At 40.2% G+C, this 115,343-nt stretch carries 113 protein-coding genes, 1 tRNA gene and 1 pseudogene (1 of these 115 running past the window's edge); 20 read left to right on the top strand and 95 right to left on the bottom strand.

Annotated features, from left to right (window positions below; genetic code table 11):
- The 4 genes in view from ACYSNU_RS12740 to ACYSNU_RS12725 are tightly spaced (at most 20 nt apart) and all read right to left on the bottom strand, a layout consistent with a single transcriptional unit that may run on beyond the window.
- A protein-coding gene (locus ACYSNU_RS12740; protein ID WP_461737590.1) for a beta/alpha barrel domain-containing protein crosses the window boundary here: on the bottom strand, positions 1–100 show its start. Its footprint begins 584 nt before the window's first position; only the first 100 of its 684 coding nucleotides appear in the window; it begins with the start codon at positions 98–100; the stop codon falls past the left edge of the window.
- A 20-nt stretch (positions 101–120) separates the two neighbouring features.
- Positions 121–744, bottom strand: a complete 624-nt coding sequence (locus ACYSNU_RS12735; protein ID WP_461737589.1) for a glycoside hydrolase family 73 protein — start codon at positions 742–744, stop codon at positions 121–123.
- Positions 745–757: 13 nt separating this feature from the next.
- Positions 758–1,561: a M15 family metallopeptidase gene (locus ACYSNU_RS12730; RefSeq protein WP_461737588.1), complete on the bottom strand. Its 804-nt coding sequence runs from the start codon at positions 1,559–1,561 to the stop codon at positions 758–760.
- Positions 1,558–2,091, bottom strand: a complete 534-nt coding sequence (locus ACYSNU_RS12725) for a hypothetical protein (RefSeq protein WP_265457127.1) — start codon at positions 2,089–2,091, stop codon at positions 1,558–1,560. The genes ACYSNU_RS12730 and ACYSNU_RS12725 overlap by 4 nt, the downstream gene beginning before the upstream one ends.
- Before the next feature lie 212 nt (positions 2,092–2,303).
- On the opposite strand from ACYSNU_RS12725, the gene ACYSNU_RS12720 reads away from it, so the two are divergent.
- Complete coding sequence (locus ACYSNU_RS12720) at positions 2,304–3,260, top strand: Gfo/Idh/MocA family protein (protein WP_461737587.1); 957 nt, start codon at positions 2,304–2,306, stop codon at positions 3,258–3,260.
- A 96-nt stretch (positions 3,261–3,356) separates the two neighbouring features.
- On the opposite strand, the gene ACYSNU_RS12715 is transcribed toward ACYSNU_RS12720, so the two are convergent.
- Complete coding sequence (locus tag ACYSNU_RS12715; protein WP_461737586.1) at positions 3,357–4,313, bottom strand: aromatic acid exporter family protein; 957 nt, start codon at positions 4,311–4,313, stop codon at positions 3,357–3,359.
- Positions 4,314–4,432: 119 nt separating this feature from the next.
- Here ACYSNU_RS12715 and ACYSNU_RS12710 point away from each other — a divergent pair, with 119 nt between their 5' ends.
- Entirely contained in the window at positions 4,433–5,032 is a 600-nt protein-coding gene (locus tag ACYSNU_RS12710; RefSeq protein ID WP_461737585.1) for an FUSC family protein, read from the top strand.
- 73 nt (positions 5,033–5,105) lie between these two features.
- Here ACYSNU_RS12710 and ACYSNU_RS12705 read toward each other — a convergent pair whose 3' ends face one another.
- The 8 genes from ACYSNU_RS12705 to ACYSNU_RS12670 form a co-directional block, all read right to left on the bottom strand.
- The gene (locus ACYSNU_RS12705) at positions 5,106–6,239 is read right to left on the bottom strand and encodes a sodium ion-translocating decarboxylase subunit beta (protein ID WP_461737584.1); all 1,134 of its coding nucleotides are present in this window, start codon (positions 6,237–6,239) and stop codon (positions 5,106–5,108) included.
- A 3-nt stretch (positions 6,240–6,242) separates the two neighbouring features.
- Positions 6,243–6,359 carry an OadG family protein gene (locus tag ACYSNU_RS12700; RefSeq protein ID WP_265457119.1) on the bottom strand — a complete coding sequence of 39 codons (117 nt, stop codon included), beginning with the start codon at positions 6,357–6,359 and terminating at the stop codon, positions 6,243–6,245.
- 300 nt (positions 6,360–6,659) lie between these two features.
- On the bottom strand, positions 6,660–8,138 hold the full coding sequence (locus tag ACYSNU_RS12695) for a flotillin family protein (RefSeq protein ID WP_265457117.1): 1,479 nt from the start codon (positions 8,136–8,138) through the stop codon (positions 6,660–6,662).
- A 25-nt stretch (positions 8,139–8,163) separates the two neighbouring features.
- Complete coding sequence (locus tag ACYSNU_RS12690; protein ID WP_461737583.1) at positions 8,164–8,688, bottom strand: hypothetical protein; 525 nt, start codon at positions 8,686–8,688, stop codon at positions 8,164–8,166.
- Between the two features lie 102 nt (positions 8,689–8,790).
- A complete protein-coding gene (locus ACYSNU_RS12685; protein ID WP_461737582.1) occupies positions 8,791–12,204 on the bottom strand; it encodes an FtsX-like permease family protein in 3,414 nt (1,137 codons plus the stop codon).
- A gap of 10 nt (positions 12,205–12,214) precedes the next feature.
- Positions 12,215–12,916, bottom strand: a complete 702-nt coding sequence (locus tag ACYSNU_RS12680; protein WP_461737581.1) for an ABC transporter ATP-binding protein — start codon at positions 12,914–12,916, stop codon at positions 12,215–12,217.
- A 143-nt stretch (positions 12,917–13,059) separates the two neighbouring features.
- Positions 13,060–14,214: an N-acetylglucosamine-6-phosphate deacetylase gene (nagA, locus tag ACYSNU_RS12675; RefSeq protein WP_461737580.1), complete on the bottom strand. Its 1,155-nt coding sequence runs from the start codon at positions 14,212–14,214 to the stop codon at positions 13,060–13,062.
- A gap of 86 nt (positions 14,215–14,300) precedes the next feature.
- Positions 14,301–15,128, bottom strand: coding sequence for a helix-turn-helix domain-containing protein (locus ACYSNU_RS12670; RefSeq protein ID WP_461737579.1), 828 nt, complete (start codon positions 15,126–15,128; stop codon positions 14,301–14,303).
- Positions 15,129–15,248: 120 nt separating this feature from the next.
- On the opposite strand from ACYSNU_RS12670, the gene ACYSNU_RS12665 reads away from it, so the two are divergent.
- Positions 15,249–15,443, top strand: a complete 195-nt coding sequence (locus ACYSNU_RS12665) for a hypothetical protein (RefSeq protein ID WP_265457107.1) — start codon at positions 15,249–15,251, stop codon at positions 15,441–15,443.
- A gap of 140 nt (positions 15,444–15,583) precedes the next feature.
- On the opposite strand, the gene ACYSNU_RS12660 is transcribed toward ACYSNU_RS12665, so the two are convergent.
- From ACYSNU_RS12660 to ACYSNU_RS12650, 3 genes are all read right to left on the bottom strand, one after another.
- On the bottom strand, positions 15,584–16,807 hold the full coding sequence (locus tag ACYSNU_RS12660; protein ID WP_461737578.1) for a pyridoxal phosphate-dependent aminotransferase: 1,224 nt from the start codon (positions 16,805–16,807) through the stop codon (positions 15,584–15,586).
- 195 nt (positions 16,808–17,002) lie between these two features.
- Positions 17,003–18,589: a DUF975 family protein gene (locus tag ACYSNU_RS12655; RefSeq protein WP_461737577.1), complete on the bottom strand. Its 1,587-nt coding sequence runs from the start codon at positions 18,587–18,589 to the stop codon at positions 17,003–17,005.
- Positions 18,590–18,642: 53 nt separating this feature from the next.
- The gene (locus tag ACYSNU_RS12650) at positions 18,643–19,815 is read right to left on the bottom strand and encodes a pyridoxal phosphate-dependent aminotransferase (protein WP_461737576.1); all 1,173 of its coding nucleotides are present in this window, start codon (positions 19,813–19,815) and stop codon (positions 18,643–18,645) included.
- A 169-nt stretch (positions 19,816–19,984) separates the two neighbouring features.
- Between ACYSNU_RS12650 and hisC the strand changes: the two genes are divergently transcribed.
- Positions 19,985–21,037: a histidinol-phosphate transaminase gene (gene hisC / locus ACYSNU_RS12645; RefSeq protein WP_461737575.1), complete on the top strand. Its 1,053-nt coding sequence runs from the start codon at positions 19,985–19,987 to the stop codon at positions 21,035–21,037.
- A 117-nt stretch (positions 21,038–21,154) separates the two neighbouring features.
- Here the strand turns inward: hisC and ACYSNU_RS12640 are convergent, their stop codons facing one another.
- From ACYSNU_RS12640 to ACYSNU_RS12615, 6 genes are all read right to left on the bottom strand, one after another.
- Positions 21,155–21,661: a type II toxin-antitoxin system Phd/YefM family antitoxin gene (locus ACYSNU_RS12640; protein WP_461737574.1), complete on the bottom strand. Its 507-nt coding sequence runs from the start codon at positions 21,659–21,661 to the stop codon at positions 21,155–21,157.
- A 279-nt stretch (positions 21,662–21,940) separates the two neighbouring features.
- Positions 21,941–24,118, bottom strand: a complete 2,178-nt coding sequence (locus ACYSNU_RS12635; RefSeq protein ID WP_461737573.1) for a heavy metal translocating P-type ATPase — start codon at positions 24,116–24,118, stop codon at positions 21,941–21,943.
- Positions 24,118–24,327: a copper chaperone CopZ gene (gene copZ / locus ACYSNU_RS12630; RefSeq protein WP_265457095.1), complete on the bottom strand. Its 210-nt coding sequence runs from the start codon at positions 24,325–24,327 to the stop codon at positions 24,118–24,120. Before copZ ends, ACYSNU_RS12635 begins: the two co-directional genes overlap by 1 nt.
- Before the next feature lie 23 nt (positions 24,328–24,350).
- The gene (locus ACYSNU_RS12625; RefSeq protein ID WP_461737572.1) at positions 24,351–24,803 is read right to left on the bottom strand and encodes a CopY/TcrY family copper transport repressor; all 453 of its coding nucleotides are present in this window, start codon (positions 24,801–24,803) and stop codon (positions 24,351–24,353) included.
- A gap of 113 nt (positions 24,804–24,916) precedes the next feature.
- On the bottom strand, positions 24,917–26,359 hold the full coding sequence (locus ACYSNU_RS12620; RefSeq protein WP_461737571.1) for an APC family permease: 1,443 nt from the start codon (positions 26,357–26,359) through the stop codon (positions 24,917–24,919).
- 276 nt (positions 26,360–26,635) lie between these two features.
- Positions 26,636–28,711, bottom strand: coding sequence for a heavy metal translocating P-type ATPase (locus ACYSNU_RS12615; RefSeq protein WP_461737570.1), 2,076 nt, complete (start codon positions 28,709–28,711; stop codon positions 26,636–26,638).
- A gap of 178 nt (positions 28,712–28,889) precedes the next feature.
- Between ACYSNU_RS12615 and ACYSNU_RS12610 the strand changes: the two genes are divergently transcribed.
- Positions 28,890–28,972: transfer RNA gene (locus tag ACYSNU_RS12610), tRNA-Leu, on the top strand.
- Between the two features lie 59 nt (positions 28,973–29,031).
- Positions 29,032–29,232, top strand: a complete 201-nt coding sequence (locus ACYSNU_RS12605; RefSeq protein ID WP_461737569.1) for a hypothetical protein — start codon at positions 29,032–29,034, stop codon at positions 29,230–29,232.
- A gap of 191 nt (positions 29,233–29,423) precedes the next feature.
- On the opposite strand, the gene ACYSNU_RS12600 is transcribed toward ACYSNU_RS12605, so the two are convergent.
- The 9 genes and pseudogenes from ACYSNU_RS12600 to ACYSNU_RS12560 form a co-directional block, all read right to left on the bottom strand.
- Positions 29,424–30,278, bottom strand: a complete 855-nt coding sequence (locus ACYSNU_RS12600; RefSeq protein WP_461737568.1) for a hypothetical protein — start codon at positions 30,276–30,278, stop codon at positions 29,424–29,426.
- A gap of 366 nt (positions 30,279–30,644) precedes the next feature.
- Complete coding sequence (locus ACYSNU_RS12595; protein WP_461737567.1) at positions 30,645–31,178, bottom strand: FMN-binding protein; 534 nt, start codon at positions 31,176–31,178, stop codon at positions 30,645–30,647.
- A gap of 254 nt (positions 31,179–31,432) precedes the next feature.
- The gene (locus ACYSNU_RS12590) at positions 31,433–32,284 is read right to left on the bottom strand and encodes a DUF1803 domain-containing protein (protein WP_461737566.1); all 852 of its coding nucleotides are present in this window, start codon (positions 32,282–32,284) and stop codon (positions 31,433–31,435) included.
- A 175-nt stretch (positions 32,285–32,459) separates the two neighbouring features.
- A complete protein-coding gene (locus tag ACYSNU_RS12585) occupies positions 32,460–33,386 on the bottom strand; it encodes a manganese-dependent inorganic pyrophosphatase (RefSeq protein WP_461737565.1) in 927 nt (308 codons plus the stop codon).
- 165 nt (positions 33,387–33,551) lie between these two features.
- Complete coding sequence (pflA, locus tag ACYSNU_RS12580) at positions 33,552–34,316, bottom strand: pyruvate formate-lyase-activating protein (protein WP_461737564.1); 765 nt, start codon at positions 34,314–34,316, stop codon at positions 33,552–33,554.
- 175 nt (positions 34,317–34,491) lie between these two features.
- Positions 34,492–36,771 carry a formate C-acetyltransferase gene (pflB, locus tag ACYSNU_RS12575; protein ID WP_461737732.1) on the bottom strand — a complete coding sequence of 760 codons (2,280 nt, stop codon included), beginning with the start codon at positions 36,769–36,771 and terminating at the stop codon, positions 34,492–34,494.
- Positions 36,772–37,235: 464 nt separating this feature from the next.
- Positions 37,236–39,507, bottom strand: a pseudogene (gene parC, locus ACYSNU_RS12570) (DNA topoisomerase IV subunit A); the annotation flags it as partial.
- Between the two features lie 42 nt (positions 39,508–39,549).
- Positions 39,550–41,598, bottom strand: coding sequence for a DNA topoisomerase IV subunit B (gene parE, locus ACYSNU_RS12565; RefSeq protein WP_461737563.1), 2,049 nt, complete (start codon positions 41,596–41,598; stop codon positions 39,550–39,552).
- A 352-nt stretch (positions 41,599–41,950) separates the two neighbouring features.
- Positions 41,951–42,379, bottom strand: coding sequence for a CoA-binding protein (locus ACYSNU_RS12560; RefSeq protein WP_461737562.1), 429 nt, complete (start codon positions 42,377–42,379; stop codon positions 41,951–41,953).
- Positions 42,380–42,460: 81 nt separating this feature from the next.
- Here ACYSNU_RS12560 and plsY point away from each other — a divergent pair, with 81 nt between their 5' ends.
- Positions 42,461–43,099, top strand: coding sequence for a glycerol-3-phosphate 1-O-acyltransferase PlsY (plsY, locus tag ACYSNU_RS12555; RefSeq protein WP_461737561.1), 639 nt, complete (start codon positions 42,461–42,463; stop codon positions 43,097–43,099).
- A 15-nt stretch (positions 43,100–43,114) separates the two neighbouring features.
- Here the strand turns inward: plsY and ACYSNU_RS12550 are convergent, their stop codons facing one another.
- The 18 genes from ACYSNU_RS12550 to ACYSNU_RS12465 form a co-directional block, all read right to left on the bottom strand.
- Complete coding sequence (locus tag ACYSNU_RS12550) at positions 43,115–43,987, bottom strand: aldose 1-epimerase family protein (protein WP_461737560.1); 873 nt, start codon at positions 43,985–43,987, stop codon at positions 43,115–43,117.
- A 22-nt stretch (positions 43,988–44,009) separates the two neighbouring features.
- Positions 44,010–44,798 (bottom strand): GTP-sensing pleiotropic transcriptional regulator CodY, encoded by a 789-nt coding sequence (codY, locus tag ACYSNU_RS12545; RefSeq protein ID WP_461737559.1) that lies wholly within the window; start codon positions 44,796–44,798, stop codon positions 44,010–44,012.
- Positions 44,799–44,821: 23 nt separating this feature from the next.
- Positions 44,822–46,216 (bottom strand): ATP-dependent protease ATPase subunit HslU, encoded by a 1,395-nt coding sequence (gene hslU, locus ACYSNU_RS12540; protein ID WP_461737558.1) that lies wholly within the window; start codon positions 46,214–46,216, stop codon positions 44,822–44,824.
- A gap of 9 nt (positions 46,217–46,225) precedes the next feature.
- Positions 46,226–46,777: an ATP-dependent protease subunit HslV gene (gene hslV / locus ACYSNU_RS12535; protein ID WP_265457063.1), complete on the bottom strand. Its 552-nt coding sequence runs from the start codon at positions 46,775–46,777 to the stop codon at positions 46,226–46,228.
- 153 nt (positions 46,778–46,930) lie between these two features.
- Positions 46,931–47,830, bottom strand: a complete 900-nt coding sequence (gene xerC, locus ACYSNU_RS12530) for a tyrosine recombinase XerC (protein ID WP_461737557.1) — start codon at positions 47,828–47,830, stop codon at positions 46,931–46,933.
- 188 nt (positions 47,831–48,018) lie between these two features.
- Entirely contained in the window at positions 48,019–48,636 is a 618-nt protein-coding gene (locus tag ACYSNU_RS12525; protein ID WP_461737556.1) for a TetR family transcriptional regulator, read from the bottom strand.
- A gap of 41 nt (positions 48,637–48,677) precedes the next feature.
- Positions 48,678–49,985, bottom strand: a complete 1,308-nt coding sequence (gene trmFO / locus ACYSNU_RS12520) for an FADH(2)-oxidizing methylenetetrahydrofolate--tRNA-(uracil(54)-C(5))-methyltransferase TrmFO (protein ID WP_461737555.1) — start codon at positions 49,983–49,985, stop codon at positions 48,678–48,680.
- A gap of 94 nt (positions 49,986–50,079) precedes the next feature.
- Positions 50,080–52,155, bottom strand: a complete 2,076-nt coding sequence (gene topA, locus ACYSNU_RS12515; RefSeq protein WP_461737554.1) for a type I DNA topoisomerase — start codon at positions 52,153–52,155, stop codon at positions 50,080–50,082.
- 162 nt (positions 52,156–52,317) lie between these two features.
- On the bottom strand, positions 52,318–53,178 hold the full coding sequence (dprA, locus tag ACYSNU_RS12510) for a DNA-processing protein DprA (RefSeq protein WP_461737553.1): 861 nt from the start codon (positions 53,176–53,178) through the stop codon (positions 52,318–52,320).
- Positions 53,179–53,238: 60 nt separating this feature from the next.
- Positions 53,239–54,009: a ribonuclease HII gene (locus tag ACYSNU_RS12505; protein ID WP_461737552.1), complete on the bottom strand. Its 771-nt coding sequence runs from the start codon at positions 54,007–54,009 to the stop codon at positions 53,239–53,241.
- Complete coding sequence (gene ylqF / locus ACYSNU_RS12500) at positions 54,002–54,871, bottom strand: ribosome biogenesis GTPase YlqF (RefSeq protein WP_461737551.1); 870 nt, start codon at positions 54,869–54,871, stop codon at positions 54,002–54,004. The genes ACYSNU_RS12505 and ylqF overlap by 8 nt, the downstream gene beginning before the upstream one ends.
- A gap of 446 nt (positions 54,872–55,317) precedes the next feature.
- Positions 55,318–56,352 (bottom strand): zinc-dependent alcohol dehydrogenase family protein, encoded by a 1,035-nt coding sequence (locus ACYSNU_RS12495; RefSeq protein ID WP_461737550.1) that lies wholly within the window; start codon positions 56,350–56,352, stop codon positions 55,318–55,320.
- An 88-nt stretch (positions 56,353–56,440) separates the two neighbouring features.
- Complete coding sequence (locus tag ACYSNU_RS12490) at positions 56,441–57,079, bottom strand: NAD(P)H-binding protein (RefSeq protein ID WP_461737549.1); 639 nt, start codon at positions 57,077–57,079, stop codon at positions 56,441–56,443.
- 52 nt (positions 57,080–57,131) lie between these two features.
- Positions 57,132–57,839 carry a flavodoxin gene (locus ACYSNU_RS12485; protein WP_461737548.1) on the bottom strand — a complete coding sequence of 236 codons (708 nt, stop codon included), beginning with the start codon at positions 57,837–57,839 and terminating at the stop codon, positions 57,132–57,134.
- A 106-nt stretch (positions 57,840–57,945) separates the two neighbouring features.
- Positions 57,946–58,779: an SDR family oxidoreductase gene (locus ACYSNU_RS12480; protein ID WP_461737547.1), complete on the bottom strand. Its 834-nt coding sequence runs from the start codon at positions 58,777–58,779 to the stop codon at positions 57,946–57,948.
- A gap of 18 nt (positions 58,780–58,797) precedes the next feature.
- A complete protein-coding gene (locus tag ACYSNU_RS12475; protein WP_461737546.1) occupies positions 58,798–59,175 on the bottom strand; it encodes a MerR family transcriptional regulator in 378 nt (125 codons plus the stop codon).
- A 53-nt stretch (positions 59,176–59,228) separates the two neighbouring features.
- Positions 59,229–59,978 carry a carboxymuconolactone decarboxylase family protein gene (locus ACYSNU_RS12470; protein ID WP_461737545.1) on the bottom strand — a complete coding sequence of 250 codons (750 nt, stop codon included), beginning with the start codon at positions 59,976–59,978 and terminating at the stop codon, positions 59,229–59,231.
- A gap of 160 nt (positions 59,979–60,138) precedes the next feature.
- Positions 60,139–61,032: a LysR family transcriptional regulator gene (locus ACYSNU_RS12465; RefSeq protein ID WP_461737544.1), complete on the bottom strand. Its 894-nt coding sequence runs from the start codon at positions 61,030–61,032 to the stop codon at positions 60,139–60,141.
- Positions 61,033–61,332: 300 nt separating this feature from the next.
- On the opposite strand from ACYSNU_RS12465, the gene ACYSNU_RS12460 reads away from it, so the two are divergent.
- Complete coding sequence (locus ACYSNU_RS12460) at positions 61,333–61,941, top strand: NAD(P)H-binding protein (protein ID WP_461737543.1); 609 nt, start codon at positions 61,333–61,335, stop codon at positions 61,939–61,941.
- A 72-nt stretch (positions 61,942–62,013) separates the two neighbouring features.
- Here ACYSNU_RS12460 and ACYSNU_RS12455 read toward each other — a convergent pair whose 3' ends face one another.
- A complete protein-coding gene (locus ACYSNU_RS12455) occupies positions 62,014–62,385 on the bottom strand; it encodes a nuclear transport factor 2 family protein (RefSeq protein ID WP_461737542.1) in 372 nt (123 codons plus the stop codon).
- A 273-nt stretch (positions 62,386–62,658) separates the two neighbouring features.
- Entirely contained in the window at positions 62,659–63,498 is an 840-nt protein-coding gene (locus tag ACYSNU_RS12450; protein ID WP_461737541.1) for an SDR family oxidoreductase, read from the bottom strand.
- A 363-nt stretch (positions 63,499–63,861) separates the two neighbouring features.
- Here ACYSNU_RS12450 and ACYSNU_RS12445 point away from each other — a divergent pair, with 363 nt between their 5' ends.
- Both ACYSNU_RS12445 and ACYSNU_RS12440 read left to right on the top strand, forming a co-directional pair.
- On the top strand, positions 63,862–64,425 hold the full coding sequence (locus ACYSNU_RS12445) for a DUF1836 domain-containing protein (RefSeq protein ID WP_461737540.1): 564 nt from the start codon (positions 63,862–63,864) through the stop codon (positions 64,423–64,425).
- Entirely contained in the window at positions 64,412–65,269 is an 858-nt protein-coding gene (locus tag ACYSNU_RS12440) for a DegV family protein (RefSeq protein ID WP_461737539.1), read from the top strand. Before ACYSNU_RS12445 ends, ACYSNU_RS12440 begins: the two co-directional genes overlap by 14 nt.
- A gap of 192 nt (positions 65,270–65,461) precedes the next feature.
- Here the strand turns inward: ACYSNU_RS12440 and ACYSNU_RS12435 are convergent, their stop codons facing one another.
- Positions 65,462–66,271: an SDR family NAD(P)-dependent oxidoreductase gene (locus tag ACYSNU_RS12435; RefSeq protein ID WP_461737538.1), complete on the bottom strand. Its 810-nt coding sequence runs from the start codon at positions 66,269–66,271 to the stop codon at positions 65,462–65,464.
- A 600-nt stretch (positions 66,272–66,871) separates the two neighbouring features.
- On the opposite strand from ACYSNU_RS12435, the gene ACYSNU_RS12430 reads away from it, so the two are divergent.
- Entirely contained in the window at positions 66,872–67,405 is a 534-nt protein-coding gene (locus ACYSNU_RS12430) for a GNAT family N-acetyltransferase (protein ID WP_461737537.1), read from the top strand.
- Positions 67,406–67,562: 157 nt separating this feature from the next.
- Here the strand turns inward: ACYSNU_RS12430 and ACYSNU_RS12425 are convergent, their stop codons facing one another.
- Positions 67,563–67,943 carry a GNAT family N-acetyltransferase gene (locus ACYSNU_RS12425; protein ID WP_461737536.1) on the bottom strand — a complete coding sequence of 127 codons (381 nt, stop codon included), beginning with the start codon at positions 67,941–67,943 and terminating at the stop codon, positions 67,563–67,565.
- A 225-nt stretch (positions 67,944–68,168) separates the two neighbouring features.
- A complete protein-coding gene (locus ACYSNU_RS12420) occupies positions 68,169–68,873 on the bottom strand; it encodes a C39 family peptidase (RefSeq protein ID WP_461737535.1) in 705 nt (234 codons plus the stop codon).
- A 656-nt stretch (positions 68,874–69,529) separates the two neighbouring features.
- Here ACYSNU_RS12420 and rsxC point away from each other — a divergent pair.
- Genes rsxC through ACYSNU_RS12405 form a run of 3 tightly spaced genes read left to right on the top strand, consistent with a single transcriptional unit; the run spans position 69,530 to position 72,536 of the window.
- Complete coding sequence (rsxC, locus tag ACYSNU_RS12415) at positions 69,530–70,885, top strand: electron transport complex subunit RsxC (protein WP_461737534.1); 1,356 nt, start codon at positions 69,530–69,532, stop codon at positions 70,883–70,885.
- Complete coding sequence (locus ACYSNU_RS12410) at positions 70,878–71,942, top strand: RnfABCDGE type electron transport complex subunit D (RefSeq protein WP_461737533.1); 1,065 nt, start codon at positions 70,878–70,880, stop codon at positions 71,940–71,942. The genes rsxC and ACYSNU_RS12410 overlap by 8 nt, the downstream gene beginning before the upstream one ends.
- A gap of 12 nt (positions 71,943–71,954) precedes the next feature.
- Entirely contained in the window at positions 71,955–72,536 is a 582-nt protein-coding gene (locus ACYSNU_RS12405; RefSeq protein WP_461737532.1) for a hypothetical protein, read from the top strand.
- A gap of 47 nt (positions 72,537–72,583) precedes the next feature.
- Here ACYSNU_RS12405 and ACYSNU_RS12400 read toward each other — a convergent pair whose 3' ends face one another.
- Positions 72,584–73,276, bottom strand: coding sequence for an aspartate/glutamate racemase family protein (locus ACYSNU_RS12400; protein WP_461737531.1), 693 nt, complete (start codon positions 73,274–73,276; stop codon positions 72,584–72,586).
- A gap of 160 nt (positions 73,277–73,436) precedes the next feature.
- Here ACYSNU_RS12400 and ACYSNU_RS12395 point away from each other — a divergent pair, with 160 nt between their 5' ends.
- On the top strand, positions 73,437–74,189 hold the full coding sequence (locus ACYSNU_RS12395) for a DNA alkylation repair protein (RefSeq protein WP_461737530.1): 753 nt from the start codon (positions 73,437–73,439) through the stop codon (positions 74,187–74,189).
- A gap of 30 nt (positions 74,190–74,219) precedes the next feature.
- Here ACYSNU_RS12395 and ACYSNU_RS12390 read toward each other — a convergent pair whose 3' ends face one another.
- The 4 genes from ACYSNU_RS12390 to ACYSNU_RS12375 all read right to left on the bottom strand — a co-directional run bounded on the left by ACYSNU_RS12390 (position 74,220) and on the right by ACYSNU_RS12375 (position 78,444).
- Positions 74,220–75,221 (bottom strand): acyltransferase family protein, encoded by a 1,002-nt coding sequence (locus ACYSNU_RS12390; RefSeq protein WP_461737529.1) that lies wholly within the window; start codon positions 75,219–75,221, stop codon positions 74,220–74,222.
- Between the two features lie 85 nt (positions 75,222–75,306).
- Complete coding sequence (locus tag ACYSNU_RS12385; protein WP_461737528.1) at positions 75,307–76,050, bottom strand: TIGR03915 family putative DNA repair protein; 744 nt, start codon at positions 76,048–76,050, stop codon at positions 75,307–75,309.
- Between the two features lie 18 nt (positions 76,051–76,068).
- On the bottom strand, positions 76,069–77,388 hold the full coding sequence (locus tag ACYSNU_RS12380) for a putative DNA modification/repair radical SAM protein (protein ID WP_461737527.1): 1,320 nt from the start codon (positions 77,386–77,388) through the stop codon (positions 76,069–76,071).
- Between the two features lie 282 nt (positions 77,389–77,670).
- On the bottom strand, positions 77,671–78,444 hold the full coding sequence (locus ACYSNU_RS12375) for a DUF4097 family beta strand repeat-containing protein (RefSeq protein ID WP_461737526.1): 774 nt from the start codon (positions 78,442–78,444) through the stop codon (positions 77,671–77,673).
- 212 nt (positions 78,445–78,656) lie between these two features.
- On the opposite strand from ACYSNU_RS12375, the gene ACYSNU_RS12370 reads away from it, so the two are divergent.
- Positions 78,657–79,397 (top strand): class I SAM-dependent methyltransferase, encoded by a 741-nt coding sequence (locus tag ACYSNU_RS12370; protein ID WP_461737525.1) that lies wholly within the window; start codon positions 78,657–78,659, stop codon positions 79,395–79,397.
- A gap of 215 nt (positions 79,398–79,612) precedes the next feature.
- On the opposite strand, the gene ACYSNU_RS12365 is transcribed toward ACYSNU_RS12370, so the two are convergent.
- From ACYSNU_RS12365 to ACYSNU_RS12315, 11 genes are all read right to left on the bottom strand, one after another.
- On the bottom strand, positions 79,613–80,470 hold the full coding sequence (locus ACYSNU_RS12365; protein WP_461737524.1) for an Rgg family transcriptional regulator: 858 nt from the start codon (positions 80,468–80,470) through the stop codon (positions 79,613–79,615).
- An 87-nt stretch (positions 80,471–80,557) separates the two neighbouring features.
- Complete coding sequence (locus tag ACYSNU_RS12360) at positions 80,558–81,502, bottom strand: hypothetical protein (RefSeq protein ID WP_461737523.1); 945 nt, start codon at positions 81,500–81,502, stop codon at positions 80,558–80,560.
- Between the two features lie 349 nt (positions 81,503–81,851).
- Positions 81,852–82,415 carry a signal peptidase I gene (gene lepB / locus ACYSNU_RS12355; RefSeq protein WP_461737522.1) on the bottom strand — a complete coding sequence of 188 codons (564 nt, stop codon included), beginning with the start codon at positions 82,413–82,415 and terminating at the stop codon, positions 81,852–81,854.
- 102 nt (positions 82,416–82,517) lie between these two features.
- Positions 82,518–84,095, bottom strand: coding sequence for a ribosomal protection-like ABC-F family protein (abc-f, locus tag ACYSNU_RS12350; RefSeq protein ID WP_461737521.1), 1,578 nt, complete (start codon positions 84,093–84,095; stop codon positions 82,518–82,520).
- A 100-nt stretch (positions 84,096–84,195) separates the two neighbouring features.
- Positions 84,196–84,333, bottom strand: coding sequence for a hypothetical protein (locus ACYSNU_RS12345; RefSeq protein ID WP_461737520.1), 138 nt, complete (start codon positions 84,331–84,333; stop codon positions 84,196–84,198).
- Between the two features lie 78 nt (positions 84,334–84,411).
- Positions 84,412–84,981, bottom strand: a complete 570-nt coding sequence (gene lepB, locus ACYSNU_RS12340; RefSeq protein ID WP_461737731.1) for a signal peptidase I — start codon at positions 84,979–84,981, stop codon at positions 84,412–84,414.
- 89 nt (positions 84,982–85,070) lie between these two features.
- Positions 85,071–85,292, bottom strand: a complete 222-nt coding sequence (locus tag ACYSNU_RS12335; protein ID WP_461737519.1) for a YozE family protein — start codon at positions 85,290–85,292, stop codon at positions 85,071–85,073.
- Between the two features lie 24 nt (positions 85,293–85,316).
- Positions 85,317–85,823: a peptide-methionine (S)-S-oxide reductase MsrA gene (msrA, locus tag ACYSNU_RS12330; RefSeq protein WP_461737518.1), complete on the bottom strand. Its 507-nt coding sequence runs from the start codon at positions 85,821–85,823 to the stop codon at positions 85,317–85,319.
- A gap of 14 nt (positions 85,824–85,837) precedes the next feature.
- Complete coding sequence (locus ACYSNU_RS12325; RefSeq protein WP_461737517.1) at positions 85,838–86,560, bottom strand: YpmS family protein; 723 nt, start codon at positions 86,558–86,560, stop codon at positions 85,838–85,840.
- On the bottom strand, positions 86,544–87,536 hold the full coding sequence (locus ACYSNU_RS12320; protein ID WP_461737516.1) for an SGNH/GDSL hydrolase family protein: 993 nt from the start codon (positions 87,534–87,536) through the stop codon (positions 86,544–86,546). The genes ACYSNU_RS12325 and ACYSNU_RS12320 overlap by 17 nt, the downstream gene beginning before the upstream one ends.
- Positions 87,537–87,643: 107 nt before the next feature.
- Positions 87,644–88,486, bottom strand: coding sequence for a DegV family protein (locus ACYSNU_RS12315; RefSeq protein WP_461737515.1), 843 nt, complete (start codon positions 88,484–88,486; stop codon positions 87,644–87,646).
- Positions 88,487–88,611: 125 nt separating this feature from the next.
- Between ACYSNU_RS12315 and trhA the strand changes: the two genes are divergently transcribed.
- Positions 88,612–89,265, top strand: a complete 654-nt coding sequence (gene trhA / locus ACYSNU_RS12310) for a PAQR family membrane homeostasis protein TrhA (RefSeq protein WP_265456935.1) — start codon at positions 88,612–88,614, stop codon at positions 89,263–89,265.
- 126 nt (positions 89,266–89,391) lie between these two features.
- On the opposite strand, the gene ACYSNU_RS12305 is transcribed toward trhA, so the two are convergent.
- The 10 genes from ACYSNU_RS12305 to ACYSNU_RS12260 form a co-directional block, all read right to left on the bottom strand.
- Entirely contained in the window at positions 89,392–89,880 is a 489-nt protein-coding gene (locus ACYSNU_RS12305) for a dihydrofolate reductase (protein ID WP_461737514.1), read from the bottom strand.
- A 117-nt stretch (positions 89,881–89,997) separates the two neighbouring features.
- Positions 89,998–90,945: a thymidylate synthase gene (locus tag ACYSNU_RS12300; RefSeq protein WP_461737513.1), complete on the bottom strand. Its 948-nt coding sequence runs from the start codon at positions 90,943–90,945 to the stop codon at positions 89,998–90,000.
- Between the two features lie 14 nt (positions 90,946–90,959).
- A complete protein-coding gene (locus ACYSNU_RS12295) occupies positions 90,960–92,855 on the bottom strand; it encodes an ABC-F family ATP-binding cassette domain-containing protein (protein WP_461737512.1) in 1,896 nt (631 codons plus the stop codon).
- Between the two features lie 94 nt (positions 92,856–92,949).
- On the bottom strand, positions 92,950–95,061 hold the full coding sequence (locus ACYSNU_RS12290) for a cation:proton antiporter (RefSeq protein ID WP_461737511.1): 2,112 nt from the start codon (positions 95,059–95,061) through the stop codon (positions 92,950–92,952).
- A 28-nt stretch (positions 95,062–95,089) separates the two neighbouring features.
- Positions 95,090–95,365 carry a hypothetical protein gene (locus ACYSNU_RS12285; RefSeq protein WP_461737510.1) on the bottom strand — a complete coding sequence of 92 codons (276 nt, stop codon included), beginning with the start codon at positions 95,363–95,365 and terminating at the stop codon, positions 95,090–95,092.
- A gap of 268 nt (positions 95,366–95,633) precedes the next feature.
- Positions 95,634–96,260 carry a MarR family winged helix-turn-helix transcriptional regulator gene (locus ACYSNU_RS12280; protein ID WP_461737509.1) on the bottom strand — a complete coding sequence of 209 codons (627 nt, stop codon included), beginning with the start codon at positions 96,258–96,260 and terminating at the stop codon, positions 95,634–95,636.
- Positions 96,261–96,487: 227 nt separating this feature from the next.
- On the bottom strand, positions 96,488–96,940 hold the full coding sequence (locus ACYSNU_RS12275) for a hypothetical protein (RefSeq protein ID WP_461737508.1): 453 nt from the start codon (positions 96,938–96,940) through the stop codon (positions 96,488–96,490).
- 90 nt (positions 96,941–97,030) lie between these two features.
- Complete coding sequence (locus ACYSNU_RS12270; protein WP_461737507.1) at positions 97,031–98,233, bottom strand: CCA tRNA nucleotidyltransferase; 1,203 nt, start codon at positions 98,231–98,233, stop codon at positions 97,031–97,033.
- Positions 98,230–99,018 (bottom strand): 4-hydroxy-tetrahydrodipicolinate reductase, encoded by a 789-nt coding sequence (gene dapB / locus ACYSNU_RS12265; RefSeq protein ID WP_461737506.1) that lies wholly within the window; start codon positions 99,016–99,018, stop codon positions 98,230–98,232. Before dapB ends, ACYSNU_RS12270 begins: the two co-directional genes overlap by 4 nt.
- Positions 99,011–99,352 carry a nucleotide pyrophosphohydrolase gene (locus tag ACYSNU_RS12260; protein ID WP_265456918.1) on the bottom strand — a complete coding sequence of 114 codons (342 nt, stop codon included), beginning with the start codon at positions 99,350–99,352 and terminating at the stop codon, positions 99,011–99,013. Before ACYSNU_RS12260 ends, dapB begins: the two co-directional genes overlap by 8 nt.
- Before the next feature lie 133 nt (positions 99,353–99,485).
- Here ACYSNU_RS12260 and ACYSNU_RS12255 point away from each other — a divergent pair, with 133 nt between their 5' ends.
- Positions 99,486–100,364 (top strand): YitT family protein, encoded by an 879-nt coding sequence (locus ACYSNU_RS12255; RefSeq protein WP_461737505.1) that lies wholly within the window; start codon positions 99,486–99,488, stop codon positions 100,362–100,364.
- A 184-nt stretch (positions 100,365–100,548) separates the two neighbouring features.
- Here ACYSNU_RS12255 and ACYSNU_RS12250 read toward each other — a convergent pair whose 3' ends face one another.
- From ACYSNU_RS12250 to ACYSNU_RS12240, 3 genes are read right to left on the bottom strand one after another with little or no spacing between them, the layout of a single operon-like run.
- Positions 100,549–101,118 (bottom strand): YpiB family protein, encoded by a 570-nt coding sequence (locus tag ACYSNU_RS12250; RefSeq protein ID WP_265456915.1) that lies wholly within the window; start codon positions 101,116–101,118, stop codon positions 100,549–100,551.
- A complete protein-coding gene (locus ACYSNU_RS12245) occupies positions 101,108–102,376 on the bottom strand; it encodes a tetratricopeptide repeat protein (protein ID WP_461737504.1) in 1,269 nt (422 codons plus the stop codon). Before ACYSNU_RS12245 ends, ACYSNU_RS12250 begins: the two co-directional genes overlap by 11 nt.
- Before the next feature lie 9 nt (positions 102,377–102,385).
- Positions 102,386–103,423, bottom strand: coding sequence for a hypothetical protein (locus tag ACYSNU_RS12240; RefSeq protein ID WP_461737503.1), 1,038 nt, complete (start codon positions 103,421–103,423; stop codon positions 102,386–102,388).
- A gap of 240 nt (positions 103,424–103,663) precedes the next feature.
- On the opposite strand from ACYSNU_RS12240, the gene ACYSNU_RS12235 reads away from it, so the two are divergent.
- Complete coding sequence (locus ACYSNU_RS12235) at positions 103,664–104,176, top strand: VanZ family protein (protein WP_461737502.1); 513 nt, start codon at positions 103,664–103,666, stop codon at positions 104,174–104,176.
- A 131-nt stretch (positions 104,177–104,307) separates the two neighbouring features.
- Here the strand turns inward: ACYSNU_RS12235 and ACYSNU_RS12230 are convergent, their stop codons facing one another.
- The 7 genes from ACYSNU_RS12230 to ACYSNU_RS12200 form a co-directional block, all read right to left on the bottom strand.
- Positions 104,308–104,583: an HU family DNA-binding protein gene (locus ACYSNU_RS12230; protein ID WP_265456908.1), complete on the bottom strand. Its 276-nt coding sequence runs from the start codon at positions 104,581–104,583 to the stop codon at positions 104,308–104,310.
- 254 nt (positions 104,584–104,837) lie between these two features.
- Positions 104,838–106,148 carry a ribosome biogenesis GTPase Der gene (der, locus tag ACYSNU_RS12225; RefSeq protein WP_461737501.1) on the bottom strand — a complete coding sequence of 437 codons (1,311 nt, stop codon included), beginning with the start codon at positions 106,146–106,148 and terminating at the stop codon, positions 104,838–104,840.
- Between the two features lie 314 nt (positions 106,149–106,462).
- On the bottom strand, positions 106,463–107,677 hold the full coding sequence (gene rpsA / locus ACYSNU_RS12220; protein WP_461737500.1) for a 30S ribosomal protein S1: 1,215 nt from the start codon (positions 107,675–107,677) through the stop codon (positions 106,463–106,465).
- 130 nt (positions 107,678–107,807) lie between these two features.
- Entirely contained in the window at positions 107,808–108,479 is a 672-nt protein-coding gene (gene cmk / locus ACYSNU_RS12215; protein ID WP_461737499.1) for a (d)CMP kinase, read from the bottom strand.
- A 228-nt stretch (positions 108,480–108,707) separates the two neighbouring features.
- A complete protein-coding gene (locus ACYSNU_RS12210; protein ID WP_461737498.1) occupies positions 108,708–109,247 on the bottom strand; it encodes an SAG1386/EF1546 family surface-associated protein in 540 nt (179 codons plus the stop codon).
- 183 nt (positions 109,248–109,430) lie between these two features.
- The gene (locus ACYSNU_RS12205; protein WP_461737497.1) at positions 109,431–110,831 is read right to left on the bottom strand and encodes a RecQ family ATP-dependent DNA helicase; all 1,401 of its coding nucleotides are present in this window, start codon (positions 110,829–110,831) and stop codon (positions 109,431–109,433) included.
- 4 nt (positions 110,832–110,835) lie between these two features.
- Positions 110,836–111,849, bottom strand: coding sequence for a helix-turn-helix domain-containing protein (locus tag ACYSNU_RS12200; protein WP_461737496.1), 1,014 nt, complete (start codon positions 111,847–111,849; stop codon positions 110,836–110,838).
- Positions 111,850–111,878: 29 nt separating this feature from the next.
- Between ACYSNU_RS12200 and ACYSNU_RS12195 the strand changes: the two genes are divergently transcribed.
- Complete coding sequence (locus tag ACYSNU_RS12195) at positions 111,879–112,088, top strand: ferredoxin (protein ID WP_265456897.1); 210 nt, start codon at positions 111,879–111,881, stop codon at positions 112,086–112,088.
- 155 nt (positions 112,089–112,243) lie between these two features.
- Here ACYSNU_RS12195 and ACYSNU_RS12190 read toward each other — a convergent pair whose 3' ends face one another.
- The 5 genes from ACYSNU_RS12190 to ACYSNU_RS12170 are packed head-to-tail and all read right to left on the bottom strand — an operon-like array spanning position 112,244 to position 115,128.
- On the bottom strand, positions 112,244–112,660 hold the full coding sequence (locus ACYSNU_RS12190) for a rhodanese-like domain-containing protein (RefSeq protein ID WP_461737495.1): 417 nt from the start codon (positions 112,658–112,660) through the stop codon (positions 112,244–112,246).
- Between the two features lie 15 nt (positions 112,661–112,675).
- Positions 112,676–113,644, bottom strand: a complete 969-nt coding sequence (locus tag ACYSNU_RS12185) for an ROK family glucokinase (RefSeq protein ID WP_461737494.1) — start codon at positions 113,642–113,644, stop codon at positions 112,676–112,678.
- Positions 113,644–113,856 carry a YqgQ family protein gene (locus ACYSNU_RS12180; protein WP_265456894.1) on the bottom strand — a complete coding sequence of 71 codons (213 nt, stop codon included), beginning with the start codon at positions 113,854–113,856 and terminating at the stop codon, positions 113,644–113,646. Before ACYSNU_RS12180 ends, ACYSNU_RS12185 begins: the two co-directional genes overlap by 1 nt.
- A 21-nt stretch (positions 113,857–113,877) precedes the next feature.
- Positions 113,878–114,573 (bottom strand): rhomboid family intramembrane serine protease, encoded by a 696-nt coding sequence (locus tag ACYSNU_RS12175; protein WP_461737493.1) that lies wholly within the window; start codon positions 114,571–114,573, stop codon positions 113,878–113,880.
- Between the two features lie 15 nt (positions 114,574–114,588).
- Positions 114,589–115,128: a 5-formyltetrahydrofolate cyclo-ligase gene (locus tag ACYSNU_RS12170; protein WP_461737492.1), complete on the bottom strand. Its 540-nt coding sequence runs from the start codon at positions 115,126–115,128 to the stop codon at positions 114,589–114,591.
- Positions 115,129–115,343: the final 215 nt, after the last annotated feature.

Here is a 115,343-nt window from a genome sequence, read left to right as displayed (position 1 = left end):
CGAAAAATGAAATGCCGCTAGCTTCGCGAATCACTTGCGGAACCCGCACTAAATCTTGTTTTAGCTCCGTCATAATTTCAGGAATTTTTTTCTTTTCCATGCTGCCACTTCCTTTCAATTTTAAGTTTGATCATATTGATTTAATTGATTTTCTTCGATGACTGCAATAATTTTTGCAGCATAATCGGGATCTGTTGCATACCCTGCCGTCTGTAAGGCAGCAGCGGCTTCTTGATAGGTTTGAGCCGCTAAAACTTCTGTATACAAACTTGGATTCCAAGAAACACCATTCACGAATAATTGTGTGTGATCATCAAGGGATTCATTCCAATCGTTGTAAACGCGAAAGTCCCCTTGAATAGTAATCCACTCTTCATTGACAAATTCCATTGTTTCTAAGGTGACCGAGGATTCGCCCTCTGAAGCTTTGATACCAAAAAGATTATGATACTCACTGGCTAAAGAGCTTTGACCCCAATCGGATTCTAAAATCGCCTGCCCTAAGATAATGCTGGGTAAAATGCCATATTGATTTTGCAGCTCTTGGGCATGGGGCACTAAAGTCGTAATAAACTCAGTATGACTCAGCTCAACCGGATCTTCACTAACCGTTTCCGGTGCACTCGTCGCTAATGAAAAAATCGAATACAAAAAAGCAGCCCCGACCACGGACAGTAAAAAAATAGTCATAATGATTTTTTCTAGCGTCAGATTTTGTCCCGACCTGCGGACTTTTCTTGCCATAAATTCTCCGTTCTTAACTAAATAAAGCTAAATATTCTTCCAAAGTTAAATTGTGATTGGTGATATACTCGGCTGAAGCCACGCCGACATAGCGCAGATGCCATGGCTCATAAGTGATGCCAGTAATGTCCTCCCGACCTTCAGGATAGCGGATAATAAAACCGTATTGTGCACAGTTAGCCGCTAGCCATTGCGCAGCCGGTTGCTGACCAAACAGCGGGTCTAACATATCGCTAGCATAATTAGAATAATTATTATACCAATCACTGTCAACTACATCGATTGCCAGCCCTGTATGATGTTCACTATAGCCTGGTTGTGTCACCTGAACATTCGTTTCTTCAACCGCCTGCTCATAAGAAATATTTTCCTCACTCATCCGCCGATTTACCGAAGTGTCGTACACTTGTTGCTGATCGGCAACAGAACGAAAGGCGGACACAACAACTAATGGATAACCGGCAGCCTCGGCCGCACTCGCCAATTGATTATAGGCATCGACAATCCGACTGTCTACCTCCTCAGAACCAGAGATTGCTGTCAACTGATCGGCAGCTACTTCTTCAGCTATTTGATTATTAGGACCAACTAAAACTAAATCCCAATCCGTCGGTGATACCGCCGGTAAATCACTAGCAGTTGGCGTCTCACTGGTGGAAGTGGCTGTCGACTCACTGGTGGCTGTTCGCTGCTGATTAGCAACAATCGTCGTGCCCTGGGTCCAGACAAAAATTTGCGCCCCTAGAAAAAGGGCGCCGATAAACGCTCCTAAAAAAATAAATCCAAAAACAAAACGTTTCTTACTCAGTTTCTTCAACTAACTGCCTCATCATCTTTCGTATAGGTTTCCACTAGATTTTCATTGACCCAATCCAGTAAGGGTACTTCGGCTTTTTCAATTTGTTGTTGAATCATCGAAGGTAAACGGAAACTTAAAATATCATCATAGCCCCATTCGCCGTATTTTACCGTAACCCGGATATTAATAAAAGGATTTACCTTCGGACTTTCCTTAGCAGGCGCAATTAATTCCACCTCAGCTAAATCCCCCGCCAGCCATTTTTTAGCAATCGCTGTCTTGATATGGCGATATTCTTGAACGGCGGTGTTGCGTTTTTCAGGAAATAAAATTGTTTGCCGCAGAACCTTTTGTAAAACGAGCCACTCATAATCAGTGAATAAATTTTTAATCTTCTGCAGGTTTTCAGCCGATAAATTTACCTGACCTTCCTTCCAGTCCAACCAATTTTTTTCTGTGATAGCTAATTGTTCAGTATAAAATTGAACCTCTGACTCAAACTCCTCTAAAATTGTACTTAAGACAATTCTGACATAAACTTGATGCATAGCTTTTCCCTCCAAACGAAATGAAATTCTTTTTCCCCAGTGGGTCTCATTATTATTATAGCGATTTTTAGCGAAAAAACATAATATTGCCAAAAAAACCTGTAGGCTTATTGTTTTTTTAACTCTTAAAAATTGCTATACTGGAGTTGGAAAGATAAACAAAATATTTTATCTGAATCTATCAAAAAAGAGAGAATCTGAGGTGACGTATCGTGAAAACTTATCAATGGGGCATAGTTGGCCTAGGAGGCATTGCCCGAGATTTTGCAACAGACTTTCAACAGGAAAATAGTCAGCTTGTCGCAGTGGCATCCCGCTCTTTAGAAAAAGCGCAGGCCTTTGCAGCTGAATTTGGGATTGAACAGGCCTATGGCAGCTATCAAGATATGTTGAGCAATCCAGATATTGACATTATTTATGTGGCGGTGCCCAACAAACAGCACAGCGACCATATCTTACAAGGTTTAGCAGCCGGCAAACATATTTTATGTGAAAAGGCGATTACCATGAACAGTCGTGAATTGACCGAAGCTATGGCTTTAGCGGAGGAAAAACAATTAGTTTTGGCCGAAGCGATGACGATTTTCAATATGCCGCTCTTTGAACGCTTAAAGAGTATCATCGATGCTGGGCGCCTTGGCAAAATCAAAATGATTCAAGCGCCCTTTGGCAGTTATAAAGAGCCAGACCCGACCAATCGCTTTTTTAATCCCGATTTAGCCGGTGGTGCTCTTTTAGATATCGGCACCTATGCTGTTTCTTTTGCCCGCTATTTCCTTTCAGCACAACCAAAAGTTATCGCTTCTTCAATGGTTCCTTTTAGCACTGGTGTCGATGAGCAATCGGTAACGATTTTACGCAATCAGCTGGATGAGATGGCCAGCATTACCTTGACCTTCCAAGCAAAGATGCCTAAAATCGGCATTATCGCTGGGGAGAATGGCTATATTACGGTGGCGGATTATCCCCGAGCAGATCAAGCGGAAATTTTCTTTAATGATGGCGGCAAAGAATTTATTGAAGCCGGCAGTTCGCAGATGGCTATGAATTATGAAATCAGCAATATGGTGGACTTTATTGAAGGCAACAAGCCGAATCGCTCGCTCTTTCTCACACGAGACGTGATTGACATCTTAGACCAGATGCAGACGGCCTGGTCACAAAACTAAAAAAACTATAAAAACAGCCGTACTACCTCACCTTCTAGAAAATTTTCCAAAGCTTGGGTCGAACGACTGTTTTTTTTTAGATGTTTCAATAAAACGTTATCCTTCAAGCTTGCCGGCAAATTCTGCCTTGACTTCAATAAAGCTCTTAAAGGATTGCAAAAATTGAAAAAGTTCTGCTCTTTTTTCAAATTCATCCCGGGTTTGCGGCAGCGCCATCATTCGATAATCATCTAAAACTTCAGCAATCATCGCTAAAATCGTTTGCCCGTCATTATTTTGCGCAAAGGTTTTGGCAGTATAGTTTAATAAAAACTGCATGTTCTCGCCATGCTGTGGCGCAACTTGGATTTTTTTCAGACAGTCAATCATCTCTGCTAAAATCTTCCCCTGCGCCCGCCGCATCGAAAAATAATCGCTGTAATAAAAATTCGGGGTGAACCATTGATTTTCTTGGAAATTTTGCGCCTGCTCCTCGGCTTTACGGATAAAGCGGGCCAACTCTTGATACTTTTCATCAATCCCCGACAAACTCCCCTGCTGGGAAATCCCCTTAGCCATCTCCCGTAAAATTTCCCGAAAGCCCGCTTCGATTTCCTCTTGATTCATCTTTAATTTTTTTTCGACATTTGGCATGTATAAATTCATCAATAAAGCCAAACCAACTCCGATAATCATCAGGGCAAACTCATTGACAATCCAAGGCCAGCTGAGACTCTCTTCTATCAGGTAATGGGTGACCAGCACCGAGCAGACTACAATCCCGTCGGCTAAGCCAAAACGGACAGTCAAAGGAATGTATAGCAATAAATAAATGCCAAATGCCCAAGTCGTATAGCCAAACAATGTGAAACAAACGCCTGCCACAATCGTTGCCAATGTCAATGCCAATAAACGGCTTATGCCGGTAAATAAAGAACTGCGTTTTGTATTAGTTAAGCTGAGGACTGCAATAATTCCAGCGGCCGTTGTGTATTGCAAGCCTAAGCCGGCAGCTAAAAAAATCGCCAGCGTCGCTGAAACGGCGGTCTTAATCGTTCGTAAACCAATTCTCACAGCGTCACCTCCTGCAAAAATTATACTAAAAGCTTTCTTTAAAAACTAGCAATTCTCAAGACTTTTCGATAGTATAAAGAGACAGGTAGCTTTTTACCGTAAATTTGAAGGGTGATTTTATGCATATTGGCAAATTTCGTTTAGGTCTAAGAACGATTAAAAGTGCTGTGGCTGTCATGATTTGTATTTTGGTTTTTCATTTCGTCGATGGCGGGCAGCCATTGATTGCGGCTTTAGCAGCGGTATTTTCTTTGCGGCAAGATTTATCGACGAGTCTCTCCTTTGGCAAGTCCCGTATCCTCGGCAACAGTCTGGGGGGCCTGCTAGCCATTTTCTATTTTGTCATTAAATCTTATTTTGATTATGATTTTTTAGTGGAACTATTTTTACTGCCAGTCTTAGTCGCCCTGTGTATCGTCATTTCTGATGGGATTAATAATAATTCAGGCATTATCGCTTCCATCGCCACGCTGCTGCTAATTTCTTTGAGCATTCCCCAAGGCGAATCGGCGTTTTACGCCCTTTCCAGAGTAATCGAAACCTTTATCGGCACCTTTATTGCAATTGCGATTAACTTTTTTGGTCAGCCAAAAGTTGTCGAACAAAAGGCCGAATTAGAAGAAGATTTAGCCCAGTTGAAACTAAAAGAAGCTGCTTTAAGTCAGCAACTGGAGGAAGTCAGAGGCAAGATTAATCAACAAGACCACGAAGAAAAATAAACTAAAACGGCTAATGGATTTCTTTTCTTGAGAAATCCATTAGCCGTTAATTTATCTTCATAAAGTAAATTGCTTATCCCCCAAAGAAAGCCAGCAGGACCCCAGCGGCAATCGCAGAGCCAATGACACCGGCCACATTTGGTCCAACCGCATGCATTAATAAATAATTACTTGGGTCAGCCTTCAAGCCCTCTTGATGAACGACTCTAGCGGCCATTGGGACAGCCGACACACCAGCAGCGCCAATCATCGGATTAATTTTACCCTTGGTGATTTTACATAGTAGTTTACCAAATAAAACACCGGCCGCTGTACCAATCGCAAAGGCAAACAGGCCGAGGAAAATGACCTTCAACGTCGTTGCGGATAAAAATAAACTAGCTTCGGCCTTCGCTCCGACTGTCAGACCCAAGATAATTGTCACAATATACATCAAGGTATTTTGAAGCACCTCGGCAATTCGCGGAACCACACCGGATTCTTTTACTAAATTCCCCAGCATCAACGAACCAATCAGCGTTGCAGCTGTCGGTACGACTAATGCAACAAAGATTGTCGTGAAAATTGGAAAGACAATTTTCTCAGTGCGGCTGACTTTCCGCTGTTGTGACATTTTTATTTTCCGTTCTTTTTCTGTGGTCAACGCTCGAATAATCGGCGGCTGGATGATTGGTACTAGCGCCATGTAAGAATAAGCGGCTAAGGCAATTACTGAAAGTAGATGTGGCGCCAATTTAGTCGTTAGAAAAATGGCAGTCGGTCCGTCTGCGCCGCCAATAATCCCCACTGAGGCCGCCTCCATACCGGTCATTCCCAGCATCAGAGCGCCAAAGAATGCCGCAAAAATGCCAAATTGAGCCGCCCCGCCTAACAGTAAAACAACCGGATTGGCAATCAACGGTCCAAAGTCAATCGTCGCCCCTAAGCAAAGAAAAATCAGTGGCGGATAAATCCCCAGCTCAGTCCCTTTGTATAAATAATATAAAAGTCCACCAGGATTGTCCCCTAATGGCCCGGACATTAAGCCGGCCAGCGGCAAATTTACCAAGAGAATACCAAAGGCAATTGGTAAAAGTAGATAGGGTTCATATTCTTTTTTAATGGCCAAATATAAAAAGACACAGGCCAAACAAATCATAAATAAGTGCTTCCAAGTTAAATTGGCAAATCCAGATGTTTGAATTAATTCATTAAAAACGTCCCCCATGCGCTAATCCTCCCCAATCAATTTATGCATTAAATAAATGCCACCCCATAGTGCTGCTAAAATGCCAAAGACTACCAACATTGAAACCAGCGTAATCTCTAAGCCTTGCAATAAGTTCATTTTTCATCCCTCCTGCATCTAATGAAATAAACATTTTTGATTTTAATTATCAAATTATGTAACAAATGACTAAACTGTTTAACTTGTGAAAACCTTTACTTAAAGTATAACAATAAGTCCAAAAAAATAGTAGTTGTGATAGGAGTCTTTTTTACAGGGAATTCAGGGAAAGTAACTTGGATTTGCTTTTGATTCCGCTTAGGCTTCAAAAGTAAATCCTCGGCTCACTCCCATTACTTTTCAGCAATGTAGTTACTTCGCTTTTTCTGTATTGACTTCTATCACAACCACCAGCTGATTTTATTCAGCGCCATCGGTTGAGTCAGTTGGCTCATTTAAATTAAAATTGGTGCCGCCCCGTTTGGAAAAGTTTTCGATTAATTCACGAACATCCAAACCAGTTGTTTCTTTTAAAGTTTCCTGTGTGCCAGCTAATAAATTAGTCGCATAATTGGTAATTTTATTAGCGCCACTATTAGGTCCTTCAGAACCGCCTGTGTCGACAACCGTAATCTTATCGATGTTCCCCAATGGCTGAGCTGCTTCTTTCATTAATTCAGGCAAGATTTCTAAAATCATGCTCAAGACAGCTGCTTCGCCGTATTGCTTGAAGGCGTCGGCAATTTTTTGTTTGGCTTCGGCTTCAGCTTTCCCTCTTAATAAGGTCGCTTCTGATTCAGCTTGCCCAGCTAAGCGGGTTTTGTTCGCTTCGGCTTCGGCTAGCGCTTCAATTCTAAAACGCTCGGCTTCGGCTTCGGCAACATCTTGAGCTTTTTTCGCTTGGGCTTCTTGTTCCATCGCATAACGATCCGCATCGGCTTTTTTCTTAACCTCAGAATCGTATTGTTTTTCTCGCCGGGTAATTTCTTTTTCTTCCAGCTCGATTTGTTTTTGCCGCTCGATGACTTTGACTTCCATCTCTTGTTCGATAACTTCTTGTTGAGCCCGAGCACTTTCCAAGTTATAAGCTTGGTCGGCTTTGGCTTTGGCAACGTCTTGGGCTTCTTTGTAGGTCGCTAATTTTAATTCTTTTTCTTTAGCGGCTTCAGCAATTTCAGTTTGCCGTTGCAATTCAGCCTGTTGCGATTCTTTTTCAGCTTCCGCTTTTTTAATTCTAGTTTCTTTTAAAGCTTCAGCTTCAGCGATATCGGCATCCCGTTTGACTTGGGCAATCCGTGGTTTACCTAGAGAATCTAAGTAGCCATTTTTATCCCGAACTTCTTTAATCGTAAAGGATACGATAATCAGCCCCATCTTGGCTAAATCCACAGAAGCAACTTCCTGTACGCTTTGGCTAAATTTGTCGCGGTTTTGGTAAATTTCTTCCACTGTCATTGAGCCTAAAATCGAACGCAAATGACCTTCCAAAACTTCGCGAGCTTCATTTTCCAATTCTTCTCGGGTTTTACCGAGAAATTGTTCCGCTGCCGTTGCAATTTCTTCAACTGAAGAACCGATTTTAATAATTGACGTACCGTCACACATAACCGGAACCCCCTGCTCGGTGTAGACCTCAGGCGTAGACACATCCAGTTTGCTGGAAAGCAAGCTGATTCGATTTGACCGTTGGAATACCGGCAAAACAAATGCACCACCGCCTCTGACGATTTTGATTTTATTACCCCGTTCATCAGCGTGGACATTTTTTGTTCCTAAATAACTCCCGCTGATAATCAGCGCTTCATCTGGTTTTGCTGTTTGGTATTTGGAAACAAATACGACTAACAAAATCAATAAAATAAAAACAACGATGGCAATTGGTATAATAATTCCTGCCATTTTTTCTCCCCCCATCTTTTTTATTCTATATAGGCAAACTTCCTTGATAAGGAACTACATAGCATACTCTTTCTTTGACCTCAATAATCAGTACCTGTGACCCTTGCAGTGCCTCGGTCTCCTGCGGCTCAAAAAAGGCCGCTGGTCGACTCAAAGAACCGGTCACACTTTTAAATTGAATTTCCCCCATTCCTTTAATGGGAATTGGTGTAATCACTGTCGCAACATTGCCCTCCATATCTTTTTCAGAAATCGAGATAGTCGATTCAGCCCGCCGCATTGGTAGAATAAAATAAAAATTCAGCAGGAAGACTAAAATTGAAGCTAAGATACCCGCTCCAATTAAAATAACGAAGCTGTTGAGGACTGTTAATTTTTCACCCAGGTAACCAAACAAACCTAAAAAGGCAAACCAAGGAATCACTAAAATCGGATCAATCGGGCCATCAAATTCAAATATGTCCCCAAAAATCAGCATCACCATCGCCAACACAGCACAGATAATCAATAGATAAAAATAAATGCTTTCAAAAGAAATTCCCGCAATCATCCTGCCACCTCCTTAGTTCTCTTATAAATAATAATACCAATAAAAAACTGAAAAGCCTAGAAAAATCGTGAATTACACGTGATTTTTCGAGGCTTTTCAAAACTATTCATTTGATTTTAAAGCTTCAATCATGTCAACTTTTTTCAGCTTCTGATGCATAAACAAGCCAACAATTAAAGTGAACAATAAGGTAATTAAACTAGCGTAAAGATAACTAAGCAGATGAATGTCCGGACTAAACATAATCATATCGACCTCAACAGTTTTTAACACATAGGCGTGTTCAATATTTCCTAAGAATAATCCAAAGAAAATCCCGATAAAGGTTAAAATAATATTTTCCCGATACACATACATGGTGACTTCTTTATCGTAAAAGCCCAAGACTTTAATCGTCGATAGTTCACGAATTCGTTCTGAGACATTGATATTTGTTAAGTTATACAAGACGATAAAGGCCAACAAGCCAGCGGAGATTATCAAGACCCACACAACAATATTCAAACTATTTATCGTGTCTCCCAAAGCGTCCCGTGATTGAGAAATAAAACTGATATTCACTACTTGAGAATCCGCCATAATTTGATTGGCGGCTTGATTTTCTTCGTCAGTGCTTAAATCTTTAGAAAACAAAAGTAAATCACTATTATAATCCGGTGACTGATTAAAAACTTCTTGATAATAATCTGGCGTCAAATAAGCAAAATGACCTGTATAATTTTCCGCAATATGGGCGATTTTCACTTGGTACTCCCCACCATCGCTGTCAGTCAGAGGGAAGCTGTCTCCCACCTGTAAATCATACATCTCTGCTAATTTTTCATTGATGATGGCGCCGCTGTCATCTAAAGTATATTCTTCGCCAGTTTTTCGATCATTGAATAAAACAAAATCTGACATTCTTTCAGGATTTTCTGGAACATAGACCGTTACATCTCGGGTGGTTTTGCCACTTTTTTCCAGCTGTAGCGTTTGATTACTGAAAAACATATCGCCGGAAAAATCAGCGACATCAGCTAAAATCGCTTCGTAATCTGTCGTTTGCTCCTCGTCAGGCTCTTCATTAAAGGTCACGACAGCACTGTAATGCCAAATTTTATCAAATTGGATGGTCACGATATCTGAAATCGAATCCCGCAAACCAAAACCCGTAATAATCATCGACATACAGCCGGCAATTCCCAAAATTGTCATCAGCATCCGCTGCTTATAGCGGAATAGATTACGCATGGTCACCTTTTGAATAAAGCTCAGGCGTTTCCAAATTGGTGTCAACCGCTCTAAGAAAATCCGTTTGCCAGCCTTTGGTGCTTTGGGTCGCATTAAACTGGCAGGCGTTGCCAATAAATCTATCCGCAAAACTAATAAGGCGGTACCGACTGTACATAAAATCGCCACGATAATTGCAATCACTGCGTAGTTCAAATGCCACGGTGAAACAAAGTTGCCGATATTATACAGCTGACCATAGGCGGTAAAAATAATCACTGGAAATAGATAAAAGCCTAAAGCAAGGCCAGCAAAGGCACCAGTAATTCCCGCTAAACTTGCGTAGATAATAAATTTCATCGAGATGGCTGAATTGCCATAGCCTAATGCCTTAAAGGTTCCGATTTCTGAACGTTTTTCCTCCACCATGCGGGTCATTGTCGTTAAGCTGACCAAGGCGGCAATCAAAAAGAAAATAATCGGAAATACGGTGGCCAAAGAAGAAATGCGATTGGCGTTGTCCTCAAACTCACTATATCCAGGATTATCATTTCTAGTTGAATACGTATAATCACTGGCTGTCAGCTGATCTAATTCACTCTGCTGTTCCGCAATTTTATTTTTGGCATCAGCAAGTTCCGGTTCTTTTTCCGCTAACTGGCTTTGGTATTCAGCCAGACCATCATCATAGGCAGCCTGTGCTTGATCCAATTCCTGCTGAGAAGCATCAATTTGTCCTTGGCCTTCTGCTGTCGCTGTTGCCAATTGATCTTTAGCAGCCTGAAGTTGTTGACGGCCGCTGTCAATTTGACTTTGGCCATTCGCCAGCTGCGTCTCGGCTGATTGAATCTGCGCTAAACCATCATTGTACTGCTGAACCTGACCGTTAATTTCTGCAATGCCAGCGTCAATTTGATTGAGCCCATTTTGAATTTCTTGGGCTTGAGCCGTCAATTGATTTTGGTATTCGCTAAGAGCGCCGATACTGATTTGCAAATTTTCACGACTGGGATCAGCAACAAAGTTTTGCAAAACGCCGGCTACTTCAGCTGGCAGCTGCCCTAGACTAGCCGCAACACCTTGAGCTAATTGCGGGGCCAAGGTGGCATATTCTTCGTCACTGGTTTGTGAAGCGAGGGAAAGCTGATTGAACAAGCTTTCCAAACTCTGCTGTGCTGTGGTAATTTGGTCGAGACCTGCTTGCGCCTGACTTCTCTGCTGCTCTAAATCCGTTAATGAATTTTTCGCAGCTTCAACTTGACCGGCATTTGCGGTCAACTCATTTTTACGACTGGCTAAAGTTTGCCGATTATTATCCAGTTCGGTTTGCGAAGCATTCAATTGTGCTTCACTTTGATCAATTTCGGCCTGCGCTGAAGCTGTTTGAGTGGTTAATTCCTGCCGGGCAGCCTCTAACTGGCTCTGACCATCAGCTAACTGAGCAGCCGAATCTTCCAGGGTGGTCTGCGCATCCGCTAAAGCTTGTTCCCCGTCAGCGACTTCTTGACTAGCCTCATCAATTTGTTCTTGGGCCTCAGCTTTTATTTCAGATAACCGTTCAGCTGGCCGCTCAGTTAGTTCCTGTTCCAACTGTGTTTGATTGGTCGCTAAAGCATCCTCGTAAGCTGTTGAATAGGCCGGCAAGTCAGCTAAATTTTGATAGGTGACATAAATTGTTGAATAGACGTCTGCCGTTAAATTTTCTTCCAACACGACCGCGAAATAATCCACTGAACCAGTACCGACATTTGTATAACCACGGGAAACATTTTCAACATAGGTCGGTGAGTTCACAAAGCCGACAACTGTATAAGCATAATTCGCTAGTAGCCCATCCACGTCATCATCTTCAGAGACTTCGTAGCTGTCACCAATTTGGTAATTGCCACTTAAAGCTTCTCGATTGTCTAAAGCAATTTCATCAGCTTTTTCAGGTACTCGACCACTTACAATACTGTATTGATTAATTTTTTGCTCTGGTGTATAGCCGTAAAAGCGCACCACTGCTGTTTGCGAGGTTAAATTTATATCTGCAAATTTAAACGCCTCAGCGCTTGCGACATTCTCATCAGCCTGCACAATCTTTAAATCATCCTCTGTCAATCCTAGACTGGAGATGATTTGATTGTCGGCTAAATTTTGCTGTTGATAATAATTGGTTGCAGTTTGGAGCATATCAGGACCGGTTGCCCCAATCCCTACAAAAAAAGCAACACCCAAAAAAATAATTCCAAAGATCGAAAGAAAACGGGTTTTGGTCTGCCAAATTTCCCGCAGACTGGTCTTAAGCATCATTGACTTTTTCATTTACTGCCTCCTACCACTCAATTTCAGTAATCGGCAGTGGATTTTCATTAAGTTTAATACTTCTGACTTTCGCATCGTTAATGCGAATCACCCGGTCGGCCATCGGCGCAATTTGCGAATTATGGGTAATAATTAAAACAGTTGTGCCGGTCTCCTTTGCAGTATCCTGCAAAATTTTTAAAATCTGCTTGCCGGTTTCATAATCCAAGGCTCCAGTAGGTTCATCACATAATAATAATTTCGGGCGCTTGGCAATCGCCCGAGCAATCGTCACCCGTTGCTGCTCACCACCGGACAATTGAGCAGGAAAATTATTCATCCGTTCCCCAAGGCCGACAGATTTTAAAACAGATTCAGCGTCCAAGGCGTCTTTGACAATCTGAGCAGCCAGTTCAACATTTTCTTTGGCGGTTAAATTAGGGACCAAATTATAAAATTGAAAGACAAAGCCGACATCATCACGGCGATAGGTAGTCAACTGTTTTTCATTAAAATTGGCAATATCGGTGCCATCGATAATAATCTGGCCCTCATCACAGCTGTCCATGCCTCCTAAAATATTTAAGACAGTAGACTTACCTGCACCACTTGGTCCTAAAATAACGCAGATCTCGCCCTTTTCAACATCAAAGGTAATGCCATCATTGGCAACAATCGTTGTGTCCCCCATCTGATAGCGTTTATATTCGTTAATAACCTCAAGATAACTCACATTCATCACTCCTCCCATAGATTTTAACATAACTAAGGTTTAAGAACTTCTAAAAAGCTGTTCATCAACCGAGATTTTTCCACAAAAAAAATCAGACCAACGAGCAGCCTGATTTTCCCATTTATTTATGAACTGGACATGACTTATTCAGCGTGGAAACGTTCGACACCGTCTAGATAAGTTGCAACTAATTCCATGTCTTTATCTAGCGCAATAAAATCAGCTGCACGGCCGTTGGCAATTGAGCCACATTGGTCAGCAATTTTACAGCTGACAGCTGGCACATAGGTGGCCATCATAATTGCTTCTTCCGGTGTTGCGATATTCCAATCCACCACATTTTTTATTGCTTCTTTTAATTTTAAAATACTGCCGGCTAAACTGCCAGAGTCTTTTAAGCGAGCCGTTCCCTCAGCAACGACGACAGGAAATTCCCCTAACATGTAATCGCCATCCGGCATACCGCCTGCCATCATGCAATCGGTAATTAACGCCACATGATCATGACCGACTTTTTCCATTAAGATATCAGCTGCATTGGGATGCACATGATGCCCATCACAAATTAATTCAGAAAAGACGTGCTGTAAAGACATCAAGGCGCCAACCATTCCTGGTTCCCGATGGTTTAATGCCCGCATACCATTATAAGCATGAACAAAAACGTTAGCACCGGCCTCAACTGCTTCAGTCGCTTCAGCTAAAGTTGCATTGCTGTGACCTAAAGAAACTACTACACCTTGATCCGTCACTGCTTTGACAAATTCTTTGACCCCTTCACGTTCAGGAGCCAAGGCAATTTTTTTAATTAAGCCGCCGGAAGCTTCTTGCCATTCGTTAAATGTCTCTAAATCAGGGTCGCTGAAATAACTTGGATTTTGAGCGCCCTTATGTTCCGGGGTGAAAAATGGGCCTTCAAAATAAATTCCTTGCACCTTGGCCCCGGGAACTTCTTGATGCACCTCGCCAATGGTTTTAGCAACCGCCAATAGTCGTTCCTTAGTTGAAGTTAAAGTTGTTGGTAAGAAGGAAGTCACGCCACAAGAAAGCAGGCCTTCTGACATCACCTTCAAGCCTTCAGCATCATTGTCCATCACATCATGGTTTAAAAAGCCATGAATGTGGGTGTCGACTAAGCCGGGGGCAATCCATTGGCCTGTGTAATCAATGACTTCAACTTCACCTGCTGGTACTGTCTGATAAAAATCACCAAAAAAACCATCGGTAATTTCTAAATAACCGGGTCCTTTAACATCACTTGGATAAAAAAATTTGTCTGCATAGATAAACCGTTTCACGCTTCATCATCCCTTCAATTCCATTGTTATGTACCCCTATAAATTACTCCTAAAAGTAAAAATAGTCAACAAAAGGTCTACACCATTTACGTCGCGGTGACAATTTTCTTTAGCTGCAAGGACAACTTATGATATTTATCAGCCTTATCACTATTTCCTTGGAAAGAATAATAATCCCGCTTCAATTCAAATAACTGATCGACAAAATAATAACTATTTTTTTTATGGGCCAAATCTAAGCCCTTATCAATCATTTCCATCGAGGTCTCATAATACCCTTGCTTTTGCAGAAAACTCGCGTAATTAAAGAAGATTTTGATTGATTCCGCCGCTGCTCGCTCGCTAGGAATGTCAGCGAACAATTCGACACTTCTACTCATATAATATTCGGCTTTATCACTCTTGCCCATTTCAGCGTAAACTTTTCCTGTGCAGCTAATCAGCTGCACATCCTCGTCTTTTGCGCTCAAGTGACTTACATTTCCAATGTAATTTAAGCCGGTTTTCAAATATTTGAGGGATTTTTCTAAATTGCGATGTAAATAATATTCGCAACTTCCCATATAATAGTAAAAAAGTAAGAATTCTTTTTCACTAAATAATGAATCGATGATGTTTGATGAGGAAATTTTAATAGATAATTCTTGAAAGCGATTGTGGCGATACAAGTCGGCAAATTGTTCAAAAAGAATCACATTGTCAGTTTTCTCAAAGACATTGTGATTGACAACTTGATCGATAGAAACCCCTAAGCGGTCACACAATTGCTGAACTACGAGGACATTCGGCAGTTCAATATCCCCTTCAATCCGACTGAGGACACTTTGGGAACAAATATTTTCACAAAGCATTTTTTGGGTCATATTGCGTTCTTTTCTAATTTTTTTCAGGACTTGCCCTAAAGATTTTTCCACAAAATTTCCCCCTTTTAAAAATTATGCGAATTCGCATTTTGTTATCATAATACTTTATATCATAATAATGTCAAGGTAAATGAATAGTCATATTATTTTTTTAAGGTTGAGGTGGTTAAGATGTCTGAAACATACGGTCAAAAAGTAACATTTAACTTGGAGAAAGCAAAACATTGCGGCTACATTGAAAAGGAGTATGAAAATTCTTATTTAGTCCATGTAAACGATCCATCCGCAGATATGGTAGAGAAGTATACCAATCGCATGATTGTTTCAAAAAAGAATTGCGAGCTAATTGCGGATAAAGCCGTGTAGCTTTTAACATTTTCAAAATCTAAAAAGGCCATAACACTTGTCGAGCTGAAGGAGTCCCTCCGGTTGTCCGTGATGCATCATAACAGACGACCTTAAGGGAAATTCTGACAGCCGACTCGCTGTTATGGTCTTTTCTTTATTTAACGATGTTTTTGTTTGTAGCTACTTAAAAATTCCGCCATCTTATCCATCGTCAATTTTAAATCCTCCATACGAGGCAGATAAACAATTCTAAAATGATCCGGTGTCTGCCAATTAAAGCCGCCCCCGTGGACCATCAAAATATGGTGTTTATGCAAAAAGTCCAAAATAAATTGTTCGTCATCGACAATGTTAAAACGGGCTGTATCAATTTTAGGAAAAATATAAAAGGCTGCCTTGGGTTTGACTGCAGAAAGACCGGGAATGCTTTGAATCGCATTATAGACGTATTCCCGCTGCTCATAAATCCGGCCCCCCGGCAACAATAGCTCATCGGCACTCTGATAGCCCCCGAGAGCCGTTTGAATAATTTGTTGAGATAAGACATTCGAACAAAGGCGCATTGACGACAGCATGTTTAACCCCTCAATATAGCCCTGCACATTTTTTTTGTTGCCACTCAAGACCATCCAGCCCACTCTAAAGCCGGCTACCCGATGCGACTTAGATAAACCGCTAAAGGTCACCACAAATAAATCAGGCGCCAGAGTTGCAATCGGAATGTGTTTAAAGCCGTCCATAATCATCCGGTCATAAATTTCATCAGAATAAATGATTAATTCATTTTCCCGGGCAATCTCAACAATGCCCTCTAAAATTTCTTTTGGATAAACAGCCCCCGTCGGATTATTTGGATTGATAATCACAATGGCTTTCGTATTGCTGGAAACTTTTTTGCGAATATCGGCTAAATCAGGAAACCATTCTGCCTCCTCATCACAAATATAATGCACCGGTGTGCCTCCTGCTAAGGAAACAGAAGCCGTCCACAAAGGATAATCCGGCATCGGCACCAATACTTCATCGCCAGTGTCTAATAAGCCCTGCATCGACATTGTAATTAATTCGCTGACACCATTACCAGTGTAAATATCATTAATCGTAACATTGGGAAATTTTAGTAATTGATAATATTGTTCAATCGCTTTTCGCGCAGAAAAAATCCCTTTTGAATCAGAATAACCTTCTGACTCTCTGACATTCAAAATAAGGTCCCGCACAATTTCATTTGGCGCATCAAAGCCAAAGGGTGCTGGATTCCCAGTATTTAATTTTAAAACGCTGATGCCTTCTTCCTTCATTCGATCGGCTTCGTCTAAAACCGGTCCCCGCACATCGTAGCTGACATGCTCTAGTTTTTGTGATTTATCAAAATTACGCATAAGGCATCCCTCTCTGAATCTTTTATTTTTACAGTTTTAAAATTTTCTTTAATAAGATTAAATTACCTCGAACACAAGGAATTTGCAATTAAAATTCTGAAAAACAAGCTTATTTTAAAAAAAGACCCTCATCAATAGCTGATTAAGGGTCTTAGCCTGACACATTTTCAAGCAAGCTGTGATGAGAGTAATCTTTTATTCAAATGGCGATTTCTTTTCAGCAGAATCAGAATCCGCTGCTTTAGTTCCTTCTGTTGTAGAATCTTCAGCTGTAGTTGTCTCTGTCAAATCGGTGGCGGCTGTTGTCGCTTGCTCTGCAGTTTCTGATTGACTTTGAACTTCCTCTGTATCAGAAACTTCTTTTGTCTCAATAGTATCTGAGTTTTGCGTTGTTTCCTCAGTCAACTCTTTCTTTTCAGCAGCTGACTGATTAAAGGAATAAGAAGGTCTTTCAAAAATGCCTGTTGGCTTAGATTCTTCTTGGGTTTCGACAACCGTTTCTTCAATAACTTGAGCCTTTGGAGCTTCTGGGGTTTTTGAAACTTCTGTAACTACTGAATCGTTTGATTGGTTTACTGATTCATTTGAGTTGTTATCAGTCTTACGAACTGGCTGATAAACTGGCTTTGCAGCTAGCTCACTATTAGTATACCTTCTTTTTTCGAAATAAATTTCATCGAAGAAAGCTGCTTCTGACGTGTAGTAATATGGCATCACATAGAAACTAGCAAAGCCTAAGCTGTAGGCTTGCGCTAAAAACCACCAGAAGAAGGATAGATTGAAAATTAAATATTCAATCTTATAGCCCCGCATTAATTCTTCACTAAGAGCAATTGCCTTAGAGGAATTTAAATCAGGTTCTCGTTTTAATAGGTAGTTAGTCATGCTGTAGCTGGCTGTTTTAACCAGCCCAGGAATAACAAACAAAAAGCTCCATAAGGTAGTAAAGATGGCAATTTTAACATTTGACCAGAGAACAACTCCGAATTGTTTGCGGATTTTCTTGAGGCTATCTTTAAAATTGAAATTTTCTCCATCAATGGTATCAATCCCCGTCCAGCGTAATAGCGGAACATAGACACAGTTATAGACGAGTGCTACAGCAATGATAAAAGCAATAAAGATGAAGCTGATAAGAAATGATAAAAATGGGTTGCTGCGGCGTGGCATTTCCGTATAGCCGGACTCTGGGAAATACGGTTCAAAACCATTATTCATCGGCGACACTTGATTCAAGGCCGGTGCTGAATTTGGCAATTGATAGCTATTGCCCTCTAGTGAATAACCTAGATAATCTTCCCACGCTTCATCATAGCTATAATAATAGGCATCTAAAGTCCCTTCGTTGAAATCATCCGAACCTAAATATTGCACAGGTCGACCTTCGATATTGGCTAAAATTGCTTGGTCAGAAGATAAGGTGCCCCAATACTCGGTGCCATCTTCTTGGTCCTGCCAGCCCTGTAAATAACCGGCTTGATAACCTAAGGCATAGCCGTAATTATATGCCGGTGTATAAGAAGATTCTTCGTAGGTGTAATAATCATCATCCCAATAGTCATCCCAAAAATCGCTGTCGTAATCCTCTTCGTAATAACTATCCTCATAGCCGCTGGAATAATCATCTGTATAACTTAAGATACTAGCGATTCCCAAAAATATAAAGGAAAAAAAGAAAGTGATTGCCATAATTGCAAAGGGAATGATAATAAAGACACTCCATTTACCATATTTCCCCTTTAAGGAACGTTGTGCTAGTTCCTTCAGCTCTTTTCTTAACATTCAAGCGCCCTCCTGCTGCGTGATTTCAAAAAAACATTCTTTTATAAAGATAATTATACCTCATTTTGAATGTAAGTAGTTAGTCGGACCATCGCATCTGTTAAATTTTCCATTGATGCAGCGTAACTGATTCTAACATAGCCCTCTGCCTCTGGACCAAAAGCGATGCCCGGGATAATGGCCAATCCAACTTTTTCCGCTAAATCCAAACAAAATTTCATGGAATCTTGAATTTGTCCCGCAGGTATTTTGGCAAAAATGTAAAAAGCACCGTTGGGATGGGCAATCTCAAAACCTAATGGTCTCATCTGGCTAATTAAAAAATCCCGCCGTTTGATATATTCAGTTTTCATTTCCTGAGCATCATTGATTCCTTCAATCAAGGCTTGCACGGCAGCCTTTTGCGAAATCGTCGAAGCCGCTGTCACTAAATATTGATGGACCTTCATCAATTCAGCGGTCAGCTCCTGTGGGGCAAAGATAAAACCAATGCGCCAGCCAGTCATCGCATGGGATTTTGACAAGCCATTGATTAAAATGGTTTGTTCTCGTAAATATTCAGCAATTGACACATGCTGCCCTTCATAAGTCAGCTCGCTGTAAATTTCGTCACTGATAACAAAGATATCATATTTTTTCAACGTTTCAGCTAGCGCTTGAACCTCTTCACGATTGTATGTCACGCCAGTCGGATTACTAGGATAATTTAAAATAATCGCCTTTACCTGCTCACCATGAACCGCCATCGCTTGATCAATCATCGCCGGAGATAAAATAAAATCATTTTCCGTCGTATCAATATAAATCGGTTCCGCATTCGCCAGTGTAATCACTGGCTCATAGCCGGGATAAATCGGCGCCGGCAATAACACTTTATCGCCGGGTTGCAAAATTGCTAGCAAGCTAGCAGAAATCGCTTCGGTTGCACCGACTGTTACAAGGACTTCATTTTGTGGATTGTAGTCCACAGCATATTTTTCTTTTAAAAAGGCTGCTGCCGCTGTTCTGACATCAATCAAACCAGACATGCCGGTATAATGGGAAAAGTTATCAGAAATAGCCTGTGCGCCGGCCTCTTTGACATGCTCTGGGGTATTAAAATCAGGCTCCCCCAAGGTTAATTTTAGAATATTCGGGATATCCGTAACTTGCTCGTCAAAACGGCGAATCAAAGACACTTGGATTTTATCGACCTGCGGATTAAAACGCTGTGTTAAGTTGTTCATCATTTAGCCTACCTTTTTACTGCTTAAATTTTCAGTTTATTGTACCACATTTCCAGCAATATGAAATTTCAATTGGGGAAATTTCTGCTTTTCTTTTTAAACACTCATTTTATTCTTGCGAAAAGCTCTGCTTATGGGTCATAATAGACAAAAACATGGAGGTCTCCTTATGCGCGGTATTCGAAAAACTGATCCTTACACAGCGGGCGAACAGCCTAATTTCACGGATATGATTAAACTCAACACCAATGAAAATCCCTACCCACCATCGCCAAAGGTCAAAAAAGCGTTACAAGATTTTGATTACGACCAATTAAAGCGTTACTCTTCACTAGATCAACGGCCACTAAAAGAAGCCTTAGCCGAAAAATTTCAGCTTGCTCCAGAAAATTTTATTATCGGCAATGGCTCCGATGAAGTTCTTGCCTTTTGCTTTTTGGCTTTTTTTAATAGCGAGTATCCGGTACTTTTTCCGGACATCACCTACGGCTTTTATCCTGTCTGGGGAGACCTTTTTAAAGTCCCGATTCAGTTAATCCCATTACAAGAAAATTTTAAAATCAATTTAGCCGACTATGCGACAGACAATGGCGGAGTCATTTTGACAAATCCTAATGCCCCAACGGGAGACTATCTAACAGTAGCTGAAATCGAAAAATTTTTACAAGCGAATACCGAGTCAGTTGTCGTAGTCGATGAGGCATATATTGATTTTGGCGGCACTTCCGTAATGCCGCTGATTGACAATTATCCTAATCTAGTTGTCGTGCACACTTTATCTAAAGGATTCTCTTTGGCTGGTCTCCGTGTCGGCTATGCTGTGGCCCAACCGGCTTTAATTCAGGTCTTGGAAGGAGTCAAATCATCCTTTAACCCGTATTCTGTCGATAGCTTGGCAGAGACTTTAGCGACAGCTGCCATTGAGGATGGTGAGTATTATCAACACCTGCAAAAGGAAATCAGTGCAACTCGGGAAGCCTTTTCAAAAGACCTTTTAGAGTTAGGTTTCGAAGTGCTCCCCTCTTTGGCAAATTTTGTCTTTGCCAAGCCAACTAAAATTTCTGCAGAAAAACTTTTTAATGAACTAAAGGCTCAACATGTTTTTGTTCGCTATTTCAAACAGGAACGTTTAAAAGATTATTTACGCATTTCAATTGGGACTCCTTCAGAAATGACCCGTGTCATTCAAATTATTCAACAATTACTTTCGTCAAATAGTTAATTGAAATTTTGTTTCACCATGGAATCTATAAAAAAACTCTTATGCTGCTTCTGTTAGATAGCTGCATAAGAGTTTAAAACTTTTTTTGAGGTGGAACTTGATTAAAGCATACTGACTTTATTCCACGCCGAGAAAATACAATTTTTTGATAATAATCTTTTCAATTTGTTGTGCATCCGGATCGAGCTCACCAACAATCTCTAACGTTAAATTGGGCCATTTCCAAGAGCGATAAATAATTTTACCCGTCTCTGAAAGTTCCTGAATCATTTCCGTCAAACTCTGGTCAACATCCCGACGGCTAATAAAACCATAGCCTACTAAGATATTGTCCATATTTTCAAAGCCGATTTTAGTTTCTTTTACTAAAGAATCCTTGACCGCTTCCTGCAATTCTTCTAATAATTGCTGCTTGCTAATAGTTGTCTTTTCGGCCTTCAAAGCCTCCAACTCTTCGACTAATTTTTCATACTGGTCTTTGGTGACCATTACGCCAGCAACTTTTTCCCGGTTAAATATATACACCCCTGTACCTTCTTTACGGGCTTGCTCAAAAACCTCCATCGGTGACCGTTTCACTTCAGTGATGGAAGATGTGGGAACTTCTAATTTCTTTAACTCCATAAAACCCACGAACCCCTCTCAAAATTATCTTAGCCAATTATAGCATAAGAATCCGTGACTGGCAGAGTTTTTTGACTTAAAAAAACTTTTTAAAGTCTTTTTTCTCAAAACAAAAGAAAGCTAGCTGATTGTTAAACAAATTGACTATCTACTTAAAGGCTTAGTCATTTTACGGATAACTATTACTTCTATCTCAAAAGATATTTTTGAAAAAATCTTTGATAGTAATTTTATCGTAAACTATTTGTTTCGCCACAAAGAGCTAACTTTCATATTTTTTTATAATTTGCTGCGATTTAAACTCAAGGAATTTAACAAGACGCTGACTGAACTAAAGGCCATTGCGCCACCCGCAATAATCGGATTCAAAATTCCAAAAGCGGCAAAGGGAATGCCAATCGTATTGTAAATAAAAGCCCAGAATAGATTTTGTTTTATCTTCCGCAGGGTCAACTGCGATAATTTCACCATCTTACTGAGGGATTTCAAATCACCGTTCATAATGGTAACATCTGCCGTTTCCATGGCGATATCTGAGCCTGTCCCCATGGCGACTCCAATATCAGCTAAGGCCAACGCAGGCGCATCGTTAATGCCGTCACCAACCATTCCAACTAAATCACCATTTTTTTGCAACTCGCCGACATAACTGGCTTTATCTTCTGGCAGCACTTCAGCAAAAATTTGTTCTGCTGATAATCCAACTTGTTGTCCGATATATTGAGCAGCAGCCCGATTATCACCGGTCATCATGTAAACTTTAATTCCTCGATTTTGCAATGAGGCAATAGCTTCTTTAGAGGAATCTTTAACTTGATCGGCAACCGCAATCATTGCCAACACCTCTGTTTGATTGGCGAGAAACATCACCGTTTTGCCCATGCTTTCTAGTTCTTGATATTGATTAAATGCTTGAGTTAATTGAATGCCTAAAGAATCTAATAGGCGGACTGTGCCAGCAAAATACGTTTCACCGTTGATTGTCCCGCTGATACCTTGTCCAGGCAAGCTGCTAAAGTTTTCCACGGAAAAATCTTGTGAAAAGTTTTTTTCGTCAGCAAAAATAACAATCGCTTTAGCCAATGGATGTTCTGATTGTTTTTCCATCGCTGCAAAGATTTCTAACTCCACTTGGCCGCCAACTGTATCAGTGACAACCGGTTTGCCTTCCGTAATCGTTCCCGTTTTATCCAAAACAATACTGGACAAATGAGCAGCGCCTTCCAACGCTTGACCACCTTTAATCAAAATTCCTTGCTTAGCCCCTAAACCAGTTCCCACCATAATAGCAGTTGGCGTCGCCAGTCCTAAAGCACACGGACAAGCAATGACTAAAACAGAGACCGCATGAATCAAGGCTGTCTGCCAATCGACTAAAAAGCCGGTAACTAAAAGCGTCAGCAACGCAATTCCTAAAACTACTGGAACGAAAATGCTAGATATGCGGTCGGCAATTTTTTGGATGGGTGCTTTACTCCCCTGCGCTTCCTCCACCATTCGAATAATTTGCGAAAGAACTGAGCCTTCGCCGACTTTTGTCGCTTTTACCGTCAAGCTACCATTAGTGTTGACAGTCCCGCCAAAAACATTGTCAGAAACTTGCTTTTCAACCGGCAGGCTCTCACCAGTCAGCATGCTTTCGTCAATAGCAGATTGTCCTGCCACCAAAATGCCGTCAACTGGAATTTGTTCGCCGGGTTTTACTAAAACTAAATCAGCGGTTTTGACTTGTTCAATCGGTAGTTTGACCTGCTGTCCGTTTATTAAAACAGTCGCTTCTCTGGCTTGTAGCGCCATCAATTGCTTAATTGCATTGCCGGTTTTATTTTTAGCCGCCTGTTCTAAATATTTACCTAAAAGAATCAAGGTGATAATCATCGCACTGCTTTCAAAATACAGCTCCGTGTGATTATTGCTGAAAAAACCATTATAAATGCTTAGCAGATAGGCTGCGGTTGTCCCCATCGCCACCAACACATCCATATTTGGTGCTAGCGTCTTTAAAGCGTGATAGGCCCCTTTATAAAAGCGGGCCCCAATCCAAAATTGGACGGGGGTTGCCAAGACCAGCTGAACAATTGGTCGATGGAAAAACATAACGATTCCGCTGTGATTGCCTAAAAGCATCAAAATCATCGAAATCATCAAAGGTGCAGTCAAGATAGCACTGACAATTAAATCCCGTTTCATTTTTGCGACATAGGCTTTTTTCTCAGCTGCAATTTGCTGCTTATGGGCATCGTCGTATAAGATCGCCCCATAGCCGATATTTTCAACTGTCCCGATAATCTGCTCGGTACTTAATTCCTCCGCAAATTGGACTGTCGCTTTTTCAGTTGCTAAATTAACTGTCGCTGTTGTGACACCGGGTGTGCTGTTTAATTCCTTTTCAACTCTTGCCGAACAATTGGCACAGGTCATTCCTGTGATGACAAAAGTTTCTGTCTGGCTGCTCATTATAAGACCTCAGTTGCATACCCGACTTCTGTCACTTTATCGGCAATGGCTTGCGGGCTCACCTGACTTTCGTCAAACTTAACAACCCCGTTTTCTTTTTTCAGATTAATTTTGACTTTTTCAATTCCCGGCAGGCTATTGATTCCTTCTTCCACACGAGCTACACAATGCTTGCAGGTCATTCCTTTAATTGCAAATTCTTTTTTCATAATAATTCCTCCATTTTTTGTTTTTAGGCTGAATGATGGGAGCATTCACATTGTCCCGGAATACAATTGCAGGCAATCGTCTCCTTGGCAACTTTTTGCTCCAATAATTCTTTTAGCTGATCGATATCTGCTTGGGTTAACTCCGCTTGATCGACTAACTCCGATAGCGTTTGGCCAATTCGTTTGGCGCAAATATGGGAAAACAGATTTTCGGTTGCACTTCTGACAGTCGCTGATTCGCTGACAGCTGGATGGTAAATAAATTTCTTGCCAACCTGCTCTGTCCAGACGACTTCCTTTTTAACTAATCGCCCCAAAAGGGTTTTGATTGTTGCCGGCTTCCAGTCCTTAGAATCCCCTAGTACACCGATAATTTCTTGAGCACTGGCTTGGCCTAATGTCCAAATAACCCGCATGACTTCCCATTCAGAGTCACTGATTTTTATTTGTTGATTGACTTGATCTAAAACGGGCATCTCGCACCTCCTCTGTTTACAATAGTAATCTTAAGATGTTTTTAGTTTACAACTGTAATCAATAAAAGTCAATAAAAAAAATCAGGTTTCCCTGATTTTTTTATTGAAACAGATTATTCGGCTAATTCTTTATTTTTACCACGACGGGCAATAAATGGTAGCAGCATACCTAACGCGATTAAAACTAGTGGTGTGACAATGTTGGTTCCCAATTGGAAAATCCAACCTTGCGGGTCAACAGCATAATCGATTTTAGGAATCATCCCTAAAATACAGGCGAAGGCTGTAAAAGCAAAACACCAAGCGCCGAAGATAAAACCAACTTTTGGATTTTTAACAAATTTATATTCCGAATTAAATTCTTTGTAGGCTTTGTTTAACAACATATAGGCTAAGAAGACCCACATATAACGCATTGGCATGACAACTGAATTCAAATTAGTTAGCCAAGACACGATATGATTAAAATCACCAATACCAATCATTGGCAGCATAATAATGATGCTGACTAAAATACCTGTTAGCAAGTAACCATTTTTCAAGGTGCCTTTTTTCGTTCGTTGTCTTAACCAAGCCGGAACAAATTTTGGATCCGCATCGTTTAATAAAATTTTCAATGGTGCATCAATTGAAAAAGCTAGCGCGGCAATTTGACCGATACCGTTAGTCAAGGCATAGATAAACATCAAGGCATTTCCTAAATGATAATGATTGCCTAAAATTTGGAAGGCTGCATAGGCACCATTGGCCATCAAATCTTCAGGAATTGCTGAACTAGTGAAGAGCATTCCCATTGCCACAGAGCCTAATACCGCACAGATTCCGACCATTGCTGCTAAAAGAATCATGCCTTTTGGAAACTCTTTGGCAGGATTTTTAGTTTGGTTAACATATGGAGAAATTTTTTCGGCTCCGCCAACAGCAAAGACTAACATAGAAACTGTTGTGAAGTAACCTAAGTCAAAAGTTGGAATATACGTTTTGACATTGGTCATCTCAGGTGTTGCCACTGTAAAATCACCGATAAATGGAGCGGTGGCGGCTAACAAAATAAATAATAATGACATGACGAACATCGCTGTCCCTGCAATTCCACCGATAAATTTTAAAACGGACAAGCCTTTTGTCGACAAATATAAAAACGCTAAGAAAATTACTAGTGAAGCTAAGGAAATCATCCCCACCGACATACCAGCTAGCATCGTGCCATCGCCTTTAATCGCCCAGCCGAGGGCAATCATAATCGCTTGTGGTTTTTGTGCCAAATACGGGATGTGCACCACCCAATAAGTCCAGGCAGCGTAATAGGCTAACCGTTTTGAGTGAGAAGTTTTCTCTACCCAAGAGCTGACTCCGCCATCACTGTCTTTAAAAGCTGAACCTAGTTGGCCAACAATTAAAGCATATGGAACAAAATACAATACCAGAATCAATATCCATGATGTGACTACTGATATTCCTTGTTGTGCATAGTTATTGACAACATTTCCCATGCCCCAAACCATGTTAAAGGCAATAAATGCTACCGAAAACCAGCGCAGCTGTTTATCATTCATGTATCTCTCCCCTTAAAAATGCAAATAAGTACACAACAATTTTACAGCAGTATAGACCACTTAAACAGCCTCTCAATAAGTATCTGGCAATAAATTTAGTTTTCCTTCATTTTCATTTGAAGTAATCTTGTAAAGCAACCATTTATTTTTAATTTTATCGTCACTTTTTAGCCATAAAAAATAAAAAACGCCGACTTATCCTTGATAAGCCAGCGTTTAATTATGAGCAAGGTTTCTGCTTGTAAATTAAGAAAACTCCCATTTGAAGGTTATTTTCTAATTTTTTGTTCTTAAAGCCCGCATGGCATTTAAAACAGCTATTAAAGTAACGCCGACATCGGCAAAGACAGCCGCTCCCATTGAAGCAAAGCCCACAGCACCTAAAGCTAAGACCAACACTTTGATACCAATTGAAAAAATAATATTTTGTTTAACAATCCGCAATGTCTTTTTAGAAATCGCAATCGCTTTTGGTATGAGTGAAGGTGCATCGTTCATAATCACGACATCAGCGGCTTCAATCGCCGCATCGCTGCCCAAGCCACCCATCGCAATGCCTAAATCAGCACGAGCTAACACTGGTGCATCATTCATCCCATCGCCGACAAAGGCAATCTTTTGATTCGTTGCCATCAGTTCTTCTAATTTTTCAACTTTTCCTTCAGGTAACAAATCCCCATAAACTTGGTCGATGCCTAATTTTTCAGCAATCGCAGTTCCCACCTTTTGATTATCCCCAGTCAACATGACTGTTTGCTTGATGCCGGCTTGATGTAATTCTTGGATGCTTGTTTGGGTATCCGCTTTTACTTCATCAGCAATAATCAAATAGCCAAAATATTCATTATCTTCAGCGACGTAAATAATCGTTCCAACTGTGGCAACTTTTGGAACTGAGATACCTAACTCCGCCATCAATCGCAGATTGCCGGCAGCGATTCTTTTTTGATTGATAGTAGCCAACACACCTGCTCCAGAAATTTCTTGGATATCTTCAACCGGTAACAACTCGCCATCATAAGCCTTTAAAATCGAAAGGGCGATAGGATGATTGGAATTTGCTTCGACACTCGCTGCTAATCTTAGAAAATCTTTTTTAGGTAGACTAGTCGCAACCTCTTGGACTTCAAAAACACCTTTAGTTAACGTGCCCGTTTTATCAAAAACGACTGTTTCGACCTGTGAAAGCAGTTCTAAATAATTACTACCTTTGACTAAGACGCCCGCTTTGCTGGCCCCACCGATTCCGCCAAAGAATGTCAACGGTACAGAAACCACTAATGCACAGGGACAAGAAATTACCAAGAAGGTCAATCCACGATAAATCCATTCAGACCATGCTTGTTGAAACAATAGCGGCGGCACTACCGCTAACAAGAGTGCTAAGATAACCACAACGGGTGTGTAGATGCGGGAAAACTTCGTAATAAAATTTTCAGCCGGCGCTTTTTTACTGCTGGCATTTTCAACTAAATCTAAAATTCTGCTGACGGTTGAATCCGCTGCATTTTTTTCAACTGTAATCTGAATGACACCCGTTTGATTCACAAAGCCGCTTAGAATTTGATCACCGACTACTAATTTTCGTGGTACGGCTTCTCCCGTCAAAGCCGAGGTATCCACCATTGTTTCACCATTGGAAATAATTCCATCTAAAGGAACTCTTTCTCCTGGTTTAACAATAATTTCTGCACCGACTGCAACTTCTTGCGGCGCGACCTGCTGTTCACCAGTCGCCGTCATAAGATTGGCATAATCCGGACGAATTGCCAACAAGCCCTTTATCGATTTGCGGGATTTTCCGACGGCCACACTTTGAAATAACTCGCCAACTTGATAAAAAAGCATTACCGCAACAGCTTCTGGGTATTCACCAATTAGCATTGCGCCAATCGTCGCAACCGCCATTAAGAAATGTTCATCAAACACTTGCCCCTTGATAATATTGCGGACAGCCGTCAACACAACATCGCCACCAATGAATCCATATAAAAGTAAGAAACCAATCAATCTTGGCAAATCATTTAAATTAGCGAGACTTAAAATAATTAATGCAACAAATGAAAGAGCTACCCGCCAGATATCCTTTTTCAAATGACTATCGTCATGTTGATGCTCTTCAGATTGCTGACTTAAATCAATCATCTCAACATCTGGTTCTAGTTCATGAATAATCGTTTGCGCTTGTTTTTCAACCTTGGCAAAGTCTTCGGCTGGACAAGTAATTGCCATCTTCGTTTGTACAAAATTAACCGTTGCCGCTTGAACGCCATCAATTTTTTTGACCGCTGTTTCAATTTTTGTAGCGCAATTACCACAGTCTAAATTTTTCAACTCGTATGTTTTTTCCATCTGACTAACCTCCTTAAACCCTTTACATGAATTTATCTTCATGCATATGATAAATGAATCACCATTCATATGTCAAGCCTTTTTGGGCTTTTTTTCAAAAATAGTTTGACAGATGAGCTGCAAAAATTTACTATATAAAAAGTGATGAATTTATTTTTAATTGATTGCCAGTAACTCCGCAGAAGTGGTGGAACGGCAGACACGCTATCTTGAGGGGGTAGTGAGCACACGCTCGTGCGGGTTCAAATCCCGTCTTCTGCATTTGTAAAGTTGTTGGCAATTGTCAGCAGCTTTTTTCTTTTATTTAGGAGGGCTAGATAATGAAAGAGCAACCGGAAGAACCTCAAGAAGATAAACAAGATGGCTTTTATAGTTTATTAGGAATGTTGACTGGTTTGCTGATTGCCCTAGCCACCAGTAATTTCCCCTTAGGACTTATGTTGGGTGTGATTATCAGCATTGCAATGGAATGGGCCCACAACCTCTTTGCTCTCTACTTAAAAAATAAAGATGATCAGTAGATTTTAAAAAGATTACTGATTTTTTGTTTAAACAACCAGTTAGCCTGTTAAGAATTTTTTGAAAATAACTACAACAAAAAAACTTTCCCAATGATTGAGAAAGTTTTTTTGCGCTTCAATTTAAATTGTTGCTCAAATTCAGTTACTTTTTACGAGAAAATACACTTATCATCAGAAAAATCGACTAGCTTCTAATTTTCCGGGAAATAGCTATGATGATCAGCTTCTTTTGTATCGTCTGCAATCAGGCCGCTTAATGAACGTTCCAAGATTGACTTGCTTTTATTTTTTTCACCATTATTGCGCTTTTTGCCAATTTTTTTGTATTCGCTGCGGGTCATAGCGGTGGGCTCTTCGCTGTTGCTAAAACGTCGCACAGTTGGTTCTTCTTCTGTATCTTTGACTTGATAGGCAGCTGGTTCATTGTCAAAAACTAAAAACGATTGGCTATCTTTTTTCATGGCCTTCAAAAGCTCGTCATTCGTAAATTCATTTTCGACTTTATCAGGAATAACCGAAGCTGGTACATAGGTCGGCTCAAAAGTTGGTTCACTCGACTTAAAATTGTAATCCTTGTGCATTTGCACTGAGGCATCATAAGGATCACTATGGGTTCTGCGAACTACATAGCTAGCCCGACCAGGTCCTCGATTGCCAAATATATTGGTCTTACCAGTCCGCGTTTTTTTAGGATACTGGGGTTTTGAATAGTCCGGCAAGTTTGCCCGATGCTTTTCAATTTCCTTTTGCTGTTCAATGGACAACCCTGCCCGCTCACTAATCCCTTTAGTATGCCGACGATAGGTCCGTTCTTCACTAGATCTAACCGGTTCATCAAAACGAACAGCTGACTCGGTCCGCAGTGGCGGAACCACATCAGCCCTGACTTGATTTTCATAGCGGCGATTTTCATGGGGAGGCGCCGTAATCAGTGACTCTCCTCCGCCAAAAATATCACGTTTTTCTCGATATATTTTTACCCCGGTCTCATCATCATAGGCGGGGAATCTAGCGTGTCTGCGTTTGACTTCGATTTTTTCTTCCATAGTTATAACCACCATTTTTTCTTATGTCCTTTTAATTTTAACATAACAATTGCGATTATTCTAGCGCTATTCCTTTCAATTAAAGGCTTCAATATTTTTTAAATTGATTTTTATTCGGAAGGAAAAAATAAAAAAAAGACTAGTTTAAAGTGACCTTAAAAAGTTAGATTTTCCCTCTAACATTTAAGAATCGCTTCATCATTCTAGTCTTTTAATATCAATTTATCGTCGCAATAAAATCTGTTAATTTGTTAGGTAGCCACCTTTTTTAACACTTGTTTTTACAAGTAGCAACTTAAAATGGAACTCTGTTTTTGAGTCACTAACGCAGTTAAACTATCCAAAAACAGCGGGATAATCTATTTTTTATTCTGCAGCTAACGTTACAACAGCCGTTTCAGTTTCACCTTTTGCCGCATTTGCTAAAGCGGCGTCTGCTAAGACTTTGAAGTCTCCAGAAGAATGAGTGGCTCCAGTAACTGCATCAACACTTGCTGTCGATTGTGTTTTAACCAATTCGTCTTCTAAAGTTTTCATATATTCTTCAGGGTAAGTCCCATTGGAAGCTTCCATTTTTTCTTTATAAGATTCATCGGCAGTTTTCAAATTACCGCTTTCGTCCTTAGCGTCAAAATCAACCATTGTAATTTTACCATCAGCAATTGTGACTGTTACATATTCTTTGTAGCCATTGCTATATTCACTTGCTTCAGCAGTGTATTCGCCATCCTGCCAAGCTTCAGTAGTTGCATTAGTCGAGCTTTCCGTTGTGCTTGCTGCCATTGAAGAAGATTCCATAGAACTTGAACTGCTAGAAGCTGTTGAATTATCGCTGCCACAAGCCCCTAATAATAATAATGTTGCCAGTGTTGCCATACCTAAACCAAGCTGTTTTTTCATGTAAATCAGTTCCCCTCAAATAAATATTGTTATTTTACAAAGACCAGATTAGCACTTTGTGTCAAAATCTTCAAATAAGATTTTTTGTGAAAAAGTAAGTTGGCTACTCGTGAATTCAATTGTAAAAGCTATTTATTTATAGCTTATCTCTCAATTTTGACAAGTGAAAAAAAGATACTTTTTGAAAAATTCACAAACTATCCTGTTTGCTATCATTATCTTTTAATAAAACTATTTTGAAGGGTTTTCTTTGATTAACCTTGATAAAATTTTAATGATTTTAATGATAAATTCTCCATAAAAAAATCTAGCAGCAGTAGCTTCTCATAATTTTCTTGGGCAGATGATGAAAAAGTTGAGACTTTGTTCAAATTTTTACGAAGTTGTTCATCTAATTCAGGTAAGTTGATAAGTTTAATGGCGCTGAAATCTGTCGTCACCCACTCGCTTAGACTCACTGCCTGTAAGAAAATACTGGGACGCAGTTTAGCTCCCTTCCCCTTAGCAACTTTTTCAAAGATGTGCTCAACTTGATTAAAGAAATATTCTGGATTCACATCACCAAGGAGCATTTCCAAAGGTTTTAAGACCTTCGGAACAGCTTGACCACTACCACTGAAACTGAAATAATCTACTAGCTCAGGCTCATAATCATTACGCCTGATTAGATGAAAAAAAAGCAGCCCACCATCGTTTCCCGCCTGTCTCAATTCAAAAAAATTTTGTTTAGTCTCGCTTAAAAATAAATAATCCTCAGTCAGCTGCTCTTGATAGAAATAATAAAGGAAGGCTGCTTGCTCTTCAATGGATTGTTTTTTTAATTCTTCAACAGCAGATATGAGCTCTGGTGTTTCTTCCAATTTTTCAGTTGTTTTGACAACTGGAACTAATAAGCGATAACGCCGATCCTTTCTTTCAATCCAACCGGCCTTCACCGATGCCTCTAGCATTTTTTCAAAGCGACCTTCAGAAAACTGCTGCTTTAGCTGTCTTAAAATAATCTCATCTGTACGATTTTCCCAAAGGTAATCAAAGAGTTGTGTTAATAATGGATCCGTTGCTAATTTTTGCAGCTCTTTATTTTGTGTTTGAATCTGAATTTCCATCTCATCACCTCAAAAAAACTGTGCCTAGCTGCTTATCTCAAACATTTCTCCGTAAACTTCAAGCTTTAAAACAGCGCTGCTGCACAAGTTTTGTAATTACTTGGCAGCAAGCAAAGTCATCAGCTTTAAGGAGAAATCTTAAAAGATCACAGCTATCGGCACAGTCCAAATTTCCTTAATTAAATTGTTCAGTTAATTGCGGCACGATTTGTTTCTTACGGGAAACAACCCCCTTTAAGAAGGCGCGATTGTCGACTAATTTGATGTTAAAGGCTTGTTCGACCTTGTCCAAGTAATCGCCAATCACTAAAATTTCTGAATCACTGTCTAAGATATTGGTGATGATTAAGATAAACAAGTCATAGCTGTTTTTAGCAATTTCAGCTGCCATTGCTGCCTCTAGCTCACCTTGACGGTTAATCATCTCTTGTAAGTCGACGGTATTCACTTGGGCAATGCGGATAGTCTGGTCCCCCATTGGAAAACTCTTAGCATCCAAATCCAATAGTGTTTCAGCTGACTTATCCGCCAAATTCGTGCCAGCCTTCAACATCGCTAAACCGTATGTGTCTAAATCAACATCGGCAATGTCGGCCAATTCTTTGGCAGCTGTCACATCTTCATCGGTACAGGTTGGTGACTTAAACAATAAAGTATCTGAAACAATCGCTGAAAGCATCATGCCAGCCACTTCTTTTGTGACAACAGCATTGTTTTCTTTAAACATTTTATAGACAATTGTACTCGTGCAACCAACTGGTTCTGCTCGATAATACAGAGGATTAGCTGTTTCAAAATTAGCAATCCGGTGATGGTCAACAACAGAAAGAATTTCAACATCGGCAATATCGGCAACACTTTGTTGGAATTCATTATGGTCGACTAGCATAACATTTTCAGTTTCATTGGCAACTGTCGTCACAACCCGGGGGGCTGGTACATTAAAATAATCCAATGCAAATTGAGTTTCTTCGTTTGGTGTATCTAAAGCGACCGCTTCGGTATCTTTACCGAAAGCATTTTGCAGGCTGCTAAAGGCAATCGCTGCGCCAATCGCATCTGTATCTGGATTTTGGTGACCGAAAACTAAAATTTTTGACATGGAAAACGCTCCTTTGATTTTGATAAATAAACTTATACTTTTAAAATTAATCCTTCATTATCATAACAAAAAAAAAGACTAGCGACAATCATGGAATGAAGTTAGAAAGCTAGTTTTTACTGCTTTTAAAACTTCACTTGATATCAGAAGCTAGTCTTTACAAGTTTAACGGGATTGATACTTGGTGTAGTCAGTAACGTGTAAGAGTTCGCGGGCATTTGTTACCCGATCATCCGTCGGCGGTTCAATGCCCTCCAAAGGATATTTCAACTCTAATTCGTCCCATTTATATTTACCCATCGTGTGATAAGGCAACACTTCTACCTTGTCCACATTATTTAATGTTTTGATAAAAGCGTCCAGACGAATTAAAAATTCGTCGTAATCAGTTCTCGTTGGCACTAATACGTGGCGAATCCAAACCGGTTTATCAATTTCTGATAAATATTTCGCCATGTCCAAAATATTGTCGTTACTTTGGTGAGTCAAACGTTTATGACCTGCATTGTCGATGTGTTTAATATCAAACAATAATAAATCAGTGTAGTTCATCAGCTCATTGAACTTGCCGATAAAAGGTTCGTCTCGTGTAAAGGGTTTGCCACAGGTGTCAATCGTTGTATGGATGCCTTCTGCTTTAGCTTTTTTAAACAGGTCGATTAAAAAGTCCAGCTGCAATAAGGGTTCTCCTCCGCTGACAGTGATGCCCCCTTTAGCACCCCAATAGGAACGATATTTTAAGGCCTCTGATAATACTTCATCGGCGGTCACCTCGCGACCACCTTCACCAATTTTCCAAGTGTCTGGATTGTGGCAAAATTCGCAGCGCATCTTGCAGCCTTGAGCGAACACAATAAAGCGGACGCCGGGGCCATCGACGGTACCAAAGTTTTCCGTTGAATGAATTCGGCCTACTATTTTTTCAGTCATATCTCATCGCATCCCATCTATAATCAATCAGAATTGCTTCTGAAGAAAGTCGTCATTTTTTTCTATATGTAACAATAATTGAAGGATAACACGAATGAAACCTGCAATCAAAAAAACTGCCTCTTCAGCGAAAGCTATTCAACTGAAGAGGCAGCACTATTTAGACTAATAAATCTTAAAGTCTGTCGTGGGAAGTTCTAGCAATCACGTCAGCTTGTTGTTCAGGAGTTAAGTCACGGAATTTAACAGCGTAACCTGATACCCGGATTGTTAAGTTAGGGTATTTTTCAGGGTGAGCTTGCGCATCCAATAACAATTCATTCGTAAATACGTTCACGTTCAAGTGGTAGCCACCTTTGTCAAAGTAGCCATCCATTACGTTGCGTAGGTTGTTGATGCGAGTTTCTTCATCTTTACCTAAGCCGTTTGGATTGATTGTTTGGGTATTTGAAATACCATCTTGAGCGTTAGTATATTCTAAACGAGCTGTTGAATTCAATGAAGCCAATAAGCCGTTCTTTTCACCTAAGAATTTGCCGTCTTGATAACTTGGGTTGGCACCTGGTGCTAATGGTTTGCCAGCACGACGTCCATCCGGAGTGTTACCAGTTGCTTTTCCGTAAACCACGTTTGAAGTGATGGTTAACAATGACAATGTAGGCATTGAGTTACGGTAAGTGTGTTGACGGTTGATTTGATCCATGAAGTATTTCACGATCCAGTTTGCCATTGCATCCGCTTCTTCGTTATCGTTTCCGTAAGTTGGGAACTCGTTTTGCGGGATGTAATCAATTGCCATGCCGTCTTCATCACGAACAACTTGAACATTGCCGTGTTTGATTGCCATGATTGAATCAGTTGCATGAGAGATACCAGCGATACCAGTTGCAAAGGTGCGTTTCAAATCGCTGTCCATCAATGCTAATTGTGGAGCTTCATAAGCATATTTGTCATGCATGTAATGAATAACATTTAAAGTATTCACATAAAGTTCAGCTAACCAGTCTAAGATATCTTTATAACGATCCATGAAAGCTTCGAAATCAATTGTATCACCAGTCATTGGACGATATTTAGGAGCAACTTGCGCTTTAGTTTTTTCATCAACGCCGCCGTTAATTGCATATAAAACAGCTTTTGCTAAGTTCGCACGAGCACCGAAGAATTGCATGTCTTTACCCATAACTGTTGCAGATACACAACAAGCAATGGCAGTGTCATCAGAACCCCAGTGAGTACGTAATAAGTCATCATTTTCAAATTGGATAGATGAGCTTTCTTTCGCAATTTTAGCAGAGTAAGTTCTGAAGCCTTCTGGTAAATGAGAAGAATACAAAACAGTCAAGTTTGGTTCTGGAGAAGGTCCCATGTTTGTCAATGTGTGTAAGATCCGGAAGTCGTTTTTAGTAACTAATGAACGACCGTCAAGACCCATACCAGCGATTGATAAAGTAGCCCAGATTGGATAACCAGAGAATAATTGGTTGTATTCAGGAGTCCGAGCAAATTTAACCATTCTTAATTTCATGATTAAATGGTCGATTAATTCTTGTGCTTCAAATTCAGTAATCGCACCATTGTCTAAGTCACGTTGGATGTAGATATCTAAGAAAGCAGAAATCCGTCCAATTGACATTGCCGCACCATTTTGAGATTTGATAGCTCCAAGGTAACCGAAGTATAACCATTGGATAGCTTCTTGAGCGTTTGCTGCTGGGCGAGAAATATCAAAACCGTATGAAGCAGCCATTTTCTTCAAGTCGTTTAAGGCACGGTATTGTTCCATGATTTCTTCACGAAGACGAATCACGTCATCTGTCATTACTTTATTACCAGTATTGTCATGGTCTTTTTTCTTTTCAGCCATTAAGTAATCAATTCCGTATAAAGCAATCCGACGATAGTCGCCGATGATCCGGCCGCGGCCATAAGCATCTGGTAAACCTGTGATAATTTTATTTTTACGAGCAGCTCTCATTTCAGCTGTGTAAACATCAAACACACCTTGGTTATGTGTTTTACGGTAGTCTGTGAAGATGTGAGTCATTTCTTCATCTACTTCGTAACCGTTAGATTTTAAAGAGTTGTTAGCCATGTTGATGCCGCCAAAAGGCATGAATGCTTGTTTCAAAGGTACATCAGTTTGCAAGCCAACAATTTTTTCTTCTTCTTTGATTAAGTAGCCAGGACCATGAGAAGTAATTGTCGCAGGATTTGTCGTATCCATGTCATACACACCGTTTTGTTCGTGTTGAACTTCAAACAATTCTTGCAATTTAGTCCATAATTTATCAGTGCTTGGTGCGATTGGTTCTAAGAAGCTATCGTCACCGCGATATTCAGTATAGTTCTTTTGGATAAAGTCACGAGTGTTAACTGAATGTTCCCATTCGCCGCCTTTGAATCCTTGCCATTGTTCTGCTTTTTTAGTATCGATATTAGTTGTTGTTGCCATTTGTGAAGACCCCCTCAATGTCTTTTAAAACCATAACAGCTTTACAACGATAGTATAACACGTTCGAATCATTTTGCAAGCCTTTGCTTGTAGATTTTTTAACATCTCAGAAACATTTGTTTTTTAAATCAAGATAAACTTTGATTTAAAGCCATTTCCACTCTTGTGAACGTTTTAATAAAACTTAATATTTATTAAAAAATAAACTAAACAGGAACAAAAAAAGACCCTCTCTGTACTAAAACAGAAAGGGTATCTGTTACAGAAAGTGTAACAGTGTTAGTCGTTTTCAAGAATTTTTGGTGACTTTTTAATGTAGACTTCAGCGATTCCGCCGGTTTGTTTTTCATCCATGGCAAAAGAACCATTTGAAGTTCGATCATTAATTGGGATATCAGCTGGAATTAATTCTTTTTGTTCACCATTATTTCCCAGTAAAATTAAAGAATCGCCGTTTGACGCTCCCATATAAAAGACCCGATGCGGATTATTTTTCAATTCCCGCAGCACCATCAGCCCCCGCTTAGCCCGACCTAATTGGGTCAGCTCTTGGGCTAGCATTCGTTTAACTGCTCCCCGCTGTGTCACCATAATAATCGGGTTATCGCCTTCGCTGTATACTAAAAGGCCATTGACAACGTAGTCGCCGTCCTTTAAGTTCATTGATTTAACACCAGCTGCCTTCGCTCCCACCACTGGAACTTCCTTCAGTGGATAGCGCAGGCCAAAACCACGGTAACTAACTAAGAAAACATCCAAATCGGCAACAGCATCAGTCAAGTAGCTGGCAACCAACGCATCGTCATCGGTTTTAAATTTCATGCAGCTGGCAGGCCGACTCTTATAGGTCCGCCATGGTTCAAATTCCTTCATGGCCGTTTGTTTAATCAAACCATTTTTACTGATAAAGACGAAATTTTTCGTCTCAGAAATGTCACTGTAAGGAAAGACACCAATAATGGCTTCATCAATTGCCAAATTGAGAATCGTTTGAGAAATATGCTCGCCTAGGTCTTTCCATTTTAAATCAGGCAGTTCATGCACAGGCCGATAAATTACATTGGCCTTATTAGTAACCAAGAGTAAATGATCTAACGTATTCAGCTGACCGCTATATAAAATATGGTCGCCATCCTTCATACCGATTTCTTCTGGCTTAGAAGCACTGTATGAACGTAAGCTGCTGCGCTTGATGTAACCTTCTCTGGTGACCGTAACCGCAACATCTTCTTGGGCAATCAAGACCTTCGTATCAATCGTAATTTCTTGGATTTCATCTTCAATTTTTGTCAGGCGTTTGTTGGCGTATTTTTTCTTAACGTCTCGTAACTCTGACTTGAGAACTTTTAACAGTTCGCCTTCGTCTTCAATAATTTTTTTCAGCTCAGCAATTGTTGCTTGTAAATCTTGTTGTTCCTGTTGCAACTGTGTGATATCTGTATTGGTCAAACGATACAGCTGCAAAGTCACAATTGCTTCTGCCTGTTCTTCTGTAAAATCAAAGCGGGCAACTAAATTATTTTTAGAATCTTTTTTATCTTTACTACCACGAATCACCGCAATCACTTCATCAAGAATCGACAAGGCCTTAATTAAACCGTCAACGATATGAGCGCGTTTTTCCGCTTTGGTCAATTCATATTGACTGCGTTTAATAATCACCCCTTTACGATGGGTGATATAGCTTTCTAAAATGCGTTTCAAGCCAACTTGATGGGGTGTCATATTATCAATGGCGACCATGTTGAAATTGTAATTAATCTGCAGCTCAGTATTTTTAAATAAATAATTTAAAACCCCTTGAGCATTGACATCTTTTTTTAATTCCACCACAATCTGCAAGCCAGTCCGATCACTTTCATCCCGCACCTCAGCAATTCCGTCAATTCTCTTTGTCAAACGAATCTCGTCCATCTTTTTGACAAGATTGGCTTTATTGACTTCATAAGGGATTTCATTGATAACGATTTGCTGTTTGCCGCCTTTAATATCCTCAATTCGCGTCAATGACCGCAAAATAACTTTTCCCCGGCCGGTTTCATAGGCTTTGCGAATTTCTTCTTTTCCTTGCAAAATGCCGCCAGTTGGAAAATCCGGTCCAGGAATAAAGGTCATCAATTTTTCCAAAGTTGCATTTGGATGGTCGACTAAATGAATTGTGCCGTCAATGACCTCCCCTAAATTATGGGTCGGAATTTCTGTGGCATATCCAGCGGAAATCCCAGTAGAGCCGTTGACTAATAAATTGGGGAATTTTGCCGGTAAAACGGTCGGTTCTTTTTCGGTATCATCGAAATTCCAAACAAAGTCAACTGTCTCTTTTTCAATATCCCGCAACAATTCGCCGCTCAATTCAGAAAGGCGGGCTTCTGTATAACGCATCGCTGCCGGCGGGTCACCGTCCATGCTACCGTTATTGCCGTGCATTTCAATTAAAACTTCCCGTAGCTTCCAATCTTGGCTCATCCGCACCATCGCTTCATAGATACTGCTGTCACCATGGGGATGATAATTCCCCATGATATTCCCGACGGATTTTGCCGATTTTCTAAAGCCCTTGTCAAAGGTGTTGCCGTCTTTGTCCATCGAAAATAAAATTCGCCGCTGAACCGGCTTTAGACCATCACGAATATCTGGCAAAGCCCGTTCTTGGATAATATATTTTGAATAGCGACCAAAACGATCTCCCATGACGTTTTCAAGGGTTAGTTCTTGAATCTCTTGTCGTTTTTCCACAAGTTTGTTCCTTTCTCATAGCGCTTTTCTTAAAGACAGATATTACTCGTCTTCAAATAAACTAATGTTTTCCACCTCAGAAATTTCATTTTCTGCTGAAGCAGCTGTCTCTAAAGCTGCCGTTGCGACTGCGCCTTCTTCTTGTTGATCTAGGATACTGCCATCTTCTTCTAAGGTAAATTGGACATGGCTTTCAATCCATTTTCGGCGGGGTTCAACTTTATCTCCCATCAAGGTAGTCACACGGCGTTCTGCCAAAGCACCATCATCAATCCGAACGCGAATCAAGGTTCTGGTATCTGGATTCATCGTCGTTTCCCAAAGCTGATCAGCATTCATTTCCCCAAGACCTTTGTAACGCTGCAGCATGTAGCCTTTGCCAACTTTTTTGGTGACATCTTGTAATTCTTCATCCGTCCAAGCATATTCAACTACTTGCTTTTTGCCGGCGCCTTTTGAAACTTTGTATAACGGCGGCAAAGCGATATACACTTTGCCTGCTTCAATCAAAGGCTTCATGTAGCGATAAAAGAAGGTTAGCAACAAGACTTGGATGTGAGCACCATCGGTATCGGCATCGGTCATGATAATGACTTTATCATAATTACAGTCCTCAATCGAAAACTCCGGACCAACGCCTGCGCCAATCGTATAAATCATCGTATTGATTTCTTCGTTTTTCAAAATATCCTGCATCTTGGCTTTTTCGGTGTTAATAACTTTACCCCGTAAAGGTAAGATTGCTTGAAACTTCCGATCTCGGCCTTGCTTAGCAGAACCTCCGGCCGAATCACCTTCGACTAAATACAGTTCATTGCGTTTCGCATTTCTCGATTGGGCTGGCGTCAGCTTACCAGATAAAAGAGATTCACCTTTTTTACGTTTTTTACCGTTACGGCTTTCTTCTCTGGCTTTGCGGGCAGCTTCTCGAGCTTCTCTGGCTTTAATCGCCTTACGAATCAGCATCTGACTCATTTCACTATTTTCCTGCAGATAAAAGCCCATCTGCTCGCCGACGACATTGTCGACGACATTTCTAGCAGCTGGTGTTCCAAGTTTCTCTTTCGTTTGCCCTTCAAACTGTAATAAGTTTTCTGGTACCCGAATCGAGAGCACTGCCGCCAAGCCTTCACGAAAATCGCTACCTTCAAGATTTTTGTCTTTTTCTTTTAGCAAACCGACTTTACGAGCATATTCATTATAGGCTTTGGTCATGGAAGTCTTCATACCGACTTCGTGGGTCCCGCCGTCTTTAGTCCGAACGTTATTGACAAAGGACAAAACATTTTCAGAGTAGCCATCGTTGTATTGATAAGCTAGCTCGACTTCAATGCCTTCTTTTTCACCGGAAAAATAAACAACCGGAGTCAACGTGTCTTTTTCTTCGTTTAGATAATCAACAAATTCCTTGATACCTTCTTCAAAAAAGAAAACTTCTTCGACGGCTTCATCTCCTCTTAAGTCTGTCAATGTAATCTTGACGCCTCGTAAAAGAAAAGCTGATTCTCTCAAACGCTCAGACAGCGTTTCGTAAGAAAACTTAGTCGCTGAAAAAATCGTATCATCTGGTAGAAAATGAACCAGCGTGCCATTTTTCTTTTTAGTTTTGCCGATTTTTTTCAGGGTGCCCACCGGCTGACCACCGTTTTTAAATTTCATTTCATATTCGACACCATCTCGCACAATGATGACATCTAGCCAGCTAGAAAGGGCATTCACCACGCTGGCCCCAACACCATGCAGACCACCGGAAGTTTTATAGCCGCCTTGACCGAATTTCCCACCAGCATGCAAGACGGTAAAAATAACTTGGACGGTGGGCTTGCCAGAAGCGTGCATCCCAACAGGCATTCCGCGACCGTAGTCCGCTACACTGATACTGTTATCCGGATGAATCGTTACATCGATTTCATTCCCGAAACCAGAGAGCGCTTCATCGACAGCATTATCGACGATTTCATAAACTAGATGGTGCAACCCGCGGCTATCGGTGGAACCAATATACATTCCTGGCCGTTTGCGGACTGCCTCAAGACCCTCCAATACCTGAATCGAGGCGTCGTTGTATTCATTACTTTTTGCTTTAGGCATCTAAAAAACCCCTTCATACTCACTACTTTTAACTTATTTCAAAAATACTGCAACTATCTTATCATAAACTATTATGAAATGTGGACAAAAATTTTTAAGAAACTTTTTTAAAAAATTTAATCTCCTAGCATTTCTTGACTCGAGTCAAACAATTTATTATGTCATATAATTTGCCAAAAATAAAATACCCGACTATTTTTAAGACTCCTTCAGTTTTTCCGAGGCTGACTGTCGCTGTCTTAAAACGAAGCAGACGGCACATCAGCAGAAAGAACGGATGCTTTGTTACTATACATCCTCTTGAAGGTTTCGTCAAAAATAGTTCAGGTATTTGGCTGATTTTTTTCAAAAATTAACGGATATCCATTTTGGCAAGCTCAATTTTAATGCAGCGGTTCATCACGACATCTTTTTTGCCTGCAGCTTGTAAAATTTCGGCTGCCTCGTCGTTTTCTAAGCCAAGCTGAGCCCAAAAAACACCATCATTTCGTTGAGCAAACTCAGCAGCGACCTCTGGTAAAAATTCGCTGCGACGGAAAATATCGACAATATCCATTTGCTCTTCAAGATCTAAAAGACTTGCGACTACCGGTTCTCCTAAAATAGTTTGACCAGCTAAAACCGGATTAACAGGGAAAATTTGATAGCCCTGCTCCTGTAAAAGCTCCCCAATCTGATAGCTGGTGCGGTCCTCTTTATTACTTAAGCCGACGATGGCAATTTTTTTAGCTTTGGTTAAATAATCAAAAATTACTTCTTGACTTGGATTGTTAAAACTCATGATAATCCCTCCGTTTATTATTGAGCTTACCTGACAAACATGTTAAACTTTACAAAGAAATTCTGAAGAAGAAGGTCAAAAATGAATATACTATTTTTTCTACTTATTGCCTATTTATTAGGCTCAATTCCCTCTGGTGTTTGGATTGGAAAAATATTTTTCCATAAGGATATCCGCCAATTTGGCAGTGGCAATAGCGGAACCACTAATACCTTTCGCGTGTTGGGAAAAACCGCTGGCACCATCGTCTTATTTATGGATATTTTAAAAGGCACATTGGCCACTAGCCTACCGCTGATTTTCCATTTGACAAATGTCAATCCGCTTTGGTTTGGTGTCTGTGCCATCTTAGGCCACACGTTCCCAGTTTTCGCCAAATTTAAAGGGGGGAAAGCCGTTGCAACAAGCGCCGGTATGCTACTAGCTTATTCGCCACCATTTTTCATTTACAGCTGTTGCATTTTTATCATCTGTTTGGCGATTACCAGCATGGTGAGTTTATCCAGCATGATTGCCGCTGTTTTGATTACTATTTCAACTTTTGTAATTCCCTACATTGCTCCATGGATTTTGGCACAGCAGGATTGGTTATTGCACATCATCGCCATCGGGGTCTCCGCCTTCATTTTTTATCGTCACAAGGAAAATATTCAACGCATTAAAAATGGTACAGAAAGTCGGATTCCCTTTGGCTTAAATAGTAGCAAGAAAAACGTTTGAGCATTCAAACGTTTTTTATTTTATCGTAATCGCATATTTGGTAGTAAATTTTCCTTGAGAAGCCAAGTGCTTAATGCCGAATTTTTCGCTTAATTCACCGGTTGTTCCCAAAGTATCGGCCACGCCGCACCATGGTTCGATACAAACAAAAGGCGCTTCTTTGGGATAAGGCGACCAGATGCCGACAAAGTTCATATCCGAATAGCTCAAGGTGACGCTGTGTTCCGATTTTTCACTGGCAATGGTATAACTGTTTAAGCCTCTTGTTTCAAACACTAAAGCATCCTCTTTGAAAAGCGTATGGCTGAGACTAATGGCGGTATTGGTTTGTGCTAGAGTTCTTTGGTCTAAATCGATATAGGGTCCTGCTAACGGTAACTTAGTGCGGGATTTTTTTGGTGAAAAATCCAAAAAGTAATCTTCAAAATTTAGACCAGCTTCTAAAGGTACATTAAATGCCGGATGTCCGCCAATTGAAAAATACATCTCGTCAGCACCCGTGTTAACTACCTCGTATACCACCATCAGCCCATCGCCGCCAACTGAATAACGAATGTTCAACTGAAAATCGAAGGGGTAATTGGTCTTTGTCTTTTCATCGCTAACTAAAGTGAAAGTAATGTCAGTTGGACTTTGCTGCGTAATGGTAAATTCCATATCCCGGGCAAAGCCGTGTTGCCCCATCTGATAAGTTTTGCCTCTAAATTGATACTGATTGTCCTTTAAACGCCCCACAAAAGGAAAGAGCACGGGCGCATGGCGATTCCAAAATTCAGGATTACCATTCCAAATGTATTCAATATTTGTCTTTTTCCCCTTAAGGCTAATTAATTCTGCTCCTAATGTGCTAAAGGTTGCCTGTAATTGTTGATTTTCAATTGTAATCATACGCTGCTCCTCCTTTTTTATTTTAGTAGTCGTGCTTGGCTAGTTCTTCTTTGAAACGAGAATTTAAGACCTTCAAATACGTTCCCTTCATCCCTAAAGAACGGGATTCAATAATGCCCGCCGACTCTAATTTACGGAGCGCGTTGACAATCACCGAACGGGTAATCCCGATTTCATCTGCAATGTTTGAAGCGGTCAAGCGGCCTTCGTCGCCATCTAGTGCTTTAAAAATGGCTTGCACAGCTTTTAATTCGCTGTAAGACAAAGTATTAACGGCCATTTGTACGGCGGTCGCACTGCGGACTTCATCTTCAATGCTGCGGGATTTTTGATACAAGACCTGCATCCCAACCACTGTGGCGCTATATTCTGCTAACACCAAATCATCATCATCAAAGTTTTTTTCCATGCGGGACAAGATAATCGTTCCTAAACGTTCTCCTGCTCCAAAGATGGGGACAACCGTCGTTAGACCATTGGGGAAATCACTGCGTAATTCCACAGGAAAGGCAGTCATTGCACTGTCGATTGGAATGTTAGCTTCTGTTTTGTCTAACAAATCGACACGATCTGTATAATTTTTGGGAAACTGTTTTTCAATGAACATGGATTTCACTCGATCGTTATTCACGTCATGCCGTTCATTGTAGCCCAGCAAAGCTCCCTCTTTACTGATGATATAAGCATTGCTATCCAAGACATCCCCCAGAATTAAGGCCATTTTATCGTAGGGCAGTTCCGTGTTTAGATCAAAAGAATTTTTTTGTTGCAGTAATTGATTAATCTCCCGAGTTTTCTCCAATAAGTTCATTGTGTTTCCTCCCATTTTTTAAATTATAAGATAAAGCGGCTTAAGTCTTCATTGGTGGCAATGCTGTCCAGTTTTTCGTTGACATAAGCCTCTGTAATTGTAATTTCTCCCATTTGCATATCTGGTGCTTCAAAAAGCAAATCCTCTAATAATTTTTCTAAAATCGTGTGTAAGCGACGAGCGCCGATGTTGTCAGTATCCCGATTGACATCAAAGGCGATTTGCGCAATCCGCTCAATAGCTTCTTTGGTAAAGGTAACTGTCACATTTTCAGTGGCGATTAACGCGATATATTGTTTCACCAAAGCATTATTTGGCTCCGTCAAAATTTTAACAAAATCCTCTGCTGATAAATCATCCAGCTCAACGCGGATTGGAAAACGCCCCTGCAATTCTGGAATCAAATCGCTTGGTTTGGATAGATGGAAGGCTCCTGAAGCGATAAATAGAATATGATCCGTTTGAATCGCTCCGTATTTGGTATTGACTTGAGAACCTTCGACAATCGGTAAAATGTCTCGTTGCACGCCTTCTCTAGAAACTTCACCGGATTGTTGCGATTTAGAGGTGATTTTATCCATTTCATCAATGAAAATAATTCCGTTTGACTCAGCGAGCTTAATTGCGGCACTGTGAATGTCCGCATCATTGACAATTTTGGAGGATTCTTCTTTGACGAGTAATTCTTGGGCCTCTTTAACTGTGACTGTCCGCTCGATTTTTTTCTTCGGTGATAACGCCCCTAAGGTCTCGTTTAAATCAATGCCCATCTGCTCAAGCCCGTTATTCATCATTGGAGCAGACTTTTTAACCTCATCGACTTCAATGGTGACTTCCCGCTCATCCAGCTGTCCTCTTTCCAATTGCTCTAAGACAGTTTTGCGATTTACGCGGATTTCATCGGTAACTTCTTCTTGTTCTTCTGGTTTTTGTGCGGCGTTAAACATCTGCATCATCTGATCAAATTGGTTATTGCTTTGCTTTTGTTCTTTTTTCAAGCCGGGTACTAACACTTTGACCAAGCGATTGTTGGCTCTTTTTAGCGCTTGGCTATAGACACCGGAATACTGTTGCTTTTCAACAATTTGAATAGCATTCTCTACTAAGTCTCGGACCATCGATTCAACGTCACGGCCGACATAGCCGACCTCGGTAAATTTAGTCGCTTCCACTTTGATAAACGGCGCATCAACAATCGTAGCTAAACGGCGGGCAATTTCGGTTTTACCAACACCAGTTGGCCCAATCATCAACATATTTTTGGGGGTGATGTCCTCTTGCATCTGTTCATCTAATTGTAAACGGCGATAGCGATTGCGCAAGGCAACTGCAACTGCTTTTTTGGCCTCATGTTGGCCGACAATATATTCATCTAGTTCTGTGACAATCTGTCTTGGCGTTTTATTTAATTCAGTCATGATTTAACCTCACTTAATTTCTTCGACAATAATATTATGGTTGGTAAAAATACAAATATCTGCGGCGATTTCCAGCGCATTTTTGGCAATTTCAGCGGCCGTCATTTCCTGTTTGGTATAGCGTTTCATCGCTCTAGCGGCGGACAATGCAAAATTGCCGCCGGAACCAATTGCTAAGATACCATCGTCTGGGGTGATCACTTCACCTGTACCAGAAACCAATAACATTTCTTCTTTGTTCATAACAATCAGCATCGCTTCAAGCTTTTGCATCGATTGTTGAGTCCGCCATTCCTGCGCTAATTCCACTGCCGCCCGTTGCAAATTGCCGTTGTATTCGTTTAACTTCGCTTCAAATTTCTCTTCTAAGGTAAAGGCATCGGCGACACTGCCGGCAAAGCCGACTACCACTTCGCCATTATAAATCCGTCGTACCTTGCGGGCGGTACCCTTCATAACAACGGATTCCCCCATTGTTACTTGGCCGTCACCCGCCATGGCAAACTTGCCGTTTAATTCAACGGCACAAATTGTTGTTGAGTGAAATTGTGATTCTGTCATAGTTACGTCTCCTTTATCGCATTTAGCTAAATTTCAAAAGATTGGTAAAATTTAGATTCCTTTTAAAATAAGTCCAACAGATGAACTCAAAATGAAGTGACAGGAACTTAAATCTTAGAGTAGTTAGTATAAAGCGCCTGCTCAAAAAATTCATCAGGCTCGAGGATGAAAGTTGCGATAATTTTTCTGCAGACTCTCCTTAGTTACATGGGCGTAAATCTGTGTCGTCGATAAATTGGCGTGTCCCAATAATTCCTGCACAGTCCGCATATCTGCCCCGTTGTTTAATAAATGAGTGGCAAAGGTATGCCGCAGCATATGGGGATGGATGTCACTGTTTAAACTGCTTTTTTTGATGACTTGGTTTAAAACATATTCAATCCCAGTCGGGGTAATCGCCTCGCCTCGATGATTAATAAAAACTTTACTGTGCTCTTGGCCATATTTTTTCATCAAAGGCTCACGGCCATTAGTAAAATAATCTTGTAGGGCATCTGCCGCGAAGGAACCCAGCGGAACATAGCGCTCTTTATTGCCTTTTCCGTGAATCAACATGACTTCGTTATCAAAATCTAAAGCTGTCATTTCTAAGTCGGCGGCTTCGCTTAAGCGCAGACCAGAACCATATAACACCTCTAAAAGCGCTCGGTTTCGTAAATCCAGCGGTTTCTCCCCTTGAACACTTTCAAAAAGCGCCGCCATTTCATCTTCGTAGAAAAAGCGGGGCAACCGAATACTGCCGCGTTTTAGATGCACATAAGAAAAAGGATTTTCTTCTATGACCTGCTGTTTCAATAAAAATTGATAAAAGGAACGCAGACTGGCAATCTTGCGGCTAAGAGAATTTCGACTGTAGGCTTTTTCGGCTAATAAGGCCAAGTAAGCCCTGACATCTAGATGGTCAATTTTTAGATACTCTTCATCACCGGACAAGCGCAAGAATTCTAAAAAATCTTCTAAGTCTTCTTGATATGCCTGCTGTGTTTTCTCAGAATAACCCCGTTCAAAGAGCAAATAACGATAAAATTCTGAAGGCCAATTTTTTTCAGTCATTGCATTCCTTCCCTTCGTTAAATTAAACTCTACCACAAGCTATATTAGAAAACAATTTAATTGTCAGAATTAAACTCTCATATAAAACAATTCTAAATATTTTTACGATTTATGCAAATTATTTTTAAAAAAAGAAAGAGTCCTCCCGTTAGCAAACAGGAAAACTCTTGCAAAAATTATTTAGTCGTTTATTTTTTTACGCCGTTTTCAATCCATAAAAGCCGCTGGCGAAATTGCGCCTTAGTTTTTTCTGACGGTTGATGCATAATCAGATGCTGTTTGATTAGCTGATGCATAATATCCATAATAAAATTGACCAGCTCTTGGTATTCGCGACCATTCGTCAGCTTTAAATCCCGCGTATTTATCAGAGTGAAAAACTGCTTTTGAATGCCAACTTCTTGGGTTTCCCCATTCGGCGGCGTTGTCAGGACCTGCTGATCTAGTTCAACTTCGCCATTAAGCATCATAACTTTGAAATAGCCTTGGTAATGGGAGCTGTCGACACTTTTTAAAAAATCTAAGAAAAACATTTCCAGCGCCAAAAATAAATCGCCTTTGGTGTTTTCAAGCGCCGTGAAAATTAAGTTATGGGCATCGACTTTAATCTGCTGATAGGTCCACTGAAATAAGTCATCGACGTTTTCAAAATACTTATAAAAAGCGCCACGGGAAATATCGGCTTGTTTAATAATTTCAGAAACCTTTGCCTCCCGCAACGGCGTATTTGAAAATACGCCGACTGCCGCTTTAAAAATCCGCTCTTGTTTTTCCTTCGATAAATTAAAAAAAGTTGTCTTTGGCATACAATCCCTCTGCTTTTCTTAAATTCTTTTTACAAACTCGCTTATTCAGCTGTTGTCGTCATATCTGCGACTGCATTTAAAGCCCGCTCAGCTAAAGCCGCATAGCGTTCTTTTTTATCGCGAATTCTTTCCGGCAATTCAGGGAACAAGCCAAAGTTGGCGTTCATCGGTTGGAAATGTTTGCCAGCTGCATGGGTAATGTAATAGGCCATGGAACCGATAGCGGATTCCTGCGGCATTTCAATTGGCGCCAAACCTTTTGCGAGACGAGCGGCGTTAGTCCCAGCCAATAAACCACTAGCAGCACTTTCCACATAACCCTCGACACCTGTCATTTGTCCGGCAAAAAATAAATCATCCCGCTTAACTGATTGATAAGTTGGCTTCAATAGCTCTGGTGAATTCATAAAGCTATTGCGGTGCATCACGCCATAGCGGACAAATTCGGCATTTTCTAAACCAGGAATCATTTGGAAAACACGTTTTTGTTCTCCCCACTTCAAATGGGTTTGAAAACCAACAATATTGTATAAAGAAGCAGCCGCATTATCTTGGCGCAATTGAATGACAGCATATGGTCGTTTGCCGGTCTTGGGGTCTTCTAAGCCGACTGGTTTCATCGGACCAAAGAGCATCGTTTTAAAGCCCCGCTCGGCCATCACTTCAATTGGCATACAGCCTTCAAAATATTTTTCTTTTTCAAATTCTCGCAGTGGCACAACCTCAGCTGCCACCAAAGCTTCATGGAAGGCTTTAAACTCTTCTTCAGTCATTGGACAATTTAGATAGGCAGCTTCCCCTTTATCATAGCGGGATTTCAGATAAACCTTGTCCATATCAATCGTATTTTTATCAATAATTGGCGCAGCGGCATCGTAAAAATAAAAGCCATCTGAGCCGTTAAAGTCTTTGATTGCTTGGCTCAATCCTTCAGAAGTCAATGGGCCTGTCGCAATAACAGTAATCCCTTCTGGAATCTCAGTTATTTCTTCATTGACCACCGTGACAAGTGGATGATTTTTCACCCGGTTGGTAATCATTTCAGAAAAAGTATCTCGATCGACTGCTAACGCACCACCAGCGGGAACCGCTGTTGCATCAGCCGAAGTGATGACCACTGAATTTAACCGGCGCATTTCTTCTTTTAAGACGCCGACCGCATTGGCCAAGCTATTGCCCCGCAAAGAGTTTGAGCAGACTAACTCTGCGAAATTTTCCGTTTGGTGCGCCGGTGTTTGTTTGACCGGACGCATTTCAATTAAACGGACGGGTACGCCGCTTTCGGCAATTTGCCAAGCAGCTTCACTGCCGGCCAGACCCGCTCCGATGACATTTACAGTTGGATACATCTTTTTCCCTCGCTTTAAAAATAAAATTGGTACATGTTCACTGATTGTATCATATCGAAACAATTTGTGAAATGCACCAATTTTAACTTATATTTTATTTTTGTACGTCTTCTTCGTAGTCTCCGTTGATACAGACGACTTGTTTGCCACCCTTAACTTTTTTTTCAACGAGATACTTGCCACATTTTGGACAATCCCGACCGACTGGTTTATCCCAAGAGGTGAAATCACAATCAGGATAACGAGTACAGCCGTAGAACAAACGATTTTTTTTCGACTTGCGTTCGACAACCTGACCTTCATGACAGACGGGACAGGTCACGCCGATTTCTTTAATAATCGGCTTGGTGTTGCGGCAATCAGGAAAATTGCTGCAGGCGTAAAACTTGCCGTAACGACCGAGTTTAATCACCATTGGATGGCCACAAACATCACAGTCAAAACCAGCTGGCTCATCTTTAATTTGAATTTTTTCAATTTTTTCTTCCGCTGTTGTCAGCTCTTTTTCAAAAGGTCCGTAGAAGCGGTCAATGACTTTGACCCATTCCTCCTTGCCCTCTTCAACACTATCCAAATCAGATTCCATCGAAGCCGTGAAATGAACATCGACAATATTCGGGAAAAATTCGACGATTAATGAATTGACGATTTCCCCTAGCTCAGAAGGCTCAAAGCGTTTTTGCGTGAGCTTCACATAATAGCGGCGTTGAATGGTATCTAAAGTTGGTGCATAAGTTGACGGACGGCCGACACCATTTTCCTCCAGCGTTCTGATGAGCGTCGCTTCACTGAAACGCGCAGGTGGCTGGGTAAAATGTTGTTTCGGTTCGATGTCTACTGATTGAACAATATCACCTTCGACTAAATCCGGTAAGATATTATCTTTTTCTTCCTTACCATCATCGCGACCTTCGACATAGACCTTCATGAAGCCTTGGAATTTCACCTTAGACCCATTAGCGATAAAAATGACATCATTTTGGTTAAGAGTCACCTTCATCGTGTCTAAAATCGCCGGTGTCATTTGACTAGCGACAAAGCGAGACCAAATCAAAGAATACAATTTCATCTGGTCTTTGTCTAAATATTTTTCCATTTCCTGCGGTGTCCGCAGGGTGCTTGAAGGCCGAATCGCTTCATGGGCATCTTGAGCCCCTTGAGCATTTTTAGTTTTCCGTTGACCATGGGCTGAAAATTCTTTGCCGTAAGTCGTTTCGATAAACTCTGCGGCTTCTTCCTTCGCACTGTCGGCAATCCGTGTCGAGTCCGTCCGCATATAAGTGATTAATCCGACAGAAGTCCGACCGATTTTAATTCCTTCATACAGCTGTTGAGCCACCATCATAGTTTTGCGGGTTCTAAAGTTTAGCTTGCGGGCCGCTTCTTGTTGCAGACTACTTGTGGTAAAAGGCAACGCTGGATTGCGTTTGCGCTCTTTTTTCTCAACTTTGGTAACATCAAAGTCTTTACCGGTAATCCGTTGGGTCACTTCTTTAACACTCTCAGCATTTGGTAATTTTTTCTTTTTGCCGTCCATGCCCCAAAAGTTTGCCTTAAATTTTTTCTTTAATTTTTGGAAATTACCATCGACACTCCAATATTCTTCTGGAATGAAATCACGAATTTCCTGCTCTCGGTCAATAATCATCTTTAAGGCAATTGACTGCACCCGGCCAGCACTCAGGCCTTTTTTAACTTTACGCCATAAAATTGGACTAATTGAATAGCCAACAATCCGGTCTAAAACCCGGCGAGCTTGTTGGGCATCCACTAAATCTAAGTCAATCGCCCGTGGTTCTTTAAAGGCTGCTTTAACGGCATCTTTAGTAATTTCATTAAAGACTACCCGATTTTTATCTTTTAAATCAAGACCTAACAGAAATGCCAAATGCCAAGCAATGGCTTCCCCTTCTCTATCCGGGTCACTTGCGAGATAAACTTTTTCAGCTTTTTTAGCTGCAGACTTCAAGCCTTTGATGACATCGCCTTTACCACGAATCGAAATATAATGGGGTTCAAAATTATTTTCAAAATCGACTCCCATTTTACTTTTTGGTAAATCTCGGACGTGTCCGACGCTGGCCACAACCTTATAATTTTTCCCCAAATATTTTTCAATTGTTTTTGCCTTAGCTGGTGATTCCACGATAACTAAGTATTTATAAGCCATATATTGGGCTACCTCTTTTCTTTTTCTTCTATTATATAGAGCACCTGGAAGACATGTTACAAATCGTAGCCTATGATAGCGATTGAAAAAACATTTGTCAAGGAGAGAAAATTTGCTGAAGAAAAATACAGCTTCTTTTTTTAACTATTTTCGAGAATTTTTTTACAAGTATGGCGTTAGCTCATCCAAAATATCTTGAGTCGAAATCACACATTTTGCGCCTTCTTGAATTAGCTGCAGACAGCCAGTGGCCCGGGGATTATCACAGGCTCCCGGAAAAGCAAAAACTTCCCGACCAAAGTCTAAAGCCATCTGTGCCGTAATCAGTGAACCGCTGCGTTGTCTTGCTTCGACAACGCAAGTCCCCACGGTTAATCCGGCGATAATTCGATTGCGCATTGGAAAATGATAGCGTAGCGGCTGAGTGCCATCAGGGTATTCAGATAAAATCAGATGTTCCTCTGCTAATTTCTTTTGCAAATAATAATTTTCCTTGGGATAGGTTCGATCCAAACCGCAGCCGACGACCGCAATCGTTCGCCCCTGTTTGGTTACCGTCAGTTTATGGGCTAGACTATCGACACCTTTAGCTAAGCCGCTGACAATTGTAAAATTATGTTCAATCAATTCCGGCAATACTTGCTGGACAACTTTGCCAGCCTGTTCAGAGGCATCCCGCGTACCGACAATTGCCAGAGCCGGCGTTTTTAAAAAATCCAAATTGCCTTGATAAAAAAGCAAGCTTGGCGGATTATAAATTTCCTGCAAAAATAAAGGATACTCTTCATCCAAAATTGTAAAAAAAGGTCGCTGATTCTTTTCCGCCATAATTTGTGCTTTGAGCCAAGAATCGTAAAAATCCAAACGATACTTCTCAATCCGAGCAATCCGCTGAATCTCATACAAACTCAACTGAGTCGTCTCATTCGCTAGACAAAAACGCAGGACCTTAAGCCGACCAAGATTGCCAATTCCTCTACAATAAACCAGCCTTAACATTAATTTCTTTAATTCCTTTAACATAAAAAAACCTCTTTTCTGAAATACTTTCAATAGTATTCGCAGAAAAAAGATTCTTTCATCTTACATATCCTTAATAGGCGCAAAACTGCGGCGGTGAATTGCCGTGATACCGAATTTTTCTAAACCAGCTAAGTGTTCTTTTGTGCCATAGCCGGCATTTTTTTCAAAGCCGTAGCCGGGGTAAACTTCCGCAAACTCCTGCATCATTTGATCCCGTGTTTCCTTGGCAACAATACTTGCCGCTGCAATCGAAATCGAGCGGGCATCCCCTTTAATTAAATTTTCTTGGGGAAGATTATTGGCAAGTTTCATGGCATCGATTAATAAAAAATCAGGCTGCGGTTCTAACTGATCAATTGCCGCCTGCATCGCCAGCTTCGTCGCTTCATAAATATTGACCTGATCAATTACCTCCGCTTCAATGATACCGACACCGATTGCGACAGCTTGTTTTTTTATTTCTAATAAAAGTGCCGCTCTCTTTTGCTGGGAAAGCTGTTTGGAATCGTTGATGCCAATTAAATTGGCATCTGATGTTAAAATGACTGCCGCACTCACCACTGGGCCAGCTAAAGGACCACGGCCGACCTCATCAATCCCAGCAATATACTTGTAGCCCTTGAGGTAAGCCCGCTTTTCAAACTCCTGCATTTTTTGATAATTTTCAATAAGCTGCGCTTCTTTAGCCAACCGATTTTGCCATTGGTTAAGGGCTGTTTGAACGCCTTTGCGGGAATCATCTTGCCAGAGCTGGATACGATTGTCATTTACATCAGAAATCTCAGCTAATTGTTTTTTTATTTCTGCAATTAAGGTTGGCTTCTCAGTCATTTGCTTCACCAAATTCTTCGTAGCGATCTAACGTATAACCGCCTAATTTGCCCCCGCGAATTTCATGGACAATCATCTCACTACCCCGTTCAAAGTCATCACGAAAGCCTCTTTTTTTGGTAATCAGCATCAGCTGTTCAACTGGTGCCAAAAAAATTTCTTCTTCTGAAAAATTATAACGTTCCTGCAAACGTTCCGGATAAAATCGGCTAAAAAATTCCAAGCCATAAAGGGCCATATCATCCAGATGAATCAATTGGTCTTTGATGGCTCCTGTTAAGGCCATTTTTTTTCCAATCTCGGCATCTTCAAACTTCGGCCATAAAATTCCCGGCGTATCTAATAATTCTAAATCAGTACCCATCCGCAGCCATTGCTGACCCTTCGTGACCCCAGGTTTGTTCCCTGTCACGGCAATTTTTTTACCAACTAAACGATTCATCAGAGTGGACTTGCCAACATTTGGAATACCGATGACCATCGCCCGAATCGCCCGAGGCTTTAGTCCCCGCGCTTTATCTCTAGCAATTTTTTCAGCCAAGGCTTCTTTAGCAGTCGGAATAATTTTTTTAGTCCCTTGATTATCCTGAGCATTAATTGCTAAGGCCTTGGCCCCTTGATTTTTAAAATACTGAACCCACAGCTGAGTCTGTTTAGGGTCCGCTAAATCCGCTTTATTTAACAAGACTAACCGAGGTTTTTGCTGAATAATTTGGTCCAACATCGGATTTCTTGAAGATAACGGTAGCCGGGCATCCACCAGCTCAAAGACAATATCTACATATTTTAATTTTTCAGAGACTTCCCGCCGTGCTTTGGCCATGTGACCGGGAAACCATTGTATTGTTACTTCATTACTCATTATTGATTTTTCTCCTTATTTTATAAACTTTCATATGTTAAAAAGCTTTCATCCATTTCGCCATGCAGCATTATTTTGCACTGAAGATTTCTCAAACAAGCTGCCTTCATGCTTTCTACAATTTCAATTGTTTACTATTTTTAATCCACTCATTATTTTAAGCGAAAATTCATTTCATTTCCACTTTCATTTCCTTTAATACGCCCCATTGTAGCAAAATAAATAGCATTATCGAGCTGCTAATTTTTATAATTTTCCAAAATCTTATGTGAATTGTATTGATAAAATTCTTGGCTTTTTTCCCCATTCTAATTGTCACCTATTAATGATTCGCTACACTGAAGAGCTGCCCAAGCAAAAAACACCCATCAAAATTGATTTTGACAGGTGTTTTTGATAATCGCTTATTTTGCGTTTATATTTAAAAAGAGAGTCACAGTTTGACTTTAATTATCCATCACCAACAAAGATTTTATCGCAATCCGTTCATCCATCGCAGCATAAGCAGCTTGCACATCGTCTAAAGCAAATTGTTTGTTGAATACTTTACCGGGATTAATCTCGCCTTTCAAAACGGCCTCTAATAAAATGGCTCGATCATGAGTTGTTACAGCCGCAACACCGCCTCGCAAGCCAATATTACGCCAGAAGAGTGCGTTTGTATCTAACTCATCAATATGAGGCACCCCTACCCGGCCTACAACTGCTCCAGGACGACCAACTTTCACGGCTGTTTCGATGGATTCTTTCGTTCCAACACATTCTAAAACAGCATCGGCACCAGCTTCAGTTAATTCCATAATTTTGTTCACCGCATCTTCACCACGTTCAGCGACAATATCGGTTGCTCCAAACTCAATCGCTAATTGTTGACGATCTTCATGCCGGCTCATGGCGATAATTCTTTTGGCGCCTAATAATTTTGCTCCAATAACACCACAGAGACCAACAGCACCATCACCCATCACCACCACGGTGTCGCCTTCCTTGACTTCCGCAGTTTTGGCTGCATGGAAACCAGTCGCCATTACATCTGCTAAAGCTTGGAAAGATTTTAACATGTCATCGGAATAATCCTCAGGTTGACGAGGGATTTTTACTAGTGCCCAGTTAGCACTGACATAGCGAATATATTCTGCTTGGAAACTGCTTGAGCCAGCTGAATGAGTCAGACAATCACCGTCAAAACCTGCAAGACAAGCGGCGCAATGACCGCATCCATGAGTAAATGGCACAATTACAAAATCGCCAACTTTAACGTTTGTAACATCTTCACTGACTTCTTCGACAACACCGATGGCTTCATGTCCTGCTGTACTCCCTTTTTCTTTATCAGAAATCCCACGGTACCACCATAAATCTGAACCACAAACACTGGCTCTCACGACACGAATGATCGCTTGGTCTGGCCCATTAATTTCTGGTTTTTTAATGTCTTGAATTTCCATTTTTCCTGGTTCTACAAAAATTGTTGCCTTCATAATTGATTCTCTCCATTCATTTTTAATATAAAATCTGTTATACAAGTTTCATTTTAGTGTAATAGGCTTTATTCCGCTCATTCTATTTTTAATAAAATGATGGTTTAGGAAAATCTGTATTGGGTTCACTGACTTCTAAACTAGTATTTTTGTATGTGTCTAAATCTTTTAGAATATCCATTACTAATTGCGTCACCGCTTCTCTAGAGACTTCCGCTCCAATGAAAGGCTCACCCTCTTGACTAATAGCGTACTGTACATTTCCAGGTTCGCTATATAACCAGGTTAAACGCAACAGAGAATAATTCAAACCAGAATTTTCGATAATTTCTGCCGCTTCTTTATGCCGATGTGTACCTTCTGCTCCAACCATGCGGGCATTCCATTTGCCAAACTCACCAATTACTTCATCATAAATCCCCAGAAATGTGGCGCCAATTATCCAAGGTACATTTTGCTTTTTCATAGCTGCGACAATTGTTCCCGTTGCCTTCGGTGAATTCATATCATTCAGATAAACAACATCTACCCCGTTCATAGCGGCTTCCAGTTGTTCTTGCTTGTTAAAATCCCCTGAAACAATTGTTACTCTACTTGGATCAACATTCTTAATACGACTTTCTGCCTGACGCGCATATAAGACTAAATCATCTGTTGTCTCTTGCAGTAATCTCGTAGTCAACATTTTAGAAATTTGACCTGCTGCACCTAAAATTAATAGTTTCATAGACGTTGGCCTCCATTTTCCTTTGATAATTTAAATTTTCAATGAAATCTTTTTAATACGAAATGTTTTCTAACCAATCGTTGACCCGATTGCTCGCTTCATCCTGTTCTTCCTGAACCATTTGACCCCGAATGGTAAAACCATCTAAAACAGTCGCATCCGGTTGTGCTGTTTGAACGCTGGAAATGGTACTAGCCAAGTTACTACCTTCATTGGTAGAAAATGGAATGATGGTTTTTCCAGAAAAATCATAGGTTTCTAAAAAGGTATACATGGCCATCGGCATATCCGCCCACCAAATGGGATACCCCAGATAAATTACATCATACTGTTCAGGATTTTCAATGGTTGTCGCAAGTTCAGGGCGTGCGTTAGCAGTCCGCTCCTCTTGGGCAATCTCCGTCATCGAATCGTAACTTTCGGGATAGGTTTCCACCGTTTCAATCTGAAATAAGTCTCCACCAACTTGATCATGAATCATTTCAGCCAATAGTTCGGTATTACCTCTCTCAACATACCCTACGTTATAATTTTCACCCGATCGGGAAAAGAAGGCTACGAGAATCGTTTCATCTGTGGCTGGAGTCGGCTGATTCCTGCTGGAAGCTTCAGTACTTTGCTGGCTACTATTTTGCGACTCAGCCACTTGTGTGTTACTTGAGTTAGACATTGTACCTCTGGAAGCCCCACTATCTGAAGAGCATCCACTTAAAGCGCCTAACAAAAAAACACCACCCATTAGTCCAAAAATTTTTCTCATCTGATTCTCCTCTAGTCTGATTATTAAATTTGCTAGTTATCACACCAAATCTGCTTAATTTTTTGAAACAGGCTCGAATTTTGTAAAAATTTTTAAACGGTTGCTTTTACTCCACAATATCTGTTGACGCGGCTAAATCTGTTTGCGTTTTAAAATCTGCCACTCGTTTTTCAAGGGTGTCAATCGTGGCATTTAAAGCCACACTGCCAAGCACCATCCGTAATGGTGCAGGTTCAATCTCAACGCTGTCGATAATTTTCTCTGCCATTTTTTCTGGATCTCCAGGCGCTAAACCATTTGCGGGATCTAACATAGATAAAAAAGCATGAGCGGGATTGCCATTGTATTCTGGAATTAATTTGGCAACTTGAGCGGAACCATAACGGAATTCAGTCCGAGCGCCACCAGGTTCCACAATTGTCATCCCAATGTTAAATGGTGCTACTTCTTGAGCAACCGATTCGACAAATCCTTCAATGCCCCATTTCGTTGAGTGATACATGGAATTTCCAGCAAAAGCCACTTGACCACCATAAGTCGACATTTGAATAATCCGACCGTGACCTTGTTTTCTCATATGGGGTAAGACTGCACGAATCATTTGAATGGAACCCGTTAAATTCGTCGCAATAATATGATTGACTTCTTCATCACTCAATTCTTCTGCGGCACCAAATAATCCATAACCAGCATTGTTAATCAAGACATCTATTTGTTTGTCATGGGCATAAATTTTTTCAATTAATTCTTGAATCGCCTTTTGATCGGTCACATCCAAATATTTTCTAAAAAAAGTATCGGGATATTCTTTGATTAGATGTTGAACATTTTTATCATTGCGGACAGTGCCTATGACCGTTTCCCCTCTAGCTAATAATTGTTTGGTCATTTCATACCCAAAACCACTGCTAACGCCGGTAATTAAATAAGTTTTTGACATGTGTTTTTCCTCCATTTTTTAAGCGTAAACTGCTTCAGTTTCGCCTTCTAATGCTTCAATATTTGCCATCCGAAAAGCAATGGCTGTCATCGATGCTTGCATTTCGTTAATTTTATCTTGTAAACTTGCCTGTTGTTCCGCCAAGATTGCTTTTCGTTCATTGAGAGTTGCATCGCCACCCTCATCATACAACTTGATATAACGAATACTGGCATCAATCGATAACCCGCAGTCTCGCATTTCTTTGGCAAAACGCAACCAACATAAATCATCAGGAGTGAAGTTGCGAACACCATTTTCGTTGCGGGAGACGGGTGACACCAAACCAATTTTTTCATAATAACGGATAGTGTCAGGTGTTAACTGCAGTGTTAAGCTGGCTTCTTTAATGTTCATGAAAATCGCTCCTTTATGATGTTGGTTGTAGTAAGAATTGTTTAAACTCAAATTTATTTTGCGGCGGCATTGACACACGCCAGTGCATTTAAACTTCTGGGATACCCGATAAATGGCAAAACCTGTGAGATGATTTTAATTAAAAATTCCTTGTCATTGCCAATTCGCATATTGGTTTTTGAATGGGAAGTCAATTGTGGCTCACAACCGCCTTGAGCTAGCAGAAAACAAAAAGTAATCATTTCCCGCTCTTGATGAGTCAATCCATTTCTGGTGTAGTAGTCTCCAAAACAATTATCCGTCAACCATTTATTAATATGGCGAGATTCTTCTGGGCCGCTGGTCGCAAAATTTTCCATTTGCGGGCCAACGATAGTCACCAATGTTTCGCCACCTTTGACTAAGCGATTTTCGGTTGTGGTAGTTGCTTGTCCTTCAAGGGGTAGCGGAATCCCAAGTGATTCAAAAATTTGATTGCTGGCTTTTAGAAACGGAAACACTCGGCCAATTCCTAAATAAGCGACGCTTTGATAGACAATTTCTTTAATTTCAATTGGTGTGACACCAAAGTTCAGAGCAGCAGGGACCATTGCTTTAAACTCATCTATACTTTGAGAGCCCAATAATGTCGCTAAAATTGCCATAAATCGTGTTTTATCATCTAAATCCACTTCTTCAATGACCTCATCAAAAGCAAAATTGTCAAAGCGTTCAATAAATTCCGGATCGGTTCTTAAAAAATCTGAGACATAGCCGGGAAACATTTTTTCGTGGAACTCTTGGGCATTTTGGGTTAACTTCATTTTATTTTCCTCATTTCATTTGTTGTTCTCTACATGGATTAATATAGATGCCAAACAATAATGGAACAATTTGTCTTTCTTATCTCATGGATAAGTTTTACTAATGCAAAAAAACCTGTGAGTTGTTCCCACAGGCCGTAATTTATATTCAAAATGCAATTTACTTTTCTAATTCAAACAACTTGTGCAACAAACTGGCAAATTCTTCCATATAATAATTAGTTCGTTCTTTTTTCCAAAAGGCACAATAATTTCGGACTAACGCTTTCCCATTTTTAACTAGTGGCAAGCGATTCACTGAAACTGCCGGACTTGGTAGCGTTCCAGCCACTTCAACAGGTAAAAATCCCCGATTGCCAATCACCATCATTCTAGCTTCCTCTAAACTTTCCTCGAAAAGAAAGGTACCATTAAAACCTAATGTGTTTCGATAAAAATCTTCTTCAAAGGCTTGTTGATCTTTACTGGCAATCAAAATGCAAGGTGTAGTTTTCAATTCTTCAATATCAATTTCACTTTTTTTACTAAGTGAGTTTCTAGCAGAAATTTCAATATAGACTTCTGGTTTAATTAGCTCGTAATTGACATAGTCCTCTGAAAAAGCTCGTCTTTGGTCGCTTAAAACTACGTCCACTGTATTCTGGCGCAGCTCTTGATATAATTCTTCATGGGTACCATTGACAATATTAATGGACACCTCTGGGTAGGTTTCCGAAAATTCAGCAATCGCTTGATGCAGCTCTTGACCACTGTACACCCGCAAATAACCTAAATTCAGCTGCGTTTCATCATCTTCGCCGATTCTTTGGGTCTCGGAAACTACTTGATCAATATCTGCCAAGACACGTTTTGCTTCCCGATAGAAATAATCTCCGGCAGGCGTCACCGTAAATTTCCGATGTTGTCGCTGCAACAACTCAACACCTAACTCTTCTTCTAAAGCTTGGATTTGTTGTGAAATCGCCGATTGCGAGACAAATAATTCTTCTGCTGCCGCAGTAAAGCTGTTCTTTTCGACAACGGTTACAAAATAATTCATTTGTTTAAACAGCATCTCATCACCACTTCTATTTCGATAAATTAAGTAAAGCAGAAATTTTGTTAATAGGCAAGAAAATCTGAAAAAGCTCAAGCAAGTTGACTTTATAAACTTTAAATTAGCCATATAAGCTTTCGATATAACCGCCAGTGTTTTAGCATCCTGTCGATTCACTATAAACTCGGTTAAAAAAATCCATTTGAAACAATCCCACCTGTTAAATAATCAACGAATTATTTATTTATAGCTTCCTCTTGACTTGGAGCGCACTCCAACTGATATGCTTCAATCAAATTAAGAAAGAAGGAATGAATAATGAAAAATATATTAATTATCGGTGCAACTGGTTCGATTGGTCGAGTTGCCAGACAAACTTTTTTAGATGAAACAGATGATCAATTGACTCTATTTTCAAGAAATGCGAACCGTATCAGCGGCATTAATTCTGAAAGGGAAAAAGTAATTTCTGGTAGCGTGCTGACTGACAAAGATTTGGATGCTGCTATGGAAAATCAAGATGTTGTTTTCGCTAGCCTCAGCGGCAATTTGAAAAAAATGGCCGAAGCAATTGTCACCTCTATGAAACGGGTTGGCGTGAACAAAATTATTTTTATCTCTTCTATGGGAATTTATAATGAAATTCCTGCTTCTGTCGGTGCCTCTGGTAATCTGAGTAGGAATCCAACTTTAAGAACTTATCGGGATGCAGCAGATGTGATTAAAAATTCAGGATTGGCTTATACAGTTGTTCGTCCTGGTTGGTTTGACAGCTCCAATGACACAAATTATCAAGTAACACTTAAAGGAGAACCTTTTGGTGGACATGATGTGTCTCGTAAAAGTATTGCCGATTTAGTTGTGAAGATTGCCGATAGTGACACTCTTTATGTAAAAGAAAGCGTTGGTATCAACCGTCCTGAATAATTTTAAAAAAATTTTTCCAAAAAAATCCAGTCAGCTAAAAATCAGCTAACTGGATTTATCTTTGTCTAAATATCAATACATACTAGCAACGGCCTGTAGAATAATCCATCGATCATTGATTTTCTCAAGAGACATCTTTAATTGCAAAGGCCAAGTACCATGGCTTCCATGGATGATTGCTTCTACTCGATTACGACCAATTAGCTCAGCCTTCTCTCCCTGAATTTTTATCTCAACATCATCTTCATGGCTAGCTATGTAATTCATACCTCCACTTGCAATTTCTTTCAACCAGACTACCTTTTCTTGCTTTAACTCTGACATATGGCGTAGGAAAAAGTTTGGCGCTAAACTCTGGTTTAACTTTTCAATATCGGCTGCTACCATCCAATTGTGGTGATTTCGATAAGCCTCTAAAATAACTACTTCTTCTGAATTTTTCATGATATTCCTCTCCTAAAAAATTTTTCATCATGTAGACTCTTTTCTGTTTTTTACACTAGCGTATTGGTTATTGTGAAAGAAGGGCGTGAATAAAAGTTAAAGAATAAAATTAATAAAAAGCAGAAGCAACTGATTTTACTTCTGCTTGATACATTTTATATTCGTTACAGCTTCTGGCTGACGGCATCAACTAATCAAATCATCAACCCAAGACTCTTAAACCTTTTCACTGGGTACTAATTAAAAAAGATTGAATTTTCAATTTATCTTTCATTAATTTTCAGGTGCTAAGTCACCATACCAATAAGAAGCCGTCACACCTGCATCCATTAGAAAATCACTTCCAGAAATGAATGAACCTTTATCAGACATTAATAATTCGGCAACATTCGCCACTTCATCAGCCGTACCCGCTCTGCCAACAGGTGAGCCATCAATCATGTGGCGGTAACCTTCTCCACGAGGACCGTTCAATTCGTCATTTGCCAGAGGAGTGATAATAATTCCCGGACTCACTGAATTAACCCGTGCCCCACGTTTGCCCCATTTTACTGCTTCAGACATTACCCGCAAAACGTTACAACGTTTAGACAATTGATAAGCATGCAAAGTATCTTTCACGTTTTTAGGTTGGAGCATTTCCAAATTCAATAATTCTTCCGTGGGAGTTGTCGCCAATAATAGACTTTCTTCTTCAGATAAAGTTCCTAAACGATGACCGGATTGTGATGAAATCACCACCCCACTGCCGCCTTCAGCGATGACTTTGCCAAATTCTTCTAATAATACTGCCGTTCCATATAAGTCAACTTTCAAAATAGCTTCAATCGGTGCCTGTGATGGTGAAACGCCGGCACCATTAATAAAGCCAGTAATCTTTCCATAACTTTGTGCTGTTTTGACAAGGGCTTGAATCGATTCTCTTGATGAAATATCTACTTGCACCGCACTTGTTTCAAAGCCAGCATTAAATAAATCAGTTGCTACACGTTGGACATTTTCCAATGATAAATCCGCCACAACTAAATGTTTACCATTACTTATCCGACGTGCAATCGCAACGCCAATTAAACCCGCTCCAGTTAATACAACAACGTCTTTTGTTTTATTCATTTCAAATTCCTCCAAAGTTTTTTTATGTTCTTTCTGATACTTATTTTAGACTTTTTAAAATTTGAAACAATTTCAATTACTAATCTCATGAATAAGTTTTACTAATGCAAAACTTATTCGACATTTGCTGCCATTAAAACTAATCCCTCAGCACAGGAAAAACTAAACTTTTTAGCATTGATAAAAACAAATTTTCTATTTGTTTAACTTTTATGTTGTTTTTTTGAGAACCAACAAAAGCTTCAAAAATAGAAAAATGGTTTTCATTATTCAATTTGCAAATTTTCTATATAGTTTTAAAAACTATATTGTATAGTTGCGATAATTTTGTTATCATGTTTTAGAAATTATGGAGGAGTTCTAATGGAAGATAAATTAAAAATTTGGGGAGAAGAACTGGCTGAGGTCCATCTGCCCCGTTGGGATGAGCTACCTGACCTAGATTTATATATGGATCAAGTGCTGCACCTTGTAGATAATTATTTCAAAAAATTTATCTCAAAGGATAAACCGCCTTTGTTAACCAAGGCGATGGTCAATAATTATGTCAAGCTGCAGTTGATTCCCGCACCTGAAAAAAAGCGATACAGTCGACGGCATCTGGCATTTCTAATTGCCATTACCTTATTGAAGCAGGTCTTAACGATTCCAGAAATCCGAGCAGGGATTTTGTTTCAAGGTCAGCATGATGGCATTCGCAATGCCTATAATATTTTCTGCGAAGAGCAGGAAAAGGCTTTGCAGATTGTTGCGCTGCAGGCTCAGGGCAAAGCCAGCGAAGGGATTTTTAGCGAGGTCAACTCCCCTTATTATTTGGCGGTTAAATCAGCGGCCTTTGCTTTTGCGGCAAAATTGTTAGCAGAAGAAGCAATTCGCTTAGAAGATGAACGTATGAAAGTTGAGGAAAATAGTGATGAACAAACATAAAGCAGCCATTTTAGTCGATTCTGGCACCGATGTCCCTACCGATATTAGCCAACAGGAGCATTTTTTTACCATCCCGTTAAGAATTATTTACCAAGATGGTGAGTACACCGACAAAGTGGATATCTCCGCTGAAGAAATTTATCAGCGGCTGCCAATTGAAATACCTAAAACCTCTTTACCAGATGGTGAAACCATCCAAGCAATTTTTGATGAGATAAAAGCACAGGGCTATGAAAAAGTTCTAGCGATTACTATTTCCAGCGGCTTGAGCGGCACCTATAATGCCGTTAGATTATTAGGTGAACAATATGAAGGCCTCGATATAACGATGATTGATACAAAAAATATTGGAATTGGCGCTGGCTTTTTAGCGATTTTGGCTGACCAATGGCTCAATGAAGACTATTCATGGAGCACTCTTTTAGAGAAAATTGATCAGCAAATTGAAAAAGATAAAGTCTTCTTTAATGTTGCCACGCTGGAATATTTGCAAAAGGGTGGTCGTATTGGCTTAGTCGCTTCTATTTTGGGTAATGCTTTAAAATTGGCGCCAATTATTTCTTGTAATGAAAATGGCGTCTACCACACCGTGGCCAAAACCCGTGGCCGCAAAAAAAGTCTGGAAAAAACTGTTGAGCTGGTTAAAAAATTTATCGGCAATCATCAACGGTTTAACTTAGCAGTAGCCCATGGCGATGCCCTTGAAGATGCCGAAATGATGCAAAAACAGCTGCAGCAGGTTTTCCCAACTGCCAATAAAATTTATTTTGGGCAGATTTCACCGGCCTTAGTGGTTCACACTGGCCCAGGCTTATTAGGCGTTGGCGTTCAACTGTTGGATTAATGACAGTTAGCTGGCTTAAAATAGAGCTGGTGAAAGCTTCCGCTTTTATTTTAAAAATTTGGATAACAAAAAACTTGTGCCCTCTCTGAGACAATTACCCAAAATTAACATTTGGAAATTGCCTCATTCATGATGATGGCACAAGTTTTTATTTTGTTTCAACAATTGAAAATTGAGATTCTCGATATTCCATTAGCCTTTGGTGTCGTTACCGGTACCAAAATCTTTCTGCAGAGCCTGCATGGCCGCCTTAAATTTTAAAATCTGCTCCTTGCGTTTAGGAATATTAAAGTTATCACCAACCTCCTGGCGTGTATATTCCCCGCAGATAACAGTCGGATCAACTCCAAAAGCCTGAAAAGCTTCCTCCACAACCTCTGCCCCAGTTTGAAAACCAGGCGTACCAGGGGCAACTTCTGCAAAGTTTTGACCAATCGTATTTCCCGGTAAAATCGCCAGCACATCGATTCCAAAATCTGAGAGCTCACCCCATAATGCTTCTGCCAGCGTAAAAGCATAAGCTTTAGTTGCCGAATAAGTTTGGATATAAGGGCTGCCGACCACGCCGCCGCTAGAAGAAAGTAAAATAATCCCGCCTTTGCCCCGTTCCTTCATTTGTTTTGAAAAATGCAGGCTCAAAGTCAACATACTTTTGGTATTTGCGTTCAAGCGGTACAATTCAAAGTCGATATCCCGCTCAGTAAAAAGGGCCATACTAGCTAGACCAACATTGTAAACTAGAAAGCCGATTTCTAAATCATCGGTCGCAGCTTTAACCTGTGATAAAATTTCATCATCGCCAAAATCAATCGTCAGTCCCCTTGTGGCAACACCGAAATCTGCCTCCAATTGCTTTTGTTTATTCGCAATTTTTTCTGCGTGTCTGCCGGTCACCACAACATTCATACCTTCTTTTGCCAAACGATCGCAAAATGCTCCGCCCATACCTTCAGAGCCACCAGCAACAAAAGCCCAAGTACCATATTTTTCTTTGAAGCTCATTTACCTCACCCTTTCTTAAAGCGCTTTCTTATTTAATCCTAACCTGTTTAATTAGTGCTGACAAGAGGTAACTTTAGAAAATTTCACAAAGTCAGAGGATATATGATTAATAGCGAGGCAAATTTTTTTCTATTAAAAAATATTGACAGCTTAGGCAAAATAGCATTTGTGAGGCGGTATTGCTTCAAAATTTTATCGATTTTCTGAGACTCAGCAAATGCTGTGCGTTTTAAGTACCGGCAAAAGTTGCTTTAAGATAAATTTTTTGAAAATTAGCCCCACCTGTACTAGCTTGATTCTCCTGTTGAATCGTTAATAGTTGTATGGAAAGGAGAAGCTTTAAAGCGAATTTTTTATTCACTACCATTAATTATTGGAAGTGAGCAAATGAAATCCTCTTTTCAACAAGCATTATCTTTAGATTGCTTGTTATTTTTTATTTCAAGAAAATTATCCCACTGAATATTGTATAATATTGGTGATAGCACCTATCAATTTTTGAGAATTTCATAAGTGCTAAGCAACCCAATATGGTTTCTTGAATTATTGACAGACTGTAAAAGTCAACAGACAAAAAATTTATCCAGGAGGAGAAAAAAGATGTCCCTACTAATCCGTGAAACAACAGAAAAGGATTTTCAAACAATTTACGATGTAGAATATCGCGCCTTTAATGAAGAAGATGAAGCCGACCTCACAGAGAAACTGTTAAAGGAACCCACAACAGAGGCATTATCCCTGTTAGCCTATCAAGATGATTTGCCGGTGGGACATGTTGTATTCACCAAAGCCCGCATTCAAAGTTTTGAAGATAAAATTTCTGCGATGGTCTTGGCCCCCTTAGCCGTTATTCCTAGTCATCAGCGTCAAGGAATTGGCGGCGAGCTGATTCAAGCGGGCTTGAAGATTTTACAGGAGAAAGCTGTCGATATTGTTTTTGTTTTGGGTCATATTGAATACTATCCTCGTCATGGCTTTCAGCCGGCCTTGGCCTATGGGTTGCAACCGCCGTTTCCAATCCAAGCTGGTTTAGAGGATGCCTGGATGGTGCAAGCCTTAAAGCCCCTTGATTTGAAAAAATTTGCCGGACAAGTCGCCACAAATAAAATCTTAGATCAACCAGAATATTGGTAAAAAATAAGTTAAGCTCTATTAATGAAGCGAGCTCTTAAAATTAGATTTTAGTCTAAACTTGGGAGCCCACTTCATTTAGTAGCTTAACTTTTTTAAATCATTAGTTTTTGTAAAACCTCAAAACAAAACTATCTGCGGAAATTTTTTGCAATAGAATTTAGCTGACTTCAAAGATGGTACCAACAACTTGATAGCCTTGTTTTTGGTAATAGCCATCGGCATCGCTGGTGATGTACAGGGGATCGCTTGGATGCAGTTGTTGGACTTGCTCAATCAGCTGACGACCAATTTGACGCCCACGAAAGCGTTGATCCACCAATAAATCTAAAACATAAAGACCAAAGCCATCGTCATTTTTACAGCGGATATAGCCATTGATTTTGCCTTCGATTTCCGCCACAAAAGCAATTGAGCGGCTCATGCAAAGTTCGTATTTTTCTGCTAAAGCTTCAGAATTATAAGTCCATTCCTCCCCTTCTCTAGTCATCAAAGCAAAAAGCTCTTGGATATCCGTTTCCTGATACCTTCTAATTTTCATGTTGCCCTCCTAATTGATGAAACAGCTAATCTCCATTAAAACGCAAGCTGTAAATCCTTCTCTTTCAATTATTATACCGAAAAGAATTGTAAATCAGAGCATTTTTTATGTCCTGTATCAAACAATAAAAAAATTCTCGGCATCTACAAAATAATATCAAGTAAAAGTTTAGGTAAAAACAAAAAACATGGAGAACTTTACACACTCACAAAGCTCTCTACATTTTCAGCGGGTAAAGGTCCAATAATGAATTGCTTGGCCAGCAATTTCTTCCGCTGAATAACGTTTTTCAAGATGATCTTTACTTGGATCGTCATTAGGATCGTTGACGGCAATACCCTCTGTCTGCCAATCTCTTAAAACTAAAATGTGCCCACCTTGAGTGAACTCACCTGCCGTTACTGATGCCACAACCGGTATTCCTTGTTCTAGATAAGTCTGAGCAGCATAGATATCATCCCCTAAATCCACATATTGCAGCTGATAGGCAGCCGCAAAGTCAGCGAAAATTTGCCACGAGGTGCCGGCGTCCGCCACATAATAATTATTTTGGGCCCAGTTTAAAATCTCTAAAGGGGAAATTTCTTGATTCTGCCAATAGGACAACACCATTGCCAACGAAGCAATCCCACAACCATTTGTAGCCAAGGTATTTTCACTGAGGGGGTCATCGCTAAACCCGTATTCAGTTTGGGCCCACTGCTCATCAGTTTGCAAAATTAACGGGGCAACCTGCTGCTCATTTTCCGCTTGGAGCTTTTGGTTAGCTTCTTTGGCAAAAGCAGTTTGACTGATGGAGGCTTGAAAAATAGTTAGATTCTCAAAAGGGGCCTTCGTTAAAAACCAAGTAAAGCCTAATAATAATAACAATCCAGCTAACAGCAACTGCGCTGATTTATTTTTGCGTCGAGGATTTCTCCGTTTACTCATTTTATCTCCTTTTCAGACTACCAGCTTTGCTGGGTATTTTTTGTCTTAAGCCAAGTGGATTCTTAAAAAAAATCCTTAAAAAGTTTTCTAGCCTAGCGAAATTGATTCTCGCTTGGGTAAGACTGTTAAATATCATCCTTAGTCTCAGCTTAAACTATCTAAGGAAAAACTGAATTCGTTTTTCGTCTCTTCTTTCTGCCTAAAATCCCTTTTATTTCTGACAATTTTATGACAGGGATTATCTAGCGTTCATAGTTATTTTACATGATAACGATTTTTAAGATTTATTACCACCGGCTAAAGTCTGACTTTACGTTTCTTTAGATAACAGTCAAGATTTGATAAAAAGAACAGATTAATGAATTGAAAAGACTGTCGTGGATTGAAAAAGTTTTTTTGTTGCTGAAAAAAGCTCAAAGACAACGAAACAGATAAAAAGATGCAAAATCAGCAAGCTTGTTTAAGTTATTCTGAGCATTTGGCGCTTTTCATTTAAAGAATCCCCTACAAAAACAGCGTTTTTTACATCACATTTCTGAATTCTATTTTGATTAAGTAGTTGAAAAACAGGCTATTATTTTACCGGTTAAGGGGCCTATGCTATCATTAAAATGACAAGTTTTTTGTTGTCTTTAAAAACTCTAAGGGGGAAAACTATGAAACGGACTGCATCTGGAAAGTTTACCGGTGGGATTATCTTCAGCCCTTCCACCAAGGCCTTAAAGGAAAGATGGAATGTTCAGCAGGAAAAGTCAATTTATTTCCAGCCTGATCGCGTGTATATTCCTTTGCAACAACAAATCGGTGCACCAAGTGAAGCAGTCGTCGAAAAAGGGGACGTAGTCAAACAAGGGGATGTCATTGGGCAGGCCGGCGGATTTGTCGGCGCAACTATCCACGCTAGTATTTCGGGGACCGTCAAAAAAATTGTTGACTGGCCGGATGCTTCAGGCAATCAAGTGCCAACTGTCGTGATACAAAGGGATAAAAATGCCCCTGAAGTTAGCTTCAATAAAAAAGATAATTATCAGGCCTTAACAAAAGAGGAATTAATTCAACGAGTTTCTGATGCTGGAATTGTTGGCATGGGAGGCGCAACCTTCCCCACCCACGTCAAATTAACGGTCGATGATGATATCACAGTCAAAAGTATTGTTTTAAACGGAGCTGAGTGTGAACCATTTTTAGAAGCCGACGCTTTGCTGATGGAAAAAGAAAGTCAAAAAATCATCACCGGTGCAAAAATTGCTCAAAAAATTTTTGCAGCAGAGGAAATTTTAATCGCCATTGAAACTGATAAGCCTAAAGCGATTGCGGCGATGCAAAAAAGTGCAGCAGAATTTGCTGATGTGCAAATTGTTCCTGTGCCGACCAATTATCCTCAAGGTGGAGAAAAACAATTATTGGAAAGCTTGTTGCAAATCGAAGTGGCAATCGATGGCGGGCTACCGGTAGAAGCTGGCTCTTATTTAATGAATGTTTCAACTTCAGCGGCTGTTGCTTCCGCAGTTGAAAACAAACAGCCATTAATCAGCCGCTACTGTACAATTTCTGGAGATGTGCGACAAAAGCAAACGGTCATTTTTCCGATTGGCACTTTAGCCGGTGATATCATTGATTTTTGTGGTGGCTTTGATGGTCTGCCGGAAAAAATTCTGATGGGCGGCCCGATGATGGGGAAAGCTCTAGCTACTTTGGATGTTCCTTTAACAAAGTCCAGCAATGGCCTTATTATTATCGGGAAAAAGAGCAACGAAGCCTTTGAAGAAAGTCCTTGCATCCGCTGCAATTTATGCTCGGAGGTATGTCCGATGCGCTTAGAGCCGCAAAATATTGATTTATTTTACCGCCAAGGAAATTCTAAACGCTGTCAGGATTTAAAGGCCGATGCGTGTATCAATTGTGGGGCTTGTTCCTATGTGTGCCCTGCTCGCCGGGATTTGGCCCGTAATATTACGGCTGCCGCTGGTGACATTAAAAAATTAATTGAGGAGGCGAAGGAAAGTGCCTAATCAAGAGTCAACAAAAGAATACGAATATATTCCCAGTAAAAGTGCTCAAGAATTTGCCCAGCTGCAAGACACAGTTGTTGAAGCCTCCCCTCATCTGCGGGGGGACCAGACTACTAGAAAAATTATGCTCTGGGTCATTATCGCTCTTGTTCCAAGTTTTATTGGTGCTGGTTATTATTTTGGTTTCCGGGTCTGGGGCTTATTTTTCCTTGCCATTGCAACCGGTCAGCTTTGCGAAATTCTTTGGTTTAAACTGCGCAATCGGACGTTAACATGGGATTTAAGCGTTTTCGTCACGGCAATGTTACTGACGATGAATTTACCACCATCAGCCCCGTGGTATTTTCCGGTAATCGGTACAGCGTTTGCGGTAATAATTGTCAAAGAATTTTTTGGCGGCATCGGTTTTAATTTTATTAATCCGGCTTTAGGGGGCCGAGCTTTACTCGTCGCCTTGTTTTTCACGGAAATGTTTAAAATCAGCTGGCCTAATCCGCCCTTTGATCGAATTTCACCAGATATTGTCACCTCGGCCACTCCCTTAGCCATTCTAAAAGAAGGCGGCCTTTTGAGTAATCAGCAATTATTAGATGCCTTTGTGGGAAATATTGGCGGACGTTTAGGAGAAACCAGCAGTATTTTAATTTTAATTGGTGCCGCAATTTTACTGTGGCAAAAAATTATCCATCTGCGAATTCCATTGACGATGTTAGGCACCATTGGGGTATTAGCGTTTATCTTTGGTGGAAATAGTCTTTTTTCAGCAGACTATTCGGTGGTGATTGGTCATGTGATTGGTGGCGGTGCGATGTTTGGCGCCGTTTTTATGGCGACTGATTATTCCTCCACCCCTTCAACGAGAGCGGGAGAATATCTTTTTGCTGCCGCCTGTGGGATGCTCGTGATGATTTTCCGTTTCTATGGATTAACCAACGAAGGAGTCAGCTACAGCATTTTAATTATGAACTGTCTGACGCCGCTAATTGATTACCTATTACGAAATCGTGTACTAGGTGAGCCGGGAAATAAATTCTTGAATATCAAACTCAATAAATAAGGAGGTCCTGAGATGGCTTTAGGAAGTCGATTAGTATTTTTTCTTTGTATTCTACTGACCTGTTACACTGCAGAAAAATACCAGCAAACCACTGTCCCCGCAAAAGGACCCAGTCCGATTGCCCGTGCCTTCTATTCTGCTTTTTTAAATTATCTAGCTTTCGTCGTAGCTGGCATCAGTTTTATTTGGATGTATCAAAATATCCGAATTCCCGGAACCGAAGAAGTTATCCCAAGAGTTCTGGCAGGCATTTTAGCTCTGATTTTTAGTGGAATAACCCTTTTTGCTCCTAAAAATAAAAAATTGCTGACCAGCAGCTTGAAAAAAATGATGCTGAGTGTTGTGTTTTTGCTAAGTCTGGCAGTTTTCCCTGCAAATGCAGCTGGTTCTTTTAACGAGTTTCTTTTGCAGGTGGTTGTCTATGGCGGGATGTATTTTATTTTCAGCATCGCTTACAGCGGTGCTTTAGACCGGATGGCGATGGCCGACATCCCAGCATTTATTAAAGGACTGCCACTAGCAATTACTACTCTTTTTCTATTCTATTTGAGCTTTTCTTTCTTCAATGGCGTCTTTTTCGGTTATTTATTTTAAAGCTAAAAAAATTGCATCGCTGCTTTAGACAACGGCGCAATTTTTTATTATTTATTCAACGCCCACTCGACAGCTTTTTGTGAGTGGATTTTTGTGGTATCAAAAACCTTTACCGCCACATCTTCAGCTTGAATTAATAAACCAATTTCTGTACAGCCTAAAATAACCCCAGTCGCGCCTTTTTCTGCTGCTACTTGAATCAGCTTTTGAAAGTAATCTTTTGAGTCGGCGCGAATTTCCCCATGACAGAGTTCACCAAAAATAATCCGATTCACCTGCTCGACCTCTGAGGCTTCAGGAATAATCACCTCAATTCCTTCGGCAATAATCCGTTCCTTATAAAAATCCTGGGTCATCGTGTACTTTGTGCCTAGTAATAAAACTTTTTTTACCGCTTGCTTTTTTAGTTCCGCAATTGTTGCATCGGCAATGTGCAACAGCGGCAGTTGGCTCACCGCTTCAATTTGTGGAGCAACTTTATGCATTGTATTGGTACAAATGACTAAAAAGTCAGCGCCTGCTGCTTTCAATTCGTGAGCTTTTTGACCCAGCAATGCTCCTGCCTTTTGCCAATCATTCGTTGCTTGCAGCTCTTCGATTTCTGCAAAATCTACGCTGGCCAGTAAAATTTTAGCTGAATGCAGCCCTCCTAAGTGCTGATTGATGAGCTGATTGATTTCTGTATAATACGTTACTGTACTTTCCCAACTCATGCCACCTAATAAACCGATTGTTTTCATAAGCGCCTCCTAAAACTACCTTAGTTCTTTAAGCTTACCTGCTTTTTGCAGTTTGGCAAGTAAAAACTGATTTAAGGAAATAAACTAATATTTTTCTCATTGCTATTTATGCTATACTCAAAAAGAGAGCGTTATCATTTTTTTGAGAGAGGGAATCGCTATGAGCCAAAAATTTAAGGATTACTATGATTATTCATATTGTGAGGAACTGGCTGAGAAATTTACGAGGGTCTACCCAGATTTTGACACTAAAAAATTTATTGAACAGCTAACTGATTTGGAGAATTTGGCCTTCAATAACCGGCAAGTGCTCATCGCTGAAGCTTTAAAAGCCAGCCTGCCTCTTTCCTATGAAGAGACAATTGCCGTTTTCACCAAAATTTTAGGCCCTGAGCTTAAAGGCAGTCTGGGAATGTTTACTGAAGGTTATTGGCTGTGGCCGTTAGGAAAATATGTGGAACTCTATGGCACAGTTAATTTTGCTGTCAGCACTGAATTTGCAAAAGAACTAACTAAGCGCTTTACTGGCGAATTTGCCATGCGCCCATTGATTCAAGCACAGCCAAAAAAGGCCATGGACTTATTGATTACTTGGAGCACAGATGACAATCAGCGGGTGCGTCGTCTAGCCAGTGAGTGTATTCGCATTCGTCTGCCTTGGGCCAAAAAAATGACGATTGCTTTGGATTATTTCCCAGAATACACAGAAATTTTAACAAACTTAAAGGATGACCCAGACAAATCCATTCAAAAAAGTGTCGCCAACAATTTAAATGATCTCTATAAAGAGGATCCGGAAAAATTTTCTGAAATTATTTCCGCCTGGTCTACTACTGATTTAAGCAAAACGACAGCATGGATCATCCACCACGCTTCCCGCACAAAACGAAAAGCTGAACAGGCTAAAAGCTAAAAATAACGACCACAAAGATTAGGTGAAGCTCTAATCTTTTGTGGTCGTTTTACGTGGGATTCTTTTAAAAAATTGTTTCAAGGAAACCCGATAATTCTCTAGTCTTTGACTGCCTAAAACAGCAGTCAACAGAAAACTTCCTGCTAACAACAAGAGAAAACCGAAAAAATTAATTTTAAAATCGCCAAAATTAAGTGTCCGCAAGCCCCTGATTAAAAAGCCATGGAGCAGATAGACGGTCAATGTATGACGACCCCAATTCGTAAAGAACATTTTTCTTGTTGGTATTAGGCTTAAAAAGCTGAAGATGCCCACTACACCTAAGCTCAAAACAATCCCCCGCACGATTGCCCCCAATTCGGGAATTGACAGAAAATCATCATAAGGCTTTGAACCAAAAAGCCAGTATTTATTTAGCGATTCATTGACTTGAATGAAAATATAAATACCGATTAGAAGCACCAGCCCCTTGACACGAGCGGCATTATTTTGAATTTTTTTAAACACCTGGGGCGATAAATAAAAGCCTAACACAAAAAACGGCAGAAAAACTAATGTCCGCTGCAGGGTTAGTTCACGGTTGATAAAAGGCAGATAGCCTGCTGTAATGGCAATCAAGAAGGCTAAGATAACCCCGGCTAACGGTGGAATTTTCCCAAAGATAAAAAGCAGCAGATTCCAAAAAAACATCGACAAGAGAAACCATAAGGACCAATGGGGAATCGAAAAATCAATTTGAAAACCCTGCGAACCTCCAACAGCCCAATCATACAAAGAATAAATAATTTGAAAAATAAAATAGGTAGGAACAAAGGTCTTAAAGCAGTTCAGTAAATACCCTGGCCTTTGATATTTTTTAGAAAAGAAACCAGCAATCAAAATGAAGGCTGGCATATGAAAGGTAAAAATCGTGTAGTAAATATCCCGATAAAAATCGCCATCTTCAATAAATGGCTGTAAAAGATGGCCAAAGACCACCAGCACCATCAAAAAAAACTTGGCATTATCAAAATAGCTATCCCGCTCCTTCATACTTCCCCTCCTCAGCCTTTAATTATCACATACTTCCATTATAATTTCCTGTGAAGAGGGCTCATAAAATAAGAACTAACTGTTGTTAATTGAAATCAACCATATTGCCCCGAAAGCGCAATGGGAGATGGCTCATCTGGGCTCTGGGATTGATGCGTTCTTTGATGGTCACCGCTTCAAGAAAAGTCCGCCATTGTTCCTGCTTTTCCCGTTCGATGGTATTTTCGGGAATATTGGGAGCCTGGACATCTTCCATTAAGGTAGTCTGCCCTTTTTCAATCACTGCTAATAATTGTCGGGTCTCATCATAAATCATCAAAGTTTCCAAGGGATAACGTTCAGCAAAGTGCGGGCAAATATACGGTAAAGAAAAATGTTTGGGATTGATTTTGCCAAATAAAATGTTACCGACATATTCAAAACGCAGGAAGCCAGTCAGTAAATGTGCTTCACCATACAAGGCTTTAATGGCTTTTTGCAAATTTAAAATCTCCGGCTGGCCGATAAAGTTTTCTAACGAATCTTTAGTTTGTAAGGCGATTTCGATTGCCTCTAGCAGGCAGACCTCTTTATTAGCTGCAGAAGAATAAAAACCATCTTGAATAAACTTTAAATTGCTGGCAGTCAACCTTTTTTGTAGGCGAGAAAAAATTCTTTGCGCTAGCTCTTCCTGCGTTTCAATCATTTCTTTGACAAATAAGGTAATTGTTGTGTCTTCGGTTGGGTAAATTTCTCCAGGGAACTGGCGCCGATTGAAGGCCGTTAAGACAACGGTCATAAAGCCGGCAAAGCTACCATCATATTCCCAAACTTCAGCTGTCTTTTCCATCTGCAAGCTCCTCACACTCTAATTTGCTAAAAGCAACCGCTGCTCTTTAGCTTTTTGATATTCAAATTTTTCAACATCAAAGAGGCTTAACTGTTCGCCCGCACTTTGAGTGTTCAAGTTTTTTAAAACTTGATATTGCTTGGAGGAAATCAACGAAGCAATAATCCATTCTGGGTCGTGAATTAAGCCGGCAACAGTCTGATTGCCGCACTTAATAAAATACTGGGCCCGTTTCATGACGATGCCGATTTTTTTTAAATCGGCGACATGCAGCGTGTAATATTTGCGGGCCTTCAAAATATTTTTAGCCCCTTTTGGACCAATCCCGGGAATCCGCAGCAATAAATCATAGCTGGCTGTCTGAACATCCACTGGAAATAGCTGGTAATTTTGAATCGCCCAATTGGCCTTGGGGTCCAAATATAAATTGAAATTTGGCTTGTCTACTGTCAAAATTTCATCCGCTGAAAATTTATAAAAGCGCATCAAAAAATCGGCTTGATATAAACGATGCTCCCTTAATAAAGGCGGCTCACTATCAACTGCTGGCAGTAAATTATCTTGATTAACTGGAATATAAGCAGAATAATAGACCCGTTTAAGCTGATATTTTTGATATAAATTTTCGGCAATTTTTACAATTTGCCGATCATTCTCTGGCGATGCGCCGATAATCATCTGGGTCGACTGTCCAGCCGGCACAAAATTTTGCCGGCGGCGTATCGCTGGCACTAACGAATTTTCATTTTTGGTCTGGGTTATTTGTTTCATCGGCTTATAGAGTGCGTAAGGATCTTTGTCCGGGGCAAGTAATGACAAGCTTTCTCGTGAAGGCAGCTCAACATTGACACTCATCCGGTCAGCGAGATAGCCTAACGTGTCGATAAGTTTTTCATCCGTCCCAGGTATCGCCTTCACATGAATGTAACCACGAAATCCTTTTTCATTCCGTAAAATTTCCAAGGTTTTAATAATTAATTCAGTGGTGTAATCGGGATTTTTAATAATTGCTGAGCTGAGAAACAGACCTTCTATGTAATTGCGCATATAAAAATCCATCGTCAAATCGGCGACCTCTTGCGGTGTGAAGGTCGCCCGCGGGATGCTGTTCGATTTGCGATTAATGCAATAGTGGCAATCAAAAATACACGCATTGGTAAATAATAATTTTAATAAAGAGACACAGCGGCCATCCGCCGTAAAGGAATGGCAAATGCCGGCCGCGGCTGTACTCCCAACTGTTCCTTGTCGTTGATTATTTTCAACACCGCTACTGGAACAAGACACATCATATTTTGCGGATTCTGCTAAAATTTCAATCTTTCTGGCTAGCTCCATATCCATCCTCTTTTCCAAAAACGAACAAACGTTTCCTTTTTGTTTATTGTAATAGATAGTGAGCAAACTGTCAAAAAGAAAAAGGCTGTGCCATTAGTTAAAACAGAACCAAACTTTATTAACAATATCTAGTAAACGCTCTTAGATATTGCTAAATTGCAACGAGGCCTACTGGACCAAAGAAGCACACACTCTCTCTGTCTTGCGGACCCACTGGACCACAGAGAAAAATATAGTTTGGGATTTCATCTGTTAAATGACTAATGCCACAGTCTCTGAAAATTATCCTAAAAATTCAAAATTGATATCATCGTTTGAAGTGTACACTTCAATCGTTTTATTCCCGCTACCGCCGTTACCTAAAGTATTGCTACCATTTGAGGTATCTGAGGTCACCGTATAATCACTACGTTTGCCCTGCAGGTAACCGTCAACCCTACCGTTACTTGTCTTAGCAACGAGGGACTCTGTTAAAATTAAATCATCTAAATAAATTTCATCATTGCTTGTCGTTAAATAGGCTGAACCGATGCGAGAAGAATCTAAACTAATTTGCCCATTACTGGTAGTTGCCATCAAGGATTCCGCAACTTTGCCGTCAGAAAAAGTAATTTCGCTGTTACTAGTTTCTAAATTGGCATTCTGACTGACTACATTGATTATTGAGATATCGCTGTTGCTGGTTTTGATGTTTAAATCCTCCAGTGCTGCTTGCGAAATTTCCACGTAGACAGAATTGTCCCCCAACTGGAAATTATTTAAAAAAGAGGTTAAGAAAGCAGACCAATTTTTATGTTTGACTAACACTAACTCGCCGCCATTTTGCTCTATCTCGTAACGGTACTTATTATTTTCCATGTAACTGATGGAAACATAAGGCTCATCCCCATCAATCGCTTCTAAATGAACTTCTGAATTTTGATCTTCAATCGTCAATGAGCTAAGTTCCTCATAGGATTCATAAACTTTTTTGTCTTGACTAACACTTTGATTCAACTGAAAACCTGCCAATAACACAGCTCCAACTAATAACAATCCCACCACTATCTTTTTCATTTTCTCGCCCCCGCTTCATTTTGATACCCTACTATTAGTATACCTGAGCACGGTAGCCAGCAGATTGGACCTAAGACTGATTTTCTCTTACGCAATCAGGCTGAGTGATCAAATTATTTTGAAGTAAACATTTGTTAGCATTTTCATACTCGATAAAAAAATTTAGGTAAACTATCTAAGAGATCTCAAAAAATTTTTAGGAGGCAGTACTCATGTTTAAAGAATATGGAAAACTCAGCAGTTTGATGTACGAACTGACAAAACCCGTTGGCAGTTCACTAAATGGTGATTTGGAATATTATTTAGAAAAATTACAAGCCGTCAATGGACCCATTCTGGAGGCCGGCGTGGGAACTGGTCGCTTGTTGATTCCTTTTTTGCAAAAAGGACTTCAAATTGAGGGGCTGGACTTATCGCAGGAAATGTTAGCCCAATGTCAAAAAAATCTGAAACAGGCTGGCCTCACAGCTTCAATTTGGCAGGCTGATTTAACCAATTGGTCCTCAGAAAAGCAATACGCGGCAATTATTATGCCGACTGGCAGTTTTTGCCTACTGCCTAATAAAAAAATCGACGCAGTCTTAACCAACTTTTATCGACAGTTACAGCCAGCTGGCAAACTGATAATCGATTTAGAATTACCGGTGTGGTATGACAAAAACCAGCTAGACCTTCGGGAAATTCCGATTGATGACACATCGGGAATTCTCTTTACGGGAACGCCGCAACAAATTGACTGGCACCAGCAAAAAACCAGCTACCTGCACCGCTATGAACTAGTCAAAAACGGCATGGTGCTGGAAACTGAGCTTTCACATTTTGAACTTGCATGGTATGGCTTGCGGGAATTCAGCCTACTTTTAGAAAAAGCGAATTTTAAAAATGTTCATTATGAGCTTAATTATAATAAACAAGCAGCAGGTTCATTGATTACTTTTCTTGCAGAAAAATAAGAGAACAAGACTGAGTTTTTCGATAGAAATTTGATTGAGACTTCAAGGTATTCCGATTGATTTGCGAAATGTCTTAACAATTCGTGATGAAACAAAGCAATAGCCTTTTAGGGTTTCATCCTGTACCTCAAAATTTTATGAAAAGTAATTTACAGCGACTCCCAAAAGTTAGACCAAAAATCTTTTTTTTTGAGACCACTTCAGTTTACCTCATATCAGCAGGTCTCTTTTTGAAATTGTCTTTTTTCTTCCATTAAATCAGCTAAGTAACTATCTTTTTCAAGCATGGCTAAAGCGGCTTCCCCTTTGGCAATTAACGTCTCATCTTTATCAAAAATCCCTTTTCGCACCATGGTGAAATAATAAAAATGATACAATTCCAACTTTTTTGCTAAAGTTAGGGCTCGTTGATTCAATTTTTCAGCCTGCAGATAATCCTTATTACGAATAAAAAGGCTAGTGAGGTTCAGATACACCGTTAGAAAATAACTCTGCAACGGTGCAAAATCTTCATAACGGGATAGTTCTTTGAGAATCCTTTGACCAATAGCTAACGCTGTTTCACTAGGAAAGTAAACGACAATCGTGCTAGCCATTTTTAATTCTGATAAGGTCCAACCATTCATTTCGTTCAACCGCTGCCAAAGCTGCGCCAACTTTTGTTTTTCTGGTTCCTTTAGGTCATCAGCGGCAAGATTTGGCGCAGCTAGCATAACCTCTGCAATCAGTTTAATTTCCCTGACTTGAAGATCAGCTTGTTCTTTTAGGTAGTCTTCTGCCAGCTGAATCACACCGTTCAATTCTTCTGAATGGCTATCATCAGGGATTTGGGAAAATTTTGCTAAAATTTTTCTCTTAGGATTGTCTCTTTGCAGCAAAAAAGCCAACTCATCAAAACTGACATCTAGTCCATCTAAAATATGGACTAACGAATGATAACTGGGACTGTTTACATTATTCTCGATTTTTGATAAGGTCATCCGCGCCATATAATCGCCACAAATTTGTTGTTGCGACAATCCTTTTGCAGATCTGATTTCTTTTAGAACGGTGCCGATTGGCTTTTTAGTCATGGCAAACTCCTTTTTTCAAAATGAAATTTCACAAAACATTACTAGCTGAATTACTCAATGAAAAAAATTTATTTTCAATGACCTATTTTAGCTATCAGAAAGTTCAATCTCTGCTGCCAATTTCGCATTAATCTGCTTAATTTTTTTCCGTGTGTGGTCCACGTAAAAAACCGCAATATTTGCCACCTCTGGCACGGCTTTTTGATAAGCAATTAGCCGCTCCAGCTTCAAAACGAGCTCTTGTTTGTTTCCCAGAACTGCGGCCACCAAAATCTGCAGATGGAGATAGCGAATCAAATGGACTGTGTACCAATTTAAGCGGGGATTGTTTTCCATCAGTTCTTGAACAGCCACCAGCTCCTCTGGCAAGTCTTGAAAATCTTGTCTATGGGATGTGTTCATGGAATAATTCACGAGGTTTAGCATATAGTGATTGGCCCAGTCAGAAAAATAATCTTGATATCGCAAAAAATTACTTTTAAAGCGGGGCAGTAAGAGACGACGAGTCTCCCGATCAAAGCAGCCACTGAGAAAGCCAAAATTTTCCAGCTCCCTGAGTCCCCAGCTCTCAATTTGCAGGAGATAATTTTGCATAAACTGATATTCATGGTTAAATTCTGGTGGCAAACTTAACTCCTGTTGCCAACTAGTTAAGATATTGTAATGGACTAAATAAGCATAAAAGCGTTCTTCTTTTTTAGAGCTGTCTTTGTATTGCAGATAAAATGCCATGGTGGCCCCATTTGATTTCGAAAAGACATCAGCTGAATCCTCCTGCATTAATTTTGAAACATAGAGATCGAGATTTTGCGGCGCCAGCTGATTGCGTTGGTTATGTAGAAATAGAAATTCATCGACTGAAAAAATACCGATATTGTATAATAGCGGCGTTAGATTTTCGATACTAATTTGATTTTCCCCTGACTCGAAACGATAAGCTGTCGTGCGACTGATTATTCCACCATACGCTTCCATGACTTGAAAGCCCCGCTGAATTCGTAGATCTCTAAAAGTTTCCCCATAAGTTGCCATTGAATCACCTCGCTTTGTTTCAAAAATGAAACAATGATTTTCTTCAGTTTACGCTAGCCAACCTTTAAAAACAATCATAATTTTTTTTTTGAAAGATGTACATTTAGAGGATTCGGTAGTTTGAGAAAAATACCAGAACAATCAATTCTTCCTGATTGCTGAAAAATTAATTAAACTTTTTAGTGTTAGTATGTTTTCTATGATAGGCTATTTTCCATGAAATAGTTGGCTGACGATATTTTTTTTGGCAAAAAAATTCCAATACTCTCCTGAATTCAAGTAGGGCTACATACAAAAAAAACCAAGACACCGATTGCTTCAGTGTCTTGGTTCATCATTATTGAATAGTTTAATTACTGCTAGCCGTGGTATCTTCGGGAATATTTAATTCTCCGAAGCGATCAAAGGGCCACATCGCAAATTTCGCATTTGCGGTGATTGATGATTCTGGAATTGGACCAAAGTAGCGACTGTCCTTGGAATTTTGGCGGTTATCCCCCATTACAAAGTAATAGCCTTCAGGCACGGTGATTTCTGCAAAATCCTCCGTTAATTGCTCTCCATAAGCTAACTCGCTTTTGTATTCATCTAGATAAGGCTCATCAACTGCCTCACCATTGACATATAAAATATCTGCTTGATAGGTAATGGTATCACCTGGCAGACCAATTATGCGTTTAATATATTCTTCCCCTTCATGACCTTCATCGGGGGCATCTAAAGCCACGATATTAAAGCGATTGATACCGCCAACTTTTAAACTAAAGAGCCATTCGCCATCCTGTAGCGTAGGATTCATCGATTCGCCGATAACAATCACCGGTGTGAATAAAAAAGCTCGAGCGGCAAAAACCACTACCACAACAATTACTAACCAAAGAATATCGCGAATATTATTTTTTATCCAGTTCATTTGTCACCCTACATTTCTTCTTTTATCTAAATAATTATAGCACTCTTGTTAAAATCAGCAAACCAAATTTCTAGAATTTGCCAGATAATTAATTCGCAACTCCTACGTGTCATAATTTTCAAATTTAGTGAGAGTGCCCGCTTCAATTCTCAGCTCTTTTTGGCAGACTTTTTTCAAGAAAAAGCGGTCATGGGAAACCAATAGCAAGGTACCGGAATAATTTAAAAGAATTTCTTCGATCTCTTCTCTAGTAGCAATATCCAAATGGTTGGTGGGCTCATCCATAATTAAAAAATTGATTTCTTTTTGCAGGATTTCTAAAAGCGCCAAGCGCAGCTGCTCACCACCGGATAAATTTTTAACTCGTTTAAATACGTCAGTCGCATAAAAACCAAACTGAGCAAGTTTTCGCCGCGTTTTTTCTTCCTCGCCAATAAATTCTTGGGTGTAGGAAAGGAGTGTTTCAAGGCTGTCTTTAGTAGGCAGGATTTGCGGCAAATAGCCGACTTTGACGGAAGCAGCGAGCTTAACGGAGCCCTCGTCAGCAGCAATATCATTCAAGATAGCTTTAATCAAGGTACTTTTGCCACTACCATTTGCCCCTTTTAAAGCAACTCTTTCTCCGCGGAAAATCGTGAAATTCGCATCTGAAAATAATAGTTCTTCCCCGCCGAACAGAGCCAAATCCTTTACAGTCAGGATTTCTTTGCTGACTTTTTTAGTTGTTTTGACAGCGGCCAATTTATTTTTTTGCTCTGTCGGCGCTTTGATTATTTCAATCTTAGCCAATCGGCGCTCTAGCTCTTTGGCTTTACGGAAGAAATCTTCGTTATCCCCTTCGTGGCCCCACTGGCGGAATTGGCGAATTTGTTTTTTCAGCCGCAAGATTTCTTTTTGCTGCAGCTCAAAATTTTTCTGAATTTCGGCAATGCGGGCTTTTTTCAGCTCGATAAAGCGTTCATAATTGCCGGTATATTCAATCAGCTTGCCTTCTTCAATCTCAAAAATTTGATTGACTGTGCGATTTAAAAATTCCCGGTCATGACTGATCAAAACATAGCTTTGCTTAGTATTTTTTAAATAATTTTCTAACCATTCAATTCCCGCTAAATCCAGGTGGTTGGTGGGCTCATCTAAAAATAAACAGTCGGCTTCGGTCAATAAAACCTTCGCAAGTTCTAAGCGTAAACGCTGACCACCGCTTAACTGATTGACACACACGTCAGCTTTATCCCCTAAACCAAGACCTTTTAAAGTGGTCGTAATTCGATCGCTTAACGTATAGCCGCCCAATTCTTCATAGGTTTGTTGTAGGCGACCATATTTTTCCAATAGCAAATCAAAATCAGCCTGAGGATTTGCCAGTTCCGCTTCAAAGTGCCGCATTCGCTGAGCAACATTTTCAATCTCAGTAAAGTTTTTTAATAAATAGGCCTCCACTGTTAAATCAGAATCCATTTGAATCTGAAGGAGTTGGCTGATACGAATTCCTTTTTGGCGGCTTACTGTGCCGCCATCGACACCCTCTTCACCAGCTAAAATTTTCAGCAGGGTTGATTTACCACTGCCATTTGCACCGACTAAGCCAATTTTGGCACCTTGGTTAATCGTGATGGAAAGTTCGTTGAAAAGCGGATCTCCGCCGAAATTCTTGTTTAATTTATTGCCTTGAATAATCATTTGTCTGCTCCCCTGTCAGACCATCAAAAAAAAGTCATGGAAAAATCCATGACCTGTTATCTTTTTAATCGTAGTATATGTACGAGAATACTTTTAATGGTCATTGATTTACTTGTTTTATGCTATTTTTAGACACACTTCTCCCTAAAACAGTCCAAGTGAAACCAATTGCATGGCTAAAACTGACATGATATCTTTGATAATTATCAATGTTTGTTATTTTTAACCAGCGTCCCATCTCTGTATCCTCCTCTCTGAATGGTTAAGTTAATTTTAGTATAGCAAATTTCATAAAAAGTGCAAGCTGTTCAATGCCTCAATGCAGCCATTTAAAATGCTGAATTGGATAATACACCAAACGGACAATGCCTAAAATATTGTCACCGCTGACAGCTCCAAAAGAGCGGCTATCCTTAGAAGCTCGCCGATTGTCCCCTAACACAAAGTATTGATCCGTACCTAAAGTCGTCGAACCAGTCAGCTCCTCTAATGTAAAATTGGTCGTATAAGGAGCGTTACTGGCGGTATCTCCCTGCTGATTATTCGTTAAAAAATCTTCGGCAACTATTTCGCCATCAATTAAAAGCTGATCATTTTGGTAGCTGACACTTTCACCGGGTAAGCCAATGACTCGTTTGATATAAATCCGACCATCAGGTTCTTGAAAAACGATAATGTCAAAGCGATCAACACTGCTGATGCGCTCCATCGTCACCATGTCGCCTTGACTCAAGGTGTTTTCCATCGAATTGCCAACCACAGGTACTGGAATCAATAAAAAGCCACGAATCACAAAGGCCAGCGCAATTGCGACCACGGTCAGTTTAACAATTAGCCAAAAACGCCCCCATACTTTATTTAATTTGGCCCGCTTTTCTGGCGGCAGCTCCTTTTTAGGAAAACGTGATCGCCAATTTTGGCGAACTGTTGTCCACCAGGATTTAAATTTATTGATCACGCAGCCTGCCTCCTTTTTTAGCGATTATTTTCGATATATTTTTCCCAAAGGGTATCAAAGTCATCCATATTCCCAACATAATGGCCTTCAATTTCCAAATAGCTGGAGATTTCATGATAATCGCTGGATTGTTTAGGAAATTGAATATCATTGCCGATCTCATTGGCTAACTTAGTTTCAGTGATTTTAGTATTGGGACCTCTTAACGTCATTACATAATGATAAAAACTGCGTTTCATCCGTTTCTTCCCTTCGTTAAATTGTTACCAGTTTTCTTTGAGAAACTGCTCTCTTCTGGCATGATTTCGCTGGAAATTCTCAGGATTTTTTTTATAATAATCCTGATGATAATCCTCTGCTAGAAAAAATTTTTGCGCTGGTTCAATGGCTGTGACAATCGGCTCTTTAAAGCGACTACTAGCTGCTAGTTCGGCTTTGCTGTTTTCAGCCGCCACCCGTTGTTCTTCATTGAAATAAAAAATCACTGGCCGGTAATTGTCGCCACGATCTTCAAATTGGCCCAAAGCGTCTGTCGGGTCCGTTTGCTGCCAATAGATGTCGATTAAATCAGAAAAACTGATTTTCTCCGGGTCAAAAATAATTTCAACAGCTTCAGTATGACCTGTCCCATGGGATTTAACTTGTTCATAGGTTGGATTTTCAACGTGTCCACCGGTGTAACCGGAAAAAATCGATTGAATGCCCGGCAGCGAATCAAAAGGCTGAATCATACACCAGAAACATCCGCCGGCAAAAATTGCTCGTTCCATCACTATCTCCTCCATCACTCTTCGCTATCTGTCGTTGAGTCTGTTGAGCCGACTGTTTCCCCCGGCAAATAAATACTCAAACGCAGCTCATCATCAATTAAATTAATTCTCTCAGCCCGCAGCCGTAAGCCGCCCACATCAAATTCATCGAGATGCAGGATGACCGTCTGATCGTCAGCATTAAATTCTACCCAGTCGGGAAAATCAAAATTGCGCCGCACCATATTTAGCATATCTGTAATCGGCATATTTAAAGCGCCAATTGACAAACTGGTAGCCCGCAATTGAACATTGCCGTTTTCTAAAACATACGGATCAAAGTAAAAATAAAAGGTAATCGGAAAACCGAATAGTGTGAATTGACCGGTCAAGAGTGCTTCATTGTCCAAATAAAAAGAATAAGTTACCTCTTGCCCTTGTTGAAAATCTTCTAAGTAATGATCAATCAAGGCATTCACATGTTCCTTATCCGTATTAACTGACAAGAGGGCATCTCCCGTTGGAATGTCGGTCTCGACTAGATTCGTCGCATCTTCTCTGGGCTCAAGCACCCGCATGACGACAAAAATCCCGCTGCCGACAACAATCGCCAGCAAAGCAAAAAAAGTAAGTTGCCAAGGATTGAGCTTTAATTTTTTAGGATTTTTGGGGCCGCCATTTTTTTTGATTTTCCCTAATGATTTCTGGGGATTTTCTTCAACCGGTTGCTCTTGCTCATGATTATTGACTTGTTTCACTTGGCACTCCCCCTTCAGGCATCCACAATGCTTCTGTATTGATTAATTCATTGCGTACAGCATTGGCGATTAGCTGATAGCCTAAATTGTTTGGATGAAAATTATCGCCGTCATATAATGCATTGTTGCTGGTACTTCTGGTGCTGGAGTCAATTGTAGAGGACTCTGCTGTGCTGGATTCAACCGTTGACGAAGAGGTCGTTTCAGCCGTATCTAAAGTAGCGGCCGAATCCATTTCCTCATCAGAAACATCTTCTCCAACGCCTACGTTCCCGTTGACTCCTTGATACAATAAATCATTTACCGGAATAAAGAAAGCATTCGCCTCTGCTTCGACAATTTCTTCTGTACTGACATTCCAATTATCAAAAATTGTTTGGATTTCCGTGATTTCCGAAAAACTTAGATAATACGGATTGTAAATACCAACAACATAAATCGGCGCTGTGGCATTTTGCTGGCGAATCAGGTCAAACATTTCCTCAAGGCGCCCTTGGTATTCCTCCATTGGCTCGGTAAAGGTCTCCACGCTTAAATTATTAAAAAAGTTTTGCTGAAAAACCCGCAGCAAATCATTGCCGCCGACAGTCACTGTGATAAAGTCAGCGGTCTGCAAACTCGCCTGCAGGTCGCTATCATTGGTTAAGCGTTTATTAATTTGATCGCTGCGCTCTCCCGCAACACCAAAATTACTATCGTTAACCGTTCTAAAGCCATAATAATCTTCTAAATTATTGGCCAGCAGGTGAACAAAGCCCCCTTGATTGGTGACATCGCCAACGCCTTCTGTTAAAGAATCCCCGACCGCTGTATAATTTAGCTCCGTTCCCGCATTGGCCTCCCTAACTTCTTCAGAGGCGACATTCCAGCGGGGCTGAGCCTTTGGTACCAATTGATTTAAAATGATAATCGTCAAACCTAAGACCACTAAAAAAGCCATGATAATTATCAATATTTTTTTATGAATTGTTTTCATTTTTCGCCACTCAACTTCTTTGAAATCGATAGAAAAAAAGGAATTGGCAGTTAGTTTCACAGGATACTTCCTGAAAAACTAACCAATCCAATACCTGCTTTCAATCGTTAATCAGTATAATACATGATCGCAAAAGCACCCGGTCCAGTATGGGTTGCAATAACTGGATTGGTGTGCAGTACAGTAATATCTTTATCCGGGAAAAGATCCTTTAACCCGCGATAGAAATCTTCTGCCAATTCTGCGGCATTGGCATGGGAAATGCCAATCTTACGAACAGTTGTCAGCTTTGACAACTCGGTTTTTAATTCATCAAACCATTTCATAAAAGTTTTAGTTCCCCGGCCTTTTGCTACAGGCACTAATTCTGCATGTTCAAAATTCATCACAACTTTAATATTTAAAAAGCTGGATAACATGCCGGTCACCCGACTAATGCGGCCGCCTTTGACTAAGTTATCTAAGCCGGCTATCCCGATAAATAATTTGCCATTGTTTTTAACAAGCTCAATTTCTGCTAAAATTTCTTCACGGCTGGCGCCTTCTTCGGCTAGTTGAGCCGCTTGTATCACTTGAAAAGCTAAAGACTGATCAGTAAAGTCACTGTCAATTACCGTGACCTTCGTGTTGGTCAGATGACTAGCTTGGCGAGCGGCTTCCACGGTACCGCTTAAATTTTTCGTCATGTGAATGGAAATGACTTCACTACCATCAGCGCCTAATTGGTCATACAACTCGACAAACTCACCGATTGGTGGCTGTGAGGTTTTTGGTAAAGCCTTCGCTTGGGCCATCATTTTCATGAAATCTTCACCGCTTAAGTTATCATCGTCTCGGTAGACAACACCGTCAATCATAACAGACAAAGGCATCATGTGTATGTTTAAATTATCCCGTAGCGATTGCTCCATTGTACACGAAGAATCCGTCACGATCTTAATTTTTTTCATTGATTGATCACTCTCTCTTTAAAAATATGGACATTACGTGGTAAAATAATCCTAGAATTTATTCTTTCATAGTATAACAGACAAAAGTTTTTTTTTCATTAAATTAAGAAAAGGAAGTCGATTTCATGGAAAACAGCAAATTCACCAGGAACTATTGGATTTTAAATGAAGTCCTAAACGCCGTGACCCACGGAATTGGGTTTGGCTTAAGTGTAGCCGGATTAGTCTTACTAATCATCAAAGGAGTTGGCTTGGACTCACCGATTCGGGTGGTCTCTTATACCATTTATGGCTCGATGATGATTCTTTTATTCTTGGCCTCAACACTTTTTCACAGCCTAATTTTCACTAGGGCGAAAAAAGTTTTCCAAGTCTTCGATCACAGCTCAATTTTTTTACTGATTGCCGGCAGTTATACACCTTATTGCCTAGTTAGTATTCAAGGTTGGCTGGGCTGGACCCTCTTTGGTTTAATTTGGACCTTTGCAATTATCGGCGTAGTCTTTAAGGCAGTCACTTTGCACCGAACTAAAAGTGTTTCCAAGGCCTCGACAATTATTTATATTATCATGGGCTGGCTCTGTTTAATTGCGGCGAAACCTTTATATGATTCCTTAGGCGTGGCTGGCATTAGCCTCTTAGTCGCTGGCGGCCTTTCCTACACAATCGGCGCTGCCTTTTACAGTTTAAAAAATGTTCGCTTTATGCATGTTGTCTGGCATTTGTTTGTTATGTTAGGCGCGGGCTTTATGTATTTTTCAGTTTTATTTTACACCTGATAAAAAATGATGTCATAAAAATTAGTTTTAACCAAAAAATCCTCCGATGAAAAATAAATCATCAGAGGATTTTTTTCGTTTTAATTTAAAGTTCCTTTTGAAAATTATGTAAAAATAAAATTAGCACTAACCTCTTTGATACGTTTCATATGATTGGCTATAGCGGTTTTTCTCATCGATTTCCCCTTCACTGACACTTACCAGATGCCATTCATCCCAATCCAAATTGGGAAAATAAGTATCCCCTTCAAATACATGACCAATCACGGTCCGATATAAAATCGTGCAATAGGGTAAAAATTCTTTGAAGACGACTGAGCCCCCGGTGATAAAGGTAATCCCTTCGTTCTCTTCAGCATAGTTTAAAACAGCTTCAATATCATGAAAGACCCTAACGCCCTCCGCCTGATAATTCTCGTCACTCGTCAAAACAATGGTTTGGCGATTAGGCAATGCTCGCTTGCCCATCCCCTCAAAGGTTTTGCGTCCCATCACAACCGTATTATTTTCAGTCATATGTTTAAAAAACTTTAAGTCGTTGGGAACGTGCCACGGCAATGTTTCATCCTTGCCGATTAATCCCTTTTCATCTTGCGCCCAAATAGCTGCTAACATTTTAGTTCTCCTTGTTCATTAATAAGGTAATAATTTTTTTTGCAAAAAATTAGATCGATTCTCACGCCGTTTACCATTCCGTTAAAACTAGTTGTCGTAAATCCATTAACTACCAAACTATACAGCAATCGGTGCTTTAATTGTTGGATGAGGATTGTAGTTTTCAACAGTGATGTCTTCCATTTCAAAATCAAAAACCGATTGTTTGTCGGGATTTAAGACCAAGGTCGGAAACTCTCTAACATCTCTGTTCAGTTGTTCTTTCATTTGCTCAATGTGGTTGCTGTAAAGATGCGCATCTCCTAAAGTATGGATAAAATCACCCACTGCTAAACCTGTTTCATGGGCAATTAAATGCGTCAGCAAAGCATAGCTGGCAATGTTAAAAGGGACCCCTAAAAAGACATCAGCACTGCGCTGATAGAGCTGGCAGCTAAGTTTGCCATCATTGACATAAAATTGGAACATCGTGTGACAAGGTGGTAAAGCCATCGTTGGCACATCTTCTGGATTCCAGGCTGAAACAATTAGACGGCGGGAATCAGGATTGGTTTTTATCATTTCAATGACATCTTTAATCTGATCGATAAAACTACCATCGGCAGTCTCCCAATGACGCCATTGATAGCCATAAACTTTCCCTAAATCGCCATGCTTTTTAGCAAAGGCTTCATCGGCGACAATCTTTTCACAAAAAGCTGCCAATTCTTTTTGATACGCTTGATTAAAGGTTTCATCGACTAAACTGCGACGGCCAAAATCCGTCATATCAGGTCCGGTATAATCGTCACTTTGAATATAACGTTCAAAGGCCCACTCGTCCCAAATATGGTTTTTATTTTGCAGCAGGTAGCGAATATTGGTGTCACCTTTCAAAAACCAAAGCAACTCGCTTTTAATTAAACCAAAAGGCACTCGTTTAGTTGTTAATAACGGAAAGCCTTTCGTTAAATCAAAACGCATTTGATAGCCAAATAAACTATACGTACCAGTACCAGTGCGGTCGCCTTTATGATTTCCTTCTGAAATTAATTTGCGGCCTAATTCTAAGTAGGCTTGTTCCACAAAAATCCCTCCGTTTAACTGAATTCGCTGAGATATTCCCAACGTTCTAACTTTTCATCCAAGCTTAATTGGGTTGTCTCAACTTCTTGTTGCAACGCTTGTAGTTTAGGAAAATCAGAACCGGTATGATTCATCTCTTCTTCAAGTTCAGTAATTTTTTCTTCCAATAGGGCAATCTCATCTTCAATTGTTGCCCATTCTTTTTGTTCCATATAGGATAATTTCGTTTTTTCTTTAACCGGGCTATCGGATTCCCCACTGGTTGTGCTTGTTTTGACTGGTGTAGCTTCTTTAGGTTTAGTGAACGTTTCAGCGGCTGCTAAATACTCACTCATATTCCCAAAATAACTGACAATCTTCGCTGCACCTTGGAAAACAAGTAGCTTTTGGGCAACTTTGTCTAAAAAGTAACGGTCATGGGAAACGCAGATAACAGCGCCAGGAAAGCTTTGCAGATAATCCTCTAAGACCGTCAACGTAGCGATATCTAAATCGTTCGTCGGTTCATCTAATAATAAAACATTTGGTTGTTGAATCAACAATTTTAACAGAAATAATCGGCGTTTTTCACCGCCGGATAATTTACCGATTTTCGTGCCGTGCATGAAACGGGGAAATAAAAAGCGTTCTAATAATTCAGCGACGCCAATTTGAGTCCCATCACTTTGCTTGGCCGTTTCTGCAGCCTCTTGTAAATAAGCAATCATTCGTTTTTCTGGATCCATCTCTTCATTTTGCTGAGTGTAATAAGCCAAGTGAACAGTTTCGCCGATTATATAGGTTCCTGAATCCAATGGCAAGCGTCCAGCTAAAATATTTAAAAGAGTTGACTTACCGGCACCATTTTGACCGGTAATACCCAAACGTTCACGGGCTTGAATCAATAAATTGAACTCCCTGAGAATCGGCTGCTGTACAATCGTGTAGTCACCGCTTTGGATTTCTAGAACTTGTTTACCTAAGCGCTGTGTCGAAATATTGATTTCCACATCATCATTATTTTTTACCTGATAAAGATTATCCTGCAAATCTTCAAAACGATTAATCCGCGCCTGCTGCTTCGTTCCCCGTCCTTGAACTCCAGCCCGCATCCACGCCAGCTCTTGTTTATACAGCTGCTTGCGTTTGCCTTCTTGCTCTTGAGAAATTCTTTCCCGCTCAGCTTTTTCAATAATATAAGCTTCATAATTGCCCTTGTATTCATACAGCTTGCCAAAGCTCAACTCAAAAATCCGATTGGTAACCCGATCTAAAAAGTAGCGGTCATGAGTGACCATCAAAAGAGCGCCACGATATTGATTCAAATAGCCCTCAAGCCATTGAATCGCTTCATAGTCTAAATGGTTGGTCGGTTCATCCAACAATAATAAATCCGGTTCATCAATCAAAACCTGCGCCAAGCCCACACGTTTTTTTTGACCGCCGGAAAGCTCTTTAATTTTTTTGCCAAGGGTTGAGATGCCTAATTTTTGTAAAATAATCTTGGCATTGGTATCCGTCAGCCAAGCGTCTTCTTTGTTCATCGCTTCTTCGGCTTGAGCATATTGTCTTTGAACACTTGCTTCGCCGCCTTGCTCATCTAAGGCCAACAGCGCTGCTTCATAATTGCGAACCGTGCGAATCAGTTGATTGTCCCCTTGAAAAACCGCCTCTAAAACGGTGAGCTCTTCATCAATCGCCATGTCCTGTGAGAGATAGCCAATCCGATAATCATTAGGATATTGAACGGCAGCGACATCGCCGTCACCACTGTCACGCCCCGCTAAGATATTTAATAAACTTGTTTTTCCGGTGCCATTGACGCCGATCAAACCAATGCGGTCTTTTTCATGAATCAAAAAAGACATTTGGTCAAACAACGTCTTCTCACCATATGTTTTGGTTAATTTGCTAACTGTTAATTCTTTCATGTCAGCCTTCTTTCCCTATTAAACGGCTGAATTTTTTAAAACAGAACCGTCTTATTTTTCTGATTTTACCACAAAAAAAGTGAGAATTACATTGCTAATTCTCACCATCTTCATTTTGCGACACTTGGGATACATTTTTTTTGGTACCGCCTTTGCGCCGAATTAAGAGACTCAAAGGTTCCCGTTCATTGAGATTATTAATTGAATAAGATTCCAACAGATTCACTTCTTGACGGAAGGAATTGGCCTCCAATGTCGAAATTTTTTCAGAGACTTCATAGCTATCAATAATCTTCCGTTCTAAATAATAGCCGCGAATCATTTCTTTTTCATAGACAGGTTCTTGTTGAATGGTCATGGCCGTAATTAAAGTCCCTTGATTGATGCGGCTTAAAAGAATTTTCCGTTTATTCGTAAAATATTGTAACAAACTCTCATCGTAAACCCCTTCTAAGTTTTCAAAACTGTCGAAGATTAATTGGGAATTATGCTCCAATAACTCACGAATCGCTGTCACGTCTTTTTCATTTAACAAACGATTTCTCGGGGTGCGATTGCGTTCCCACCATAATCTTGGATGAGTGAATATGACAACAATCTGGCGGACAAAGATGAGCCAAAAGCCTAAAAAGGACAAAATTTGCCGGGTAACAGAGTTTTCAAAATCAGCGATAAAACGGGAATAAAAGCGATAACCGTTGGCACTGATTTTGCCCTCCCGATAACTGCGGTCCAAGCTGTCTTTTTCAATCGAAATAATTAAGGCTTGTAATTCTTGGACTTCCTGTTTTTCTGAATTAGTCATATGTTGGCCATGGAGTTCACTGATGCGGTCCTGATAATTATCAATCACCGTTTCAGCTGCAATATTTTGAATGGCCTCAGGTTTTGTCGGCAGCTCTTGATTCAGTTCATCCATCACTTCCCGCAAAATATCAATATTTAAACGGTCAGTTTCGGAGACTTCCTCCGGTTCATCGCCGGCTAGTAACGGCAAGACTAAAATCCCCACCAAAAGCGTCATCAAGATGACACAAGCGGTGATGAAAAGTAAAAGTGAACGATATTCAAAGGTCATATCGTTAATGGTTAGCGGCAAAATAAAAATAGTCGCTAAGCTGACAGTCCCTTTTACTCCACCAAAGGTTAAGACTAAAATATCATGAAACTGGCTGCGTAATTTTTTAAAGCCATCTTTAAAGCCCCAAAAGACTGTGATAAAGACAAACCGTAAAACAAAAAGCATAATCGTTATCACAACGACGACAAAAAATAAGTGCCAGTTGGAATACACACTACTTTGCCAAATTGGTGAAAAGACTTGAGATAATTCCACACCAAGAAAAATAAAGACTAAAGCATTCAGCATAAAGGCCATCGTTGACCAGGTAGTATCCGAAACATTTGAAAGTTTCGCATCAAAAATGCTGACTTTTTGAAACTCAGAAGCCTGCAAAACACCAGAAACGACAACTGCGATAATCCCTGAGACATGAAATTCTTCCGCGATTAAATAGGCTAAAAATGGCAGCAGCAATTCAATCAGCAAATAACCGGCTACATCTTTGGCAGCTGCTTTTTCGATTAATTGAACGACTTGTCGTTTCAGCCAGACTAAAATGACTCCCACCAAAATCCCGCCGATTGTTGAAAAGAGCAGTGTTTCAGAGGCATTTAGTAAAGAAAAACTACCGGTTGTTAAAGCGGCGATGGCAAACTGAAAGGCGGTAACGCCGGATGCGTCATTTAACAGGCCTTCCCCTTCAAGAATTTGTAGGGAGCGCTCTGGCAAAGAAAGACGACCAGATAAAGATTTCACCGCAACGGCATCCGTTGGGCCTAGTGCTGCGCCAAAGGCAAAGCAGGCCGCCAAAGGAACCGTCGGCAGCAAATAATAAAGTGTAACCCCCACACCCAAAAGCGTGAGGATTACACCACCGAAAGCCAAAAATATGATTGTTCCGAGATTATTTAACAAAGCGCGAACATTGATTGTTTCACCCTCACGAAATAATAGCGGCGCAATAATCATTACCAAAAATAACTCAGGGACAAAGGTAATATCACTGCCAATCTCCGTCATCCCGATTAAAACTCCAAAAAATATTTGAATCAAGGGTAAGGGGATGTTCGGTAAAATTCGGTTTACCACATTTGAAATGGTTACGGCAAATGCAAAGACGATAATTATCTCAACTAATGTCATAACATCCCTCCCGTTCTATTTAAAATTTTTAGGCTTTCTTCCCACAGAGGGTTTCCAACCAATTTTTCTTTTTCTCTAAAATCTTGTCTTCAACTTCTGTCAATTGGGTATTATTGCCATCAATTTGCATTTGCGTTCTCTTAGCTTCCAAACGCAACAATTCATGTTTCGCCCGTTGACAACGATAATAAAGAAGCGGATTACCATGCTTTAGCTCGTTTTTCTTATTCTTAAGCTCCTCAGGTGTTAACTGTTTGTATTGTTCCTTCAAGGCGCTTAAGCGAGCTTCAAAATCCTTAGTCATGATCAAATGATCCTCCTTTTTAACTGCGGTAATTATAGCAGAGAAAGAATAAAAAAACGACTATTTTTTGCTACAAAAAGAAACTGGCTAAAATTCTATCAGCAATTCTTAATAATTCAGTTTTCCTGTTGTCGGTGGCAGCTTTTATCACTTAAAAAAAACTTTCACAGCTAGCTTTATTGCCGAAAAACAGTGAAATCAAAAAGACGCAAAAAAAGTTTGAAGAAATCCTCTTCAAACTAATTTTACCACGATTTAGTTTATTTGTTTAAAAATCTGTCCAATCTGCTGTTCTTTGATCATCTTGTCTGTCTTGATGGCGACAGCCCTTTTGAAATTCACCATGATGATGCGGATGGTGATGGTGATGACCTGGTCCGTGATGTGGGTGGCCACCACCGTGAGGACCCTTAGGACCAAAGTGATCCATGAAATCTTTGCGGCTGTCGAAATCATCGCCAACTCTTTCGCTGATTGCTTCGTTCAGCTTTTCAATCAATGCTGAAAATTGCATTTTTTCTTCATCGGAAAAGACATCAAATAAATCGATGGCAAAGCTCGGTTCTTCGGCAATTCTTTTGGCCTCAGCTTGACCTTCATCAGTCAGGGAAACCAGCATTACCCGTTTGTCTTCATCAGAAGGCGTCCGCACGATCAGCTGATTTTTTTCTAATTTTCCCAACAGCTCGCCAACTGATTGTGGGCGCAAGCCTAAAATAAAAGCCAAATCTTTTTGGGAAATATTATCTCGCATCGAAAGCAGCGTTAACACGCGGCCTTGTCCCCGATGAGGTGAACCAGTTTTTCCTTGTTTGTGCATTTCCATTGCAAAATAGCGCCGTAGACGACCATCAAATTCTAAAAATTGTTTAGTTAAATCTTTTTCTTCTGTCATCATTCATTCTCCTTTTTGAGATACATTTTCGTTTTAAAAAAATTAATAAGGTACCTTACATCTACATAATACAGGTACCTTATTAATTTGTCAACTTCATATCGATTACTTCTTAAGAAATGTTTAACGACAGTGAAATTTTTTCATTTAAACAGCAGTTGAAAATTTTTTTGCTGCAAAAAAACCCGCTTGATTGCAACAATCAAGCGGGTTTAATAGCATTATGTTTAAAAGAATTCAGCGTAGACTTCATCAACGGTTTGTGTTGGGTCAATCACAATGTACAAGCTCTTATTCTTTTCAGAAACTTTGGTAGATTGATAAACATTATCCAAGCCTTCAGTATCTTTGTCTTTGTAAGGGAAATAAACTAAGTCAGGAGTTCCCGCACGATAGATGATTTCCATTCTTTCGATATCTTCATATTTTAATGCTCTAGCAAACATTCCTAATTCTAGACCACCTAAATTGATATCAGTTGTGGTTACATGATCGCCTTCTGGGAAGATTTCGATTTTAAAGCCTTCACTTGGATGAATTTCAACGAATTCACTGCCGTTGATCCGACCAAAACTAGTTGAAATACGTTTAATCCAGAGGTCACCAATATAGCGACGTTCAACAGTCCATGTTTCACCATTGCGGAAATAGAATTTTAATGCTGTCATTTCTTTTGCCATGATAAATTCTCCTCACTTCTTTTTACTAACGATTTAATTTTATCATATTTCCAGTAATTAAAGCCATCAATCTGATTGCAGACTGAGAAATTAACTTTTCTCGGCTGCCATCGTCAATAAAGCCTTTGAATCATTGGCAACTTCACCATTTAAAACCGCTAACTCCAGCTCATGCAAAAGCTCGCTGACCCATTTGCCAGGAGGCTGGTCTGAACTTGCTAAAATTTCTTTGCCGCCGATTGCCAGTTCTTGGAGATGATGAATCGGCAGTTCTTGATATTTTTTTTCTGCCAATAGACTTTGATTTTCTTGAGAAAAAAAAGGCCGCAGCTCTTCCACTAAAACGACATCTACTCCAATTTCATAAAGCATCGTCGCCGTCCATTCTTGTTCCAAGCGAAAATTTAAACCCTTTAATAAATTCTGGACTTGTTTAATCATCTGATTCGATGTTTTCCAAGCTTTTAAAAAGGGTTCGACTGCTTCAGGCGACAAATTCAAGCATTTTAACAATAAAGTCCACGCTTGAGCTTCTGTTTTGATAATATCCTCGGGTAAATCAGCAAAGCGCAGTAAGGCTGCCCCTTGATTTTTTAAGCCGGGACAGTATTCAAAGCATTCCGTCTCCACAAAATATTTCAAGCCTAAAGAGCGGTATTCTCCTAAGAGTAATTTCACAAATTCGACGTTGATACGTTCCACGGAAATTTTTGCTAAAAGCGCATGATTTTCTTCAATTGCCGCTGCCGTCTCTGACTCTAAAGAAAAGCCCAACTGACTGACAAAACGCAGGCCCCGCATCATCCGCAGAGCATCTTCCCGAAAGCGTTCATGGGGATTGCGCACAGCCCGAATAATTTTTGCCGCCAAATCCTCCAGTCCATTAAATAAATCAATAATTTCACCGTCTTCTTCTAAAGCAAAAGCATTAATCGTAAAATCCCGACGCTTTAAATCCTCCGCTAGATTACGAACAAATTCAACTTGATCGGGACGACGAAAATCTTGATAGGTCGACTCCGTGCGAAAGGTGGTAATTTCATAGGTCTCTTGATTGTCGGCTAAGACCATCACCGTACCGTGTTGAATGCCGACATCAATTGTCCGGGGAAAAAGAGCTTTAATCTCTTCTGGAAACCCGCTGGTGGCAATGTCCACATCGTGAATCGGTTTAGCCAATAAAACATCGCGCACGCTGCCACCAACAAAATAAGCCTCGTATCCGGCTGCTTTTATTTTGCTTAAAACTGGCAAAGCTTTTTTAAACTCTTCAGGAATTGTTTTTAATCTCATAATAGCTGATCAAGTCCATAAACTAATTCCTGCAGGCCAACAACTTTTTCACAGCCAATGGCCACACCGGTCATAAAGGAAGAACGGTCATAAGAATCATGACGGATGGTCAAACCTTCGCCGACACCGCCAAACTGCACTTGTTGATGGGCAATTAAGCCCGGTAAGCGAACACTGTGAATCCGCATGCCTTCAAATTCGGCCCCACGAGCGCTGACTAAAGTTTCTTCTTCATCCGGATTGCCTTGAATTTTCGGCTGGCGGACTTGACTAATCATCTCAGCGGTTTTAATCGCTGTGCCGCTAGGAGCATCCAATTTTTTATCATGATGCAGCTCAATAATTTCCACATCAGGAAAATACTTAGCCGCTTTTTGTGCGAATTCCATCATCAAGACCGCGCCGACTGCAAAATTGGGAGCAATCAAGCCACCGGTCTGCATTTCTTTTGAAAAGGCAATCAATTCGGCCACCGTTTCCTCAGTAAAGCCAGTCGTGCCGACAACTGGAGCAATTTTATTGGCTAAAGCAAAGCGGGTGTGCTCAATGGCATAGGCTGGAATTGTAAAGTCAATCCAAACCTCTGGAGCAACAGCGAGGATCGCTTCTTTTTCATTGAACACCGGCACATCAACAGCACCATATTCTGAGATTTCATTTAAATTTTTTTCTTTGGCAATCGGGTCCAACACCCCCACCAATTCAAAACCTTCGTGTTCCAAAACCATTTTAGCAGCTGTGCTGCCCATGCGGCCTTTAAAGCCGGCGACAACGATTTTAATCATGGGTCAAGCCATCCTTTCTTTCAAAGCGAAATTTATCCCGCCGATTAAATTTTTCCATATTTTTTTCAAAGGCTTCCGTTAAGTCAATGTCTAAAGAATTCGCCAACATCAATGTGACAACTAAAACATCAGCCAATTCCTCACTAACAGGTTTTAAACCTTCAGAAGCTTTTTTTTGCTTCTCCCCGTAATAATGATTGATTTCTCTGGCCAACTCGCCAACTTCTTCCGTCATGCGGGCCATCTGGGCCAACGGCGAAAAATAGCCGACTTTAAATTGGGAAATATAATCATCAATTTCTTTTTGCAGCGAACTCAAAGAGCGTTCTGTCATTATTTTCACCTCAAATTCTCCTCTATCTTATCAAATCCACGAAAAAATTCCTAGCTGAAATCCCTTTTTACAGCCTTCACTAAAAATTGAGAAAAAAGACAAAACGTGCTAAATTGGACAATAGAGTAGGAGGATGGCTGTGAAAAGAGTTCGTGATGTGTCATTGATTATTATTGGAGCGGGGATTTATGCCTTTGGCTTAGTCTATTTAAATATTGCCAATCAATTGGCTGAAGGTGGCATTTCTGGGATTACCTTAATTCTGCGGGCCCTTTTTCAAATTGATCCCGCTTATTCCACACTGGTCATCAACATCCCTTTAATTTTAATCGGCCGGCGGGTTTTAGGAAATCAATCTTTTATTTACACAATTATCGGGACCTTGAGTCTCTCTGGTTTTTTATGGATTTGGCAACGAATTCCCATCGTTATTAATTTGCAGCATGATTTACTGATTGCTGCTTTATTAGCCGGTTTAACCGGCGGTGTCGGCAGCGGCTTAGTTTACCGTGTTGGTGGGACAACTGGCGGGACTGATATTATGGCACGGATTTTGGAGAAAAATTTCGGTGTCTCGATGGGGAAAACGATGTTTGGCTTTGATGTGATTGTTCTATTGCTTTCATTGAGTTATATCGATTTGAAATTAATGATGTATACTTTGATTGTTTCCTACGTTTTCAGTCGCGTCATCGATTCGATTTTAGATGGCGGGTATTCGGCCAAAGGTTTGATAATAATTTCCAATCAGAGCCAAGATATCGCACCAGTTTTGATGAAGGAGTTAGAACGAGGCCTGACCTTTTTAGAAGGCGCTGGCGGCTATTCTGAACACGAAAAACGGGTAATTTATATGGTAGTCAGCCCTCGAGAATTACGTCAGGTGAAAGAAATTGTGATTGGCGTTGACCCGAAAGCCTTCTTCTCTGTAATCAATGTCCACGAAGTTGAAGGAGAAGGCTTCACCTATTTAAAACCGCAGGTGAAATTATTTAAACCAAAAGCAAAATAAGGTTAAAAATCGAACCTGTGACATTGGTCTTTTTAACAGATGAAATCCCGAACTATATTATATTTGCTCCTGCGGTCCAATAGGTCCGAAACGCAAATGAACAATATCTAGTGGCTTTTACTAGATATTGTTCGTAAAGTTCGGCTCTGTTCTAACTAATGTCACAGTCTCGATTTTTTTTCAATCAATGTAATTTTTCAGCATCTGGCTCCCGCAGTTTTAACTTCAACTGATTAATTTCAGTTGATAATTCCAAGAAGCCATTTTGGTCGCCTTTTTCGATGGCCAAGTCGACTTGATGATACAATAAGTCAATTTTTTGCCGCAATTCCTCCTGTTGAAAGAAGCGTTCAATTTCTTCGGTGACCTCTGAGCTGATTTGTTCATTCCAAGGCGCTGCTGGATTGTCCTCCAAAATAGAAAGATACAAACTATTTTTCCAAGCATCTCTAAAAAAACATTCTAAATACAAGGGATTTTTCCAGTTTAAGCGAATCTCATGAAAAATTTGATCGCTGTCAAAAAAAGCTTTATCTTTGATAAACAGCGTCATAGCTGAACCCACAAAGGATTCATCGCGAATTTGCAAGCCGCGGGTCGTTTTTTCCGCTTGCTCGACAAAATGAACATTGGCTAAAATCGCCTCATGATTGGCTAAATAATTTAATATCCAAATCGTTTCCCGCTGTTTAAAGCTGACGTTTGCTACTAACCAGTTGAGAAAATTTTGTTTTTCCTTTACTTCAATAAGCATCCTGATCACCCTCCAAATCCTCTAAAATTGACGCAACCTCCAAATCACCCGGCTCATGGTGGAGATAGTGCTGCAATAAAGCCTTCGCCTGCGTTAAATTGCCTTCATCCCGTAGGAAAATTCCGTAATCCTTTAAAAATTCTGCTTCGTGTTCTAATTCGTGGGCGGCTTGTTCGTAATGGACCCGCGCCACATCAAAGTCCTCCAATTGTTCATAGGCCTTAGCCAAATTCCATTCGGCGTATGGATTGTCAGTTTCTTCCATGCGATTAATTGTGTCGACAACCTCTTGATAGCGCTCCTCGCTCAAGTAAAGATTACTTAAGGTCAACAAAGTTTCCTCTTGCTTTTCGCCTAGCTCCAAGGCCTGCAACAATAATTCTTCTGAGCGTTTTACATCATGCAAACGAAAGGCATTTTCCGAAGCGAAGTGATAGAGATCCACTTGAAAAGGATTTTCCCTGAGGCCTTCTTCAATCACATTCTGCGCTTCTTCCAACAATTCCTCCTCCTGTAAAGCCTCCGCTAAAAATAAATACAGGGATTGATACTGGGGATTAGTTTCTCTTAATTGTTGTAAATAATGAATCGCCTTTTGATTTTCTTTAATCTGCAAATAAGTAAATGCCAATTGAAATAGTCGGTCATCAGTGGCTTCCACCGCCACCGCAGCTTCTAGATAAGGAATCGCTTCTTCAAATTCGCCGGCCATCCCTAAGGCCGTCCCAATCCGTTCATCCATTAAAACACCACTGATTTCTGAAACTCCTTGATGAACTAATTTTTGATAGCGGGCAATTGCTTCACCAAATTGGTCGTTAGAAAAATACAATTCACCTAAAGCAAAATCAATTAAAGGTTCCTCTGGCAAATAAGTCTGCACTTCTAAGAGCTTCGCTTCGCTCACCTCAGGAATTCCTAACATCTGATATAAATCGGCGGTCACCAATAAACTTTGCGGATAAGCTTCATCATCAGTGGTCACTTTTTCTAAATACTCAAAGGCTTCCTCCACTTGATTATTGTCAATCGCAATCTCTGCCAAAGGAATATAAAAGGCTCCGGTCTCAGGGGAATTCTCCACCAATTGTGTGAAAATTTGCTGAGCTTCTTCTAAAAAGCCACGGGTTAACAATTCATCCCCTAAGGCCGCCAATAAATCGGCCTCATCGTGCTTTAAAGCCGCCTGCAAATGCTCTTGGGCTAAGACTAAATCCTCATTTTCAATGGCTTGAATTACTTTTTCGCTGTCTGTCATAATACGCTCCTACTCTTGTAAATAGCCTTGGTAATCTTCTAACATCGTAATTAACTCCTGGCTACTGGGAATTTCTCTTCCTTCTATTGTACCGATTTTTGCTAAAGTTAACAGTGATTCGCTTTTTTCTAAGACTTTTAAAACAGCCGCCGCATAGTCACCAATTAAAAAATTAGCCGGCAATTCTAATGGATAATCCAATCTTTTTAGCCATTGCAGGAAATTTAGATAATTAAAATTCAGCTGCTTTTGATTGATATTCCATAATAAATGAAATAAAATTCCCAAAAATTCCTTCATGCTATCCGATAATAGCTGACCGGCTTCGACCATATAAAAGGCTCGTTTAAATACTTGACCATACTCGTCTAGGGCAGCGCCATTTTTTTCGTAATAAGCAACTAGATTCACCAGCATCCCAGACAATGGCTTGCTTAAGACACTTTTTTCTTGGGGATAATTAAAAAATAATTCCTTTAAAAAATTCCGATCGACAAGAAGTCCGCACTTGATAAAAACTAATAAGTCCAAAAGCTTACCGGCAGTTTGCTCCTGAGTTAATGTCTGATCGAAAAAAACCAATTCCGGCAGATTTTGACTTTGTAAAATTGGTTGCTGTTTGGAATCGAGAATTTGCCCGCTGCCTAACAGGCCTTTTGCCAACGAACGTAATGAAATTGGCAAGAGCCAAAACTGGCTATCTAATAAGGTATTTTTTTGTAGATAATTAGTCAACTCGACAACGCCTTCATTTCCAAAAGCGATAAATAAAAAGTCTTGGCGCTTAAAACGCCCGACAAATTCTAATAAACTGGTTAATTCTTTTAACGAATTGCAGTTGCGGTGGTTGGGACAAATGTACCAATCAATGTCATCAGCCGCTGCTAATAATTGCGTCATTTTCATCGAAAATAAATCGTAATAGCGTTGGTTGGTGATAATCAATACATGCTTGTTGGCATAATCTAAATCAGCTAAACTGGCAGCTAAAGTTTCACCGTAAATTAACTGACTTTCTTTGCCAGCTTTTTTGAAACTTAATTCCATTGATTCCACCTCCCGCTTACTTATATTTTATCATAGCTGATGCTGTGAACCTATTAATATTGAAGAAATAAACAAATGATTTTCTTGTCAGACTGTTATTTCTATTAAGGTAAACTGACCTTGTAGAGTCGCAATTTCAAAAACTAAAAAAATTGCGTAAATCAGTCTGAGGGCCTATGAAAAAAATCGCCTTCGAGTGTACTATTATAAGTAGTACACTAAATTTTAAGGAGTAGAACTATGAAAAAAAATAAAGCAGCTGGCATTCTTTTACTTTGCTATTTAGTAGTGGTTGTTTGGATTATCTTATTTAAGGTCGCCACCTCTGTCAATACTGTCCAATTTTTTTTAGAGCATCCAAGCCGCAGCCTCAATCTAATTCCTTTTGGCGAATCCGTCATCGTGAATGGCAAAATTTATCTGCAGGAAATTATTTACAATACATTGATTTTTGTGCCCTTCGGCGGCCTATTGAGTCTTTATGACAAGCGGAGTTCGCTAATAAAAAAATTGCTTTATATCTTTAGTTTCAGTTTACTTTTAGAAACAGCGCAATATGTATTGGGAATTGGCGCAAGTGATATTACAGATGTACTGGTCAACACTTTGGGCGGCTTAATCGGTTTATTGATTTACCAGCTATTAAAACTTTTTGTCCCCGAAGTAAAATTGGACCGTCTACTTCTGCGTTTGGGCAGCGTCATTTTTTTAGCGGGACTGTTGTTTATTTGCTTTATGCTCCTAGTAAATTAATGAATTTTTGAAACTAGAAAAATCAAATAAAACTTTTCAATCAATTCTACAGTTCTTTTATTTGAGTGTCTGAGAAAGAAATTCCAGCCAACAAAAAAACCCTTGATTAACAAGGGTTCAAAGTGTCAGTCTTATTTAACTGCATCTTTAAGTGCTTTACCTGGTTTGAATGCAGGTACTTTGCTAGCTGGAATTTCGATTTCTTCACCAGTTTGAGGGTTACGTCCTTTACGTGCAGCACGTTCGCGCACTTCGAAGTTACCAAAACCGATCAATTGAACTTTTTCACCGTTAGCTAAAGCATCTTGAATAGTTGCGAAGACTGCATCTACTGCTGCAGTTGCGTCTTTTTTTGTTAATTCAGTAGCTGCTGCAACTTTTTCGATTAATTCTGCTTTGTTTGCCATGGATAGTTTCACCTCCTCGACAATAAAATTTGATGTTAAACATCTTTAGTTCGTTTTTTTGAGTGGTCCAAAAAAGTGAACTACAAATATTGATTTGGTTCAATATTCTTTCTAAACGATATCATAAGAACCCTTTTATAGCAAGGGTTTAGACAGATTTTTCATCGTTTTTAGACAGCTTTTTGTCCAAATAAATAAAATCGCCGAAAATCGCTATTATTCTTTTACAAAAATAACCAACTGTGTTAAAATGCCTATTTTCTGCGGCGAGGGATGATTTTAATCGGTGTCCCCTCAAAGGCGAAGGCCTTGCGGATTTGATTTTCTAAAAAGCGGGAATAAGAAAAATGCATCAATTCTTCTTCATTGACAAAAATTACAAAAGTTGGTGGTTTGACAGCTACTTGTGTCGCATAAAAAATCTTCAAGCGTTTGCCCTTGTCAGTCGGTGTTGGATTGATGGCAACAGCATCCATAATAATATCATTTAAGACAGCTGATGGTACCCGCAGATTTTGATTATAGCTGACTTCTTCAATTAAAGCCGGCAATTGATTTAGCCGCTGCTTAGTTACAGCAGAAACAAAAATAATCGGCGCATAATCTAAATATGCAAATTCTTCGCGGATTTCTTTTTCAAAATCTCGTAAAGTGTTGGTTTCTTTTTCAACGAGGTCCCATTTATTGACAACAATTACCATGCCGCGACCCGCTTCATGGGCATAACCTGCCACCCGTTTATCCTGTTCGCGGATTCCTTCGTGGGCATTTAGCACCATCAAGACAATATCTGAACGATCAATCGCCCGCATGGCCCGCATAACGCTGTATTTTTCAGTATTTTCATACACTTTACCCCGTTTGCGCATACCAGCTGTATCAATCATTAAAAATTTCTGGCCGGTTTCTGAAACAAAACGGGTGTCGATGGCGTCTCTGGTAGTCCCCTCAATTTCTGAAACAATTACGCGATCTTCACCGAGAATTGCATTGATTAAAGAAGATTTTCCAACGTTTGGGCGGCCAATCAAACTAAATTTAATGACATCGTCTTCTTCAACCTCAGCTTCTGTTGAAAAATGTTTGACAGCTTCATCTAACAAGTCACCAATTCCGAGACCGTGGCTACCAGAAATCGGTAACGGCTCGCCTAATCCTAAAGAATAAAATTCATAGACTTCACTGCGCATTTCAGGATTATCCACTTTATTGACGCCAAGAATCACCGGTTTATTGCTGCGATATAAAATTTTCGCGACAGATTCGTCGGCATCGGTAATGCCTTCACGCCCACTGACAACGAAAATAATCACATCGGCTTCATCAATCGCAATTTCTGCTTGATGCTTAATCTGATCCATGAAGGGTTCATCTCCAAGATCGATTCCTCCAGTATCAATAATGCTGAACTCACGGCCCAGCCATTCTCCCGTCGCATAAATTCGGTCTCTGGTTACCCCTGGTGTATCTTCAACGATTGAAATTCGTTCTCCGGCAATCCGGTTAAAAATTGTAGATTTTCCGACATTCGGCCGCCCTACAATGGCGATAGTTGGATTTGACATATATACTCTCCTCTAAGATGTTGTAACTTTTAAAAAAACTTTCCGCTGATATTACTTGGCATTGCTGAATAAATTTCTTTAACAACCAGTAAACATCGAAAAAAACTTTCATAAGCTTTTCAGTACAGCGACTTTTTTACTTATGTCACAACCTCCGTCATTTCACAATTGCTTTACAATCTCAACTAGTTTAACGAATCTTTTGTTAAGTTGCAAGAATAATTCCGTTTGACTGCGCTTAATCAGCTCCAGCAATCATTTTTTTCCAATAAAAAACCAGACAGCTTGTGAAAGCCATCTGGTCTGCAATCATTTTAATCTTCAGAATCTTGATTTTTTAAAGCTTCCCCTAAAATATCCCCCATGGTAAAGCCAGTATTTTCCTCTGGCAATTCATAGCTTTCAACTTCTGGGTCTTCCACCTTTGAATCCTCTGGTTTTTCTTCCAAAGCCTTAATGCTTAAAGCAATCCGATGTTCGTTTGGATTCACTTCTAAGACCTTCACTTGAATTTCATCCCCTTCATGCAACACTTCATGAGGTGTCGCAATATGTTTATGGGAAATTTGTGAAATATGCACTAAACCTTCTACACCAGGGAACACTTCCACAAAGGCGCCAAAGCTTGTCAGACGTTTTACCACACCGTCTAGCACGCTACCGGCTGCAGCTTTTTCTTCAATATCTGACCAAGGTCCAGGCAAGGTGTCTTTAATAGAAAGAGAAACTCTTTCTTCATCAGGATTAATCGCCAAAATTTTCACGTTGACTTTATCACCGACAGATAAAACATCACTTGGTTTGTCTACGTGATTGTGGGCAATTTCGGATACGTGAACCAAGCCATCAATGCCACCTAAATCAACGAAGGCTCCAAAGTCAGTTAAACGAGCGACTGTTCCTTCAACAGTTGCGCCAACTTCAAGATTTGCTAATACTTCGTGTTTTTTCTCTTCTTTTTCGGCTTCGACAACTGCCCGATGGGAGAGAATCAAACGATTTTCTGAAGGTTCGATTTCGACAATCTTCAAAGTCAACGTTTGTCCTTTGTAGTCTGAGAAATCTTCGATGAAATGATCTTCAACCATTGATGCTGGTACGAACCCGCGTACGCCGACATCAACCACTAGACCACCTTTAACAATATTGGTAACAGGTGCTTCTAGAATCTTACCTGCTTTGAAATCTTCTTCAATTTGTTCCCAAACTTTTTTCGCATCAATGCGACGTTTAGACAACAAATAGTTTCCGTTCTCTTTGTCTTTACCAATTGGGGCAATTACCACCAATTCCATAACATCGCCAACTTTTGCAAGTTCATTGATGTCATCCACAGGTAATGTCGATAGTTCTTTTGCTGGGACCACGCCTTCTACCCCGGCACCTTCTATCCCAACGATAATTTGTTTGTCTTCGATTGCTAAAACTTCACCCTTAACAATATCGCCGACCTTTACTTCGTGGAAACTACTTAAAGCATCCTCCATCGTTTCATTGCCTAAATCTTGCTTTTCATCAAATTCTGTCATGACATTGATCCTCCTAACCAACAGATGTCCAAAATAACACTCTATTACTAGTTTAATTGATATTTGTCAAAAAATAAAGCGATTTCTGAAAATTTCTTAACTTTGTAATTTTTGCGGCTGCTTTTTGCTATTAAAAGCCCTTATCTGTAACTATTTCCTCAATTTTTTCTACCACTTGAGGAATCGTCAAGCCTGTTGTGTCCAACAATACCGCATCTTCTGCTTGTTTTAATGGCGAAACTTCTCTAGTAGAATCTAAAAAATCGCGTTTTTCAATTTCGGTTTTTAGGATATCAAATGGTGTCTCAATCCCATTTTCAATATTTTCTTTATAACGTCTTTCAGCCCGCTCTGTCACGCTGGCAACCAGAAAAATTTTGACTTCTGCTCGTGGCAAGACTTGTGTGCCGATATCGCGCCCATCCATCACAACTCCGCCATCTTCAGCTATTTCCTGTTGCTGAAAAACTAATTTTTCCCGAACCAAGGCTTGGGCAGAAACTTCTGAGACGGCATTGGTGACCTCCGGCTGTCGGATTGCCAAGGTACAGTCCTGTTCTTCAATGAAAACCAGTTGACCATGCTCTCCTTGTTTAAAACGAATCGGAAACTCTTCAATTAATTTCACCAAGCCCGCTTGGTTATTTAAAGCGACTTGATGCTTTAAAGCTAAATATGTAACACTGCGATACATGGCCCCTGTATCAATATAAATAAAGCCTAATTTTTTAGCCAAAATTTTTGCGACGGTACTTTTGCCAGATGACGCGGGGCCATCGATTGCGATATTGAATTTTTTCATGATTCGACTCCTCTTTTAAACTAAAACAAAAAAGATGAGCCTGTGACACTAGTCCTTTTAACAGATGAAATCCCGAACTATATTTTATTTGCTCCTGCGGTCCAGTAGGTCCGAATTGCAAATTAACAATATTTAGTGGTTTTCACTAGATACCGTGCATAAAGTTCGGCTCTGTTCTAACTAATGTCACAGCCTCCTCTTCAAATGATTGATTGTGCACCTAACCCCTTAGGAAATCCGCAATTCTTCACCGGGCATGATTACGGAATTTGCATTTAAGTTATTTAACTCATAAACAGTCTCTAAAGAAACACCATTCCGTTGAGCGAAAGTATATAGTCCATCACCCGCTTGAACTGTGGCGTAAACGGCGTCACTGTCGGTGGCGTTGTTATCAGTAGTATCACTTTCAGAATCAGTCGTCATTGTAGTGTCTTCACTAGATTCAGTTGCCGCTGTCTCTTCTGATGAAGTAGTAGTATCACTTGTCACTTGAGAACTGCTGGTTGAAGTTTCAGAGGTAGCAGGTGTCGCTGAATTGCTGCTATCGTAGCGCAGAAATAACAGCCAGCCGATAATAATCACGGCCATCAACGCCAACATGGTCAATAATAATTTTACAAAAAGCACGTTGCCGGTTTTCTTTTTACGATGTTGGCTACGGGAGCCGGTCACTTCATAATCGGTATCATAGATGGGTTGTTCCCATGGTTTTTTTTCAGAATTTTCACTTTTGCCTTTGCCGCCTTGTTTGTCTTTCTTGCTCAAGTTTCTTTTACCTCCCAGTTATCGTTAAGGATTTCTCTCTATATTAAATGAATATTCATTTTTAAAAAATCACAATTGCTAAAATTGCTTGCAGCAGACTCTTAATTTTAGCGAGCCCTCACACTGTCGTTCGTTATTATAGCATATCCCGCAAATCTCTGTCCTTTAGATTTTCAGATTAATTTATTCTTTAAATAATTTTAGCAAAACCTCCTGCCAGCTAAGCAAAGTTTTTTCAACTGTAGAAATTTCCGTTGACTTTTCCAGCATCTGAGCCTGATGAAAATCACAACAATTTCTGGGAATTTCCTTCATGCTTTCAGCGAAATAGTCCAGCATTTTTGCTCTGCGGCAGCCGCTTGCTTGAATGTAGTCCAGCATGTGATTGAGCTGTAAAAATTTATCAGATTCATGCTGGGTCAAGCGCTGGATAATCGCCTCTGATTGTTCCATCTGACTTTCAGCATACCACTTGCGTTGCAGTTCAGAAAAATTATTTTCGTCAACATTTGGTTGCTGGATTAAAAATTGGAAGACTCGTCGTTCCTCTTGCCGCTGTTTTTGAAAATAATAATGCAGACTTTCATCACCAGTTTGATACAGCAAAATCGCTTGGCTGGCCTGCCCATCACGACCAGCCCGCCCAATCTCTTGGACATAATTTTCCTGACTGTCGGACAAATCATAATGAATGATGCTGCGGATATCGGCTTTGTTAATACCCATTCCAAAAGCGTTAGTGGCTACTAGCCAATCCAGCTGCCCTTCGGTGAATTGCTGTTGCAATTGCCTACGCTCATTACTAGCCAGGCCTCCATGATAATAACCGATTCTCAAATTTAGCTTAAACTCTTGATAAATTTCCTCCACCATTTTACGGGTCCCGCAATAAATAATGCCGGGAGCGGCTACTTTATGTACAAGTTTTTTTAAGGCAGCAGACTTACCTTCCGTTTTCTCTACAAACAAGGCAATATTATCCCGCTCGACTGACCCTTGATAAAAATAAAAATCATCATAAAAAAATAAATTCTGAATATCGGCGATAACCTTAGGTGTCGCCGTGGCCGTCAAACCCAATAGTAAAGGATTCTCTAATTGCTGCAGGACCTTCGCCAATTGACGATACTCTGGCCGAAAATCATTGCCCCACAAAGAGACACAGTGGATTTCATCTATCACCAGTTGGGCAATAGTCAGTTGCTGCACCTTTTGCAAAACCTGGGGCTGCAAAAACATTTCTGGACTCATAAAAATAAAACGAAATTGCTCTAGGTGTTCTAAGAGCCACTTTTTTTCAGCAAAGCTGTTGGAGCTGTTTAAGGCGATGACCGCCTTTTCCCCTTGCTTTTGCAACTGTAACACTTGGTCTTCCATCAAAGAAATTAATGGGGAAATAATAATGGTGCTCCCAGCTAACAGATAGCCGCTAAATTGATAACATAGAGACTTGCCGCTACCAGTTGGCAAAATTCCTAGAGCATTTTTGCCCTCTAATAAGGCTGTAATTAGTTCCTTTTGCCCCGGGCGAAATTGCTGCAGCTGAAATTTTTCCTGTAAAATATTTTCTAGTGATTGCCCCACTGTCCTACCCCTTCTTTTTGAAAAAATCAATTTGACACAGGCGAAAAGCTAAATAATCCAACGAACTACTGCCAGCAAGTTCTTTATAATTCCAAGTGTCAGGCGGCCAAGAAAGCTTCGCTAATTCCGCCTTTACAGCGGCTGGTACAAAGGCTGCCGTCGGAAAATGCTGATCTTGAATAGCCCATTCAATCAAATGATCATTGATCGTGCCGATTTTTAAGTGGCGCTTAGCGGCAATTTCAGCAGGTTTCTGCCCCTGTTGTGCTAGAAATTTGGTCTGCTGCATGCTTTGATTGAGATTTTGTAAACTATAGGGCGCCAGTAAATCACTTAAAAGTGGCGGCTGATTTTTTTCAATCAAGTCAAAAAAATAATGAAGCTGACTGCGAGCGCTTAAAGCAGCCAGTGGGTCATTGGCTTGCCCTGATAATTGAAAAGTGAGCGAGCCTAACAGCTGATACCCACTGAATTGGCGAGCTAGAAAATCAGCCGTTTCTTGGGGCATCTGCACAAAAATTTCTGTTAATTCTTGTGGCAGCTGTTTGATTAAGGTTTCTTTGGAAACTTTTTTTAACCACTTTTTCTGCTGGTTGATTAACAGCGGATTATTTTCAATCGGAACATATTGATTATTGTGGAAGCTCAGCTGAGAAACTACCTGCACCGCTAGTTTAACACTGCGCCACATTTCCTCCTCTGACCGGCCATAACGATAACTATTAAAGTGTTCCAGTGGGTACTGGGCCAAGAGCTCCGCTAAAACGGCTTTTCCTAATGCCGTTAACTCCAAATATTCGCCACTACGAATGAGATATTTTTTTTCAAGCAGCTGTGAAAGCTGCTGCTGATATTCCTCTTGGGAAAGTTTTGGATAGAGGCCTAAGAAGTTGAGATTGTGTTGAAAAAAACCAAAGAGCAGGACTGAAGTCGAGCCTTTCCCTTTTAACAAATGAAACAATGTCGTTTCCTTAAGCTTGTTCCCAGCTTGAAACAAGAGTAAAATAGTTTTAGCCATAATACACCCCTTGAAAGGTTGGAAAATCTGTGAAGTGTCTGATTGTACCTGAAAAATGTATCGCCTGCGGACTTTGTCAAATCGTCGCACCGGAAATTTTTGATTATGATGATGATGGCATTGTGCTTTTTAAACAAGAGCCCGAGGCCCAGCAGCAATTCATCGCTGAGGCAGCTAGACCGGCCCTTTTAGAAGCCTACCGAAAATGTCCGGTGCGGGCAATCCTCATCGAAAAATAAATGCAACTTCCATTATACTAAAATCAGATAAAGAGAACCAGCCTGTTTTTTTAGGCTGGTTCTCTTTGAAATATGTCGAAATTTTTTATTCTGACAAAGTTGAACTTCAACTTAAAAACTTGACGAATCCTTCCTCTTGAAAAAGACGACAACTGCTAAACATTTTTTTTCTTTTTAACTTTGCCTTCCCAGCCATCATAGCCTTCTTTTAATAAGAATAAGTTTTTAAAACCAGCTTTTCTTAATTGATTGGCCATGCGGATGCTCAGAGCTTTTCGCTGATCGTAAATATAGATTGGCTGATCTTTTCTTAAAGAATCGATGTATTGTTGGCGATAGCTTTTATCCTTAATCATTGTGTAAGGTAAATTACGAGCGCCTAAAATGTGACCCGCATCAAACGTATCTTTTTGTCTGACATCAATCACTTGGGCCTTTCGCAAGCCCTCACGAAATTCATCTTGATTTAACCAGGTGGCTGACCGTTTAGCCATTATACGCAAATAGCCTTCATATGCTCCCCAAATAACTAAAAGTCCTAAGAGGAAAAAATTCAAATACCATAAATTCATTTTAAAACGCTCCTTCTAATCCTGATCAAAATCTAAAGCTAATGAAGCGGCACCGATAACGCCTGCATCATTACCCAATTGGGCTAATTTAATTTGAGTGCTCTCTCTGACTTGCGGGAAAGTAAATTCTTTAAAGTAGTTTTCCACCCGAACTCGTAAAAATTCACCGGCAGCTGAGACGCCGCCGCCTAAAACAATACTCGCTGGGTTCAATGTATTTCCTAAATTGCCGCAGGCTAAGCCTAAAAAGAAACAAACGCGATCGACAACCATTAAGGCAAAGGGATCATCACTTTGAGCCGCTTCAAAAACATCTTTACTAGTAACGGCTTGACCATCATCCAAATTCGCTTTCAGTTGAGAATCTCCAGCATATTCTTCGGCTAGTTGGCGGGCAACCCGCACAACGCCCGTTGCACTGGAGACTGTTTCCAAGCAGCCTCTCTTGCCGCAGGTACATTCAAAGCCGTTCGGATCAACTGTTACATGACCAATTTCGCCGGCACAGCCAGCAACACCGTGTAATAATTTCCCTTCGGCGATAATGCCGCCGCCGACACCAGTCCCTAAGGTAATGAAGATGACATCAGGATTATTTTCACCAGCGCCCTTCCAGCGTTCGCCTAAGGCTGCCACGTTGGCATCGTTATCAATCGCAAAACGAATGCCGGTTCCCACTTCGATTTGTTGGCGCACATTTTGCAAGGTTGTCCAGTTTAAATTATAAGCGCCAATCACAGTCCCCGCCTGTCGGTCAACACTACCGGGAGTTCCCATGCCAATGCCAACAAAATCCCGCGGCTGCATGTCATATAAACCGAGATGATGATTGATGGATTCGACAATATCTGGCACAATATGGCTGCCGTCGTCTAAAATATTTGTGTCGATACTCCATTTTTGCTGGATATCGCCGGCCGCATTTAAAATAGCAAATTTTACTGTTGTGCCGCCTAAATCAATCCCAATGATTTTTTTCGTCATTACAAATTCTCCTCTTGTCTAGATTCTTCAATACGGTGCTCTCTTTTTAAAATGCGCCAAGCCGTCAGATAAACCTCCCGCTCAATCAAGCGGCCCTCATACAAATTTTGCAATTCAATTTGCATCAATTCAATATCATAAATTCGCTTGCCGACATAGACATAAATACCAAATTGTTTAAATAACTGCTGCACATCATATAAAGTTTTCATAAGAAGCCACGTCCTTAGCTATTATACAAGTAAACCGGAACTTTTTAAAGCTACCAAAACACAGATTATGCATAAAAAGATAAAAATGACACCACTGATAATTCTGAGATGCACCGAAAAATTGCCACGATTTTTCGGCAGGGCGATAATTGCCGCAGTTAACGCACCTCCAAGCAAGCCTCCTAAGTGACCATAAAAATCCACATTGATAAACAAGCCGGAAATTAAATTGAGAAAAACCAATAAAATAAAGTTGCGCATCATGACACTCACTGCCGGATTATTACGAAAATGGTAACCAAAGACTAAAAATGCGCCAAAAAGTCCCATATTGGCGGTGGAGACTCCGGCTGAAAGAACATTCGGATTGTTAAAGGCAAAGGAAAAAACATTGCCTAAGAGCCCACTGAAGAAAAAGATAGCTAAAAAGCGGCCATGGCCAAATAGCATTTCAATTTGCCGGCCTAAAAAATACAGCACAATCATATTGAAGACAATATGTTCTAAATTAAAATGTAAAAACATCGGCGTTACAAACCGCCAATATTGATGGAATTCGATAATTGCGTAACGGCTCATTCCGCCGCTGTAAACTAAATTCAAACTCGGTAGCAGCCAGCCAATCACAAAGATTAGCACTTCAATAGCCACTAAAGCATATGTTATAAATGGTTTATTCAGCCAACGCTTCAGCTGCATTTGTTGTTGATAATTCAAACCCATTCCTTCTTTCTATTCATCTGTAATCAGCAAGTCAACCGGCAAGTCAAATGCCTCAGCCTGCCAATCATCAAACAGCTGTTCAGCAAAAACCAAGCTGATTGTCTGCCCTTGATAATTCATTAGAAAACGATCATAAAAACCGCCGCCAAAGCCAATTCGATAGCCTGATGGTTTAAAGACGACACCTGGGACAATCAATAGGTCCGGCTCATCCAAAAAAATATCCGTATGTAATGGTTCTTTAATCCCAAATTTGCTTAGCTTGTATTCCGTTTTTTCAGAAATCTCGATAAAATGCAGCTGCCGTTTCGGATAAGTCTTCGGTAAGGCGACCTTCTTGCCAGTTTTTATAGCCGCTTCAATAATCGGCAGAGTATTCAGCTCAGCGGCTGTCGAAAAGGTGATACCAATTGATTTTGCTCCACGCCATTGGCCACTGTCAAACAATTTTTGATAAATTCTCGCTTCTTTGGCTTGTTTGTTGTGGGGCTGGTGCGCCAGCTTGTCCAGACGCTGGATGCCAAGTTTTCTAATTGTCGTTTTATCCATTCCCTCACCTCTCTCAAGAATAGTACCTAAAAACAAGGATTTCCGCAAACCTTCTATTAAAAAAAATAAAAAAACTGAAAAACAGTTACAGACTGTAGACAAATAGACTTTTAGAAGTAAAATTCTTCTAAAAGCCTATTTTTTGTTTTACTCATTCAAATTTGGGCAAAAAAATAAAGGCCTTCTGCCTTTAACTTAGCCAGGTGGCTAATTTC

The sequence above is a fragment of the Enterococcus sp. LJL120 genome, from assembly GCF_054871765.1.
This window is presented reverse-complemented; position numbering and strand designations above follow the sequence as displayed.

Excerpts from the sequence above, each read along its gene's own strand:
- ACYSNU_RS12665 (WP_265457107.1), top strand. The coding sequence starts at position 15,249 with ATGTCTGAAACATACGGTCAAAAAGTAACATTTAACTTGGAGAAAGCA.
- ACYSNU_RS12290 (WP_461737511.1), bottom strand. The coding sequence starts at position 95,061 with ATGACATTAGTTGAGATAATTATCGTCTTTGCATTTGCCGTAACCATT.
- ACYSNU_RS12365 (WP_461737524.1), bottom strand. The coding sequence starts at position 80,470 with ATGACTAAAAAGCCAATCGGCACCGTTCTAAAAGAAATCAGATCTGCA.
- ACYSNU_RS12185 (WP_461737494.1), bottom strand. The coding sequence starts at position 113,644 with ATGACGAAAAAAATCATTGGGATTGATTTAGGCGGCACAACAGTAAAA.
- ACYSNU_RS12465 (WP_461737544.1), bottom strand. The coding sequence starts at position 61,032 with ATGCTGTTTAAACAAATGAATTATTTTGTAACCGTTGTCGAAAAGAAC.
- lepB (WP_461737522.1), bottom strand. The coding sequence starts at position 82,415 with ATGAACTGGATAAAAAATAATATTCGCGATATTCTTTGGTTAGTAATT.
- ylqF (WP_461737551.1), bottom strand. The coding sequence starts at position 54,871 with ATGAGTAATGAAGTAACAATACAATGGTTTCCCGGTCACATGGCCAAA.
- ACYSNU_RS12600 (WP_461737568.1), bottom strand. The coding sequence starts at position 30,278 with ATGGAAGAAAAAATCGAAGTCAAACGCAGACACGCTAGATTCCCCGCC.
- ACYSNU_RS12305 (WP_461737514.1), bottom strand. The coding sequence starts at position 89,880 with ATGTTAGCAGCTATTTGGGCGCAAGATGAAAAGGGATTAATCGGCAAG.
- ACYSNU_RS12375 (WP_461737526.1), bottom strand. The coding sequence starts at position 78,444 with ATGAAAAAGATAGTGGTGGGATTGTTATTAGTTGGAGCTGTGTTATTG.
- ACYSNU_RS12360 (WP_461737523.1), bottom strand. The coding sequence starts at position 81,502 with ATGGCAACTTATGGGGAAACTTTTAGAGATCTACGAATTCAGCGGGGC.
- ACYSNU_RS12705 (WP_461737584.1), bottom strand. The coding sequence starts at position 6,239 with ATGGGGGACGTTTTTAATGAATTAATTCAAACATCTGGATTTGCCAAT.
- ACYSNU_RS12245 (WP_461737504.1), bottom strand. The coding sequence starts at position 102,376 with ATGACAGACAGCGAAAAAGTAATTCAAGCCATTGAAAATGAGGATTTA.
- dapB (WP_461737506.1), bottom strand. The coding sequence starts at position 99,018 with ATGATTAAAATCGTTGTCGCCGGCTTTAAAGGCCGCATGGGCAGCACA.
- ACYSNU_RS12335 (WP_461737519.1), bottom strand. The coding sequence starts at position 85,292 with ATGAAACGCAGTTTTTATCATTATGTAATGACGTTAAGAGGTCCCAAT.
- ACYSNU_RS12460 (WP_461737543.1), top strand. The coding sequence starts at position 61,333 with ATGAAAAATATATTAATTATCGGTGCAACTGGTTCGATTGGTCGAGTT.
- ACYSNU_RS12170 (WP_461737492.1), bottom strand. The coding sequence starts at position 115,128 with ATGGATAAAACGACAATTAGAAAACTTGGCATCCAGCGTCTGGACAAG.
- ACYSNU_RS12650 (WP_461737576.1), bottom strand. The coding sequence starts at position 19,815 with ATGAACAACTTAACACAGCGTTTTAATCCGCAGGTCGATAAAATCCAA.
- ACYSNU_RS12550 (WP_461737560.1), bottom strand. The coding sequence starts at position 43,987 with ATGATTACAATTGAAAATCAACAATTACAGGCAACCTTTAGCACATTA.
- ACYSNU_RS12525 (WP_461737556.1), bottom strand. The coding sequence starts at position 48,636 with ATGCCAAAGACAACTTTTTTTAATTTATCGAAGGAAAAACAAGAGCGG.
- pflA (WP_461737564.1), bottom strand. The coding sequence starts at position 34,316 with ATGACTGAAAAAATAGTAGGCCGAATTCATTCAACGGAAAACTTTGGT.
- ACYSNU_RS12590 (WP_461737566.1), bottom strand. The coding sequence starts at position 32,284 with ATGGAAATTCAGATTCAAACACAAAATAAAGAGCTGCAAAAATTAGCA.
- ACYSNU_RS12735 (WP_461737589.1), bottom strand. The coding sequence starts at position 744 with ATGGCAAGAAAAGTCCGCAGGTCGGGACAAAATCTGACGCTAGAAAAA.
- ACYSNU_RS12585 (WP_461737565.1), bottom strand. The coding sequence starts at position 33,386 with ATGTCAAAAATTTTAGTTTTCGGTCACCAAAATCCAGATACAGATGCG.
- ACYSNU_RS12505 (WP_461737552.1), bottom strand. The coding sequence starts at position 54,009 with ATGACTGAGAAGCCAACCTTAATTGCAGAAATAAAAAAACAATTAGCT.
- ACYSNU_RS12255 (WP_461737505.1), top strand. The coding sequence starts at position 99,486 with ATGGCTGTGAAAAGAGTTCGTGATGTGTCATTGATTATTATTGGAGCG.
- rpsA (WP_461737500.1), bottom strand. The coding sequence starts at position 107,677 with ATGACAGAATTTGATGAAAAGCAAGATTTAGGCAATGAAACGATGGAG.
- ACYSNU_RS12280 (WP_461737509.1), bottom strand. The coding sequence starts at position 96,260 with ATGACAGAAGAAAAAGATTTAACTAAACAATTTTTAGAATTTGATGGT.
- ACYSNU_RS12320 (WP_461737516.1), bottom strand. The coding sequence starts at position 87,536 with ATGAAAACAATTCATAAAAAAATATTGATAATTATCATGGCTTTTTTA.
- ACYSNU_RS12605 (WP_461737569.1), top strand. The coding sequence starts at position 29,032 with ATGAAAGAGCAACCGGAAGAACCTCAAGAAGATAAACAAGATGGCTTT.
- ACYSNU_RS12635 (WP_461737573.1), bottom strand. The coding sequence starts at position 24,118 with ATGAGCAGCCAGACAGAAACTTTTGTCATCACAGGAATGACCTGTGCC.
- hisC (WP_461737575.1), top strand. The coding sequence starts at position 19,985 with ATGCGCGGTATTCGAAAAACTGATCCTTACACAGCGGGCGAACAGCCT.
- trhA (WP_265456935.1), top strand. The coding sequence starts at position 88,612 with ATGGAAAACAGCAAATTCACCAGGAACTATTGGATTTTAAATGAAGTC.
- ACYSNU_RS12685 (WP_461737582.1), bottom strand. The coding sequence starts at position 12,204 with ATGAAAAAGTCAATGATGCTTAAGACCAGTCTGCGGGAAATTTGGCAG.
- ACYSNU_RS12560 (WP_461737562.1), bottom strand. The coding sequence starts at position 42,379 with ATGAGTTTTAACAATCCAAGTCAAGAAGTAATTTTTGATTATTTAACC.
- ACYSNU_RS12240 (WP_461737503.1), bottom strand. The coding sequence starts at position 103,423 with ATGGAATTAAGTTTCAAAAAAGCTGGCAAAGAAAGTCAGTTAATTTAC.
- topA (WP_461737554.1), bottom strand. The coding sequence starts at position 52,155 with ATGGCTTATAAATACTTAGTTATCGTGGAATCACCAGCTAAGGCAAAA.
- rsxC (WP_461737534.1), top strand. The coding sequence starts at position 69,530 with ATGAAACGGACTGCATCTGGAAAGTTTACCGGTGGGATTATCTTCAGC.
- ACYSNU_RS12235 (WP_461737502.1), top strand. The coding sequence starts at position 103,664 with ATGAAAAAAAATAAAGCAGCTGGCATTCTTTTACTTTGCTATTTAGTA.
- ACYSNU_RS12420 (WP_461737535.1), bottom strand. The coding sequence starts at position 68,873 with ATGAGTAAACGGAGAAATCCTCGACGCAAAAATAAATCAGCGCAGTTG.
- ACYSNU_RS12480 (WP_461737547.1), bottom strand. The coding sequence starts at position 58,779 with ATGTCAAAAACTTATTTAATTACCGGCGTTAGCAGTGGTTTTGGGTAT.
- ACYSNU_RS12190 (WP_461737495.1), bottom strand. The coding sequence starts at position 112,660 with ATGAATTTATGGTATTTGAATTTTTTCCTCTTAGGACTTTTAGTTATT.
- ACYSNU_RS12385 (WP_461737528.1), bottom strand. The coding sequence starts at position 76,050 with ATGGAAAAGACAGCTGAAGTTTGGGAATATGATGGTAGCTTTGCCGGC.
- cmk (WP_461737499.1), bottom strand. The coding sequence starts at position 108,479 with ATGAAAAAATTCAATATCGCAATCGATGGCCCCGCGTCATCTGGCAAA.
- ACYSNU_RS12295 (WP_461737512.1), bottom strand. The coding sequence starts at position 92,855 with ATGAAAGAATTAACAGTTAGCAAATTAACCAAAACATATGGTGAGAAG.
- ACYSNU_RS12395 (WP_461737530.1), top strand. The coding sequence starts at position 73,437 with ATGAGCCAAAAATTTAAGGATTACTATGATTATTCATATTGTGAGGAA.
- der (WP_461737501.1), bottom strand. The coding sequence starts at position 106,148 with ATGTCAAATCCAACTATCGCCATTGTAGGGCGGCCGAATGTCGGAAAA.
- ACYSNU_RS12485 (WP_461737548.1), bottom strand. The coding sequence starts at position 57,839 with ATGAGAAAAATTTTTGGACTAATGGGTGGTGTTTTTTTGTTAGGCGCT.
- ACYSNU_RS12495 (WP_461737550.1), bottom strand. The coding sequence starts at position 56,352 with ATGAAGGCAACAATTTTTGTAGAACCAGGAAAAATGGAAATTCAAGAC.
- ACYSNU_RS12625 (WP_461737572.1), bottom strand. The coding sequence starts at position 24,803 with ATGCCCGTTTTAGATCAAGTCAATCAACAAATAAAAATCAGTGACTCT.
- hslU (WP_461737558.1), bottom strand. The coding sequence starts at position 46,216 with ATGACTGAATTAAATAAAACGCCAAGACAGATTGTCACAGAACTAGAT.
- ACYSNU_RS12710 (WP_461737585.1), top strand. The coding sequence starts at position 4,433 with ATGCATATTGGCAAATTTCGTTTAGGTCTAAGAACGATTAAAAGTGCT.
- ACYSNU_RS12390 (WP_461737529.1), bottom strand. The coding sequence starts at position 75,221 with ATGAAGGAGCGGGATAGCTATTTTGATAATGCCAAGTTTTTTTTGATG.
- ACYSNU_RS12435 (WP_461737538.1), bottom strand. The coding sequence starts at position 66,271 with ATGAGCTTCAAAGAAAAATATGGTACTTGGGCTTTTGTTGCTGGTGGC.
- ACYSNU_RS12430 (WP_461737537.1), top strand. The coding sequence starts at position 66,872 with ATGTCCCTACTAATCCGTGAAACAACAGAAAAGGATTTTCAAACAATT.
- codY (WP_461737559.1), bottom strand. The coding sequence starts at position 44,798 with ATGAACTTATTGGAGAAAACTCGGGAGATTAATCAATTACTGCAACAA.
- pflB (WP_461737732.1), bottom strand. The coding sequence starts at position 36,771 with ATGGCAACAACAACTAATATCGATACTAAAAAAGCAGAACAATGGCAA.
- msrA (WP_461737518.1), bottom strand. The coding sequence starts at position 85,823 with ATGGAACGAGCAATTTTTGCCGGCGGATGTTTCTGGTGTATGATTCAG.
- ACYSNU_RS12445 (WP_461737540.1), top strand. The coding sequence starts at position 63,862 with ATGGAAGATAAATTAAAAATTTGGGGAGAAGAACTGGCTGAGGTCCAT.
- dprA (WP_461737553.1), bottom strand. The coding sequence starts at position 53,178 with ATGTTAAAGGAATTAAAGAAATTAATGTTAAGGCTGGTTTATTGTAGA.
- ACYSNU_RS12275 (WP_461737508.1), bottom strand. The coding sequence starts at position 96,940 with ATGGCAAAAGAAATGACAGCATTAAAATTCTATTTCCGCAATGGTGAA.
- ACYSNU_RS12640 (WP_461737574.1), bottom strand. The coding sequence starts at position 21,661 with ATGGAGTTAAAGAAATTAGAAGTTCCCACATCTTCCATCACTGAAGTG.
- ACYSNU_RS12345 (WP_461737520.1), bottom strand. The coding sequence starts at position 84,333 with ATGGGACGCTGGTTAAAAATAACAAACATTGATAATTATCAAAGATAT.
- ACYSNU_RS12455 (WP_461737542.1), bottom strand. The coding sequence starts at position 62,385 with ATGAAAAATTCAGAAGAAGTAGTTATTTTAGAGGCTTATCGAAATCAC.
- ACYSNU_RS12315 (WP_461737515.1), bottom strand. The coding sequence starts at position 88,486 with ATGAAAAAAATTAAGATCGTGACGGATTCTTCGTGTACAATGGAGCAA.
- ACYSNU_RS12180 (WP_265456894.1), bottom strand. The coding sequence starts at position 113,856 with ATGAAAACTTTATATGATGTGCAGCAGTTATTTAAACAATTTGGTATT.
- ACYSNU_RS12230 (WP_265456908.1), bottom strand. The coding sequence starts at position 104,583 with ATGGCAAACAAAGCAGAATTAATCGAAAAAGTTGCAGCAGCTACTGAA.
- ACYSNU_RS12285 (WP_461737510.1), bottom strand. The coding sequence starts at position 95,365 with ATGACTAAGGATTTTGAAGCTCGCTTAAGCGCCTTGAAGGAACAATAC.
- parE (WP_461737563.1), bottom strand. The coding sequence starts at position 41,598 with ATGCCTAAAGCAAAAAGTAATGAATACAACGACGCCTCGATTCAGGTA.
- ACYSNU_RS12260 (WP_265456918.1), bottom strand. The coding sequence starts at position 99,352 with ATGACAGAACGCTCTTTGAGTTCGCTGCAAAAAGAAATTGATGATTAT.
- ACYSNU_RS12655 (WP_461737577.1), bottom strand. The coding sequence starts at position 18,589 with ATGTTAAGAAAAGAGCTGAAGGAACTAGCACAACGTTCCTTAAAGGGG.
- xerC (WP_461737557.1), bottom strand. The coding sequence starts at position 47,830 with ATGACTGAAAAAAATTGGCCTTCAGAATTTTATCGTTATTTGCTCTTT.
- ACYSNU_RS12620 (WP_461737571.1), bottom strand. The coding sequence starts at position 26,359 with ATGAATGATAAACAGCTGCGCTGGTTTTCGGTAGCATTTATTGCCTTT.
- plsY (WP_461737561.1), top strand. The coding sequence starts at position 42,461 with ATGAATATACTATTTTTTCTACTTATTGCCTATTTATTAGGCTCAATT.
- ACYSNU_RS12470 (WP_461737545.1), bottom strand. The coding sequence starts at position 59,978 with ATGAAGTTAACCCAAAATGCCCAAGAGTTCCACGAAAAAATGTTTCCC.
- ACYSNU_RS12660 (WP_461737578.1), bottom strand. The coding sequence starts at position 16,807 with ATGCGTAATTTTGATAAATCACAAAAACTAGAGCATGTCAGCTACGAT.
- trmFO (WP_461737555.1), bottom strand. The coding sequence starts at position 49,985 with ATGTATCCAACTGTAAATGTCATCGGAGCGGGTCTGGCCGGCAGTGAA.
- ACYSNU_RS12200 (WP_461737496.1), bottom strand. The coding sequence starts at position 111,849 with ATGGCTAAAACTATTTTACTCTTGTTTCAAGCTGGGAACAAGCTTAAG.
- ACYSNU_RS12490 (WP_461737549.1), bottom strand. The coding sequence starts at position 57,079 with ATGAAACTATTAATTTTAGGTGCAGCAGGTCAAATTTCTAAAATGTTG.
- ACYSNU_RS12690 (WP_461737583.1), bottom strand. The coding sequence starts at position 8,688 with ATGATTGCGGGAATTTCTTTTGAAAGCATTTATTTTTATCTATTGATT.
- ACYSNU_RS12615 (WP_461737570.1), bottom strand. The coding sequence starts at position 28,711 with ATGGAAAAAACATACGAGTTGAAAAATTTAGACTGTGGTAATTGCGCT.
- ACYSNU_RS12595 (WP_461737567.1), bottom strand. The coding sequence starts at position 31,178 with ATGAAAAAACAGCTTGGTTTAGGTATGGCAACACTGGCAACATTATTA.
- abc-f (WP_461737521.1), bottom strand. The coding sequence starts at position 84,095 with ATGATTATTCAAGGCAATAAATTAAACAAGAATTTCGGCGGAGATCCG.
- ACYSNU_RS12380 (WP_461737527.1), bottom strand. The coding sequence starts at position 77,388 with ATGGAGCTAGCCAGAAAGATTGAAATTTTAGCAGAATCCGCAAAATAT.
- ACYSNU_RS12370 (WP_461737525.1), top strand. The coding sequence starts at position 78,657 with ATGTTTAAAGAATATGGAAAACTCAGCAGTTTGATGTACGAACTGACA.
- ACYSNU_RS12250 (WP_265456915.1), bottom strand. The coding sequence starts at position 101,118 with ATGCTTATTGAAGTAAAGGAAAAACAAAATTTTCTCAACTGGTTAGTA.
- ACYSNU_RS12695 (WP_265457117.1), bottom strand. The coding sequence starts at position 8,138 with ATGGCAGGAATTATTATACCAATTGCCATCGTTGTTTTTATTTTATTG.
- hslV (WP_265457063.1), bottom strand. The coding sequence starts at position 46,777 with ATGACAGAATCACAATTTCACTCAACAACAATTTGTGCCGTTGAATTA.
- ACYSNU_RS12475 (WP_461737546.1), bottom strand. The coding sequence starts at position 59,175 with ATGAACATTAAAGAAGCCAGCTTAACACTGCAGTTAACACCTGACACT.
- ACYSNU_RS12450 (WP_461737541.1), bottom strand. The coding sequence starts at position 63,498 with ATGAATAAAACAAAAGACGTTGTTGTATTAACTGGAGCGGGTTTAATT.
- ACYSNU_RS12425 (WP_461737536.1), bottom strand. The coding sequence starts at position 67,943 with ATGAAAATTAGAAGGTATCAGGAAACGGATATCCAAGAGCTTTTTGCT.
- ACYSNU_RS12405 (WP_461737532.1), top strand. The coding sequence starts at position 71,955 with ATGGCTTTAGGAAGTCGATTAGTATTTTTTCTTTGTATTCTACTGACC.
- ACYSNU_RS12400 (WP_461737531.1), bottom strand. The coding sequence starts at position 73,276 with ATGAAAACAATCGGTTTATTAGGTGGCATGAGTTGGGAAAGTACAGTA.
- ACYSNU_RS12700 (WP_265457119.1), bottom strand. The coding sequence starts at position 6,359 with ATGAACTTATTGCAAGGCTTAGAGATTACGCTGGTTTCAATGTTGGTA.
- copZ (WP_265457095.1), bottom strand. The coding sequence starts at position 24,327 with ATGAAAAAAGAATTTGCAATTAAAGGAATGACCTGCAAGCATTGTGTA.
- ACYSNU_RS12725 (WP_265457127.1), bottom strand. The coding sequence starts at position 2,091 with ATGCATCAAGTTTATGTCAGAATTGTCTTAAGTACAATTTTAGAGGAG.
- ACYSNU_RS12270 (WP_461737507.1), bottom strand. The coding sequence starts at position 98,233 with ATGAGATTAAAAACAATTCCTGAAGAGTTTAAAAAAGCTTTGCCAGTT.
- ACYSNU_RS12440 (WP_461737539.1), top strand. The coding sequence starts at position 64,412 with ATGAACAAACATAAAGCAGCCATTTTAGTCGATTCTGGCACCGATGTC.